This window comes from Ruegeria sp. HKCCD6426 (assembly GCF_057221115.1).
Genome location: NZ_JBWVBF010000002.1, coordinates 451,024 through 563,032, shown reverse-complemented (window position 1 = coordinate 563,032; position 112,009 = coordinate 451,024). Strand labels below are relative to the sequence as shown.

Sequence of the window (112,009 nt, the reverse complement as noted above, 5' to 3'; positions counted from 1 at the left end):
AGACCATGATGGTTCTGTGGGGGCGATATCGAAGTTTGCAGGCAATCCCAGTGCAATACCGGAACCACCACATAGCAATGGCGCACCTTTGGCAGCCTTGCCAATTTCCAGCAAATCGGCATCGCGGATCGCGTCCATAATAGTGTGACCAATGGCCGGCAACGCGGCGCGAATAGCAGCCGCCCCCCGCATCACCGTCAAAGCGTTCACGTGATGAATTGGTTTGGAAGACTGAGCTCCCAGAACGCGCCTCAAATCACCATCACGCATGGGGGTCAGGGGGTGATCCTGCATGCCACTTTCGTTCAGCAACTTGTCCTGAACAAACAAATGCCCCTGATAGACGCTGCGTCCGTTCTCGGGGAAAGCCGGACAGACGATCACACCTTCTGCATTTAAATGGTCCGACAGCACATCCAGAACAGGGCCGATATTTCCTGCAGACGTGCTGTCGAAAGTCGAGCAAACCTTGAATACGATCTGCTCCGCACCTTGGGCCAGCAACCAATCACATGCTTCGAGACTGTCTTGTTTCGCCTCGCTGGCCGGTGCTGTACGGGATTTCAGGGCCACGACACCGGCGTCCAGATCCTTGATTACGGGGTTTTCGGGAACGCCGATGAACTGACAAACGCGCATTCCGGCTTCGGCCAACGTCAATGCGATGTCTGAGGCTCCGGTAAAGTCATCAGCGATCACACCGATCTTCATATTTCGATCTCCGCGATAGGCCCCGGGTCCAGCCGGTGGATATGAGGTGCTGCGCCGACGGGAAAAACGTCGCGGACAAGCGGGTCATGGCCCGGCACGATCAACTTGGGATGTGACGCCAGCATTTCTAATGTTTCAAACCCATCCATCATTTCTTGCAGGTCAACAACGATGGGAAAGGCCTTGCGGGCCATGAAGTTCTCGTAATAATGCGAAGCGTCCGAGGCCAAAACCATCCAACCAACACCCGTTCGCACCCGAACACATTGCAGCCCGCGCGAGTGCCCGCCAATGCAGTGAACCGTCACACCGTCGGCGATCTGTGCATCTCCGTCGTGGAAGATGACTTTGCCTGAAAAAAGTCGCCTTACAGCCTCGCAAACATGGTCAGCCGTGAACGGCGCACGCAGGTGGTCGTCGCACATGCAAGGTCCCGTGGCGAATGCCATTTCTGCGGCTTGCATATGCAACTTGGCATTCGGAAACAGATGCAGCCCACCGGCATGGTCGTAGTGAAGATGCGTCACGATCACCTGGCTAACTTTTTCTGGTGAAATTCCGAGTGGACGTAAAGCTTCGTGAGGATCCATCGCTACGGGACGACCCCGGGCGGCGCCTTCGGTCGAGTCATAGCCTGTATCGACCAGCAACATTTCATCCCCGCGTTTCAGGACCCACATGTAATAATCCATCGCATGGGGTGCATCGTGATTATCGTCGATGATAAAGCTGTCGGCCCGCGTTCTGGCATTGCGGTCAGCATATTTGACGGCGTGGATTTCCCAATCGTTCATCGGATGACCTCGGAAAACTGGTGAACAGTCTTTGCGGCGATCATATCGGCCACAGCCGCATCGAAGGACCTGAAGTGCGCGCTTTGAAGGTGCGCATCAAACGCTGCGCCATCATCATAGACCTCATACAGAAACACTGTCTCAGGCTCTTCTCCGAGGCAGACATCGAATTGGTGGCATCCGGGTTCATCACGCAGTGAGGTTGCGGCGTTTTCGATCATCAGCGGCAAGAAGGTCTCTCGAACCCCGGACTTCAGCGTGAAGGTAACAGTTACGGCAAACATCAGGCAGACAGTCCTTTCAAGCGTGAGAATGCGCGCTTGGCGATGGGCAGTTGGCTGAGTATCAGGCCAATGTTCAGCACCAGCAGAATGGCCGCACCGGGACGCGAAAAGAAAACCGACAAATCCCCGTCCGACAGGAACAGCGAACGGCGGAAGGTCTCATCGAACAATCCACCTAGGATCACCCCGATCACCAACGGGGCGATTGGGTATTTCATCAGGTTCATGAAATAGGCCACGGCGCCGACACCCAGCATCAAGTACAGGTCATTGATACCTCCGCCGACGCTGAACGAGCCGATCGTGGTCAATACCATCACGACCGGCAAAAAGATCGTCTGAGGAATAGCCAGTATCTTGATGAAGACCCTGGCGGTGAACAGCCCCATCAGGAACATGGTCAAGGACGCCATCACCAGAATCGCAACGACGCGCAGGATGATCTCGGGATCTATCGTCGGACCCGGGATCACGTTGTTGATCTTGAACGCTCCCATCAATGCTGCGGCTGGGGGCGAACCCGGGATGCCCAACACCAAAAGCGGTATCAGTGCGCCGCCAATGCAGGCGTTGTTGGCCGTTTCAGAGCACAACAGACCTTCCAAAGAGCCCCGACCGAACTTCTCACCCTCGGAAGAAACGGTCTTGCCAACCCCATAGCTGACCCAGCCGGCGACATCTTCGCCAACGCCCGGAAGAGCACCAACCCCGGTTCCGATCACACCTGAACGGCCAATGGTGGGCAAGTAGCGCCGGATGGATCGGAGGTTCGGCAAGATGCGACCTTTCAGAGCCAGAACCTTCCCGGCTTCGACATGACGCAAACCGTCGATGATTTGAGGAATGGCAAAGGCCCCCATCAGTACAGGAACCACCTGAAACCCGCTCAGCAGATAAGACCAGCCAAAGGTGTAACGCGGTTCCGACAAAAGTGGGTCAAGCCCGACCATGGACATCGCAAGTCCAATCAAGCCCGCAATCCAGCCTTTGATAACCAAGTCTTCGCTCATCAAGGTGCCCGAAAGAAGTATCCCGAACAGCGCAAGCAGTGCCTTCTCAGGGCTGGCGATGTTTTTCGACACCAAGAGCAGCGCCCAGACGAAAATCAGAAGCGTGATGGTCCCGATTACTGTGCCTATGAAGCTGGCAGTTGTCGTGAGGCCCAGAGCTTCGCCTCCGCGACCCGCCTTTGCCAAAGGGTAGCCATCCATGGCAGTGGCCGCGCTGGCTGCTGTACCGGGGATGTTCAGCAAGATAGAGGGGTACGATCCCCCATAAATCGCGCCAACATAAGCCCCAAGCAGGGCAATCAGCGAATAGTCCAAGGGTATCTTGTTGCCGAAAAAACCGGTCAGGATCGTTACGGCCAACGTTGCCGTCAGCCCAGGCAAAGCACCGAACGTGATCCCCAGAAAAACAGATACGATCAGATACAGGTAGGTCAGCGGATCACCTGCCAAGCCCACGAGAGCGGACCCGAAACCTGCCAGTTGCGATAGGATAAAGTCCATCCGGTTAGTCTTTCCATAACGGACGAAGCGTCACGTAGTAGTGGTATTCGATTTGATTGAAGATGAGCCCACCGCGCGCGGGAACGTTCTGGCGGAAGACGAAAGCCATCGCGCAAACAAGGATGAACGGCGCCAGTATTGCAACAAGTGGCACGATCCGCAAAGCGCGTTCGGATGCGGCCTTGCTCAGCACTATCAGGGTCAGGGCGATCCAAATAACCAGCGTGACCCAGTCGTCGCCGTGGGCATTCCAGTCCGCCTGTTCCGGAGAACTTGCAAATGCGAATAGCCCGGCGGCAACAACCGCGATGCAGGCCACCAAAGCGCGTCGTGCATGACCGCCGTAGAAACCGAAGGTCAAAGCGGTGATCAGCAGCGCAGAGCATAGAATGAAGTCCACTCTGGGGACTAACCCCACCACATAAGCCAGGAGAGTGAGCCCAATCGTTGAACTGCGGACGAATTCAGCCTTGTCCCATCCGATACCCGCAGCGTTCAAGGCGTTGCGTGCGCCACCAGATCCGATCGAGACAGCCAGTAAGACCAGAGACAGCACCAGCAATCCGCCAAATATGAACAGCGGCACGATCGCGGCCGAGTTATACCAGTCTGTTCCGCTTACGCCTGCCCGGTTTTCACCCCAAAGAGGAATCTCAGAGGTCTTCCAGAGAAAAAACAGCGATACTGCCAACAGCACAACCGCTGACCAGAAATCACGCGCCCGCAGGATTTGTGTTTCGTCGGTCTTGTCCATTCCCCTGCCTCCAGAAGGAAAGGGCGCGGTCAAGCGCGCCCTTTCTTGATAATCACCTTAGGGTTTCTCGATACCGAGTGTGGCAGGATCGACCGTAGTCGCACCCAAATCCTGGAGCGTATAGGCAAAGGTGGCCTCAAGATTGGCAAACAGCTCCTGCGCATCTGCGCCATGTTGACCGCCAACATCATAGTTGTTCGCTGTAGCCCATTCTGCCACCGTGTCTGAGGCAATCGCTTTTTCAAATGCCTCACCAAGGGCCGTTTTGACGTCATCTCCGGCAGAGTTGTGCACGGCAAATCCGATTGCTTGCTTGAGCGGCAAGTACTGGTCCAGCCCGTCATACATACCGAACGCAGAAGGCACTGTATTGCCGGCAATCTGCGCGTCTGCAGGTGTCAACATAGCCAGCGGTTTCAACTGACCACCTTCAATCAGCGGGGCTTGTTCAGCCAACGAGGTCACAACCAGGGCAACTTCACCCGCAATGGCGGCTTCCTGTCCCGGCGCAGATCCCTTGTAGGGGACAAACTTGAATTCGACCCCAGCACCATTCTGAATGGCCAACAGGTTCAGGTGGTGAATTGATCCTGCACCTGACGCGGCCGCAGGAATTGTGCCCGGAGCGGCTTTTGCGGCGTCGACCAATTCCTCCAGCGAATTATACGGGCTATCTGCAGGAACTGAGATCAGATCGGGTGACCCACCAACAATGAATGGGTACCAATAGTCGAACTTCTTGTCCCAACCACCCTGAACTGCTGCGGTGACATTGGACTCTGACAATCCGACAAGCGTGTACCCGTCATCTGGCTGATTCATCACGTAAACCATCCCGTTGGAACCTGCGACACCGCCGGTTTGATTGATCACGTTGATCGAAACCGGCAAGTGCTTTTCCATCTCGGCCATGATCATCCGGTTGATCGTGTCTGTGCCGCCGCCGGCACCCCAAACAACCGCCGTCGTTATGTCGCGATAAGGGTAATCCTGCGCACCTGCAGCCCCTGCAATTCCGGTGGCCATCAGGGCTGCGGCCGCAAACCGCCCAAGTCTCAATCTCATTTCCAAGTCCTCCCAAAACACATGTGCGTTTGTTATTGCATTTATTTGCGTATACGTTAAAGAATGCATTGTCAACGGACTGTGATGAATGCTGCCATCACGCCACTAAGGCAGAACGGGAAGGAAACGGGCTCAGATGAACGGAAATTATGAAGTTGCAGTATTTCATGGCGATGGAATTGGTCCGGAAATCATGGCGCCCACGCTGGAAATCCTGAATCAGCTTGCAGACCGGAATCCGGCCTACAACCTGACTTTCACCGATGCGCCCGCCGGAGCTGCACATTACGCAAGCACTGGCGACTCATTTCCAGATTTATCTTTGAAGATCGCGCGCGGGGCAGATGCCATTCTGCTTTCAGCGATGGGATTGCCTGACGTGCGATACCCGGACGGAACCGAGATATCACCGCAGATTGACCTGCGCAAAAAGTTGGGTCTTTTTGCCGGGGTCCGCCCGGTAAAAGTACGCACCGGACAATCAACGCCCCTGGCTTTGCCTGAGGGAAAAGAGATCGACTTTGTCCTAATCCGCGAAAGCACCGAAGGCTTGTTTTTTACACAAGGCGCGGGCGAAGTATGTCAGGACGAAGCGCGCGAGACATTGCTGATTACCCGAGATGTATCCGAGAAGCTGTTCCGATTTGCCTTCCAGTTGGCCAAGACGCGCAAGACCTCAGGGCGCGGGCGCGGGCGAGTGACTTGCGTCGACAAGGCCAATGTGTTTCGCGCTTTTGCCTTCTTTCGTTCATTGTTCGACGCCGAAGCTTTGCGCCATCCTGATCTGACGGCGGATCATGCCTATGTCGACGCAACCGCTCTTTGGATGGTGCAGAAACCTTGGGATTTTGATGTCCTGGTGACTGAAAACATGTTTGGTGACATCCTGTCAGACCTGGGCGCGGGCCTTATGGGCGGTCTGGGGCTTGCACCGTCAGCAGATATAGGGCTTGACCACGCTGTGTTCCAACCCTGCCATGGCTCGGCTCCGGACATTGCAGGACAAGGTATCGCCAACCCTTTTGCGATGATCCTGTCTGCCGCAATGATGCTTGAATGGTTGGGTTTGACGGACGAAAATCCGGCGCTTTTTGACGATGGCGTGCGCCTTCGCGAAGCCGTTGAAATAGTAACGGCAAACGGCTTTAACCTGACCCGGGACCTTGGCGGTACTGCGGGGACGAATGAGGCCGCCGCCTCTGTAATGGAAGCGCTACAGGCATGAACACCAAAAAGGAAATCAGAGTTGCCTGTGTCGGGGCCGGTTATTTCAGCCAGTTCCATTACGAAAGCTGGTCACGAATGCCCGCGGCTGTTCCAGTCGCATCATGTAACCGCGATATCGACAAAGCACGCGCCACCGGACTGCCAGCTTACCAAGACCTCGCGAAAATGCTGGGCACTGAGAAACCGGACCTTTTGGACATAATTCTTCCCCCGGTAGCCCAGACCGAAACGATCCGAACAGCCCTGCGCAACGGCGTAAAATGGATGATTTGCCAAAAACCATTTTGCCGCTCGTTGGCAGAAGCAGAGGAAATAACCTCAGAGGCCGAAACAGCTGGCGCGACCATCATTGTGCACGAGAACTTTCGCTTCCAGCCTTGGTACCGCGCCATCAAGAAGGTGCTAGCGGATGGGCGAATAGGCAAACCGCTGCAGGCTACTTTCCGGCTTCGTCCCGGTGACGGCAACGGACCACGCGCATACCTGGATCGACAGCCATATTTTCAGGAAATGCCGCGATTTTTGGTACACGAAACTGCGGTTCATTGGGTGGACACGTTCCGGTTTCTGTTCGGCGCGCCAAGCGCAATCTACGCCGACCTGCGCCAAGTTAATCCAGTTATCACCGGAGAGGACGCGGGATATATTTTGTTCGACCACCCGAACGGTTTGAGGGCCTTGTTTGACGGCAACCGATGCCTGGACCACAACGCTGAAAACTTGCGTCAAACCATGGGCGAAGCGCTGATTGAAGGCACCGACGGTTCATTGTTCCTAAACGGCGACGGCTCGGTTGAATTCCGCACCTTTGGTAAACGGGACCGGCAGCAGATTCTTCCGTCACGAACATGGGGTGGGTTCGGTGGCGATTGCGTCCATGCCTTGCAAAGTCACGTCGTTTCGGGCCTTTTAGAAGGCACAACGCTGGAAAACACTGCCCGGGATTATCTGGACGTGCTCCGCATCGAAGAGAACATCTACCGCTCTGACGCGGAAGGTAAAAAGATAAGCTTGGAGTAGCCGTGAAGGGCCAGGACAGCAAAACTCTTTCCAACACGCAACGCGCCGTCCGTGACCTGCGCAGTATGATCCTGTCCGGTGAACTGGCTGCCGGAACCGACCATCTGGAATCGGAGCTGGCGGAAACCCTGGGTATGTCGCGCACACCGATACGAGAAGCGGCCTTGATGCTGGAAAGCCGCGGATTGCTGGAAATGCGCCCACGAAAAGGTGTTCGCATTCTTCCCGTATCACCTGAAGACATGCGCGAGATTTACGACATCCTGACAGAGCTCGAGAGCCTCGCCGCCCAACGTGCAGCGGAAGCAAAATACTCTGAACAGGATCTTGAATTACTCGCCCGGTCGATTGCTGAAATGGATCAAGCCATCGAGAAAGAAGACTTGGAAGCGTGGGCTGAGGCAGACGAGCTTTTCCACCAGGAACTGGTGCGCCTTGGCGGAAACAAACGCGTTGAAGCGATTGTCGCGATGATGAGTGATCAAGTCCGCCGCGCACGGGCGACCACCCTGTTCATTCGCCCATTGCCTTCCCAGTCGAACGAGGACCACCGCGCAGTCTTCAAAGCGATCCGTGACGGTCAACCTGATGAAGCGCGAGAGCGTCACCGAAACCACCGATTGCAGGCAAAAGCCATGCTTTGTGGCATTCTCGAAAAACATCGTCTTAACAGCCTATAACTCTCATGCCGACCGGACGGACCTTTCGACACGTGGACTACCCTTCGTGAAGGCCCAAAGCCCCTACTTTCCAACGATTTCAATGGAAAAGTCTCGCCTTGCGGCAACCGGCGGTGGTGGAAACGATGCGGAGGCTCTCACTTGGGCAATCCAATCCCATCCGGACGTCATCTTCCAGCCCTTCCGCTGGCACGGTGCGGTCAGATCACTGATCCGATGTCCAGTCGCTGCGGTCGGGAACGTCCTGTACCTATTCGTGGACCTTGGTCTGGTTGAGCTCAAACACCAAGTGTCACGACAGGTTCGCCGAGGCTTTCGAAATCAGGTGTGACGCCAAGGCCCGGTGTATCGGGAGCATAGAGCTTACCGCATTCAACTGTTGGCCCACCGAGGCCGGTTGGACGTGTGTTGTAATTCATCAGGTCTGTGGTGTTCTGCAGATACTCTGCCGGGGTCGAGGCCGCAAAATGCGCAACGACGGAAGACGTTATTTCGCCGCCCCAGGTGTCTTCACAAACCACAGGAAGGCGGTTTTCAACCAGATAGTCACGCACTCTTCGGGCTTTGCTTAGACCCCCCAGGTTGGAAATCTTCAGGCAACAGATCTCTGCCCCGCGATCCCTGACAATGCGCTGCGCTGCACTCATTCCGGTGATGCACTCATCAAGTTTCATTGGCTGTTCGGCCACGCGCCGGACCTGCTGGCATTCCTCATAGGTGCGGCAAGGCTGCTCCAGGATGTAATCCAGGTGGCGCGTTGCGCGGGCCACGCGGATGGCGTTGTCGACCCGCCAGCCTTGGTTGGCGTCCGCCATAGCATTTTCGCCAGGCTCCAGCATGGCAATGCCAGCGTGAATGCGGTCGATGTCCCTTGCCCAATCACTACCCACTTTGATTTGAAACTGGCGATATCCCTGTACCCGGTACCGCTGCATTTCAGCCAACGTTTCGTCCGTCGCCCTTTGTGGTGCTACGCGATACATCGGTGCACCGTCGGTCAACTTCCCACCCAACAACATCCAAACCGGCTGAGTGCAGGCCTTGCCGAGAATGTCCCAACAAGCCGCATCAAACGGAGCCTTGGCGTAACCGTGGCCCTGGACGGCGTTGTCTAGAATCGTTTCGATTACTCCAACCTGACGCGGGTCTTCCCCGAGAAGCCGTGGGCCGACCAACCGCGCCAAAGCTTCGACACCTTCGGAATGGGCGACCATGTAATTCTCGCCGCAGGGCGTGAACTCTCCGCAACCCTGCAATCCTGCGTCTGTGTCAATCACGACAACGCAGGCCTGGGCAACCTTAATGGCGTTCCCCGCGCCCCAGACATACGCGCCATCGACGTAGGGCAGACCGGTTTTATAAATCCGGATGCGGGTTATTTTCACGGAACCACCACAATGTTGCCAGTGTGCTTTTTCGTGATGAATGCGGCTTGTGCCGCACGCAGGTCCTTCAACGGATACGTTGCAGCCAGAGTGGGTTTGATGTCGCCATTTTCGATATATCGAACAAGGTTCTCCGTGACCTCTGGCACGATGATCGTAGAGCCCGTGAAGGTCAGGTCACGCAGGTAGAAGGTTCGTAAATCCATCTCGACCATTGGTCCTGCAATGGCGCCGGAGCAGGTATAGCGACCGCCGCGCTCAAGAACATTGATGAGCTTTCCCCAGTTCGGTCCACCAACAACATCTGCGACAACAGTGATTTTTTCTCCGCCAAGCGCAGCGCGCAGGTCTTCGGGGGCTCGCGGCAGGATCCGGTCCGGGCCAAGCCCTGCGACTTCGGCATGTTTCGCCTCCGACGCCATTGCGATCACGCGGGCACCTCGACGCTTGGCCAGTTGCACCAGCGCTCCACCAACACCACCTGATGCCCCCGAAACGAGAACTGTGTCCCGTTTTGTCACAGCAGCACGGGTCAGCATCCCCTCGGCTGTTGAATAAGAGCACGAGAAAGTTGCCAATTCTGCGTCGCTCAGATCTGAATTGAGCGCGATTGCATTCTGTGAAGGGATCGTTGTGTATTCGGCGAACCCGCCGTCTCGCTCTGATCCAAAATAGCCGGTCTTGTTCTTGTCTTCCGGGTCATCCGGATCACGCAACCAGTTATCGGTGATTATACGTTGACCGATCCGGGCGGGGTCAACGCCCACGCCAACCCCGACGATTTCGCCACACACATCGGCGCCCTGAATACGTGGGAACGTTATTGGAGCACCACCCCAGGTGGGATCGTCTTCGTTTACAGTCCCGAATGCACCGCCCGTTGTCGCCTCGGACACGGCCTTCGAATACCAGCCGGACCGGGTGTTGACGTCAGTGTTGTTCAGACCGCAGGCGCCCACCCGGATCAGAACTTCGCCCGCAGCAGGTTCCGGACAAGGCCAGTCCTCGTGCCAAACCATCTGATCCAGATCGCCATGGCCCATGGTGACCATGGCGCGCATTGTCTTTGGCGTGGTCATTTTGCAGTCTCGTCTGCCATTGACGAATGATCGGGGAAGCTCACAATCTCTCTGTCCATTCCATGCCCTTTCAACGTGCAATTTTCGCTCGACACGTTAAGTGGACAAAAGTACCATCGTCAATCATGAATGACACAAATGTATCAAAGCGGGTTGCCTATGGCTGATCTTGCGATGCCACGAACCTGGAGCGCTGAACAAAAACTGTTTCCATACCAGGTTGGGTTTACTTGTCCGCCTTTTGATTTTGATGCGGCCCCTTCAGACTTCTTACGAATATGCCCCGAAAGCGTCGGAGTGCACGGGTGGATGCTTCATGTACCGGACTACGCACACGGGCTGGAGCAGCGGAAGCAGAACTTTGGCATGCTGGAGGATTTCGTTCACTGCATGAGCCGGAATGGGGTCGATGTCTGTGGGCAGGTTGGTTCCAACTGGGTGCATGCCTGCGGCCTTGGCGTCGAAGGAATTCGGCAACACTGCAAGGAACTGTCTGACAAGTATGGCACGCGGTTTCACATGGCTGGATATGCCATGGTCGAAGCCCTGCGTGCGATGAATGTGGAAAAGGTCGCGTTGAACGCAGCCTATCATTGGCCGGAGTGGTGGAAAGGCACAGTAGGCTTCTTGCGCGAGGCTGGTTTCGACGTTCTCTGGGCAGGGAATTTTGTCGACCAAGGCTGGTTCCAGACCCAAGAGGAAGTCAATTCAAAACGTTGGATATTTGACGGTGACCTGGCGGAGAAGAGCTTTTCCTATGTTGCGGAGCAGGCACCAAACGCGGACGCCTACCTGATCAACGGCATGTGCAATTTCCGCAGCGGGCCTGACGGCCTGCCACAACGCCCGCTACACCTGACCCGCCAATTGGAGGCGACGATCGGTAAACCAATCGTCGGTCATGACATCGCGCTTTATTGGCGGATCATGAAGGATCTTGGCATCGCCCCTACGACACCACAAGGAACCCTGCTGGAGAGCCTTCATGCATAAGATTATCGCGCTGTGGGCAGTGCCCCGTTCGACATCCACTGCGTTTGAATGGATGATGCGCCAACGCGGCGATCTGGATTGCCTGCATGAGCCCTTCGGAGAAGCCTGGTACCAGGGTGAAGACCCATTGTGGCCGCGATTTCGTGAAGGTGACAAGACAACGCCGGGATTGACGCTTGAAAGCGTGTGGGACGGGATTCAGGCGCGTGCTGAAAAGGGGCCGGTCTTCATCAAAGACTTTCCGCACTATATCAATCACATGTGGACGCCTGAATTCCTCGGGTGTTTCAACCACGCGTTTCTGATCCGGGATCCTGCTAAAACGATCACGTCGATGTATGACAAATGGCCTGATTTTGACGAGCTGGAGGTCGGGTTCCCGGAACAACGAGCGTTATTCGACCTCTTGACAGCGCTTCATGGCACTCCGCCACCCGTCATCGATAGCGATGATCTTTTGGAACATCCCGAAAAGACTGTAGAAGCGTTCTGCAACGCCGTGGACATACCATTTCTTCCCGAAGCCTTGACCTGGGCACCAGGGGGCGATCCGTCTGCCCATAGCTGGTGGGATGGCGGCTCATTTCATTCGAACCTAGCCAGGTCAACAGGCCTGACACCGCAAAAGCGCCGCTACGTTGAGCTGGACAATGCGCCGGAACGTGTTCGCCATGTCCATCGCCGTATGAAACCCCACTATGATCATTTACGACAACACTGCTCGTCACCATTAGATGGGGTCACTTCAAGGGAATTAGGGTCCGTGGATTGATCAACGGACGGCACTGAAAGTGCTAAGCAGATGTCGCCACATTCATGTGGAGTTCAGCTGGGCATATAGTCGTGGGGCTGATCGATCAGTCCAAAAAACCTCTTTCCTGCAATACCTTCCTTGCGACCCGGAAGCACTCAAGCGATTGAGGCACACCGCAGTATATACCGACCACATGGATGATCGCGCGGATTTCGTCCTTTGAAACGCCGTTGTTCAGGGCGCCGTTGCAGTGAATCTCCCATTCATGCATCTTCCCCAACGCACCGATCATGGCCAGGTTCATCATCGACCGCGTCTTGGGATCGATCGTGTCGTCGCCCCAGCCGAAGCCCCAGCACCAGGCTGTCATCGCCTCCTGAAAGGGGCGGGTAAAATCATCGGCCGCTGCCAGATTTTTCTCGACGTATTCTGCGCCAAGCGTAGCTTTGCGCTGGCCGAGGCCGCGCTCGAAAAGATCGTCATCCATGTTTATCTCCAGTGTTCCTAGGCAGTCCGCCGTTGTTTCATATGATGCGAGCCGCTATCCCACAGCCTCGCGCATCCAGTGTTGCAAGCGAGCGATAGAATGCTCGCTCATCACGCCGCAGGCCGGATCAAGTACCAGGGGGCCGGGAACATAGCCTTTGGACTTCATACCGCGGTGAACGGATTCCACCAACCGGACGTCTTCCGCCACTGTCGTTTCACGATCCTGAACAGCCAAGGTTCGGATCACATCGCTGTCGTGACCACCCTGGGTGAACCAACCGCGCCAGACGGTACAGCTGTCAACCGTATTGGCACGCCAGTGATATGTGTTCAGTACGTTGCCCGGATAGCACTGGAAGGAAAACATCGGCCATAAAAACCATGATTGGTAATCGCAGGCGTGTTCGTTACTGTCCGGGTCAATCTCATAAGTCATCTTGTCCAGACTCTGGCATTGTGTCGTATGCCGCAGAACATAACCGTCCTCCGCAGGCTGGATGTCATACGTGTCCGGATCAACCACACCTTCGGCAAAAGTCGGATGATTTGACGGACAGTGATAACACTCCGAGTAATTCTCGACCGAGATTTTCCAGTTGCAATTCTCCGGGACCTTAACCCATTCCAGCGGTGCCAGATCGTTGATCTGCGGCACAAATTCAGCCAGCTCCTGCCGAACGCCGGGAAACCACTCGTCCATCGGTGCAGCGTCCTGATCCAGATTGACAAACAGAAAACCCAGGAAGTCTTCCGTCCGAACCTCGGTCAGGCAGATTTTGTTGCGATCAAAGCCCGGTACATTCTTGATGTTCGGACCGGCCCGCAAACCGCCGGTCAATTCATAGGCCCATTGGTGATAGGGACACACGACAACGCGAGTATTGCCGGTGCCGCTGACCATTTCGTGGGCGCGGTGCTGACAGACGTTATAAAACGTGCGTACGACGCTATCGCGGCCGCGGATGGAAAACAGGTTCTGCCCGGCGATCTCGAACGCGAAGTAATCCCCGACATTCGGGATATCAGCTGTGTGGCCTGCATATTGCCAGGTGCGGGACAAAAGGCCGTTCATCTCGGCCTCAAATATAGCTGGGTCCGTATAATATCTGGCCTCAAGCGTATGCGTGAGCGGCGCATTCATCGGCAATTCTCCTGACCTCTGTCCCGGTAGGCGCTACCACGTAATTTGCGCCGCCGGCCTTCTCCTGATTTTGTTGTACCATTTTTATTTGACTTTGGTACATTTGTTTCACTAGGTAATCCACAGAAATCTGCAACTCTGGCACAGGAAAATCGGCCATGGCCCAGAACGAGCTGCCCGCACGGGCAAAAGTTGTGATTGTCGGCGGTGGGGTCATGGGATGTGGCCTGGCCTACCACCTTGGCCATGAAGGCTGGGGGACCGAGACAGTTCTGCTGGAAAAGGCCGAGCTGACCAGCGGATCGACATGGCATGCGGCGGGCCAGATCACGCATTCCACCAGCTCGTACGGGCTGGGCAAGATGGTCGATTACAATATCAGTCTCTATTCAGGGAAACTGGAGGAAGAAACCGGGCAGGCCGTTACCTGGCATGGCTGCGGATCATTCCGGTTGGCCTATACCGAAGATGAGATGGATTGGCTGCGTCACACACTTTCCGTGGGGCGGTCGCTTGGGTTCAATATCGAACTCGTCGATCCTGCATTCATTGCTCGGAAACACCCGTTCTACAATCTCGATGGCGTGTTGGGTGCGCTCTATACGCCAGATGACGGGCATGTGGATCCGTCCAACGTGACCATGGCGTTGGCCGCTGGCGCGCGTCAGAAAGGTGTCAGAATTTTCCGCCATTGCCGGGCGACCGATATTACCCAGAACGCCGCTGGGGAATGGGTAGTCGAGACCGAAAAAGGCACTGTTGTGTGCGAACATGTGGTAAATGCCGGCGGCACTTATGCCCGTCAGATGGGCGAATGGTCCGGACTGCAACTGCCGATGACGTCGATGACTCACCACTATTTCGTCACCGAAGATGTGCCGGAATTCCGGGGTCTGGATACCGAGCTACCCGTCATCCGCGATGACAAGCTGGTGTCGGGCTATATCCGGATGGAGCAGAAAAAGGGCCTGATAGGGATCTACGAAAAAGAGAACGTCAACTCGGTCTGGCATGACGAATGCCCGTGGGAATATGAGAATTGGCTTTTTGACGCCGATTATGACCGGGTCATGCCGTGGCTGGAAAACGCGCTGGACCGGATGCCGATCTTTGCCGATCTGGGTATCACACGCGAGGTGCACGGGGCGATCTCTCATCCACCTGACGGCAATCCGATGGTCGGGCCGGCTCCGGGTGTGCGGAATTACTGGTGCTGCTGTGGTACGCAAATCGGTATCGGCTGGGGCCCGGGTCTGACCCGCGAGCTGGCCAAATGGATGGTGCACGGTGCCGCCGACATCTCGATGCGCGACTACGATCCCCGCAGGTTTGGCAGCTATGCAACAAAAGATTGGCAGGTCATCAAGGCGCATGAGGATTACAAATTGCGCCACGAGATCCCGTTTCCGCATTTCAACCGGACGAAAGGACGACCGATCAAACCGTCACCCCTATACGGTATCCTCAAGGATCAGGGCGCGGTTTACGAAGAGGTCTACGGGTTTGAACGCCCCCGCTGGTTCGCCCGCGACGGCGTAGAACAACGCGATCACTATAGCTTCCGCCGCAACGCGGTGCACGACATGGTTGGTGCCGAGGTTCACGCGGTGCGCAACAGCGTTGGCATCATGGACGTCACGGCCTTCACCAAGGTCGAAGTCAGCGGCCCCGACGCCTATGCCCTGCTGGACCGTCTGACGCCCAACAAGATGCCGCAAAAGACCGGCTCGATCACTTTGACCCATATGCTGAACCGGCGGGGTCGGATCGAAGTTGAAACAACCCTCGTCCGGATGGCCGATGACCGGTACTATCTGGTCTGTGCGGCGTTCTTCGAACAGCGCCTTCTGGATCATCTGAACCATAACCGCGGCACCGAAGAGGTGACCATAACTGCTCTTTCAACCGAGTGGGCTGCCTTGTCGTTAAACGGACCCAAATCACGGGGCGTGCTGACGCAATGCACCGACGCTGATCTGTCCAATGCCAGCTTCCGCTGGCTTTCCGCACAAGAGATCACTATCGCCGGACACAAGGTCTGGGCTTTCCGCATGTCCTATGCCGGTGAGCTTGGTTGGGAATTCCACATGCCGTTTGCAGCCTGCGTGGACGTGTACAAAGCGCTTTGGGCCGCGGGTGAGACGTATGGGATCGTCAATTACGGGTCTTTCGCCATGAACGTGATGCGAATGGAAAAGGCCTTTCCGGGTGCAGGAGAACTGACCAATGAAGTCACCTTGCCCGAAGCCAACCAGGGGCGCTTCCTGCACCTCGAAAAAGAATTTCTGGGCGCAGAGGCGACACGGCGCAGTGCGGACCAGGCCTCAGAAGGCGAGATGCCGTGGATTTGCGCCTATCTGGAAATTGAACCCGACGGCATCGAAGACGGCCACGGCGGAGAGGCCATTATCGCAGATGGCGAGGTGATCGGCGCCACGGCCTCGATCGCCTATGGGCACACGGTCGGCAAAATCCTGGCCTTCGCCTATGTCAAACCGAGCGCCGCTGTTCTCGACAAAGAGGTCCAAGTGATCATCGCCGGAAAACCGCGAAAAGGCCGGTTCCTCGGGCAAGCCGCTTATGATCCAGCATCGACCAGGCCCCGCACCGATCTGGAACAGGTGGCGGCCGAATGACATGAGGATCACACGCATCTCTGTCTGGCATGTGCCTCTGACAAGTCACGACACCTATTATATGGCCGAGGGCAAAACCTGCGATACCACAACCTCGGTCGTGGTGCAGTTGGATACGGATACGGGCCAGTCGGGCTGGGGAGAGGTCTGCCCCATTCCCCACTACCTTCCCGCTTATGCCAAGGGCGTCGTTCCGGCGCTGGAGGAATGTACCCCGGTTTTGATCGGAGCCGATCCGGCAGGCCCCGAAGCCGTGATGGAAAAGCTTAACAAGTACCTGCCCGGTCACAACTACGCGAAATCGGCAATCGATACGGCCCTGTGGGATCTGACGGCGCAGGCCGCCGGTATGCCTCTTTTTGTATTGTTGGGCGGGCGCGCTGTGGCGGACATGCCGCTCTATCACTCGATCACCTGCGTCGCTCCGGATGAGATGGCCCGCATCGCACGGGAGGCATTCAATCAGGGAATACGCCAGTTTCAGGTTAAACTGGGCGCTGACAATAACTGGCAGGCTGATGTCGCCCGCCTGACTCTGGTGCGCGAAGCGGTTGGCAACGGCCCTCTGGTTTACGGGGATTGGAATTGCGGGTCGGATAGTCTGACCGCCACCCGGGTCGGGCGTGCTGTTGCGCATCTGGACGTCATGCTGGAACAGCCCTGCGCCACGATCGAGGAATGCGCCCACATACGAGCAGCCACCGGTCTGCCGATGAAACTGGATGAATGCGCGCATGACGTACACTCGGTTCTGGCCGGGTATCAGGCGGGATGCATGGATGCTGTGGCTATTAAGCTGTCCAAGATGGGCGGTCTGTCGGCCTCACGTCACGTACGTGATCTGTGCCTTGGCCTTGGGACACAGATGTGCATCGAGGACACATGGGGCAGCGACATAACCACCGCCGCCTTGCTACATCTTGCAGCATCGACCCCGGCGCGGGGGATCATGAATACCTGCGACCTGAGCCACTATGTCGGCCCACGGCTGGACCCAACCGGACCTAGCCGCAGAAACGGGCGCATCGCACCGCCAGAGGGTGCCGGGCTGGGCGTTTCTCCTGACTCGCAAGCGCTTGGAACCCCAGCCGCACTCTTTGACTGACCATTCGAAACGGAGGTCGCCATGGACGATCTGAGCAACGCCTACCCCACACATGATCCCGAATGGGTGCGCGATATGCACGCGGACCACTACCTGCAAAGCTGGTCAAAACAGGGTGCCCGCCCCCGAGTGATCACTGGCGGGCAAGGCAGCTGGTTCTGGGACAGTGACGGCAAGCGCTATCTGGATTTCCAAAGCCAGCTGGTGAATGCCAATATGGGTCACCAACACCCAAAGATCGTTCAGGCAATAAAGGATCAGGCGGACCGGCTGTGCTATATCGGACCGGCCATGGGCTGTGACGTGCGCAGCGAGTTGGCGGCGATCATAACTGAGATCACACCGCCAAACATCACCTCGACATTTTTTACCACAGGTGGCTCGGCGGCCAACGAAACCGCGATCCGTATCGCGCGGCACAAGACAGGGCGCACCAAAATCATTGCGCGCTATCGTTCGTATCATGGGGCTACCGGGGGCACGCTATCCCTCACCGGAGACCCGCGCCATCACCTGACTCGCGCCGATATGCCCGGTGTGGTTCGGATGCTGGACCCGTACACCTATCGTTTGCCGACGGGTCATACCGACCCGGCCAAATGTCCCGTCGCACAGGGCGGACCGCATCTGGAGGAAATCCTGATGTACGAGAACCCCAACACCGTCGCCGCCGTCATTCTGGAAACGGTAGTTGGCACCAACGGGATCATCGTGCCGCCTGACGGCTATCTTCAATCCATCCGAGAAACCTGTACTAAATACGGCATCCTGTTGATCGCCGATGAGGTCATGGCAGGCTTTGGCCGCACCGGAAAGTGGTTTGCCGTCGACCATTGGGGAGTCGAACCTGACATCATCACGAGCGCCAAGGGCATCAACTCGGGCTATGTGCCGCTGGGCACCATGTCGGTGTCGGCCGAACTGCACGACTGGATGCGCGAAACCCCTCTGCCCGGAGGATTGACCTATGCCGGTCATCCCCTGGCCTGTGCTTCGGGCGTGGCGGCGATCAGGGCGATGCAGCAAGAAGACATACTGAACCATGCCACCAAAATGGGGCAGAAAATGCGCACGGAACTTACTCGCCTTGCCGAAAAACACCCGTCGATCGGTGATGTGCGCGGCCTGGGCATGTTCAACGGGATCGAACTGGTGAAAAACCGCGACACCAAAGAGCCACTGGTTCCGTTTGCCGCAAAAGGAGAAGCGGCAAAGCCAATGTCCGAGATGATGGCCTACGCCATGGATCAAGGGCTTTATCTGTCCTTCTTCTCGAACGTCATTCGTCTGACGCCACCATTGAACATTTCGGAAGAGGACATGATGACTGGCTTGGAGAATCTGGACAGGACCCTTGAAATCGCGGATCGCGAATGTGCCTGATCCCGCAATGCCGAGACGGGGCGATGACTTTCGGCCAAGCGTGGGTTAAACCCCGGACACTCGAACAGGATACCTGAGCTATTGGCAGATACGAACGAAACGAACCTCTCTACAACCGTACTTTCCCGATTGGCGGAAGAGTTCGGTGACCTGACGCCCGAGGCGCAAAAGGCCGCCAAATACGTGTTGGAAAACCCACGTGACGTAGGTGTTTCAACTGTGCGCGAAATAGCCAAGGCGGCCGAGGTTAAGCCGAATACGGTTGTCCGCATGGCGCGGCAGGTTGGGTTTGAAGGCTACGAGGATTTCCGCGAACCGTTTCGCGAGGCGATCCGGCAAGGCAAGGTTGACTTCCCTGACCGGGCCAGATTTCTGCAAGAGATCCGCAAATCCGGCCAGATGGGTGAGCTTTATGCCGACATGGTACAGGCCGCTCTGCACAATATCGAAGACACGTTTGCGGGTATTACGGCGGAAGCCCTGACTGCCGCGGCAGAGATCATCTGGAATTCGCGCAACGTGTTTACGATGGGCGTAGGAGTGAACAACGCAAATGCGCGCAATTTCACCTACCTCGCATCGACCGGGATGGTGCAGTTTCACGCCATCCCACGAGCAGGATCCGTTGCGACCGACGACCTTGCCTGGTCCGACAATCGTGATGTCCTGATCGCCATCACCTGCGCACCGTACCGAAGCGAAGTTATCGAAGCAGTGAACGTTGCCCGGGAACAGGGCGTCTCGATCATTGGCATTACCGACAGCCTCGCTAGCCCGATCTACCGGGCCGCCGACCACGGGTTTGTCGTCGCTGTCGACACGCCCCAGTTCTTTCCATCCTCGGTCAGCGCCGTGGCGCTTTTGGAAACGCTTTTGTCCTTCGTAATCGCACAGGCCGGAAGTGAAATCGTTGAACGGGTCGAAGCATTCCACTCGCGCCGCCATAGACTTGGAATTTATCGCGACGAACCGCGTTGACGGCCTGAACGCAACCCCGCCTGCTATTGCTTGACGCACATCGGTTCATTCACTACCTACTCAGGAATGGAAAACACACGCATCATTTCAAAGCGTTGGTGGTTGGTCTCCTAGCAAGGCGACCGATAACTTTCACACGTATTGGGGTCGCCGTTTGGGCGGCCTTTTTTGTTTTCCTTGCTTCCCCATGCGGTACCTCAAGTTTTCAGAGGACACGCACATGAACAAACCTGTCATCCTTACCGGAGACCGAACGACTGGCCCGCTGCATATCGGGCACTATGCCGGCTCGCTTCGAAATCGCCTGCGCTTTCAGGACGATCACGATCAGTTTCTGCTTCTGGCCGATACGCAGGCTCTGACCGACAATGCACACGACCCCGCCAAAGTACGTCGCAACGTGCTGGAGGTTGCTCTGGATTACCTTGCTGTCGGTATCAACCCGGAGCGCACGACGATATGCTTGCAATCGCAACTGCCTGCCTTGGCAGAGCTTTCCATGCTGTATCTGAATTTTGTGAGCGTTTCCCGACTGGAACGCAACCCGACGATCAAAGATGAGATCCGGGCTCGAGGGTTCGGGCGCGACATTCCCGCAGGATTCCTGTGTTACCCGGCGGCTCAGGCGGCGGATATCACAGCATTCAAAGCGACCGTCGTGCCAGTTGGTGAAGATCAGGCCCCCCTGATAGAGCAGACAAACGAAATTGTGCGCAGGATCAACGCAACCGCGGGATCACCCATCCTTCCCGAGGCTCGAGCCATCATTCCCGCCGCAGGTCGGCTGCCCGGGACAGTTGGCGGGTCGAAAATGTCGAAATCGGGCGGCAACGCAATTGCACTTTCCGCCGCGCCCGATGACATCAGGGCCGCTATCAAAGCAATGTTCACTGACCCCAGTCATTTGCGCGCTGAGGACCCTGGACAAATTAAAGGCAATACCGTCTTCACCTATCTGGATGCCTTCGACGACGACAAAATAGCGCTCGCCAACCTAAAGGCTCACTATCAAAGAGGCGGGCTGGGAGATGCAAAAATCAAGCGCCGGTTAGAAGACGTTCTGCAAGCCCTCATAGCGCCGATCCGAGAACGGCGAGCTCAGCTTTCTCAGGATTTGTCTTATGTTCGCGACGTGATCCGAGCGGGGACTGAAAGCGCAAATGAACGTACTGAATGCACCAAGCGCGAAGTCATGGGTGGGATTGGAATGTTCAATTTGTGACTGTAATTGCCAAGTCGATCAGTTGGCGCGGCGGCACAGCAAGTTGCCAGTGGCCACAAAAACCGGTCCGCGAGCTGCTGATCGACCTGCACCGAGCAAGCCGATGTCTTGACCGACTGTATCAGCTACGGCGGGAGCTGATCTGCTATTCTTTTTTCATGAAGCCCCGGGCGTGGTCCGCACAAGGTATTCTAGCCTTCAATGGCGGAGGCGCGCGTCGACTCGACATCAGTAGTTTGAATACCGGAAGTTCACGACCGCGTCGTTTTGAATTGCGCAATGGGCTTTGATGTAACTGCGTGCGTCAGTCACGTCGCTGGAACGCGCAACTTCCAGGTCAATCAAATCTATACCGTCCGCGTTCGTGGTGTAGGAAAGCGTGCGCTCAAAGTCGACGGCGTAATACCCCTGATTGGACATCGCTGTATGAGTGCGGTGCATACACAGGCCGACCGCGTTCTCTTCAGGGGATACATTGGGGTGTTTCTGATAATGCGACCCATGCTTGTGGTGATGTTCAGCAATAGACGCCCCCAGCACGCCCAGCGCCACACCCGCAATCACTTTACCTGCGTCACCAGCCTGAACGGAAGGCGCGGCCAAGGTGGTCAAAGCGACAAGCGCACAGACAGGTCCGGAGTAGAAAAATCTTGGTCGCATCGGTTCCGTTTCCTTTTGCAGTCAATGATTTGAAATCTGATCAATAACTTATCCCACGAAAAGACTAGCCGAAGAGAAACCAACATTTCCAGATTTTTGGCAACGGCCGCGAACCCTATAGAAACAACAACGCCCCGCGTCTGGAGGAACGCGGGGCGCATGTTGCGATAATCATGGGAGGAAGGAGATTATCGCATGATCGTCAAAAGCCTTAGTTCACGGCCTTGGCATCAACTACATCTTTCTCGATGGCCTTAGCCGAAGAGATCTCGATCTTGCGCGGTTTCAGCGCCTCGGGCACTTCCCGCTTCAGGTCGATGTGCAGCATACCATTTTCGTGGCTTGCGCCGGTGACACGTACGTGATCGGCCAGGGCAAAGCGGCGCTCGAACGCGCGGGTGGCAATACCGCGGTGCAGATAGCTGCGGTCTTTGTCTTCGGCGGCTTTCTTGCCTGCCACGACAAGGGAGTTCTGTTTCACCTCGACCGTCAGATCAGATTCGGCAAAACCGGCAACAGCCACCGAAATCCGGTAGGTGTCGGCATCGGTCTTTTCGATGTTGTAAGGGGGATAGCTGGGCTGAGCCACATCATTGGTCAGGACACGATCCATCATGTCTGCGATCTGGTCGAAACCGACGGTGGCGCGGTGCAGCGGTGCAAAGTCAAAACTACGCATGTGTATAATCCTCATCCTTTGAGCGATTTACGAATATGCCCTCCGAATGGACGGGCGGTGATGATTACCAGACCCCGATTTTGGCGATCCGGTACATTTCACATGGGGAGCAGTTCAGCTCAGTTCAAGGCCTGCTCGAGCTGATGAATTTCGCGCCCGAGCCGGACTTGCCGGATCCGACTTGCAGGCGGCGGATCGTGGCTTTGGGCTGCGGTGCATCCCGGCGCAGGATCGACTTGAGCTCGGAGACAATTCCCGACAATTCCATCCCGAACCCAACTTTGCCGCGATGATCGATCCCAACGGCGGACACCACGGACAGAATCTGCCAGCGCGACCCGTTCTTTGCCAAAATGGCGGACCCCGACGACCCGAATGTAATGTCGCAGTTAAACGTAATCAGTCCTTGTCGGCGGTCGAGAATCCGGCAAGATCGTTCGCGGGTAATCGCTTCGGCTCGCCCGCGACCGTACGAGGCGATGCTGATCTCTTTGTCGGGGACCCGTCCGTCGTGTAACGCAAAAGGATCGGCAACCGAGTAGGGAATAGGCTCATCCAGCCGCATTAGAGCCACATCAACCCGGACGCTAGCTGCGGTTAGTGGATCGTTGGCGCCGTAATCGGGGTGCGCAGCAATTTGAACCACCTTGCGTTCCGCAAGTGCCGTTCCATTGCTGAGGCCGGCCCGGAACGTCACTTCTCCGGGCTCGTAAGCTTGGCCGGTTTTCTTGTCTAAGGCACAATGGGCTGCTGTTAGTACCATGTCCTGCGCAATCAGAGTGCCGGTACAAAAGGAATCGGTTCCTATGTCCAGCCGTCCGATGGCCTCCCATCCGTACAGGTCGTTTCGATCCGTCAGCTTTCGCTTGTCACTCTGGGCGTGCGCTGGGGATAAAAAGGCTGAAAAACAAACAACAAAGCTCAATACTATTCTGATCACGGCCTGATAAACCTCGCACCGATGTTCTTGCTTGCGCCTGCGTTGCCCGACGACGGACCAAATCCCCGCCCGGCGGTCAGTTCTGCCTGCAACAACTGCAACGAATCTTCGATCGGAGTCCCTAGCGCGACACTCTTTCCGCTGATCTCAGCTTTTGCGGCGACGACCGAGACAATACGAGGGCTATCACCTGAAAACGAAAAGACAGGCGCCCCTGACGAACCCAGATCCACATCACAGGACATAACCAGAATGCCCAGGTGGCGGTTCATGATCGAGCAGACCTCTTGCAGCGACGGCGCCTCGGCCCGGTCCTGTGCGTAAGAAACGACGCCGACCTCTTCACCACGCGCAGGACGGAGTCCGGTTTCAAACGGAACGACGGCGGTGTTCCTGACTGGCTGCCACAATTCGATTAACGCGATATCATGGCGCACACGTTCGGCCGAAGTTTGCCGTTCATAGCTGTAGTTGGGGTGAACGACGGCTTGGCGCGCAGCACGATATGCCGATGCCCGTCCAAGACGCCACCCTGCCAAAAATTGGATCTTGGCGGGATCAACCCGCTTCCGGGTTGCCCTGTCAAACAGGCAATGTGCAGCGGTAAGCACCAGCGTTGGAGAAATCAGTGTTCCAGTGCAAAACCCGGTCCCTTCAACGTCCAGACGACCGACCGCCATCCATTGCCGGCCGGAATCCGTAGTTTCGAGGCTTTTCAAACCGCTGTCCTGCGCCGTTGCCGACACAGGCAACATTGCCAGGACGGCAGCCGTAATCCAATTGCGCACGCGACTCTCCGATCCTTGGGTTCAACCAAGGATCCTACGCATGCCCTTTGGCGAAAATAGGGCAACAACGCCCGGTCGGGTTTTCCCCGGACAGTGATGCGCGTATGCCGCGATCAGGTTCAGCGCAGGATCGGCACCTCTGCCTGGGTGTGCACGCCTGGCCTAAGGGCGCGCGGTTCGGGCCCGCCTGTAGCCCAATCCAAAAGTTCAACTGTGTGCACTATTGGCAGATCGGTTCCTGAACCGATCTGAATCATGCATCCGATATTTCCGGCGGCGATGATATCAGGTTTTTTGGCTTCAAGCGTTCGCACTTTTCGGTGTTTCAGTTTTGCCGAAATCTCAGGCTGCATCAGGTTGTAAGTTCCTGCACTGCCACAGCACAGGTGGCTGTCAGCAGGCTCTAACACGGTGAATCCCGCACGTTTTAGTAGGTCCTTAGGGTACGAATTAATCTTTTGCCCATGCTGCAGGGAACATGCCGCATGATATGCAACCTTTGTCTCTTTGTCAGCGCCCTCCGGCAGGTCCAGCTGAACTAAAAGCTCGCTGATATCCATCGCAATGGCAGAAACACGAGCAGCGTCGTCAGCCAAAGATTCATTTCGAAACATATGACCGTAGTCCTTGACGGTTGTTCCGCAGCCTGAGGTGTTGATGACAACTGCGTCCAGACCCTCGCCGTCCATCTCCTGGGCCCAGGCGCGGATATTGGCGGCAGCAGTCGCGTGGCTTTCACGGGTCTTGCCCATGTGATGCGTCAGCGCTCCGCAACAGCCTGCACCTGCGGCGACGACGACTTCGCATCCCAGCCGCGTCAGCAACCGGATCGTGGCATCGTTGATATTGGTGTTCAGCGCTTTTTGCGCACATCCCGTCATCAAAGCCACGCGTTTGATCTTTGGACCCTTGGCGGCAAAGCTCTGCGGGTCGTCATTGCGGCTGACCGGCGGGATGTGTTTCGGAGCCATGTCCAGCATAGCCCGCAGCCGCGCATCCGGCATCAGAAAGCGGAACGGGCGGCCCAGCTTCGCCCCGATCAAGGCCCAGCGGAATCGCATCGGATAAGGCAGAATCTTCGCCAAAACCCAGCGCAGAATGCGGTCGGTCAGGGGACGCTTGTACTTTGCCTCGATGTATTCCCGCGCATGATCAACCAGATGCATGTAATGCACGCCCGAGGGGCACGTGGTCATACACGCAAGACAGGACAGGCAACGATCGATGTGCTTGACCGTCTTTTCATCCGGCACCCTTTCGTTTTCCAACATGTCTTTGATCAGGTAGATGCGCCCACGTGGGCTGTCCAACTCATCCCCAAGCACTTGATAAGTTGGGCAAGTGGCGGTGCAGAACCCGCAATGCACACAACTCCGCAGGATGTCGTTTGAGCGCTGTATTGCCGGATCTTGCAGCTGATAATCGGTGAAAGTCGTCTGCATCGCGTTACCCCATCAGCCCCGGGTTAAACAGCCCACGAGGGTCAAATTTCGCCCGTATACCTTTGGTTAGAGCCGAAATTGCTGTGTTTTCCGTCTGGAACCGTCCCAGTTTCTCGATTGTCTGGGCACTTGCGCGCACCAATGTCGCGTGGCCCGCAAACACGCCAAGCCGGGCGCGCAAATCTGTGCCGTTTGGAACACGCAGCCAAACCAAACCGCCGCCCCAATCGAACAACACCTGATCAGCTTCGGCGCGCGCTGCAATCTCGGGCGCATCGCCGGGTTTAACTGACAGGCGCCAGATGTCCCCATCCTCGCCTTTAAACGTGTGAATATCGCGGATGGCTGTCCAAAGCGTAGTGGAATCCCCTTCCCTGGACACCGCACCATAGGCCGCCAGTTCGGCGGTCAGTTTGTCGACCCGATAGGTTACTGAATCTACGAACCCTTCGACCCTAAGAAGGGCTTTTTCAATCTCCGGATCATATGCCGCTCCGTTCACCTCGAACGGAGATTTCAACGCAGCCGAAAAGACCTTCACCGCAGTCCCTGCGTCACGCACCGCAACCGATATAGTTGCAGTTCGTTCGGGCTTGGGCAGCACTTTTAACGACACTTCGGTCAAAACTCCTAAAGTGCCCCATGAACCACCCATCAGTTTGACCAGATCGTAGCCAGTGACATTCTTCATCACCCGGCCACCGTTCTTGATCACCTGCCCGTGCCCATCGACATAGCGCACGCCCAAAAGAAAGTCGCGGCATGCCCCGGCCTGGATCCGGCGCGGGCCCGAGATATTGGCCGCCACGACTCCGCCAATGGTCGGCACACCTTGAGTACCCAGTAATCCACGATGATCCATCGGCTCAAAGGCCAGTTGCTGCCCTTCAGCCTCCAAAGCGGCTTCGATCTCGGCCACTGGTGTTCCGGCCCGTGCAACAAGGGTCAGCGCACCGGGTTCATAGAGGTTGATGCCGGTCAGCCCGGCGGTGCTCAGGCGCGGCTCGGACCCACTCACGCCGCGGGTTGCGCCCCCGGCGATCCGCACGGGGTTATTCAGTCCAGCCACCAGATCCGCCAGCTCGACTTCTGTTTCAGGTCTCATGAGATTCGTCTTTCCTAAATACTCCGGGCATCCCGGTCGAGGCCTTACTCAGCGGCTGTTCTGCGCGGTTCGGAGACGTCCAGTGGAAACACCTTGGCTGGGTTCAACAGCCAGTCTGGATCAAACACGTCCTTAACCGTCATCTGCGCCTCGAGATCTTGCGGTTCATATTGGTGGTGCATCAGATCCCGCTTTTCGACACCCACGCCATGCTCACCGGTCAGACAACCGCCAACATCCACGCAGAGTTTCAGGATTTCGGCCCCGAAGGCCTCGCATTTTTCAAGGTCACCGGCTTTGTTGGCATCGAACAGGATCAAGGGATGCATATTTCCGTCGCCAGCATGGAACACATTACCCACGGGCAGTCCGTATTCTTCGCTCAGCTCGCCAATACGGCGCAAAACGGCAGGCAGAGAGGATACCGGAATTGTCCCGTCCAGGCACATGTAGTCGTTCAGTTGCCCCATAGCTCCGAACGCAGATTTCCGACCCAGCCAGATGCGGGCACTTTCATCGGCTGACTGACTTTCGCGCAACTCGACAGGATTGTGGCGCCTGGCAATTTTAACAATCTTGTCCAACTGGCTGTCGATTTCAGCTTCCGATCCTTCGACCTCGACAATCAACAAAGCTTCGCAATCCGGGTAGCCCGCATGCGCAAAGTTTTCGCAAGCCTGAATACACAGGCGATCCATGAACTCGATTGCGACCGGTAGTATGCCCGATTTAATAATGTCAGAGACACATTGGCCCGCGACTTCATTATCATCGAACCCCATTAAGACAGGCCGCGCACCCTCGGGTTTACGCAAGATGCGCAAGGTTGCCTCGGTCACAACACCCAGCTGACCTTCCGAGCCACAAATGACACCCAGCAGGTCCAAACCCGATGCATCCAGATGCGCACCTCCGATCTCGACCACGCTGCCATCCATCATCACCAGTGTTACGCCCAGCAGGTTGTTCGTGGTCACACCGTATTTCAGACAATGCGCACCACCAGAGTTCATCGCGATATTGCCTGCAATTGCACAAGCCAGCTGGGATGACGGATCGGGGGCATAGAAGAAATCTTCGTCTTCCACAGCGCCCGAAACACTCAGGTTCGTTCGGCCAGTCTGAACTCTGATGAAACGGTTGTCATAGTCGACCTCCAGCACTTCATTCATCCGTGCCACACCCAGTATCACGCAATCCGCCGTAGGCAGGGCGCCTCCGGCCAGAGATGTTCCCGCGCCCCGAGGGACGACCGGAACCCCCTCATCCTTGCAAATACGCAGAACGTCCGACACCTCCTGCGTGTTGGCAGGCAGCACCGCCAGCATCGGCGGGCATTTATACGCGGTCAGCGCGTCACATTCGTAAACGCGTGTTTCTGACGGGTCGTGGATAATCGCGTCCGCGGGCAGAACCTGCGAAAGGCGCTCGATAATCCTGTGCTTGCGTGACAGCACGTCAGGATTTGGCTGGGGCATGTCCATGGCTGATCCTTCATTTGGTAAAATAATATTACCAATTTCTGCATATGGCAAGTTCTCAAATCTGCCCGTACTGTCGCAGCCATGACCTGGATTGACCGTGCCGTTCTATTTTCGCCTCTGGACTACGCCGCCGTTCTGCTATTGCTGGGCGCGTGGCTTTGGATAGGGTGGAAGATCGAACACCCGTCCTCGGGCCATCAGTCAGTTTCGATGATGATGGACGATTTCCGCCGCAGCTGGATGCACGAGATGGTCACGCGGCAACCCCGGATGTTTGACGCACAGGTCGTGGCCGCGATGCGGCAAGGCAGTACCTTCTTTGCCTCGACTACCATGATTGCGATCGGTGGCGGTCTGGCCCTGCTAGGTAACACCGAACGTCTCGCCGGTGTCGCCGGTGATCTGGCATTCGGTAGCGCCCCCGCCGTAGTCTGGGAGATCAAGATACTGATCGTCATCCTGTTTCTGGCAAACGCGTTTCTGAAATTCGTCTGGGCGCACCGGCTTTTCGGGTATTGCGCGGTTTTGATGGCAGCCGTCCCGAATGACCCCGAAGACCCGCAGGCCTACCCGCGCGCGGCTCAGTCTGCCGAAATCTGCGTGAACGCAGCGCGCAGCTTCAACCGCGCGCTGCGTGCCACCTATTTCGCACTGGCTTCGCTGGCCTGGATACTGGGGCCGGTCGCCCTGATCTTAGGCACGGCGATCACTGCCGGCGTCTTGTACCGACGCGAGTTTGCATCTCATTCCCGGTCTGTCCTTGTGAACCTGCCGCCCAACACGCAGACGTGATGTCGATGTCGCGTTTCACCTCGTACATTCGGGTCATGCGATATGTGATTCTCAGCGGTCTTCTTGCCAGCTCGGCCCTTGCCGATCCTTCAATGATCGAAAAAGTTTCAGCCAGCAGCAACGATAGCACCTGGCGATTCGATGTAACGATCCGGCACCCGGATACTGGCTGGGACCATTATGCCGACGGCTGGCGCGTTTTGGACATGAACGGAAGCGAGTTGGGTATGCGCGTCCTGCACCACCCGCATGAGACTGAGCAGCCGTTCACCCGTTCGCTTGGCGGAGTACAGATTCCAGAAGGTGTGACGCAGGTGCAGATACAAGCCCGCTGCAGCGTGGATGGATGGAGCCCCGACACTACTGTGGTGACCCTGAACTGATTGTCAGAACACGCCTAGGCTGAGGCCGGCACCCATCGCTGCACCTACTTCGCGACACTGGTCCAATCGATCCTGAGGAATGCTCTTCTCTGCCAGAATGGCCTCGGGTGATTGTGCATGGGTGCAGATGATCAGAGGCGGCTGCGCCTCTTTCAGACGCCAGCCTGTTGCAATGCGCGCCATCTGACGCGCTGCGTTCTGCCCATCAGATCCAGCACAGACCATCTGGGCATATGGACGTCCCTCAATACGCCCCAAAACCGGATAGTACGTGCGATCAAAGAAATCTTTCATCATCCCGGAAATCGCAGCCAGGTTCTCGGGCGCGCAGAAGATGTATCCGTCCGCGCGCAGCAAATCCTCGGGTTCCGTCTGTTCGGCTGATTTCAAATTGGTCTCTGCTTCGTCGCGCGCGGCCTCTGCTGCAGCTTCGGCCATTTGGCGGCTACCGCCCGTTCGCGAATGGTAGACGATCAAAAGCTGCGCCATGTCATACCCGGTGATAGGGGCCGCCTGACAGAATGGTCGCAGCCCGGTAAAGTTGCTCGGCCAACATCACACGAACCAGCATGTGCGGCCAGACCATCGCTCCGAATGAGAGGGAAAAATCGGCCTCGGCCCGCAAATTAGGGTCTATTCCGTCCGCCCCGCCGATGATCAGCGCCAAGTCCTGCCGCCCGGCGTCGCGCCAACCGCCCAGCTTCTTGGCAAAATCGGGCGAGGACATCACGCGCCCGCGCTCATCCAACGTGCAGATTACTGCGCCCTTGGGTAGCGCTTTGCGCAGCAGAGCAGCCTCGGCGCCCTGACCGGCGTTTTTCTTGTCTTCAACTTCGATCACGCGCGCAGGCCCAAGGCCCAGCGCGCGGCCGGTCCGGTCAAATCGGGTCAGGTAGTCATCAAGCAGGGACTTCTCCGGTCCGGCGCGCAATCGCCCGACCGCAACTATGCTGATACGCATATTTCTCTCGCCTCCGGCCCTTTAATACAGACCGGGATGGCGCCTCAGTTCGCCGAGGCGCTGCCGCCCTGAGGCAGCCACATCTTTTCCAGCTGATAGAATTCACGCACTTCGGGGCGGAAGATATGGACGATTACGTCGCCCGTATCGATCAGCACCCAGTCTCCGGCATCCTTGCCTTCGACCTTCGAGGTGAAACCGAATTCCTGCTTGATGCGATCCGTCAGCTTTTCCGCCATGGCTGAGACCTGACGTGTCGAACGCCCGGACGCAATGACCATGTGATCCGCAACCGAGGATTTGCCCTGCAGGTTGATCTGCACGACGTCTTCGGCCTTGTCATCGGAAAGTGAGGAAAGGATACGTTCAAGCAGCTTGTCGCTGATTGACTGAGAGTGAGCCATTACACCGGCTCCGTCATCGGCGGGCAAACCCGCCTGGGTATGTAGAGACAGGACATAGTCCTCCTTTGCTGCGCGCCGCCAAACCCCGGCGCAGGGGTACTAATAAGGTAACAAGGGGAATGCAACATTTCAATGAATGCGCGCCGCGACACCCGCACAACTGGTCACTCTTTGGCGATTTGTTGCGCCTCGGTGTCGCCTTCCGTGCGCCCCAGAACCCGAACTTCACGCTGGGGAAACGGTATTGAAATGCCTTCGGCTTTGAACGCATCCCAAAGCGCCAGATAGACATTGCCCCGGATATTGGTCAGCCCCTTGGTCGGATCGCTGATCCAGAACCGCAACACGTAATCCACGCTGCTGTCACCGAATCCGGTGATGTGGCAAACAGGCTCATGTGATCCGCCGCTGAGCACCCGGGTCACTGATTTGACGGCCCGGATCGCCGTTGCACGGACCATATGCGGGTCATCGTCATAGCTGGTGCCGAAATCCAGGTCCAGGCGGACGAAGCGATCTGAATGTGACCAGTTCACCACCTGATTGGTGATCAAATCCTCGTTCGGGATTAGGTATTCCCGACCATCCCGCGTGACCACCGAGACGTATCGCGCGCCCAGCGCATTGATCCAGCCGAACGTATCACCCAGCGAGATCACATCGCCGGGTTTGATCGATCGGTCCATCAGGATAATGATTCCCGAAATCAGGTTCGACACCACCTTTTGCAGGCCAAAGCCGATACCCACGCCAATCGCACCGGACAGCAGCGCAATACCGGTCAGGTCAAAGCCGAGGGTGCGGATCGCCGCCATAAAAACAGCGCCGTACAACAGCACCTGAATGCCCTTGGCCAACAGAACCTGCATTGACGGAGTAATATCGTCGTTGCCTTTCAGGCCCCGTTCAGCAGCACGGGTACCCACGCGAGCGAGCGTTAGCAAAACTCCGATCAGCAGAATTGCCTTGATAATGCCCAGCGCCGAGATGTGAAGATCGCCGATGGAAATCGCTACACCGTCGAGAAAATCGGCAACGTCATCCGTCAGACCCAACGCAATCAGCGTTGCATAGACCCACATAGACCACTTGAAGATTTGTCGCAGCGTTCGGTTTCGCACCAACCGCGATACCAGTGCAATGGCCAGCCACGCGGCAGCAAGGGTCGCAATCACACCAATGATATAACTGCGCGATGGCCAGGTTATATGCTGCATCAAAAGATACAGTCCCCAGGTCAGTACTACAAAATAGACCAGCGTCAGGCGGCGCATCAGCTGGATCAGAATGCGCAGACGCCATTTCGGCCAACCGGATCTTGCGCGGGCCCACGCATCCCACCGGCCCTGAGTCAACAGCTTCAGTACGAAAGCCAACGCCCAGAGCAACAAGATGATGATCAGCTGGTACTGCCGCCAGCCCGGTGTGACGATCAACTCGATCAGGTTTTCAAACTGCGAGGAAAAGGCCGCAACCATATTGTCGTACAGGCCCGAGAGCGTATCCGGTAGCAGGTCTTGGTTCATGCCTGTCAGCTTGGACATCGGCGCTGCCCGATGCAAGCCCAACCTGCCGCACCCGGATTGAACCTTGAATGACTCGAAAGCCCGATATATCTGAAGCGCATGAGAGTCTACCTGGCCCCAGCTCCGACTTTGCAAGACCGCATGCGCCTGCGTGAACGGTTCTTTGGGGCCGCCCGCACGGTACTGGCCCGCCTATAAGCGGCGCCCAGCCACTCGCCAGCTATCTCAATACATACGGGAGAGGACCGATGTCCCCCAAAACACTCTATGACAAGATCTGGGATGCCCATGTCGCGCACGAAGCCGATGATGGCACCTGCCTGCTTTATATTGACCGCCATCTGGTGCACGAAGTCACCAGCCCGCAGGCCTTTGAAGGGCTGCGCATGGCAGGCCGTCAGGTCCGCGCCCCGGAGAAGACCATCGCGGTGCCGGATCACAACGTTCCGACCACGCCGGATCGCGTAAACGGGATCGAGAACCCCGAATCGCGCATTCAGGTCGAAGCGCTGGACAAGAACGCCAAGGATTTCGGCATTCACTATTACCCGGTGAATGACGTCCGTCAGGGCATCGTGCACATCGTTGGCCCCGAACAGGGCTGGACCCTGCCCGGCATGACCGTTGTCTGCGGCGACAGCCACACCGCCACCCATGGCGCGTTTGGCGCTCTGGCGCACGGAATCGGCACCTCCGAAGTGGAGCATGTTCTGGCCACTCAGACCCTGATCCAGAAGAAATCCAAGAACATGAAGGTGGAGGTCACCGGCAAACTGCAGCCGGGCGTGACCGCCAAAGACATCACTCTGGCTGTGATCGGTGAAACCGGCACCGCTGGTGGCACCGGCTATGTCATCGAATATTGCGGCGAAGCAATCCGCGATCTGTCGATGGAAGGCCGTATGACCGTCTGCAACATGGCAATCGAAGGCGGCGCCCGTGCGGGTCTGATCGCACCGGACGAGACCACGTTCGAATATGTCAAAGGCCGCCCGCACGCGCCCAAAGGAGCCCAATGGGAAGCCGCGTTGAACTGGTGGAAAACGCTCTACACCGACGAAGACGCACAATTCGACAAGGTCATCACCCTGCGTGGCGAAGACATCGCACCGGTAGTCACCTGGGGCACCAGCCCCGAGGATGTGCTGCCCATCACCGCAACGGTTCCACACCCTGAAGATTTCGAAGGAGGCAAAGTCGAAGCGGCCCGCCGTTCAATCGAATACATGGGGCTAGAAGCTGGGCAAAAGCTGAGCGACGTCGAAATTGACACGGTCTTTATCGGTTCGTGCACCAACGGCCGGATCGAAGATCTGCGCGCCGCTGCCGAAATTCTGAAGGGCAAAAAGATCAAGGACGGGATGCGCGCGATGATTGTGCCCGGCTCGGGTCTTGTTCGTGCTCAGGCTGAAGAGGAAGGCCTTGCCGAGATCTTCAAAGAGGCCGGTTTCGAATGGCGCCTTGCAGGATGCTCGATGTGTCTGGCGATGAATCCTGACCAGTTGGAACCGGGTGAACGCTGCGCCGCAACCTCGAACCGCAACTTCGAAGGCCGTCAGGGGCGCGGTGGGCGTACCCATCTGCTGAGCCCGGCAATGGCTGCCGCAGCGGCAATTACAGGACGGCTGACAGACGTTCGTGAATTGATGTAAGGTACCCTCATATCTAGATATTTGAGGGATTGAAGACATGAGTGACTGGATCAAATGGCTCCTGCTGGGGCTTCTATCCATAGCGTTCGGCATATTTGTGCTGGGCGCACCAGCGGTGGCATCGATTGCCGTGACAGTAGTGACCGGAGTGTTGCTGCTGATCTCGGGCGCGCTGCAAGTTGTAGGCGGTTTCACAGTTGAGGGAACCGGCAACAAAATCCTGTCATTCATCATGGGTGTCGTGATGCTGTTTCTGGGTTGGTCCTTCCTGGATCATCCACTTCAGGGAACGCTGACGCTGGCCACGGTGGTGTTGATCCTGTTCCTGGCAGGCGGCATCGCGCGGATCATCCTGTCGTTCCAGATGCGCGGGACGCAGTTTTTCTGGGCCACGCTGATCTCTGGCATCATGTCTATCGTCCTGGCGATCCTGATCTGGCGCCTTGCCAGCGCTGATCCCGCGGTACTGCTGCAATTGCTGGGCATTTTGCTGGGCATCGAGATGCTGTTCAACGGGTTTGGATTGGTCTTCATGGCGTTCTTCGTAAAGAACGCACCCAACGAAGAAACAACGGAAGCGAAAGAAGCTTAAACGCGGGGTATGGGGTCGGCCCTCTCCCGCAGGAGTGTGAACATGGAAAAGTTTGACAAAGTCCACGGGGTGGCCGCCCCAATGCCATTGATCAATATCGACACCGATATGATCATCCCGAAAGTGCACCTGAAAACGATCAAACGGTCCGGTCTTGGCGTCGTGCTGTTTGACGAGATGCGCTATCACGATGACGGGCAGGAAAACGAAGAGTTTGTCCTGAACAAACCCGCCTATCGCCAGACAGAGATTCTGGTTGCGGGCGACAATTTCGGCTGTGGCTCGTCGCGCGAACACGCGCCATGGGCGATCAAGGATTTCGGCATCAAGGTCGTGATCTCGACCAGCTTCGCTGACATCTTCTTCAACAACTGCTTCAAGAACGGCATCCTGCCCATCGTGGTCGAAGAAGAGCATCATGCGATCCTCATGGAAGACGCGCATAAAGGCGAGAACGCCCGAATGACTGTCCATCTGGAAGATCAGCAGATCACCACATCCGATGGCATCGTGATCGAATTCAACGTCGACCCGCACCGCAAGCACTGCCTGCTCAACGGTCTGGACGACATCGGGCTGACAATGGAAAAAGATCATCACATCGACAAGTTTGAGGATCACGCAAGTCAGGCTCGTCCCTGGGTGTAATTCCGGGGATGATTCTGTGGATACTCAACCTATCGGGGTCGCCTTGGCGGCCCCGCTCTCATTTTTGGGGTTCAAAATCCGGCAACCACAACATGTAGGGGGTATTCTTACTTACACGTCGAATTTGCGTCGGAAATGATGCAAAGGCGCACCAGTTTCGCCATCATTTTGCCTGAAAGTACGTGTTTTCTGCCCCTTGGCTTGAGCTAAATGCCCGTTACCGCCAGTGTTGGCAAAAACGAGGCATCCGTCAAAACAAAGAACGGCGGGCACAAGTTGGACTGTAAGTCGACGTAGAATCGACTGCTCCGGTTTGGAAAGGGTTCGGATTGTGATTGCACGCACAACGGGGGCGGCGATACGTGGACTTTTGGTGGCGCTTATGGTGCTCACTCCCGCGTTGTACCTGCCTACATCGACGTCGAATGGGACCGAGATTGTCGTGTTTCTCGCGATTCTGGCATTCATTTTGACGTTCTCTGAATACAACTCTGCCTTTCCCAGCTTTATCGAATTCCGTGACGCACCTCCGGTGAACCGTTTACGCTTTGTCGGCCTGACATCGATGATCACGTTCATGACGCTGATCTGCAAAAACGTTTACGCGCCGACTGAATTGACCAGCGTGTTCTATTCCATGGGTCTGATGGTCGCTAACGTGGCTGATTTTCCATACTCGCCAGTACGCCTGGTCGTTCTGATGCTTCCCGCTGACGCGACGTCGCCTTTGGTCGAGTTAGTGCGCATTTCAGCAAGCATAGCCTATGTCGCTGCGCTGGTCACAATTGCCAGCTTTGCCTACGCAATCAAAATACGCGGCTGGCCCACCGGGAATGGCGCTTTCAACGTCTGGACCAATCTACCGCTTTTCGACCCGACAAAAGGCGGCGACGTTGTCACTCGTCTGCAGCGGGACGGTCGGTTGAACATCATGATCGGTGCGCTGTTGCCATTTGTGATTCCCGCCCTGATCAAACTCATTTCCGAATTCGGCAGCCCAATCGCGCTGAGCAATCCGCAGACTCTGATCTGGACCCTCAGCGCATGGGCCTTTTTGCCGGCCAGCATGATCATGCGCGGTATGGCGACCATGCGAGTCGCCAATCTGATCGTTGAAAAACGCCGCGCCTATTCAACTGCCGAGACCACGCAAACCGCATGATCCGCGTCATTCTGCTGATGCTGCTGCCAATTGCGGCGCAGGCAGAGCAACTCCGCATAGCCACATACAACACGGAACTCAGCCGCGATGGGCCGGGGCTGTTGTTGCGGGATATCCGGCGTGACGATCCACAAGTCTCGGCCGTCGTTGCGGTGTTGGCTGAAATCCAACCTGATATCGTGGCATTGCAGGGGATCGACTGGGATCTTGACAACCTGACTTTATCAGCGCTGTCTCAGTCATTACTCGAAGCCGGGTTGGACTATCCCTATAGCTTTGCAGAGCGGCCAAACTCGGGACTTCAAACGTCGTTGGATCTGGACGGCGACGGTAGAACCGGCGGTCCGGGCGATGCGCAAGGGTGGGGAAGGTTCACGGGTCAGGCAGGGCTGGCTGTCCTGTCCCGCTATCCAATCCTGCGGGAAAATATCCAGTCATTCTCGGGTCTTTTGTGGCGTGAGCTGCCGGGCGCAACCCTACCGGAAGTCGACGGCGCGCCCTTCCCTTCCGCACAGGCACACGAAGCGCAGCGTCTGTCTTCGACCGCGCATTGGATTGTGCCGATCGAGGCCCCAATCGGTCAGGTAGACCTGATGACGTTCCACTCTGCGCCGCCGGTATTTGATGGACCCGAGGACCGCAACGGGCTTCGCAATCGCGACGAAATCCGGTTGTGGTCTCTGGTGCTGGACGGCGCGTTGGGTGGGCTGCTGGCTGATCGGTTCGTGATTGCGGGCGATGCGAACCTCGACCCCGAACTGGGTGAAGGGCGTAAGAAAACGATCCGGGATCTGCTTGCTGACCCTCGTATTCAGGATCCGCAACCTCGCAGCCCCTCGGGGTCGCTTGCGACTGTGATGTGGAAAGGCGTCGGCGAGTTGCGGGTCGACTATGTGCTGCCTTCTGCGGGTTGGAAGATTCTGGATGCAGGCGTCTATTGGCCCGATGCGGGTTCGCCAAACCGGCAGCATGCCGAAACTGCAAGTCGCCATCGGGTGGTTTGGGTCGATCTGGCGATGGATTGAGGCGCCGACAGGCCCGGGCAGCCTTGCACGATGGGCCACCAATCCGACCAATTGCTTTACAGCGCTCCGGTATAGGTACCGCGCGGCGGATACTTGTTATTCAAAGCATATTTGATCCCACCCGAAATGTCAGAAATCGAGGGCCGACCGAAAGGTGTCGTTTGCTGCCATGCGAAATACAAGGACCGGTCGGGCGCGATGTAGAAATGACCCGGCTCAGCGAAGAACGGCGCCTCAGCAGTCCCCTCGCGGCCTGTTGAGATATGCAGGCCCCACCCGTCCCGCGCTTGGGACAGGGGCAGGCTGTGGCCCACACGCAATTTCGAAGTTCCGGCTTTGGCGACCGTTTCTGCGGCACGATCTGAAGTATCCGTGCTGAGCATGATAACCTCGACGCCCAGTGCCGCGAAATCGTCCAGTGCAGCCTCGACCTCGCCCATCTGACGAATACAGATCGGGCAATGCAAGCCGCGATACTGAATAACCAGCGTTCCGTTTTCACCCTTGTCGGCGTCCAGATCAAAACTGCCGTGGCCCACGGTTTCAATTTTCAGCACCGGCACTGGGTTTCCCGGTATCAACATGTGTTTTCCTCATGAATTGTCGGGTTCGTCTCATTGACCCGATGCGGCGCAGACGCTAGGGCCTTTGCGACGAAACGCAAGGAGACCCTTCATGTCCAACCCCTCGCTCCTCATCCTGCCCGGAGACGGAATTGGCCCGGAAGTTATGGCCGAAGTGCGCAAAATCATCGATTGGTTCGGCACCAATCGCGGTCTTCACTTTGACGTGAGCGAGGATCTGGTCGGAGGCGCGGCCTACGATGCACATGGCAAGCCGCTGTCGGACGAGACCATGGCCAAAGCACAAGACGTGGACGCGGTTCTGCTGGGTGCTGTCGGCGGCCCGAAATATGACGATCTTGATTTCAGCGTCAAACCCGAGCGCGGCCTGCTGCGCCTGCGCAAGGAGATGGACCTGTACTCCAACCTGCGCCCGGCCCAGTGTTTTGACGCACTGGCGGATTTCTCGTCGCTGAAAAAGGACATCGTGGCCGGTCTGGACATAATGATCGTGCGCGAGCTGACCTCGGGTGTGTATTTCGGCGAACCGCGTGGCATCTTCGAAGAAGGTAACGAACGCGTCGGCATCAACACCCAGCGTTACACGGAATCCGAAATCGAACGCGCAGCGCGCTCGGCCTTTGAACTAGCGATGCGCCGGAACAAGAAACTGTGCTCGATGGAAAAGGCCAACGTGATGGAATCGGGCATCCTGTGGCGCGAGGTCGTTGACCGTGTCGCCAGGGAGTATCCCGAGGTCGAGCTGTCCCACATGTATGCCGACAACGGCGCCATGCAGCTGGTCCGCGCACCGAAACAGTTCGACGTCATCCTGACCGACAACCTGTTCGGCGACATACTGTCCGACTGCGCGGCGATGCTGACCGGATCGCTGGGCATGCTTCCCTCCGCCTCTCTGGGTGCCCCGATGGCCAATGGCCGTCCCAAAGCGATGTACGAGCCGGTGCATGGCTCGGCGCCCGATATCACCGGTCAGGGCAAAGCCAACCCGATTGCCTGTATTCTCAGCTTTGCTATGGCGCTGCGTTACAGCTTTGATCAGGGCGAAGAAGCGGATCGTCTTGAAACAGCCATCGAGAAAGTGCTGGCCGATGGTGTCCGCACTGCCGACTTGCTGGCCGAAGAAGGTGTGGTGCCGGTTTCAACCTCTGAGATGGGCGATGCGATCGTCGCGGCGTTGGACGCAAGCACCTAACCCGATCTGCGCTGGACTCAAACAGAATGGCGGTGCCCGGTGCACCGCCTTTTTTCGTTTGCCTGTCAGTTTCCAAAAATGCTGTTCAACAGGTTATTGATTTCCTGCGCGAACCCGCCGCCTTGCTTGCGGCGCGGTTTTGACGGCTGCGCTGTCTGAACCGGAGGATCAGGTGCCAACATGGGCAGGGGTGTTGGCGTCATGCCGTCGGTGACGCGCGTCATGGTCTCTTTCCAGATCTCGGCCGGCAATCCACCACCGGTGACACCCGATAGCGGCGTGTTGTCGTCATATCCCATCCAGACACCCGCGACATAGTCCGCCGTGAACCCGATAAACCATGCGTCTCGTGCCGCTTGGGTCGTGCCGGTCTTACCCGCTACCTGCCACCCCGGCAGTTTGGCCCGTGCACCGGTGCCTTCGGAGACCACACGCTCCATCATCCACGTCAGTTGCCTGGCAGCCTTGTCGTTGATGACACGCTCGCCGATGCCTGTCGTCGTCACCATAACGGGGGTGTTGTCACCCAACAGTTTCAATTCAGTCAGACCGTAGGGTTCCACCGCCGAACCGCCGTTCAGGATGCCAGCATATGCGCCCGTCATCTCGATCAGTGTGCTTTCCGATGCGCCCAGCGCCAATGCCGGCCCCTGCGCCAGATCGCTGGCAATTCCAAAACCACTTGCGACCGTACGGACGTTATCCAGCCCGGAAATCTCGGCTACTTTGACGGCCGGGATATTCAGCGAGTTCTTTAGCGCATCGGCCAGCGTCACCCGACCGTAGAACTTGTTGGTATAGTTCTTGGGGCACCACTGGCCCGAACCGGGAATATTGACGCAATAGGGTTCGTCATTAACTGTATCCAGCGGAGAATACCCCAGCTCCAGCGCAGTGGCATATACGAAGGGTTTGAAGGCTGAACCCGTTTGTCGTTTCGCCAAAGTCGCCCGGTTGAAAACACCCGCCACTCGCGTTTCCCGACCGCCGACCATGGCGCGCACCGCCCCGTCCGCCGACATCACGACAATCGCGGCTTGCGCTTTGGACCCTTCACGGACTTTCTCCTGAAAGATGAACTTCAGCGCCTCTTCAGCAGATTGCTGGATTCGCTGATCCAGCGTTGTCTGGATAACCACATCCTCGGTGGTGTTGCGGGTAAAGAACTCGGGCCCGCTGGCCATGACCCAGTCCGCGAAATATCCACCGGCCCTCGCGGCGGCGGCTTTGGACAATTGTGCCGGGCGACTGCGGGCTTCGCTGGCTTGCGCCGAGGTCAGATAGGCCTGATCCTCCATCAGCCCGACGACCAGCCGCGCGCGATCCTGCGAACGTTGCAGGTTATTAGTCGGCGCATAGCGCGTGGGCGCAACAAGCAACCCTGCCAGCATCGCGGCCTCAGCCGGAGAAACCTCTGCTGCCGATTTTCCGAAGTAACGCTGGCTCGCAGCTTCGAATCCACGCGCACCGGCCCCCAGAAACGCTCGGTTCAGATAGATCGTCAGAATATCGTCCTTGGAGTATTTGACCTCCATCGCCATCGCAAAGATGGCCTCTTTCCCCTTGCGCCAAAGAGAACCCTGTCGGCAATCCGCCTCATATGCGGCCTCGGACTCCCAATCGCTGGGCTCGTATGGAACGCCCAGACACAACAGCTTGGCCGTTTGCTGTGTAATGGTCGAACCGCCATGGCCGGACAATGGCCCACGCCCTTCGCTCAGATTGATCCGAACGGCACTGGCGACGCCTCGCGGGCTGACGCCGAAATGGCGGTAGAACCGCTTATCCTCGGTCGCGATCACCGCGTTTTTAAGATGCGGCGAGACCGTGTCGGCCGTGATCACGCCGCCAAACTGATCACCGCGCCACGCAAAGACCTTGCCGTCGCGATCCAGCAACGTTACCGACCCGCGCGCCCGCCCGTCCAGCAGAGCGTCGAGATCGGGCAAGGTGCTATAGACGATGCCGATCGCCAGCGCCAACATCAGCGCGGCAACGGCGCCTACGCGCCAGGTTACGCCCCAGATCAGACGCCCGATCCATCGTAACAGGCGACGAAATGGCCCCCCTCCTCCGCCCGACCGTCGACGTGTGTTTTTCCGGGCCGTCTTGCGCGTCGCGGTTTTGCGGGCCGTCGATTTCTTGCCCGCAGGCTTCGCAGCCCGCTTTGCCGTCGCAGGTTTGCGCCGCTTCGACGGGTATCTTTTGTCCGCGACCAGTGGCGGTTTGCGGCGCTTGGACTCAGTCATGCTCAAACTCTGCCCGATTATGCTTTTGTGGCACCATACCTCGGTGCCGCGGCCATGTAGAGGTGTGAATTTCTGGTATTTCCCTTCCCGTAACCGCCTATTTTTTTATCATCGCATCAAATTTGTGCAAAAAATGTGCAATTTTTGCGAATTTCGGACACGTCTACCCCGGAAACCCATTCCTATAAGCCTTCGCACACGCTCTTTTTCTGCAGGTGCAAAATACCGGCCATGCCGGAGACGTAGAGGGGAAAGACGTGAAACTAATCATTGCGACAATCAAACCGTTCAAGCTTGAGGAAGTGCGTGAAGCACTGACCGAGGCTGGTGTGCGCGGAATGATGGTGACTGAAATCAAGGGTTTTGGTTCGCAGTCCGGTCACACCGAAATCTATCGTGGGGCGGAGTACGCCGTGAACTTCGTGCCCAAGATCAAACTGGAAATCGTAGTTCCCGCCACGATGACCGACCAGATCGTCGAAACCATCACCAAGACCGCCAAGACCGGCAAAATCGGCGACGGCAAGATTTTCGTCCTCGATGTCGAGCAGGCCCTGCGCGTGCGGACTGGGGAAACGAACGAAGAGGCGCTCTGAGCGCCCCCACTCACACACATTCGAGGACTGACTATGAATCTGATGAAATCTCTCATCCCTGCCGCCGCGATTGTCGCGTTGCCGCAGATGGGCTTTGCGCAAGAGGCCGCCACCGGAGAAACTGCGCAGCATACGCAATATATCCTGACATCGCTGTTGTTTCTGGTCGGCGGTTTTCTGGTGTTCTGGATGGCCGCGGGTTTTGCCATGCTCGAGGCTGGTCTGGTGCGCTCCAAGAACGTTGCCATGCAGCTGGTCAAGAACATGGGCCTGTTTTCCTTTGCCGCCATCATGTACTGGCTGGTGGGCTTCAACCTGATGTATCCGGGCGATGGCTGGACAATCACGGGGTTCCTTGGCGCTTTTTCACCCACCTCGCTGGAGCCTGTTGGCCTGAGCGGTGTTGAAACCGACCTGTCCTATGCTTCGGTCGGATCTGACTTCTTCTTCCAACTGATGTTCTGTGCCACCACTGCATCGATCGTTTCGGGCACCATGGCCGAGCGCGTGAAACTGTGGCCCTTCTTCGCCTTTGTGATCGTACTGACCGGCATTATCTACCCGATCGAAGCGTCCTGGCAGTGGGGCGGCGGCTGGCTGTCCGAGATGGGCTTTAGCGATTTTGCCGGCTCGACTCTGGTTCACGCCGCTGGTGGTTTCGCAGCGTTGGCCGGTGCCATCGTGCTGGGCCCGCGTATCGGTAAGTACAACAAAGACGGCAAGGTTGTGCCGATTCCGGGTTCGAACCTTGCGCTGGCAACACTGGGTACGTTCATCCTGTGGCTGGGTTGGTTCGGCTTCAACGGTGGTTCTCAGCTGGCAATGGGTACTATCGGTGACATGGCCGACATCAGCCGCATCTTTGCCAACACCAACATGGCCGCTGCTGCCGGCGCCGTTGCCGCGCTGATCCTGACGCAGCTGATGTACGGCAAGGTCGACCTGACCATGGTCCTGAACGGTGCGCTGGCCGGTCTGGTGTCGATCACCGCGGAACCGCTGGCTCCGTCGCTGTTCCAGGCTCTGATCATCGGTGCAATCGGTGGCGTGATCGTGGTTCTGACTGTTCCGATGCTGGATCGCATGAAAATCGACGACGTGGTCGGTGCGATCCCAGTTCACCTGATCGCAGGCTTCTGGGGCACCTTCATCGTGGCCTGGACCAACGGTGACGCGTCCTTCGTGACCCAGATCATCGGCTTTGCTGCGATCGGCATCTTCGTCTTCGTCGTCAGCTTCGTTCTCTTCTCGATCCTCAAGGCAACTGTTGGCCTGCGAGTTGGCGAAGAAGAGGAGATCAACGGCCTGGATATGGGCGAGCTGGGTATGGAAGCCTACCCTGAGTTCTCCAAGGGCTGAACTCTTCGAGCTCTCCCAAAAAGACACCTGCCCGGGCTTTCCGCCCGGGCATTTTTCATATGGCACCAAGTCTGTACTGGTTAGCAAACCGCTAAGATTCACTCAGGCCTTTTAATTACTCAGCAAAGACTTGAATGCCAGTTCGGCGGTCAAACCGATGATGACTTAACTGCTGAAAAGCGGTGGGAGTGGGTTTATTTTTCCGTCAGCATCGACCTCAAAGATAATGAACTCATCTGCATCGGTGTAAGAACGGTGCATCTGGGACGCTTGGATTTCGAGCGTTCCTTCACTTTCTTCTCTTTCTCCACCGACAATCCGTCCATTTTCTACAGCCGCAATATATCGCCCGGCCTGCGGAAATCCGATCAACTTTGGACAAGCAAGAAGTTCGTCATAAGAGGGTGGGTGTGGCATTCTTTTTCCTATTAATTCAATCGTCCAAACGCACATATAGCTGCAGATGTAAACACACAATACCCGCATGAGTTGAGTCTCAGAGTTGCTGTAAGCTCGATTCCAAATCAAAAGTCATCAACCCTTTTTCCGCCACCAAAATCGAACGAAACAAAAAAAGGCCACCCAAAGGCGGCCCCTTAAATCCTTTAGTGGCGCCGTCAGACGCCGACGTCGACAATCGCCTTGGCCAGGATCGGCACGGTATTCGCATTCAAGCCAGCAATGTTCAGACGGCTGTCGCCGACCATGTAGATGCCGTGATCATTACGCAGTTTTTCCACCAGTTCCGGTGCCGCGCCCAAACGTGAAAACATACCGCGGTGCTGGGCAATGAACCCGAAGCGATCCGAGCCGCTCAGACGCTGAAGTTCATCCGCCAGATCCTGACGCAGACCCAGCATGGACAATCGGACCTCTTCCAATTCGGCAGCCCAGTCTGCTCGCAGGGCGTCGTCCATCAGGATCGTCGTTACCACCCGTGCGCCGTGATCCGGCGGGAAGGAATAATTCTGGCGGTTCAGAAACGCGAGTGTCCCTTGATTCAGTGCGGTTTGACCCGCATCAGAGCTGACAGCCATCAGCAGACCGGTGCGTTCGCGATAGACACCAAAGTTCTTTGAACAAGAAGCCGCGATCAGGCATTCCTTAACCGACGAAGCGACGAGACGGACAGCTAGCGCGTCCTCTTCCAAGCCGTCACCAAAGCCCTGATAGGCAATGTCGATCATGGCCACCAGGCCACGCGCATTGATCAGGTTCACGACCTCTTGCCACTGTACCATATTCAGGTTTGCGCCTGTCGGGTTGTGGCAGCAACCGTGCAGCAGAACGACGTCGCCTGCATTGGCGGTCTTTAGGTCCTCGATCATCCCGTCGAAATCAACACCACGGGTTTCGCTGTCAAAATAGCGGTAAGCAACCGTCTCGATGCCCAGATAATTCAGGATCGACAGGTGGTTCGGCCAGGTTGGGTTTGACACAAAGACGCGGGCCGAGGGGTTGGCCATGCGGACCATCTCGAACGCCTGACGGCAGGCACCGGTACCACCGGGTGTCGCTACGGCGGCAATGTTGCCGCGCGGAACCGAAGCGCCCAGAATCAGTCCAATCATCGCATCCGCATAAGCCGGATCACCTGCAAGGCCGGTGTACGCCTTGGTTTCCTGCTCTTCTAAAATACGCTGCTCGGCCGCTTTCACTGCGCGCATGACCGGGGTGATGCCCTCGGCGTTCTTGTAGACACCCACACCCAGATCGATCTTCTGATCACGTGGATCCTCACGGTACATCTGCATCAGCGCCAGAATCTTGTCAGCGGGCTGAGGTTTGAGAAATTCGAACATCAGTTCTCTCCGGTTGCGACGGGCAGGGTTGGGAAGGCACCCCATTCAGCCCAGGAGCCGTCATAAAGCGAGTGGTCTTTCTTGCCCATGCGCTCGAGCGCAAGGCTTAGGATCGCGGCGGTCACGCCCGAGCCACAGGATGTGATTGCCGGTTTCGACAGGTCCACTCCCGCACTTTCAAACACGGCGCGGCATTCGTCAGGCGACTTCATCGTGTTATTCTTGTTCAACAAAGTGCCGAACGGCACGTTTCGCGACCCCGGAATATGACCAGAGCGCAGACCCGCGCGGGGCTCTACCTCTGCTCCGGCAAACCGGCCAGAAGAACGGGCGTCGATAATCTCATGATCCGCCAGCTTAGCTGCGGCCGAGACCTGCGTCACGTCCCGCACCAGATGGTTCTGAACCCGAACAGTCATGTGTCGATCACGGATGACGGGTGGCAAGTCCTCAATCTCTCGGCCTTCAGCCTGCCACTTGGGCAGCCCACCATCCAGTACAGCAACGTTTTCCTGCCCCATCAACCGGAACAACCACCACACGCGCGCAGCCGACATCAGTCCGGCTCCGTCATAGACGACAACCTGATGGCCATCCCCCACGCCCATCGCGCGCAGGCGCGACATGAATTTCTCGACCGGCGGCACCATGTGTGGCAGGTCCGAGCGGTGATCGGAGACCTCGTCGATGTCAAAGAACCGCGCCCCGGGAATATGACCGGCGTCGTATTCGGCCTTTGCGTCCCTCCCTTGCTGCGGCAGATGCCAAGACCCATCCAGAATCCGCAGATCCGGATCCTTTAGATGGGCCGCAAGCCATTCGGTGGAAACGAGGGTTTTTGGATCGTCCTGCATCAATGCCTCCCCTAATCGCGCTTGGAAATTTCCTATACCCGGTGGGATAGGGGTTCAAGGTTGGATAGCGCTAGCGCCCTTGCAACACGGGATTTATCTGGCACCGCGCAGGCGGAAGTACTGAATGATCCCGATCAGGCTGATCAGAATCCAGAACCCTTCGATCAGCATCGAAGCCAGATTGAAGTTTTGCAGCAGCGAAAAAACGATCAGAACCGAACCCAGCAGGTTGAACGCCGGAAAGGCCAGATCGTCAGAGTTCATCAACCGCATTTGCGTCGCAAAATAAGCGGCAACGACAATCAGCGCTCCGCAAGAGCCGATGGCGTCCACAAATGTCAGGCTGTCCCAAAATGCGGTCATGAGAGCTTTCGATTCTGTTCTGAAAATTCTGCCTGTTGCGAATAGTGATGCATGTTGAGGAAAGCCGCCCCCTGATCGCCAGCACGGTAGCCATGCGGCAGGTCGGCGGAAAAGCGAAGTCCCTGCCCTGCGTGCAGCGGCACCCATTCCCCATCCCGTAATATGTCCAGCGCGCCGTTGAGCACAAAGACTTCCTCGGTCACACCGGCGGCGTGGGCGGCGGATTCGTGACTTTGGTTCGGGGCAAGTTCAACGTGAAACGTCTCGGCCCCCAGGGCTGGATCGAACGGGAAAACGATCTTTACTTCGATGCTGCCAGGAAAGGTTACGGTGCGAAACACCGACGCGTCTGCAGGATCGCGCATAGCCGACGACCCAATCAAAGCGCTTAGCGGCAATTGAAACCCCTTTGCGATTTTCCAAAGAGTCGCAATCGTCGGGCTGGATTCGCCGCGTTCGATCTGGCCCAGCATGGCTTTGCTGACACCCGTCATTTCGGCGACCTTGGACAGGCTCAGCCCCGAGGCGGCCCGCACGTCCCTTAGTTTCAGTGTAATGTCTTCCGTTTCCATGCCTGCGCTCTGCAAATTCTATTGTACGTTATAACGCACATGTGCTACGTGCGCTATAACGTACGCATCCCGCATATCGCAACCGGGGCAAAAGGGAAACAGCATCATGCCAATGTACCGATCCAGAACTTCTACCCATGGCCGCAACATGGCCGGTGCCCGCGGCCTGTGGCGCGCAACAGGCATGGGCGACGATGATTTTGGCAAGCCGATCATCGCCATCGTCAACTCGTTCACCCAATTTGTACCGGGGCACGTCCATCTGAAGGATCTGGGCCAGATGGTTGCGCGCGAGGTAGAGGCCGCAGGCGGTGTCGCGAAAGAGTTCAACACGATCGCCGTCGATGACGGAATCGCCATGGGTCACGACGGAATGCTATATTCGCTGCCGTCGCGCGAAGTCATCGCGGACAGCGTCGAATACATGGTCAACGCCCATTGCGCGGACGCGATGGTCTGTATCTCGAACTGTGACAAGATCACTCCTGGTATGCTGATGGCCGCGATGCGCCTGAACATCCCGGCGATCTTTGTTTCGGGCGGGCCGATGGAGGCCGGCAAGATCGACATCGCCGATCTGGACGCCAAAAAGATCGACCTGGTCGACGCCATGGTCGCGGCAGCTGATGACAGGTTTACCGACGAACAAGTCCAGCATATCGAGGAAAACGCCTGCCCCACGTGCGGATCGTGTTCGGGCATGTTCACTGCCAACTCGATGAACTGTCTGGCCGAGGCTCTGGGCCTCGCACTGCCGGGCAACGGCTCGACACTGGCGACACATGCGGATCGCAAAGAACTGTTTCTTGAAGCCGGGCGCCGGATCGTCGAGATCACCAAGCGACACTATGATCTGGACGAAAAAGGATTCCTGCCACGTGAAATCGCCACATTTGAGGCATTCGAGAACGCGATGAGCCTGGATATCGCCATGGGCGGATCGACCAATACAGTTCTGCACCTTCTGGCTATTGCGCATGAGGGAGAGGTTCACTTCAACATGAGTGATATGGACCACCTCAGCCGCAAGGTACCGTGTTTGTGTAAAGTCGCACCGAACACCGAAAACGTACATATGGAAGACGTTCATCGGGCCGGTGGTATCTTCTCGATCCTGGGTGAGCTCAGTCGGGCGGGATTGCTTCACGAAGAGTGCAGCACGGTCCATTCCGCCACGATGGGCGAAGCGATTGCCAATTGGGATATCAAGATTGCAAACAATCCCAAAGCACAGGACTTGTTCAAAGCAGCGCCGGGCGGTGTGCGCACCACGCAGGCGTTCAGCCAATCGAACCGCTTCAAGGAACTGGACACCGACCGCGAAAACGGCGTGATCCGATCCAAGGAACACGCATTCAGTCAGGATGGTGGCCTAGCAGTTCTGTTTGGAAACATTGCGCGCGAAGGCTGCATCGTGAAAACGGCCGGGGTGGATGAGAACATCTTGAAATTCACCGGTTCGGCCTATGTTTGCGAAAGCCAGGACCAGGCGGTGAACGATATTCTGACCGGCAAGGTGAAAGAGGGCGACGTAGTAGTCATTCGTTATGAAGGCCCACGCGGTGGACCGGGAATGCAAGAGATGCTGTATCCGACCTCGTATCTGAAATCCAAAGGTCTGGGCAAAGCCTGCGCTCTACTGACCGATGGCCGCTTCTCGGGCGGCACATCAGGTCTGTCTATCGGCCATGTATCCCCCGAAGCCGCAGAAGGCGGTGAGATCGGACTGGTGAAAACTGGCGACACAATCGAGATCGACATCCCCAACCGCACCATTCATCTGGCCGTATCGGATGAGGAACTGTTCGAGCGGCGCGAAGAGCAGGACGAGAAGGGTTGGCACCCGGCTGAGCCGCGTAAGCGCAAGGTTTCAACGGCGCTCAAAGCCTATGCCAAACTCACTACCAGCGCGGCAAAAGGGGCCGTGCGCCAGGTCTGAGAATAAACAACCGGGAACACTCCCGCGTCCGATATGCACCATCGGCTTTGCCGACACCGCTTTCGGACTTGGGCCCGGCGCCGCGCAAAAGCGCGGCGCCGGGCCCATCAAGAGGAGATGTCTCGTCAGAGACTTTGACGATTGGCGGGAGCCCCCACCCGATTCTTAGTCACCCAGTTTGGCGTGAACTTCATCCAGGTCGATCTCTCCGACCGGCATCTTGTTTGCAGGATTTTCGAAATCGTATTTGAACAGCTCGAAGTCTTTCTTGTAGATCTCATAAACCAAATGCATCGAAAGGTCGTCAAAGTAATCCTCAACCGGATGCGCCCGCTTGGGACCGTGGCCTTCGGATTCGTTGAAACGTGGAATCTCGGACAAGGTCACAGGGTGTGCCGTATCGAGATCTTCCAATACGCCCCGCATCCCGTCATTGAACTTCTCGGTCCAGAAGATGCGATCGTACCGTCCCCCATTCACGATCAGCGTTGAAACATGGCCTGACATGGCCGACCAGTGAATATCAGGATCCATCGGACGCCGCCAACGGATCGTATCTCGGGCAAACAGCAGAAACCGGCGAAAGCTGGCGATCTGGTCAAACTCGCCCTTCCCGTCTTTCCCGCCAACTTCGATGCCGTAGTTGTAAATCAGCGTCGGCACCAGATTGCCGCGATAGCGTTTTCCGTTTCGCTGAATACCGCAGATCTTGTCAAAGAAGGAGCTGAGGATGCGAGTATAGGGATTGCGGACACAGGTGAACGTAAAGGACTCATGCGACCGCACATTCCTGGCAATCACATCCTGACTGCCATCAAAGGCCCATTTGTGCATACCGTCCTGCGCATCATGGATATCGCCATCAAAGAACTGACCGTGATCGGAGTAGTACATGATCTGCCCGATGGTCGAGCAGGCACATTTGGGCACCACGCGATAAACCATGCTTTGGCTTTCGGTCATCCATGTCCCGGGAAAACCCATTCGCTGCGCCTCCTTCGCCGGTTCGGTCTCAGGCCGATACTCCGGCATTCGATGTAAAAGAACCAAAAAAATTCTGTTTATTCAATCGTTCATCCTCAGTATCACGGTTGGAAACGAGCAGAAACGGGAATTGCGGACCTCTATGGCAAAGATTGCCTATATTTTGTTGTGCCACAAAAACCCTGACGCAATCATCGCGCAGGCAGAGCAACTGACCGCTGCCGGCGACTGCATGACCATCCATTTCGATGCACGCGCCGGTGCAGTAGATTATGCGCGCATTCGTGACGCGCTGAAAGACAATCCAAATGTTACCCTCGCCTCCAACCGGACCAAATGCGGCTGGGGGGAATGGTCTCTGGTTCAGGCAACACTTTACGCGATTCAGGCAGCGGTCGAGGCCTTTCCCCGCGCCACGCATTTCTACATGCTGTCCGGCGATTGCATGGCGATCAAGACAGCAGAATACACTCATCGATTTCTCGACGAGAACGACAAGGATTTCGTAGAAAGCTACGATTTCTTCGAAAGCAACTGGATCAAGACCGGTATGAAAGAAGACCGGCTGATCTATCGCCACTATTTTAACGAACGCACCCAGAGCCGCCGGTTCTACGCGGCCTATGAAATGCAAAAGCGTTTGGGCCTGACCCGAGAGATACCTGCGGACATACAAGTCATGATCGGTAGCCAGTGGTGGTGCCTGCGCCGCCAGACGATCGAGATGATTCTCGCCTTTCTACGCCAGAGACGGGATGTGGTTCGGTTTTTCTCGACCACTTGGATCCCAGATGAAACTTTTTTTCAAACGCTGGTCCGACACCTGATCCCAAGAGCGGAAATCGAAAACCGCACGCTGACGTTCTTGATGTTCTCTGACTACGGGATGCCGGTCACGTTCTATAACGACCACTACGATATGTTGCTGGGTCAGGACTACATCTTTGCGCGGAAGATCAGCGCCGAGGCGCATGAGCTAAAAGACCGGCTTGGTAAGCTATACGCCAGCGAAGGGATCACGTTTCAGGTATCGGACGAAGGGCGCAACCTCTACAGTTTTCTCAGCGGTCGGGGGCGTGTCGGGCGGCGCTATGCAAGACGGTTCTGGGAGGCCGCGAACACGCTCGGATCTGAGCGGGACTTATATTTGATCGTCTGCAAAAAATGGCACGTGGCCAAGCGGCTGGTCGGTCAGATCGTGTCTGAAACCGATATTCCCTGCGTCGAGTATCTGTTCAATGAACTGGAAACGCCCCTGCCTGATCTGGGGGGGATCGAAACGACCCTGACCAAGCGTTCTCGTCATCGCCGGGCCCTTGTGCAGATGTTGTTTGACCACTTCAATTCGGATCGGCTGGTGATCTGCCTGGATCCGTCGAATTTGGACATTGTTCAAGACTTTTGCGCGGATCAGGCCCGGACACATGTGCTTGAAATCGAGTGTGATTATTCCGACGACTATCTGATCGGTCACGCGCGGCGCGTTGGTCTGGCCGGAGAGGCCAGCCCCGTCCGGACGGTCGAGCGCCTGCTGCCGACCATCCGTAACGATATCACCTATGAATCCGAGCAGATCCGGGGCGCAGGGTTCGATGGGTACTTGCGTTTGCGTCAGTCGGCACCAAAGGCCGACAACGAAATCGCAGTCGCCAAGTTTCTCGGGGTCGCCACCGATAAGGCGCAGGCCATCATGCAGTTGGAATACCTGTTCTCGGATTAAGACCCGGCGACTTTGTCGGACACCGCCGGGTCATAGGGGTCAGATATCGAACTTGACGCCTTGTGCAAGCGGCAGTTCGGCCGAGTAGTTCACAGTATTGGTCTGACGACGCATATAGGCTTTCCACGCGTCCGAGCCGCTTTCACGCCCCCCGCCCGTTTCCTTTTCACCGCCGAAGGCTCCACCGATCTCGGCACCCGACGGGCCGATATTGACGTTGGCGATCCCACAATCCGAACCGGCAGCTGTCAGGAACTTTTCCGCCTCACGCATGTTCAGGGTGAACACGCAAGAGGACAGGCCTTGCGGTACATCATTCTGGATTTCCAGCGCCTGATCAAAATCGTCGTACCCCATCACATAAAGGATCGGAGCAAAGGTCTCGGTTTTCACCGTCTCGGTTTGTCCGGGCATTTCGACGATCGCCGGTTCCATATAGACGCCTGAAGGAACACCTTCGGTCACGCGATTGCCCCCGAATACTGTGCCGCCCTCGGCTTCAGCGGCCTTCAAGGCGGATGTCATCGCAACCCCGGATGCTTCATCCACCAACGGACCGATTAGTGTGCCTTCGGCCAACGGATCGCCGATCGGCAGCCCCGCATATGCCTTTTTCAAACGCGCAACCAGTTCACCTTTGATCGATTTATGCACGATCAGGCGACGCAGCGTGGTACAGCGTTGGCCTGCGGTACCCACGGCCGAGAACACAATCGCGCGCACCGCCATTTCCAGATCGGCCGAGGGACCAACGATCATCGCATTGTTGCCGCCCAGTTCCAGAATACATTTGCCAAACCGCTGCGCCACGATGGGTGCTACCGCCCGTCCCATGCGGGTCGACCCGGTGGCCGAGATCACCGGGACATCCTCGCTGGCAACCAGCGCCTCGCCCAGCGCCGCCCCGCCAATCAGGGTTTGCAGCAAGCCGTCCGGCGCATCACCAAACCGCACCAGCGCGCGCTCAAAGATTTTCTGACAGGCCATCGCTGTCAGCGGCGTCTTCTCGGACGGTTTCCAGATCACCGGATCACCACAGACCAACGCCAGAGCGGCGTTCCACGACCAGACGGCAACAGGAAAGTTGAAGGCCGAGATCACGCCAACCGGACCCGCGGGATGCCAGGTCTCCATCATCCGGTGGCCGGGGCGTTCGGAGGCGATGGTCAGGCCATACAGCTGACGCGACAGGCCGACCGCGAAGTCACAGATATCGATCATCTCCTGCACTTCGCCCAGTCCTTCGGACGTGATCTTGCCTGCCTCCCAACTGACCAGCGCACCCAGGTCATCCTTGGCGGCGCGCAGTTCTTCACCCAGCAGCCGGATCAGCTCACCACGCCGTGGGGCGGGAACAACCCGCCATTCTTTGAACGCCGCTTTGGCACGGGCAAAGATGGCGTTCATCTCAGCGACAGGGGTCTCATGTACTTCGGCCAGCAGACTGCCATCGATGGGTGAGGTCACCCGCAGTGTGCCGCCGGTCAGTTCCTCTTGAGTGAGATCTAATTTCGCAAGGGTTGCTTCAGCTGTCATCACTACGTCTTTCATATCTCAGGCCGCCTTGTTCTGTTGGGTCACATCACCAGCACGATAAAGCTGGCCAAATTCTGTATTGAGGAAGTCGGCAAGTTTCACCTGCTCCTGCCGGACAAACCCTTTGGATGGCAGCGCCCCGGTGCGCACCAGATCGACCACGCCCAGCACACCTGCTGCAGTCGTGACTTGAATGGCGCTCCAGACCTGTCCGTTGAATTCTCGCGCAAAGGATTTGTTGATCAGGGACTTCTCGCGCAATTCGCCTTCGATCTTACCTTTGGCCGTGCAGTAGACCAGCACAACGTCCTGATCGGTGCGCGGCAATGCGGCTTCGAAAATCTCTTTCAACAGATCGCGACGGCGTTCCAGCCCCAGATCACGAAGCAACAGTTTCAGGATGTCGCAATGGCCCGGATACCGGATCGAGCGGTAGGATACGGCGCGCGCTTTGCCCTCCAGCGTTTCGGGCAAAGTGCCCAGACCGCCCGAGGTATTGAAGCATTCGTATTCCACACCATCGTGGCCCAGAACTTCGTAATCCTCCAGCGGAGCGGTCTTGACCAGTTCACCGTTCACGATGGCATCACAGGGATTGCAATACTCGTTGATCAGGCCGTCGGTCGACCATGTCAGATTGTATTTCAACGCGTTGGTCGGGTAGAGCGGCAGTGCACCAACCCGCATATGCAGGCTGTCGATTTCGTCAAATTCCGCTGCCAGGGCAGCCCCCGCGATGCCGACAAAGCCCGGCGCCAGTCCACATTGCGGCATAAAGGCCGTATCGCTGTCTTCTGACAGCTTGCGCACGGCATTCGTTGCGGCCACGTCTTCGGTCAGATCGAAGTAATGCGCGCCTGCCTCTTTGGCTGCCTTGGCAATGGCCGGCGTCAGAAAAAACGGCGCGGCTGAAATCACTGCATCAAAACCGGCCAGACCTGCGGTCAGCCCCTCTTCGTTTTTGGCGTCGATTTGTTTAGTGCCCACGCCCATCTTGGCGATCTCGCCCAACGCCTTCAGGTCATGATCCGCTACAGTCACTCGGTAGTTCGGTGATCCCTTCAGCAGGGTCGCAATCATCTGCCCGATTTTACCGGCGCCAACGACACAAACATTCCAGTTCAAAACGTGCCTCCATTATCCGTTTTTCTTGAATATGGAGGAAAACCTGTTCGAAAAGCAGCGTGTATCTTGACGAAATCACGGACATTTGCGTCATAACGGCGGTATTTTCGACATTATGCCGAAGCTTTCCAATTAGTGGCTGCTACGTAGGATTAGCTCGGGATCCAACAGTACTTCTTCCTCGGGCTTGCCGGGATCTTCTGCGCGGCGGTCCAGCAAACCGATCACCGCTTCAACCAGTTCCGGGATCGGGTTGCGCAACGTGGTCAGCGAAAACGCGGGCCAAGCGGCCATAGCTATGTCATCGAATCCCAGCACCGAGACATCTTCGGGAACCCTATGCCCGCTTTCGCGCAGCGCCGTCATCGCCCCGATTGCCATGGCATCATTTGCACAAACCAACGCATCCATTGAGGCTGACAGTAAAAGCCGACCGGCAGCGTCATATCCGCTTTGGACAGTGAAATCGCCGGTTTCTTCGGCAATCAGCGACAGGCTTCGGGCCGACAGGGCCGCGCAAAGCCCTTTTCGCCGCCACTGTGACGAGCCAAAATAGGCAGGCCCGCCAATATACGCAAATCTGCCTCGACCTTTGTCCAGCAACACATCCGTTCCGCGCCGCATTCCCTCGGCGTTGCGACAGCTCACATTGTCGACCCCGGGCGCATTCAGCAGCCGGCCGCTGGAAATGACCGGAATGCTCAATTTACCACAGGATTCCACGATATCTTCGTTCAGGCTGCCCGACCGCAGGATGATCGCCTCGAGCGGATAGCGCAGCACATTCGAAACCGCCTCGCGAGATGTATCTTCGGTACCGCCGATCACGATGGGCCACCGGCCCGCACCGCACAGCCCTGTCGTCAGGTGTCTGAGAACCTCCTGATCGTATTCGTTTGGCATTTCACCGACGAAGATGGCAACCAAGTTCGATCCACCTGCCTGCAAACTGGCGGCCAATGCATTCGGGCGATAGCCCAGCTCTTCGGCTGCCTTCAGGATCGCCTTACGTTTTTCGGTATTCAGATAAGCGCCTGGTGTGAAGGCACGCGACACGGCCGAACGGGAAGATCCGGCCAGTTTCGCCACATCCTCGGCAGTAACCCGTTTCGTCCGAGTTCCGGTCTTGGGTTTCATCTCAAATGCTCACAGTCTTTTGTACGATGTCGTTAAAATACTTCACATTCGTCACAGCCGCGTTACAGTGCATCTGTATGTGAACACGTGTGCAGAGTTCATGCAAGAAAAACAGAGCTGAAAACCATTAATTTTTTCAAAGGTTTAGCTCAGTAGTTCGGCGTGGAATCACGTGCTTACCTTTTGGAGTCGCAGGTCTCTGCGGGCCAAATCAACCCAAAATGCCCTCAGGGCTTCTTTGATCGGAGATACAGAATGACTCGTCTGACTCTCGCCACTGCCGCAGCCGCGACGCTGCTGTCCGGCGCAGCATATGCGGAAACCGAAATCACCTTGTGGCACGCGATGGGTGGTGCACTTGGTGAAACCGTTAACCAGATTGCTGCGGATTTTAACGCCAGCCAGGACGAATACGTCGTCACCCCAGTGTTCAAAGGTACCTACGAAGAAGCCCTGACGGCCGGTATTGCTGCCTTCCGCGCTGGTGAACAGCCCAACATCCTGCAAGTGTTCGACGCCGGTGCCGCTACTGTGATTGGCGCCAAGGGTGCAACCATCCCGGTTCAGGACCTGCTGACAGACAATGGCGTGACCTTCGACATCGAAGACTATATCTCAGGCGTGCGCTATTTCTTCGCGGACAGTGACGGCAAAATGATCGGAATGCCGTTCAATTCGTCCTCGCCCATCATGTATTACAATGTGGATGCGCTGGAAAAAGCCGGTGTGACCCCGCCGAAAACCTGGGAAGAGTTCCAGACCGTCACCGCGCCCGCACTGAAAGAGGCCGGATATACTGGCCTGTCGCAGTCGCACCTGCCGTGGATCTTCACCGAAAACTTCATGTCGCGCCACGACTTGCCGTTTGCCACCAACAACAACGGTTATGACAGCGTCGACACGCAGATTCTGGTGAACAACGATGCCATCAAGGCGCATTTCAACGCTGTTCAGGACTGGCAGAAGAACGGCTATTTCGAATGGTTCGGCACCGGTTGGGGTGACAACCAAACACCGTTCGAAGAAGGCAAAGTTGCGATCTGGTTGGGCTCATCCGGTTCCTTCGGCGGCCTGTCCAAGAAAGACCTGCCGTTCGAATTCTCGGCCACCTACCTGCCTTATTGGGAAGCGGTAACGACTGAGCCCAAGCAAACCTTCATCGGTGGCGCCGCTCTGTTCGCGATGGCGGGTAAGCCTGCCGAGGAAAACGAAGCCACAGCTGCATTCTTCGAATTCTTGACCTCGCCTGAAACCCAGTATTTCTGGCACAAGGAAACCGGTTATGTTCCGATCACCGAAGCTGCGTATGAACTGGCCAAATCCGATGGACACTATGAAAAAATGCCCGCCGCCGAGATCGGCATCAACCAGTTGTCGCTGCCTGCCGGTGAAAACACCAAAGGCTATCGCATGGGCTTTTATGTTCAGATCCGCGACGTGATGAACCGTGAGTATGGCCGCATCCTGACCGGCGAAACCTCGGTTGAAGATGCATTCCAGAACATCGAGACGGAAGCCAACCAGCTGCTCGAGCGTTTCTCGAAAACCCAAGGGTAATCTGATATCCTGAACGGGCGCGGCGGCCGCAGGCATCTGTGGTCGCCGCCCTTATTAAATGAAAGGAAGGCCCGCATGAAGCGCGCAGGCTTTGACACGAAATGGCTGCCTATTCTGTTGCTGCTGCCTCAGCTGATAATCATTGCGGTCTTCTTCTATTGGCCCGCAGCACATGCGATCCAATCGTCTATGTTCTTGCAGGACCCGTTCGGATTTGGGTCGACCTTCGTTGGCTTTGACAACTACACCGACCTAGCGGCAAATTCCGAATACCGCCGCATTGCATGGTTCACGGTGATCTTCACCTTGCTGGTCACGTTCTTTTCACTTGCGTTGGCATTGCTGCTGGCAGTCAAGGCGGACAAGGTCATTCGCGGCGCGCGCAGCTATCGAACACTGCTGATGTGGGTCTACGCGGTCGCTCCTCCGGTTGCTGGATTCATCGGCCTGATCATGTTCGACCAAAGCTGGGGACCCCTGACCGAATTTGTCAAAAAATTCGGCTGGGACTTCAAGCTGGGCGTCAACTACTTCGACACGGCATCTGCCATGATCATCGTCTCGGTTTGGAAACAGGTGCCCGTCAATTTCATCTTCTTCCTTTCTGGCTTGCAATCCATACCGCGCTCCGTGCGCGAAGCGGCCTTGATCGACAATGGCTCGGCCATGGGTCGCTTCTGGGATGTAACCTTCCCACTGTTAGCGCCGACCGCGTTCTTCCTGCTGATCATTAACATCACCTATTCTCTGTTCGACACGTTCGGCGTCATCGATACGCTTGTGAAGGGGGAGCCAGGGAACAACCCGATGACACTGGTCTACAAGGTCTATGTGGACGGGTTCCGCGGCAACGACCTAGGTGGTTCGTCGGCGCAATCGGTTATCCTGATGGTGCTGGTCCTAGCCCTGACCGTCTTCCAGTTCCGGCTGGTTGAACGTCGTATCCACTATACCTGAGGTTTCGCCATGACACATGTTCATACCGCCCAAAGCGTCGAGACCTCGACCCCCACCGCATCCAAGCGCGGGGTCCGGCTGAGCGATATCGGCGACCATCTGGTGCTGATCCTTGGCTCTCTGTTCATGCTGCTGCCGTTGATCGTGCTGCTGCAGATGACCACCATGCCGGATGTCGAAGTCATCAAGACCGGCCCGACCCTGCAAATCGGCGATCAGTTGGGTCCCAACTTCGATAAGGCCATGTTCGAGGCATCGGGCTTTTCCGGCAAGAACACCGGAACCAGCATGCTGATCAACTCGTTCATTCTTGGCATCGGTTTTGCAGTCGGTAAAATCGTGATCGGAATGATGGCAGCTTATGCCATCGTCTATTTCCGCCTGCGGTTCGCCACGCTGGCGTTCTGGATCATCTTCACCACGCTGCTTTTGCCGCTCGAGGTGCGTATCCTGCCATCATACGAAGTGATCCAGAAACTCGGTATGCTGAACACCTATCAGGGTCTGATCATTCCGCTGATCGCTTCGGCCACGGCGACGTTCTTTTTCCGGCAATACTACCGTTCAGTCCCCGAGGAGCTGGTCGAGGCAGCTCGAATCGACGGCGCGGGACCTGTCAAATTCTTCATCGACATACTGGTGCCGCTCAGCCGGACGATGATCGCCGCGATGTTCATCATCATGTTCGTCTTCGGCTGGAACCAGTATCTGTGGCCGACCATGATCACCACCGAAGAAGACATGTTCACTCTTGTCCGCGGGATCAAGCAGATCACGCAGGACCTTGAGGGTACCAACATCCCCGAATACGGCCGCGCGAACATGCTGGCATTCATCGCCATCATCCCACCGGTCTTCGTCGTCATTTTCTTCCAAAGCTGGTTCGTCAAGGGCCTGACGGAATCCGACAAGTAAGGAATACTACCTATGGCTCAGGTTTCCCTGAACTCTATCCGCAAACTCTATCCCAACGGGTTCGAGGCCGTCACGCCGTCGAGCTTCCACATCGACGATGGCGAGTTCGTGGTGTTGGTTGGTCCATCCGGCTGCGGCAAATCCACCTTGCTGCGCATGATCGCGGGGCTCGAAGACATCACCGAAGGTACTCTGCGCATTGACGAGCGTGAGGTAAACAATGTCGATCCTGCCGACCGGGATATCGCGATGGTGTTCCAGAATTATGCGCTTTACCCGCATATGACAGTTCGCAAGAACATCGCTTACGGCCTGAGGAACCGCAAAACTCCGGCAGGTGAAATTGACCGCAAGGTGGCCGAGGCGTCAGCGCTGCTGAACCTTGATGAGTATCTCGACCGCAAGCCTTCACAACTGTCGGGTGGTCAGCGGCAACGGGTGGCGATGGGCCGGGCCATCGTGCGTGACCCTGCATTGTTCCTGTTTGACGAGCCGCTGTCGAATCTGGACGCCAAGCTGCGCAACCAGATGCGGATCGAGATCAAGGCGCTGCAACGACGTCTGGGCGTGACCTCGATCTACGTCACCCACGATCAGGTCGAAGCCATGACCATGGCCGACCGCATCATCGTCATGAACAGCGGCAAGATCGAACAGATCGGGACCCCGGCCGAGGTCTACCACGCCCCGGCGTCGACCTTTGTAGCCGCCTTCATGGGTGCGCCGCCGATGAACCTGCTGAACGCGCAAGCCAGCGGTGGCGCAGTGCGTTTTGCCGACACCCACATCACTGAAGGTGCGCCGACCGATGGCCCGGTGACCCTTGGCATCCGACCCGAAGACCTGTTGCTGGACCCGGCCGGACCGCTGTCCATCACGATCGACATTATCGAGGAACTGGGCGCTCACCGCCTGTTGCATGCCTCGATCGGGCAGGAAAAACTGACCGTACACGTAGGCAAGGATACCGAAGTCTCACCCGGCCCGGCCAACTTGTCGGTCAAACCCGGCGCAGCGTCGCTGTTTGCAACTGAGACCGGAAAACGCCTGTGACCCACGCTGTTTCGACTTTGCCGCTGGTCTCGGAAGCAGAGCACCAGCGCATTCTGGCTGCGCCGCGTACCGCGCAGGCCCACCGCGCATTGCTGGCTGATTTACCCGCGATGAACCTGTTGCAGACGGGCGGTGAAACTCAGGAAACCGCTCTGCCGCAGGAGATTTCGGTTGTGGCCTGGAATCTCGAACGCTGTCTGTTCCCTGAGGAAAGCGCCAACCATATCGCCCCTTTCGCGCCGCAGGTTGTGCTGTTGTCAGAAATGGATCATGGGATGGCCAGAACATCTCAGCGCCACACGACCGAAGATATGGCCCACGCCTTGGGCATGACCTACGCCTACGGGGTCGAGTTTCATGAACTGGGCCTTGGCGGTCCGACCGAGCGACCCTATTGCACCGACGATTTCAACGCCCGCGGTTGGCACGGCAACGCCATCCTCAGCGCGGTCCCGTTTGAACGGCTGGCGATGTTGCGGCTGGACGAAGATGGGCACTGGTTCATGACCGAAGGCGCGGGCGATCCCGAGCAACCTCGGGTTGGAGGCAGAATGGCTCTGGCTGCGATCCTGCCAGGTCAGAGCGGCCCGGTCTGTGTCGTCTCGACCCACCTGGAGAGCAACTCGGGCGCGGCTCATCGCGCAGCACAGTTTGATGCGCTGCTGGATATGATGGACCAATTTGCGCCGGACATGCCGGTGATTATCGGCGGAGACCTGAACACCGGAAACCACATTCCCCCAGACTTTGACTGGCGGGACGAAACCTTGTTTCAAATCGCTGAAAACAGGGGTTATGACTGGGCCTGTTCCCCCGAGGGCATGACCACGCGGCCCAGCCTGATCACCCCGCATCCAACCCGACAGATGCGTCTGGACTGGTTCTGCACACGCGGATTTATCTGTTCGGATAAAAGACGCGTGTCCTCTCTGACTGAAGAGGGCAAACCATTGTCCGATCACGACGCCGTTTGGTGCCGGGTTGCCCAGGCCTGAGACAGGCCCGGTGCTACAATGACCAAGTTGCGACCGGGGCCCCGAAGGCTTCGGTCTTTACAGTTAATCCCAGACCGGGCGCCTGCGGGACCAGCACACCACCGTCGACGACCGGCGCATCAAACGCGGCGGTTTCCAGGGTGACCATGTCGCGACAATCAAGCACGCAGCGTAGAAAACGTTCCGGGACGGTTGCGCCCAAATGAACGATGCCCGCAAAGGCGATGGTCGAACCAACCGTGTCCTGAACGCTGATCGTCAGCCCTGCGGACCGGCAGATATCGCGATGCCTGCGCCCGCGCGTCAGGCCGCCTGCTTTCGAGATTTTCAACCCGATCCCATCCGCGATGTCCTGCGCAACGATCTGAGTGACGTCCTGATCCTGCTGCGCCAACTCGTCAACAATAATCGGCACGTTACACCGCTGCCTCAGAGAGATCGTTTCGCGCCATGACGCACACGGGGCTTCAAGAACGAAATCCAGACCCTCCGGCAGCAACCTGAGCATCCGCAGGGCGGTCTCAGGGATCATACCGCCATTGGCGTCCACAATGAAGTATTCGCCCGGTCGCCGGTCCGCCAGCGAGGCCGAAATCCGTTCTGCATCCAGCGCCGGGCCACCTTCGGAATCCAACGCTCCGATCTTCACGGAATGGCCCAGATATCCACGGGCCCGGTGATCCGCAACGCGGGCACGCATGTCTTCGGGATCACCGGCATAGATCGAGGATATGACCGGCATGCGGTGGTCGGTTGATCCGCCCAACAACTCGCAAACCGGCAGGTCGACAGACTTTCCGAAAATGTCCCAACACGCGATGTCCAGCGCAGTCTTGGCGTGATTGTGCCCGACCAAAGCTTCGTCCATTGCGTCATTGATGCGGTCCAGCTGTCTGGGATCACGGCCCAGAAGGCAGGGCGCGATTTCTTCGACCCCGGCGCGAGCGCCGCGGGCATGTGCGGCGATATAGGTCGACCCGAAAGGCGTACTTTCTCCCCAGCCTTCCAATCCGGTATCCGTTTCCATGCGAACGATCGTGGCGTCAAAGCCGTGATACTCACGCCCTCCGGACAGCAGATAAACCCCGCCTGAATAAGGCAGCTCCACCTGATAAAGCTCGATGCGGCTGATCTTCATGGTGTGGTCTCGGGCGGCAGCAAAACCAGTTTGCCTGTGTGTTTCTTTGCCAGGAAATCTTCCTGCGCCTGGGCGATCTCGGCCAAGGGGTAAGTGGCAGACAAAGCGGGGCGGATTTCACCACCTTCGATATACGAGATAAGGTTCGGAAAAACCTCATCCGCCTGATAGGTCGATCCGAATAGAGACAAATCCTTCAGATACAGCGACCTGACATCAAGCTGTGTGATCGGTCCGGCGATCGCACCGGCGGTGGCATAGCGACCGCCTCGGCGCAAAACATCCAGAAACGAAGGCCATTGCGGGCCAGCTACCAAATCGATCACCACATCGACAGACCCGGCACCCAGTGTACCCACCAGATCCGCATCCCGGTCAACCACCTGATCCGCGCCCAGCGCGCGCACTTCATCCGCCTTGGCTGCCGAGGACATCGCAATGACAAAGGCACCGCGTCGCTTGCACAACTGAACGGCTGCCGATCCGACACCGCCGGACGCGCCCGAGATCAAGACCCGCTCGGCCCCGACAGATGCGCGATGCAGCATGTTTTCGGCGGTAGAATAGGCGCAGGGGATCGATGCGAGCTCGGCATCAGACCAGTTGCAGCGCACGGCATGTGTGAATTCAGACTTGGCGATGGCGAACTGGGCAAACCCGCCGTCAAGTTCCGACCCATAGGTGATGCACGTAAACGGATCTGCCTCCCGGATCGGTTGGATTGATTGCACCAAAACACGCTGTCCAATCCGTTCCGGGTCTACGCCCTCTCCCACCGCAGTGATGTAGCCGCAGACATCTGCACCCTGAATGCGCGGGAAGGTCAGTGGAATGCCGGACCAGCTGGCATCGTCGGTATCCACCTTGTCGAACCCTTCAGCACCACCCGATTCCGTGTCGGAGGTCACGACTTTGGAATACCAGCCGATCCGTGTGTTGATATCGGTGTTATTGATCCCCGCTGCAGTCACACGGATTTGCACTTCGCCTTTGCCCGGTTCGGGAATCGCTACATCAGTGCGAAAGTCCAGTTTTTCCAGCCCGCCATGACCGGTCAGAAGAACCGCTGCCATCTTGCCTTGAGTTGCCATGTATTGCCCTCTAGCTACGGCGTTTTGGCCGTAAATTACTTGAACAGGAACTTGTGTTCCAACCTCCGGTACAGGCATCGCCCTATCACCGCATTTCAGTTGAAACTGGCTGATAGTTGCTAATTGCGTCGCGTTGTCAATCACCGGATGGCTGTTGAGAACACCTAAATTGGGATAATTAGCAATGGCGCTTTAACCTCCTTCAAGAGCCTAAACTGGTTCGCCAAAAAGGCGGGCCATTCATTCGTGACTGGTAGTCTCAATCGGACAGAGCAGCGGAAATCTTGCGGTCGCTGACGTTGGAAACGTCATAATATTTGAACCCGGTGTCGATCAGCGGCGGTACTTCTTCACCCATGACCGCATCGATGGTTCCTGTGGAGGTTTCATAACCGATGCCCACGGGGCACTGGGGAATAGCACGCGCCATCCAGCCGCCACTGCCCAACGCGATGATCTGGCGTGACAAATGATTGGGCGGCATCACCAATACCCTGACGGGTTGATGCCGTTTCCGGGAACCCTCTTTGCACCCACACAAGACCGCGATACACCGGACGGCGAGTTCACCCACAAGGCGGGAGATATCGTGACAATTGCAAATGACCAGCTGGGCGCACTGGCCAACACGGTGCGACTGTCCACCGAATGCCCCGAGTGGCAGTTCGGGGCTTCCCACCTGATGCGAAACATTGCCCATCGCGGCCTGGCTTAAGAAAGATATGCAAATGTTGACCGGAAAACACCCGATCGCAGGCAATTGGGTTAGCTCGGAAGCCACCTTTTCCTCGGACCCTGCCCATGGCTCTAGCCATGACTTTGCCATCGACACGCCGGCGGATGTAGACGCGGCCGTTACGGCGGCAGAAGACGCCTTTGCCACGTTCGGCTGTTCTTCGCGCGCTGAACGTGCCGCCCCGCTGCACGCAATCGCAGATGAGATCGACGCCCGCGCAGTCGAGGGTCAGTTGACCTGCACCCTTCACATGGGCGACGCTGATCGTGACGCCGCCCGTGCGTTGCAGCCTGTCCTGGAACGCAAGGCCGGTCGCCTGCCGGCCAACGACTTTCCCACCGAGGTCGAGGTCTACGACAGCATGGTTCTTCGCGGTCACCAACCGGCATCGACCAACTTCGGCGCTACATCGGTCGAAACGCTGCCAATTCGCAGCTTCCTGCGCCCGGTCTGCTATCAGGACATTCCTGCAGATCTTTTGCCTGAGAAAGTATGAGGACAGTTATGGCGTTATCCAACCCCTCCAACCGGCTGTCCGGCAAAACTGCCCTGATCACCGCTGCGGGTCAGGGCATTGGCCGCGCCACAGCCGAACTTTTCGCCGCCGAAGGCGCCCAAGTAATTGCCAGCGACATCAACGATGCTTCTCTGGTCGAGCTGGACGCAATCGATGGCGTTAGCGCCTTAAAACTTGACGTTACAGACGCCGATGCCGTGCGAGCGGCGGTGGATAATCTGCCGGTACTAGACGCTCTGTTCAACTGTGCCGGTTATGTGGCTTCGGGTTCGATCCTTGAATGCGAAGAGACCGATTGGGATTTCAGTTTCGATCTGAACGTTAAGGCGATGTACCGGCTGATCCGGCTGACCCTGCCGGGAATGCTGGATAATGGCGGCGGATCGATCATCAACATGTCCTCGGTCGCATCGTCGATGAAGGGTGTGCCGAACCGGTTCGCTTACTGCGCCTCAAAAGCGGCCGTGATCGGCCTGACCAAATCGATCGCATCCGACTATGTGACACAAGGCATCCGCTGCAATGCGATCTGCCCGGGAACTGTCGACAGCCCCAGCCTGCATGATCGACTGCGCGCCACCGGGGATTATGATCAGTCCATGACTGATTTCATTGCCCGTCAGCCGATGGGTCGGATCGGTACTGCGGACGAGATTGCGGAACTGGCTCTCTATCTGGCCAGCGACACCAGCCGATACACAACAGGACAGCCCTTTGCCATCGACGGCGGCTGGACGATCTGAGTGGAAAAGGACCCTTGAATGAAACTTCTACGCTATGGTGCTGCGGGTGCGGAGAAACCCGGCCTTCTGGACAGTGATGGTGCGATCCGCGACCTGTCCGGTGTGGTGAAAGACGTCTCGGGTGATACACTGAGCGATGAAAGTCTGGCCAGACTGCGTCAGATCGATCCACACAGCCTTCCATTGGTCGAGGGTGATCCCCGGATTGGCGCCTGCGTTGGACAGGTCGGTAAATTCATCTGCATCGGCCTGAACTACGCTGACCACGCGGCAGAAAGCGGTATGGAACTGCCGCAAGAGCCGGTGATTTTTTTCAAGGCAACCTCGGCTATCATCGGACCCAACGACACTGTCGAAATCCCGCGGGGCTCGGTCAAAACGGACTGGGAGGTTGAACTGGGCGTCGTTATCGGCAAAGCGACCAAATATGTCTCGGAAGCGCAGGCGATGGACCATGTGGCCGGGTATTGCGTGATTAATGACCTGTCCGAACGTGACTTTCAGCTGCACCGCTCGGGCCAGTGGGTAAAGGGTAAATCGGCAGATACGTTCGGTCCGATTGGCCCGTGGCTGGTCACACGAGATGAGGTCGCGGACCCGCAAAACCTGCCGATGTATCTTGAGGTAAACGGGCAGCGATATCAGGACGGCTCGACCAAAACGATGTATTTCGGGGTGGCAACAGTGATCTCGCACTTGTCGCAATTCATGTCACTGCAACCGGGCGATGTGATCTCAACCGGGACGCCTCCGGGCGTAGGCATGGGGCAGAACCCGCAGGTTTACCTCAGACCGGGCGACAGGATGGAACTGGGCATTAAAGGATTGGGCGTGCAGCGTCAGGAAGTCGTTGCTGGCTGAATGATGGTTTTTGTATTGCCACCGCCCGCAGAATACCCGACGGGCGGTGGCAAGCTAGAGTAATCAGTCGCTGATCGCGCCTTCCTCGTCGCGGCGCTGATGCATCTTGGCTTTGACCCTTGCGCCCACGATCAGGGGTAGAACGAAGCCGATGAAGGCAATCGCCCACAGGGCAATCGCCAGTGGACTGTCGATCAGGGTCCACCAGTTGCCATTGTCGATGGTGACAGCACGGCGGAGGTTGTTCTCCATCGAGTTACCCAGCAACGTACCAAGAATGATCGGCACCAGCGGTACGTCCAGCTTGCGCAGAACCCAGCCCATGACGCCGAACCCGATCATCACCAGAAGATCAAAGCTGGAGCCCGAAATGCCGTAGATGCCCACAAAGCTGACCATGGCCACAACCGGCATCAGGATGCGTGAAGGGACCATCAAGACACGAGTGAACAAGCCAACCATTGGGATGTTCATCGCCAGAAGCATGAAATTGGCTATAAACAGAGCCGCAATCAAGCCCCAGACCACGTCCGGGTTCTGCGTGAACAGCAGCGGTCCAGGTGTGATATTCAGAGCCAGCAAAACCGCCAACAACACGGCAGTGGTGCCCGACCCTGGCACGCCCAGCGCCAGCATAGGCACCAACGCGCCACCTGCGGCGGCGTTGTTCCCGGCCTCGGGTGCGGCCACGCCGCGCGGATCACCGGTGCCAAAGGTATTTTCTTTGTCCACCAGCCGTTTTTCCATCGAATACGAGATAAACGACCCCAGCGAGGCCCCCGCCCCAGGCAAAACACCGGCCAGGAAGCCAAGGAAAGAGGTGCGCAGCATTGTCGGTGTGCACTGCTTGATCATCGACATCGGCGGATACAAACGACCAATGTTCAACTTACGACCTTCAGCATCCGATCCGCCGTGGCGGTGCTCAAGGAAGATGAACACTTCGGACAACGCAAACAGACCCACGATGGCGACAAGGAAATCCAGACCGTCATACAAATGGACTTCACCAAAGGTGAAACGCGGAACGCCTGTCTGTGTATCGACACCGATGGTTGCCAATCCCAGGCCCAGTGCGGCAGCAAAAGCCGACTTGGCCTGATTGGTCGAGGACACACCGCCCAAGGTCATAAAAGCCAGCGCAAAAAGCGCGAAGTATTCGGCGGGGCCGAACAACAGCGCGATCTTCACCAGCTGCGGCGCGAGGAAAATCAAGCCCCAGGTAGCCAGAAACGCACCTACAAATGATGCGATACCTGAAAGCGACAACGCTTCGCCCGCGAAACCCTTCTTGGCCATGGGATGACCATCGAGACAGGTCATCATGGCGGGCTCATCCCCGGGGATGTTCAGCAGGATCGACGAGATCCGCCCCCCGTACATTGCCCCGTAATAGACACTGGTTAACAGGATCAGCGAGGGCGTTGCCCCCAACCCCAGCGTAAACGCCAGCGGGATCAGTATGGCCACGCCATTTGACGGGCCCAGACCGGGCAACGCGCCCATGATCGTGCCCAGAAAACAGCCCAGCAGGGCCAGCATCAGGTTCTGCCACGTCAGCGCGATGGCGAAACCGTCTCCGAGGGATGCCAGAGTTTCCATGATCCCCTCCTTAGAAACCCAAAGGCCCGCGAGCCAGCGACAGGCCCAGAACCAGATGGAAGATTACGTAGATGCCCAAGGACGTTCCAACGCCAACGAAAATGCTTTCCAGCGGGCCGGAACCCAGCCGCCAAGCGAGGTATGCCGCAGCAAACGCGGTCGCGATGACAAAGCCAACAACCGGCAAGAACTCGGCATAGAGGATCATCACGACCACGGCCGCTCCAACTTCGACGAGGCGGCCAAGGGCAGGCCATTGCGGCTCGGCATCCGGGCGCAAAGCGATGACTGCGCTGGACAGACCCAGAATTGCGGCGATGATCAGAGGGAAAGCTTTGGGTCCAACGGCATCGGAAAGAAAGCTCTCTTCGATCGCAAGCGCGGAAATAGCGAATCCGATGGCGAGAAGTATTCCGACGACCCCGAAGATGCGGTCACTCATCGGTGTCTCCTATTATTCGGGTAAAGATGGTGATCCGGGAGCCATTGGTCAGAACGGCACCCGGACACATACGATTGTTGTGGTTATTTGATGATCCCGATCTCTTTCGAGATGGTCTGGATCTGACCAACGGATTCGGCCACGAAGTTCTGGAAGTCTTCGCCCTGCAGGTCCAGCGGAGCCAAGCCGTTGGCAGCCATTACCGTTTTCCACTCGTCCGAAGCGTATAGGTCACCGATCTTGCCGACCCAGTCACCGTATGCCGCGTCGGTCATACCACCGGGTGCGTAGAATCCGCGCCAGTTGGCACCAATTGCATCGATACCCTGTTCTTTGGCTGTCGGGAAATCTGCGAATTCACCCGGCAGACGGTCGGGTGCCAGCACCGCGATCACCTTGATGTCACCAGAATCAACGAAGCCTTTGGCTTCCGAGATATCGCCGGTGAAAGCCTGAACCGAACCGGCCAGTAGCTGGGTAACGGCCTCGCCACCGCCATCAAAGGCGATGTATTTCACTGAACGCACATCATCGATGCCATAGGCATTTGCCGCAATCAGCACTTTCAGGTGGTCCCAACCGCCCACGGCCGAGCCGCCAGCGACCGAAACAGATGTCGGGTCAGCTTTGATCTGGTCCAAAAGTTCGGGCAGCGTGTTAACACTGCTGTCCGCGGCGACGGCAATTACGCCATAGTCCGCACCGATGGCTGCCAGCCAACGGACCTGATCCATGGTATTGCCAGGATACGCGCCCTGCGCCAGACGCGTCGCAGTGGCGGCACTGGCTGCAACGATCAGGCTGTCATCCTCGCCACGCTTATTGACCACCTCAGCGAAAGCGACACCACCGCCGCCGCCGGCCAGGTTCACGACCTGCATGGTCTGATCGATCAGACCGAGGTCCTGCAGCGACTTGCCCACCTGCCGGCAGGTAAAGTCCCAACCGCCACCCGGGTTCGCCGGCGCGATACATTCAGGGTTTTCCTGTGCATTTGCGGCAAAGCCGGACAGGGCAAAAACGGCAGCAGCAATCGCACCACTGGTTCCAAACAGTTTCATTTGTTCCTCCTCCTCAGGTCTTTTTGGGCTACTTTTGCGCAGCCGAAACCGGTCCCTGCACAGATCGGGCACGCAGACCCTTCCTTGCAGGTTGATTTTCTTTAACGAATAATGCTGTCACGAACCTGTCACACCGGTGACCGTTGGTTTGCGGGGGACCCATGCGCGTTTTGATGATCGAAGATGCCGAGGATCTGGCCGAGGGTGTGGTGGCGCACTTGGCCCGGTCTGGTGTTGTCTGCGACCTGGCCACAACGGTTGAGTCGGCCCGAGATTTCTGCGCGGTCCAGAGCTATGACGCCATTCTATTGGATATCAATCTGCCTGACGGGTCAGGTTTGAGTTTCCTCGGGAAAATTCGAAACTCGGGTGACCGAACACCTGTTCTGATGCTGACGGCCCTGACCTCGGTCGACGATCGGGTTGCCGCATTGGACAAAGGCGCCGACGACTATTTGGGCAAACCTTTCGATCAGCGCGAACTTGAGGCCCGGCTGCGTGCACTGGTCCGTCGTGACGCGGATCGCAAAAGCGAGCAAATTACACTTGGCCCCCTGATCTACGCCCCAAAGGACCGTAGCGCTAGTTTGGGGGGAAAGCGTCTGAACCTGACGGCGCGCGAGGCCGCTGTTCTGGATGCGCTGATTCGACATGAGGGGCAATACCTATCAAAATCAAGGCTTTACGACTCTCTCTATGGGTTCGAAGACGCTGATGTCGGTGAGAACGCGATCGAATTATATATCGCACGACTGCGCAAGAAGTTTACCGGTAGTCAGGTTTCAATCACCACGCAACGCGGTGTGGGGTATCGGATCGGTCTGAATGGCTAGGTTGCATCTGCCACATAGCCTGACAGCACGCGTGCTCAGCGCAGTGATCCTCATCCTTGTGCTGGGCGGGTTGCTGGTTGCTTTGTCAATCTGGGCCAACGGGCGACTGGCGGCGCGACAAGCCTATGACCGCCTGTTGCTGGGCGCGGCCAGCGATATCGCCGAATCTATTCGAATTCAAGATGGCCTGCCTGTCGTCGACTTGCCCGTGTCTGCCTTTGAATTGCTCGCTCAGGCGCCCGAAGACCGCATTTATTACGCGGTGCTTGCGCCCGGAGGGCGTTTCATCACAGGGCTGGATCGAGACACAATCATTGAAGCTCCGGACCAGGCAGGCACGGCGCCTCTGTATTTCGCGGCGGACCTTAACGGTGAACCCGCACGGTTCGTACGGGTGACACGCCTGTTTGCCGAGCGTGATTTTTCCGGAGAGGTTGAAATTGTAGTCGGCCAAACCTTGCATGCGCGGCAGTCGATGACAGCCGGCCTGATGCGCGACGCGCTGTTGCCTATGGGGATCGCCGGGGTATTGCTGCTGGTCATGTCGTGGTTCGTCACCCGTTCCGCACTACGCCCGCTCGAGGCGCTTTCGGACGACCTGACCCGCCGCGACCCCTACGACCTGACTCCCATGGCCAGCGACGGGCTGCCGCATGAATTGCAGGTCATGTTGGGCGCGATGAACCGGTTTATGGGTCGATTGGACCGACAGGTGGACACGATGCGCAATCTGATCGCGGACACCGCGCACCAGTTGCGCACACCCGTTGCTGCCATTCGGGTGCAGGCCGAAATCGCGCAGGACGACCCCGACGCTCCGGCTCGCAAGCGCGCGTTGGAACGTCTGTTGGGGCGCACGCGATCACTTGGCGCTTTGCTGGACCAGCTCTTGTCACGCGCCATGGTCATCCACCGCATCGACAGCGCTCCGCGTCGTCCGGTGGATTTGCGCGAAGTAGCGCTGGACATACTCGAACAGCGCGACCACGAGCTGATCGCACCGAGTGTCGAGGTGAGGCTCGAGATTGGCGAAGACCCCGTGATGGTGAATGCAGATGCCTTTTCCATTGGCGAGGCGGCCAAGAACCTGCTGGGCAACGCATTGCGGCACGGCATACCACCAGTCAGCATTGGCGCCGATCATTTGGACGGGCGTGCGGTTTTGTGGGTGCACGATTGTGGAGCGGGACCGGATACGTCGATATCCGAACAGTTGGGCGGCCGGTTCAACCGTACCTCCGCCTCTGGCGAGGACAGTTCAGGGCTTGGCCTGTCCATCGTCAAATCCACGGCCGAGGCTTTTGACGGTAAGGTTGAAATGACGCGCGGGGAAAGCGGCTTCCGTGCCGCCCTGAGCTTTCCAGCAGCAGGCGCGAGGGTATGATGATCCGGCTTTTGGTCCTTTGCAGCTTGTTTTTGCTTCCGCTGGTGCCGCATCAAACCCGCGCGCAGGAAGCCGTCGCACAATTCGGCACGGGCTCTGAAGAGATGCTAATCCGTTCGACCACGGACATCGTCATTATCCGCCCGGTAATGGAGCAATTCGCAGCCCTGAACCCCGACCTGACCATCAGCTATGAGCAATGGGGATCGAACGCCCTGTTCCAGCACAGCAAAACCGTCTGTAAAACTGGTGAGGGCGCAGCGGATGCGGTGTTTTCCTCGGCTGTTCAGCAAATGGTGTGGCTGGTGAATTCAGCCTGCGCGACCCGGTATTCTTCGGACGCGACCAATGCTCTGCCACATGCCCGACGTTGGCGAGATGAGTTGTGGGGGATCACAACTGAACCTGCAGTCATCGTTTACAACAAGGATCGCCTGCCGGACGACAGCGTGCCCCGCAACCGCTTTGCGCTGCTGGATTCAATGCGCACACAGCCCGAGCTGCTACGCGGGCGTGTGGCGACGTATGACATCGCAGCCTCGGGGTTGGGGTATCTCTTCGCCTACGGCGACAGCCTCGAAGCCACGACATTCGGGTCGCTGATCGAAGGTTTTGCCCGCATTGATGCCGTTGCCACCTGCTGTTCCGCTGAAATCATCCGAGATGTGGCCGAGGGGCGGTTTCTGATTGCGTACAACGTTTTAGGGTCTTACGTCGCCAACGCAAACGCGCCCGGTCTGGGTGTAATCCTGCCTGAAGACTACACGCTTGTCCTATCGCGCGCCTATATGATCCCGCGGCAAGCCCGCAACGCGCATGCCGCAACACAACTGTTGGATTTTCTGCTGTCGGCACAAGCTCAGGACCTGTTGGCAACTGCGGGGCTGGTCGCGCGGCTGGACGCAACCGAGACGGGTCTGGCGCCCAGCGCCCGCCGTTTTATCCCGCTGTCTCCGGCCTTGCTGGTGGCCAGAGATCAAAACAGGCGGGCCGAGCTGTTCAAACTGTGGAACGACGCGTTCAACGTCGAGACCGCGCGTTAAGCTTGCTTCTCCACTTCTTCGACCGGAGCGGCATCGGCTTCGATCACGTCTTCGACCTCTTTAACGTCTTCCGGTTCAGCCTTGTCCTCCAGCGCACCGACGATCAGCGGCAACATATGAACACCGGTTGCACTTGCGATTTCCGGTGTTCGCGGTGTTTGCCAGCTGAGCGTGTCGAAGCTGTGGCAGTTCTGGCAAACCGGGCCCCATTCAGCCTGAATGTCATGGCAATTATCACAGACCCATTGCGGCCCACGCGGCGCGTTGAGAGCTCGTGCCAGCCACCCCTGCACCACAGCATCAGAAGCGCCCTCGCCCCGTTCTATTGCCGCCATCAGTGTGTAGGCCCGCGCATCGCCCTGTTTTTCCACAATGTCACCTAGGGCGCGGCGCGCCTCGGGAAAGTCCTCGGCTACAATATTCAGTTCGGCCAGAATCAGGCGGGTTTCCATGTTTTCTGGGTGAACGCGCGTCAGTGCAGTAAACCGTTTGATCCGGTCCTCAGCGGATTCATCGGGCGCAATTTCGGCAAAGGCATGGGCCAGATCGGGATGCGGCTGAACCTCCCACGCTTTTTTCAGAATCTTGGTCGCGGCGCGCAGCTTGCCCTTGGCAATATAAGCACGTGCAGCCATGGCCGCAGCAGGAACCAGGTCAGGAGAAAGCCGGTTGGCCTCGATCGCATGTTCCTGTTGCTCGACCGTAGCGCTTTCGTCCAGAATTTCCTTGGCCTCGGACAGGGCCAGAACGGCGTCGCGACGTTTGAACACGTCGCGCGGCAGGTACCCGGACTTTAGTTTGGACGTCAGGGTCGAACGCGCGCCGGCCCAATCCTGCGCCTTGGTTTGCAGATTCAGCAGCACATCCTGAGTTTCTTCATGGCGCGGTTTGATCGACAATGCCTTTTCGGCCAGCTTGCGCGCAGTCTCATCATCGCCTTCTGCCAGCTTCTGTTTCATGATGCCGCGCACCCCGACAAAACGGGTTGCGTTGTTCGTGACCAACTTCTTGTAAGTCTCGGATGCCTTTTTCGTGTCGCCCGTCATCTCAGCCGCCTGCGCCACAAGAAGGTTGGTGAGCTCCGGCTTGTTCAGCAGCTTTTCGGCTTTGTTGGCCTTGGTCATGGCCGCGCGCCCCTCGCCCGAGGCCAAAGCCATCAGCCCATCGGCCAGCGCCTGATAGCCGCGCTTCTCCCGGCTGCGGTCAAAATAGCGCGACAGGGCAGTTTCGTCGCCATTGAGGAATTTCAGCGTCGCAACCAGCAGGCTGAGCAACTTGAAAAACAGCCAAACGGCAACAACCAGCACGCCTAAAGCGATCACTGATTGCAGTGGCCCCAACGTATATTCCGTGCCCGCTACGGTGATCTGAACGCCGCCGCTGGACTCCATGAGAAACCCTGCACCCATGGCCAGCAGGCCGATAATCGCAACAAAAACAAGGATCTTTAACAATGACCACAGCATGGCAGGTCCTTCAGTTCGAGTTCACGCTTGAAACAAGCGCATTCGCGGCTTCAACAGCGGCGGCCCGTGCCTGGGCCGTCTGCACCCAATCGGCCATCGCAGACTGCGCGGCCTCAGGCAATGATTTGAGTTCATTCAGCGCAGCTGTAACATTCCCTTCCGCTAGATCCGCCTGAGCCCGTGACAGAATTGCGTCCGGATTGTCACCGTCCTGAGGTGTTACTGACCGCGCACCAGTTTGGCGCTGAAGGAACGCAACCAGCCCGGTCCCCTTGTCCGCGTCTCGTGCGTCAGCAAGTGCAGAGCGGGCAGCTGGTGAGAACGACGCGCTGAGGGCAGAGATCGTCGCAACCCCTTTGTCTGCCGGAGCAGACAAAGCGTCGGGCACGGTCACTCCACCGGCTTGCAACTCTGACAGCAGATCAGAATAGGGTTGGCCAGCATCCAGCTTTCCGACCAACTGGGACAGGATGGCCCCGTTGGCGGCGGCCTGAGCATCGGCAGCCGCCTTGGATTCCAACGCCTGTGCATCTGCGACCATCTTTTCCACTTCGGCACGTTGCGTGGCCAGCGAATCCTGAAGCTTCTTCAGTTCGGCTTCATACGCCGCCACTGCCTCTGGCGATGCGCCTTCGGAAATGGGTCGTTTTTCCAGCGCGCTCAAACGGTCGGCCAAAGGATCGACTTTACCTGAAAGAGTATCCAAGCTGGACTTCACGCCCCCGATTTCACTTTCCAAAGGCGTCAATTTGTTCGACAGGGTCGTGACTTGATCCGACAAACTGGACAGGTCCGGGTTCTCTGAGAGGGTCTTGGACAGCTTAGCGATCTCATCGGATTGATCGGCCAGTTTCGCCTCCAGCGCGGAAATCGCGTCCGTGGCCGTGGAGTCATTGGTAAAAAGCCCGGCATTTCCCGCCGCAAATCCGATTGCTGCTGCAACTGCACCGCCAATCAGAGCTGGTATGAATCCGCCACGTTTTTCCACTTTGCGTTCGATGACTTTTTCTTCGACATTCGCGGCTTCGGCTTCGGCTTCGGCTTCGGCTTCGGCTTCGGCTTCGGCTTCGGCTTCGGCTTCGGAAATCACCTCTTCGACGGGCTCTGCCGCGTCAAGGGACGTATCGACGTCTTCCGTCTCGCGTTGGACAGATTCATCCTGAACCACCGCGTCGGGATTAGGGTTCTCTACCGGCTCCTGATCGGACTTCTTCTTGCCAGCCACCGTCACATTCCCCTTATCGATTCCAAAAACACCTGAACTACGAACCAGTCCAAGTTAATCCGCGCTTGGCGCGCTCTCAACCCGCATCGCAAGTTTCACAAGCTTTTTAACGGCTTTCCGCATTTTTACGGGCGTCGGCTGCTTGGCGACTTTCAGGTGGCTGTAACCCAGATTTTCAAGGGGTTCAGCGGTCGCATCGCTGATTGCCGCCAGCCACAATGGCGCTGTTCCCGACCAAACATCGGCAAATTGTCGCGCCGTGCGAGGTGAGAACAATGGCGCAAGAACCGCGGCGTCGCCCGTGGTTGCTTCCACGGCTTCGTCGGAAAAAGGCAGCAGGTTCTGCCGGTAAACCGGTTGCTCAAGCACTGTCAAACCCGACTCGGTCAGCCGCTCGGCTACATTCCCACGACTATATTCACCCCTCAAATGCATCAAAGGGCTTTGAGGTCTGAGTTGCAGCAAGGTAGCAATCAGTTCTTCCGCCGTCCCGCCACCCATCTGCGCCTTCCACCCGGCATTTACTGCGGTTCCGGTCGTTACAGGCCCGACACAAAAGGCCGGCAGACTTCGATCCACGCCCATCGAGGCCGCCGCATTCACAGCGTTTGCCGATGTGAAGATCAGCCCTTTCACGCCGCTCATGTCAGCCTGAACCTGCATCGGTTTGATCTCAATCAGCGGAGAATGAATGACCTTCACCCGCGACCTGGTGCGGGTCGGCAGCTGCGCAACGAACCTCTCCGAGGCGGCGCGAGGGCGGGTCATCAACAAATACAACGGGCGGCGCCTTCGGCCTTGGGATTGTTTGCATCCGCGCAGGGTGATACCCCGCTTGGCAGTCATGATGCAACGGATCAGGCCAATGGTGCAAACACTTACCGTCCTTGGACTGGAGAGCAGCTGTGACGATACAGCCGCCGCAGTCGTGCGCCAATCCGAAGGCGCGCGGGTTGAAATTATGTCTTCTGTCGTTCATGGCCAGACCGAGTTGCACAGCGCCTATGGCGGTGTAGTGCCCGAGATCGCAGCGCGGGCACACGCTGAAAAGCTGGATATTTGTGTGATCCAGGCGCTCGAGGACGCCGGTTTGAAGCTGCGCGACATGGACGCCATCGCCGTGACCGCCGGTCCGGGCCTGATCGGAGGCGTAATGTCGGGCGTCATGTGTGCCAAAGGGCTGAGTGCGGCTACGGGCCTGCCCCTGATTGGCGTCAACCATCTGGCCGGGCACGCATTGACGCCGCGCCTGACCGATGGAATTGCCTTTCCCTATCTCATGCTGCTGGTCTCAGGCGGTCACTGCCAGTACCTGATCGCTCACGGGCCCGAGCGATTTACTCGCCTCGGAGGTACGATTGACGATGCCCCGGGTGAAGCATTCGACAAAACCGCCCGCCTGCTCGGCTTGCCACAACCCGGTGGCCCCTCGGTCGAGGCAGAGGCGCGAATGGGTAATCCCAAACGATTCCGATTTCCGCGGCCCCTTCTGGACAGGCCCGATTGCAATCTGTCCTTTTCCGGTCTCAAAACGGCTTTAATGCGTACACGAGACCAGATCGTAAATGAACAAGGCGGTTTAACACGTCAGGACCGAGCTGATCTATGTGCTGGTTTCCAACAAGCCATTGTTGACACCTTGGCCGAGAAAACCCGCCGTGCCATCTCAATTTATCTTGACGAAAACCCTACTGATCCGGTGATCGCTGTCGCCGGTGGCGTCGCGGCAAATACTGCGATTCGTCAAGTGTTAGAGACTGTTTGTTCCGATATGGGCGCGCGGTTCACCGCACCGCCACTTGCCCTGTGCACCGATAATGCTGCGATGATCGCGTATGCCGGGATCGAGCGATTTCTGACCGGGGCACGGGACGGGTTGGACCTGACTGCAAGACCCCGATGGCCATTGGATCAGACCAGCCCTTCGATGTTGGGCAGCGGTAAGAAAGGCGCAAAAGCATGAGTGTTTCTGTACTGGGATCGGGGGCTTTTGGTACAGCGCTGGCAATTTCACTGGCCGGAAACGGGCCGGTGACATTGTGGTCGCGATCCAAGAAACAAGCGCAGGTGATGCAGACTGCCCGGGAGAACGCAGCGCGCCTGCCCGGCGTCTCACTTCCCGAAAACCTGACCGTAACGGCCGGATTGCCCGAGGCTGCACAGAGTACTGTTTTGCTACTGGCGGTTCCAATGCAGCAATTGCGCGCTGCATTGGTACAAAATGAAACTGCTCTGGCCGGAAAAACCCTTGTCGCCTGCTGCAAAGGGATCGAATTGTCTTCGGGTCTTGGCCCAGTTTCCGTCATCAGGCGGATTATCCCGGATGCAAGCCCTGCCCTTTTGACCGGTCCCAGCTTTGCCGATGACATAGCACGGGGTCTGCCCACGGCTTTGACATTGGCCTGCGAGGACACTGTATTGTGCCAGCAATTGCAAGCTGATCTGACGACCGCAAACCTGCGGCTCTATCGAACATCAGACACAATCGGTGCCGAGCTGGGCGGGGCACTCAAAAACGTGATGGCAATTGCTTGCGGCGCGGCTATCGGTGCAGGGTTGGGCGACAGCGCACGCGCCGCATTGATGACTCGTGGGTTTGCCGAAATGCATCGCTTTGCGGCCATGCGCGGCGCACAGGCTGAAACCTTGATGGGCCTGTCAGGGCTGGGCGATCTGGTCCTGACCTGCTCGTCTGAATTGTCCAGAAACTACCGTTTTGGCCTTTCTTTGGGTCTAAACCAATCATTTGACAGTGCGACAACCGTCGAAGGTGTGGCCACCGCCCGCGCTATGGCCGAAATTGCCAAGACCGAAAGGCTGGACATGCCGATCAGCACGACGGTGGCAGATCTTAGCCACGGCGCTTACAGTGTGCCCGAAGCAATCCAAAACCTGCTCAATCGCCCGCTTAAGGAGGAATAATATGCTGATCGCACTGATCGCACGCGACAAGGACGGTGCCCTGCAAACCCGGCTGGACAATCGGTCCGCCCATTTGGCTTACATCGAGGAAACCGGCGTTGTCTCTCAGGCTGGCCCTTTGTTGAACGGCGACGCCATGATTGGCTCACTGATCATTCTCGAAGTCGAGGACGAGGCCGCTGCGCAGACCTGGGCCGACAACGATCCGTACGCCAAAGCCGGTCTGTTCCAGTCGGTCGAGCTGATCCCCTGGAAAAAGGTGATTGGCTAATGGCGTATTGGCTGTTCAAATCCGAACCCTCGACGTGGAGCTGGGATCAACAGGTTGCCAAAGGCGACGTGGGCGAAGAATGGGACGGTGTTCGCAACTACCAGGCGCGCAATTTCATGCGCCAGATGCAGGTCGGTGACCGCGGGTTCTTTTATCATTCCCAAAAGGACAAAGCGATTGTGGGCATTGTCGAAGTCTGCGCCGAGGCGCATCCCGACAGCACCACTGATGATGAGCGTTGGGAATGTGTTGATATCAAAGCGGTTCGCCCTTTCTTGCTATCAGTAACGCTGGATCAAATTAAGGCTGATGAACGATTGGCGGACATGGTGCTTGTCAAGAACTCACGCTTGTCCGTTCAACCCGTAAGTGAAGACGAATGGGTAGCGATATGTGCACTGGGTAATACCCCGGCGGATTGACAGGATAGGTTCTGACGGGCGCAAACCTTCTCAAAAGCGCTATAAAATGCTATATTTTACAGGCTGCACCTGGTGGGGGTTTGCCGACCGCGTTTTGCGCGTTCACGATTCCTGTGGTGTTGCTCGAATACTGATTGGTCATTTCGAAAGCTTGAACCCATGTCTGACGTTGAAGGCAGCAATGGGACAACCGAAGATTTTGTTGCTGAGCAAAACTCAAAAAGCTGGGAAGCGCGCCTTGAAGTTGCGCGCAAGCAGCGTGCAATCGCGCTCGAACGGGTGAAACAGTCGGCTGCAAAAGCCTCTTCAGAGATTATGCCGCAAAAACAAGACGACAGCTCGCCGCCCACACAGGGCGTCTCGAAGCTCGAGCGGGTTGTTTACAAGTTTACCCACTCAACTACCCAAGCTCGGAAATACCAGTTCCAATTGCCGTCTGGCATCCTTCTTATCGTTCTGGCAGCAATGATATGCGGAGCCGTCTTGCAATGGGCAGCCACCAGTCTCTTAGGCAACTGGCGGCATACTGAAGAATTGCCCGAGGTAAGTCAGGCTCTTTCTCCGGAAATCCCACCATCGCAGATCAGGGCCGCGGCCAATATTGCTTCACCACCGTTGGAGGCTGACATATTGGCAGAATTCTCCAAAGTTATGTCATTAACCCAATCGGCAGAGGATGCTGCCAATAGCATGTTCCAGCCCGAACTTCCGAGCTTCAGGGGCGTTATGGATTTTTCCGCTTCTGCGTCAACATTGGCCGAACCGCTTCCTACGTTCGACTATGCGCCGGATTTGCCAGAAGACACTTCTGCAGGATTACCACTATCCTCGATCCAGGCTGTCGACGGGCCTGCGTCCTCGTCAATAGCTGGGCCTGCACCTGCATTACCTACTGGCCCTGCGTATTCGGATGAGCCGGTGCCAACGAACGTGGACGTAGCCGTTCTTCAGGCACTGGGCATACCGGATTCATTTCCGTCGCAAATCCAGACCGGCATTGCGGAGGTGTCACTTTTTGTTCCAGCCAAAGTGTCTGATAACACCAGCACCAACGCGCTTGAGGCATTGACCGAGAGCCGGGCTGAGGTTGTCGCGACATCACGGGTACACTACTCGGTTAAAGAAACCCAAGTTCGTTTTTATCACCCGATTGACGCAAAAAAGGCTGCGCTGGCGGCAAGGGCACTTGGCGGTGTTTCACGAGATTTTACAAACGCTGGTACTAAAACGCGACCGGGGCGAATTGAAGTATATTTGGCTGGACAGGGTGGTAGCCCGAAACGCAACTCAAGTGGCTCGTCTCAAAAGATCGAGCAGTTTGTCGCCAGGCTTCTTAACGAATTCAGGTGAGATTATCGGGAAGGTTCCGACGATGCAGAACCTTCCCAACCCCCGCGTGTTCCCTACTCACCACACGCGTATGGAAATTCTTGGTCCTGACCGTCCTGGTCACAGCTTGACGTTAGCCGATATCAGTTCAAATAAGAAAGCGCCAAGTATTTAAAATATATAGAAAAGTCAAAGCGCCCATCAGATAGTCCGACGGGCGCAAGACATTAACGAGATGATCAGCCGTAAACCGATTCCTTGCCGAAATGTTTGGTCAACATGTAGTAGACCACGGCGCGATACTTGTTGCGCTCGGACATGCCATATGTTTCCAGAACCTTGTTGATGCCTTCCGCTAGCTCGGGACCATCCGACAGACCCAGCTTTTTGATGAGGAAATTGTTCTTAACCGTCTCCAGCTCGCCCTCCTGGCTTGCCGCAACGGTGGACGCATCGGCGTCGTAGATGGCCGGGCCGCAACCTATAGTGACCTTGGTCAACAAGTCCATATCGGCATCCATGCCACATTTCGCCTTCAGGTCTTCGGCATATTTAGCGATCAGTTCGTCGCGTTTTCCCATTGTTGTCTCCTGATTTGGGTTCATTTCTGGCCACTCCAGCGCCGCAGACACGGTAACGGGCGCAAGAATTTGCACAAAGGGAAAAATTCCGCGCATTCCCCCCTTCACTGATCCCGAATTCTGATCGGGCTTGATTTCCAGGCCTTCTTTATTTAACATTTTTGTTAAATTTTCAGACCAGGAGGTTGCAATGAGCGTATCCCTACCGAATGAAAGCCCTGATTACCGCACCGCCCGAAATGAGTTGCTAAATGCCGAAGTCGAGCTGAGAGCCCGGATTGAAGACGTGGCCAGATTGCGGCGTGGTTTGCCGAAAGGCGGGGCGATCCCGCAAGATTATGCATTTCGAACCGTTCAAGGCGCAGCTGCGCCCCTGTCATCTTTATTTGGTTCCCATGACACCTTGGCTATTTATTCATTGATGTATGGCCCTAATGCCGAAGGCCCCTGCCCGATGTGTTCGGCCCTTCTCGACGGGCTGAACGGGCAGGTCGTACATCTTTCGCAAAAAATCGCCTTTGCGGTCGTCGCTCAGAATACCCCTGAAATACTGGCTGAACTGAAAATCAAAATGGGCTGGAACGATCTTCCACTCTATTCAGCACTGGGTACGGATTATCAGCGCGACTATCTGGCCGAATCAGAGGATGGCAGCCAACTGCCGATCCTGAACGTCTTTCAGCGGGATCAGGAGGGAATCCGTCACTTCTGGAGTTCCGAGATGTTCTTTCAACCGAGTGACTGGCACCCAAGGCACGTGGATTCGGCCTGGCCACTCTGGAACGTTCTGGATTTCACGCCACAAGGACGTGGGGATTTCTTCCCCACCTTGCGTTGAAGACTTGGTAATGAAAACGGCGGCCGCACGGACCGCCGTCTCTATTCAGCGAGAAGCGAAAATCAGTAACGATAATGCTCGGGCTTGTACGGTCCTTCCGGCTTCACGCCGATATAGGCCGCCTGTTCGCCATCCATCTGGGTCAGCTTCACGCCAATTCGGTCCAAATGAAGGCGCGCGACTTTCTCATCCAGATGTTTGGGCAGGATGTAGACCTTGTTTTCGTACTCATCGCCCTTGGTGAACAGTTCGATCTGCGCCAGAACCTGGTTGGTGAACGAGGCCGACATTACGAACGAAGGGTGACCAGTGGCATTGCCAAGGTTCAGCAGACGTCCTTCGGACAGCAGGATGATGCGGTTACCCGAGGGCAGCTCGATCATGTCCACCTGGTCCTTGATGTTGGTCCACTTGTGGTTCTTCAGGTTGGCCACCTGAATTTCGTTGTCGAAATGACCGATATTGCCGACGATGGCCATGTCCTTCATCTCACGCATATGCTCGATGCGGATCACGTCCTTGTTGCCGGTGGTGGTGATGAAGATGTCGGCACTTGCGACTTCGTCTTCCAGCAAAGTGACCTCGAAGCCGTCCATAGCAGCCTGTAGGGCACAGATCGGGTCAACCTCGGTCACTTTCACCCGGGCTCCGGCGCCGCGCAGGGACGCAGCCGAACCTTTACCGACATCACCATAACCGCAGACCACAGCAACCTTTCCTGCCATCATGGTATCGGTCGCGCGGCGGATACCGTCGACCAGCGATTCCTTGCAGCCGTATTTGTTGTCGAACTTCGATTTGGTAACCGAGTCGTTCACGTTGATCGCCGGGAACGGCAACTGGCCGTCCTTCACCAACTGGTACAGGCGGTTCACACCGGTGGTGGTTTCTTCGGACACGCCTTGAATCTGGTCGCGCATCTTGGTGAACCAACCCGGCGAGGCTGCCATGCGTTTGGCGATCTGGGCTTTGATGACTTCTTCTTCTTCCGAGGACGGCAAAGGGATGATGTCCTCTCCGGCTTCGGCACGAGCACCCAGCAGGATATACAGTGTTGCGTCACCGCCATCATCAAGGATCATGTTGGGGCCGTCTGCAAACAGGAACGACTTATCCAGATAATCCCAGTGCTCTTCCAGCGTCTGACCCTTGATAGCAAAAACCGGTACGCCGGCCTTGGCAATCGCAGCAGCCGCATGGTCTTGGGTCGAGAAAATGTTGCAAGAGGCCCAGCGCACATCAGCGCCCAACGCCACCAGCGTTTCGATCAGAACAGCGGTTTGGATGGTCATGTGCAGCGAACCGACAATTCGCGCGCCATTAAGCGGTTTGCTTTCACCGTACTCGGAACGCAGGGCCATCAGGCCTGGCATTTCCGTTTCGGCAATGTCCAGTTCCTTGCGGCCAAACTCGGCCAGTGAAATGTCTTTGACGATATAGTCCCCGGCCATCAGAAGCTCCATCCCGGTAAAAATTGGTCCGGGCAGCCACTAGCATCCCTTCAGGCAAGTGGCAACGGAGATGGCCGGAAACGGGTTTAACGCCTATGAAATCAACTTGGCGTACCCTCAGCTTTGATCTTGGGTATTGCTTCAAAGAAATCCGTGCCGGCGGCAACAATACAGCTAATGCCGTTGGCGTGGGTCACTAAAACGGTATAAGTACCCGTTTCTTTCGAGGACCAGACCTCCATGACCATTTGCGCGCCACGTGTCTTTTGCAGACCGCCAAAAGTCAGTTCTTCGGCATAACTGTTCTGCAATTTGGCAATGACATCGTCGCGCATTGCACAACTTTGGGCAAAAGCGGGCGGCGCAGTGGCAGCCATTCCAAAGGTCAGGGCAATTGCGAATAAGCGTTTGAACATAGCTTGCTCCTTTCGATACGAGTTTCGTTTCGAGAGGGGCTCACCGGGAGGAGTATGCACCCCCCTCAGTCCTTATGTCGTGATCATCCTGCACCCGTTCAAAGCACGAATGCTCAAGAAAATGTTGGCAGCAAGTGATCCAGACAGGTACATCATAGCATAAAAAAGCGGCGCAGGCGCGTCTGGCGTCAGGGGGCATGGCAATATGGCAACACAACCCAGAGCATGGCAGAGGATGCTGTCTGGTCGCAGGCTCGATCTGCTGGACCCTACACCGGTAGATATCGAGATCGAGGATATCGCCCACGGACTGGCCTTTGTGGCGCGCTGGAACGGGCAAACACGCGGCGATTTCGCCTATTCCGTGGCCGAGCATTCCCTGCTGGTGGAAGAGCTTTTTGGCCGGATTGCCCCCAAAGCACCGATAAAATGGCGGCTCGCGGCATTGTTACATGACGCACCCGAATATGTGATCGGAGATATGATCTCACCGGTGAAATCCGCCGTCGGCCCGGACTATGGCGCGCTGGATGACCGTTTGGCGGCGGCAATCCACATCCGGTTCGGCCTGCCTGCTGCGGTGCCGAAAACGGTGAAACGTCAGATCAAGAAGGCCGACAAGATCAGCGCGTGGATGGAGGCCACCCAGATCGCGGGCTTTTCCGAAGCTGAAGCCACCAAGTTCTTTGGCCGCCCGGATATGGCCGTGATGGAGGGGTTGGAGATCAGGCTCAGACCACCGGTTGAGGTAAGAAATGCGTATTCGGATCGGCATGGAGCGCTGATAGGGTTACTTTAGCAACCCATTTTGAAGCAACGTCAGCTCTGAGCCCACAATCTTCGTTAACAGCCAAGGGCAATTATCCCTCATAGCTAGTGTTCAAGCGGTAGAGATTATTGGAGGCCAAACCCAGCCCCGTGACTTGGTGGCGGATTTTAAGTAAAGTGATTGGGGGTAGTCGTTATGAGAACCGTCCTTACAATCCTGATTTCATTTTTGGCTTCGCAGTCTTTTGCACAAGAAGATTCGATAAATGGTCGAATTGTGTGCAATGTTATCACAAGTCAGTTTGTCCCAACCAAGGATGGTCCCACTAGTTCAAGTACAAGATTTGGTGCGGGGTTAGCGTCAGGTACAACGCTCATTATTGATTACACGCACGATCTAGATAGCGGCCTATCTGTGTACATGGGGGCGCCAAATAGAACAAACATATTGATCGAAGAGCCCTTTCCAACAAGTAGTTTCAAAGGGATTTCCCAGATAACCAAGATTGCCGAATATCGGTCAACATACAGTGAGGTTTCGCTGGGCGAGTATTCATTGAACTATAAAGGCAACGACCAGCTTACGCTTAGAAAATGCAACGGTGATGGATGGCATGGTCACTATGTCCAAACATATGTTAGCGGTCACTTCACTCAAGTCGTCTCGCTGAGCTGCCGTCCGTTGGTGGACGCGATCGATGAAGTTCTTACTCGCCTGAAGTCTATGAACTAGCTCTCACCATGGGATAGTATCGAACCAAAGCTCAAGGAGCAGTGCGCTACCGCGGACTGCGCTTCGCCAAAATCCGCTGCAATGTCCGGCGGTGCATGTTCAACCGTCGCGCTGTCTCGGATACATTCCGGTCACACAGCTCATAAACCCGTTGGATATGCTCCCAGCGCACGCGATCCGCGCTCATGGGGTTTTCCGGCGGCGGAGGCAGTTCGTCGCCCTTGGCCAGCAGCGCGTTGGTGATGTCAGTGGCGTCTGCGGGTTTTGACAGATAATCCGTCGCGCCGATCTTGACGGCGGCCACGGCTGTGGCAATCGCGCCGTATCCGGTCAGAACCACAACCCGGCTGTCAGGGCGCTTTTCCCGCAGCACCTCGACCACGTCCAATCCGTTGCCATCCTCAAGTCGCAGGTCGACCACTGCATAGGCGGGCGGGCGGGCGGTGGAAATGGCGCGGCCTGCGGCGACAGAGCCTGCGGTTTCAACTTCGAACCCGCGTTTTTCCATGGCTTTGGCCAGACGTCTCAGAAATGGCTCGTCATCGTCCACCAGAAGCAAGGATTTATCGGGGCCGATGTCGAGTGGAGAGCTGTCCGCCATTTTCTATTCTTTCCGCTATTTCACGCCGTTGGCTTAGACAAGAGTAATAGCAGCGCCATGACAAAGGTCAAACAACACGTTTCAGCTACATCTTATCCAGGAAGCAGCCGACCTGATCCGCCATCTGCTCGGCCGAAGTGTTGCGGTCGAAAAATTCCACGAACCCATCTTCAGGTGTCACCAGATAGGAAAAGGTCGAGTGATCGACCAGATAGTACTCGTCGCTTTTATCCTGCGCTTTGAAATAGGTCTTGTAGGCCTTGCTTGCCGCCTTGACCTGCTCGGGCGATCCAGTCAGCCCGATCATCTTTTCATGTAGGTTAAAGGCAAAATCACCCACAACCTCGGGCGTGTCGCGGTCCGGGTCAATTGAAATGAATACGGGCGTGATCGATTGGCCACGCTCGGCCAGCAGATCGACGGCCTCGGCGTTGCGCGACGTGTCCAGCGGGCAGACATCGGGGCAGAACGTATAACCGAAATAGATCATTGCGGGTTCGGTGATCACGTCCTTGTCGGTGACCGTTTCGCCCTTGGCATTAATCAGTTCGAAGGGCCCGCCAATGGCAGCGGTTCCGCCAGCGATCTGGCTGGTCCGGCATTGAGCAAACTTGTCATCCGAGCCCGCACCACGCGTCAGCAACCACATGGCGCCCAGACCCACGGCCAGAATAACGGTTGCGAGAATGGCGTAGAGGCGGGTCATGATTGTCACCTGATGCAGGGGGTTGTTGATCGTTTCGGCCCGGACACCTATCAAGTTACTCAGCCGGTGCAACAGGACATAATAGACCAATGGCAAATTCCAATACCAGTCTTTGGCGTGGCCAGGAACGCAGCAGCTGGATTCGCCTGCGCACGTTGATCCTGTTGCGCTGGGTGGCCATCATCGGTCAGATCACCGCGATCACCGTGGCGCAGAAAACCTATCACGTCCAGCTTGAGCTGGGCCTGTGTTATATGGCGATTGGCGTTTCGGTAATGGGGAACCTGACTGCGATCCTGCTGTTTCCCGAGAACAAACGCCTGTCCGAATATGAGAACTTTCTGATGGTTCTCTTCGACCTGCTGCAGCTGTCGTTTCTCCTGTATCTGACAGGCGGGTTGAACAACCCCTTTGCGTTGCTTCTTGTAGGTCCGGTGACAATCTCGGCCAGCGTGATGAGCACGCGCTCAACCCTGATTGTGGGCAGTGTCGCGATCGTGCTGACGACGTTGCTGGCGCAATTCCACCTGCCACTGCGGACCAATCTGGGGCTGGTCCTGGACACCCCCGACATCCTTCTGTTTGGCAACTGGGCCGCAATAGTCATCGCTATCGTGTTTCTGGGCGCCTATTCCCACCGGGTGAGTTCCGAAGTGCAGTCAATGTCCGAGGCGCTGTCGGCCACTCATATGGCACTGGCCCGCGAACAAAAGCTAACCGATCTGGGCGGAGTAGTCGCCGCAGCCGCGCATGAGTTGGGCACACCATTGGCGACGATCAAACTGGCCAGCTCGGAACTAATCGAAGAACTGGAAGCTCGTCCAGATCTGAAGGAAGATGCAGCTTTGATCCGGGAACAAGCTGACCGGTGCCGCGATATTCTGCGCGATATGGGTCGGGCAGGAAAGGACGACCTGCATTTGCGCCAAGCGCCTCTGTCCAGCGTCATTCACGAGGCCGCCGAGCCACATATCAATCGCGGAAAACAGGTGCATTTCGACGAAGGCCCAACCGGGGATGGCGATGTTCAGCAGCCGTCGATCCTGCGTAAACCCGAAATCATCCACGGACTGCGCAACCTGATTCAGAATGCCGTGGATTTCGCACAAGGGAATGTCTGGGTCGAGGCCGAGTGGACTTCGAACTGGATCACCGTATGCATCATGGATGACGGGCGCGGGTTTCCGCCTCAAATGTTCGGGCGCATTGGCGACCCGTTTGTGCGTCGGCGGCGATCCGAATCCGACCAACGCACTCGTCCAGAATACGAAGGCATGGGTTTGGGCCTGTTCATCGCCAAAACATTGCTGGAGCGCAGCGGCGCCGAGCTGAAATTCGCAAATGGTGTCGACCCCTATCAAAACCTGACCAAGCTGACCGACCGGCGCGGCGCCATCGTTCAGGTGGTTTGGCCGCGCAATCTGATTGACGCTCAAACTGGCGACTCACCGGTTCCTTCAGGCGCAAATCAACCGTTCCAAATCTGAATTAAGACGCTATTAACCTTTATTACCCATAACGGTTCGCGCATTTGTCAGAGGCGGAAACCATGGTGGACTGGATCATTCTGGCCGGGATCAGTCTGGTCTCGATCACCTTTGCGGTACAGTGGCTGCTACCGCGCCGCCCGAACAGGCCTGCGGATTTCGGGTTGTCCTCTCCTGCCTCACTGTTTGACACGGTTTTTCTGTTTGATGGCGACCAGCTGATCAGCCACTCCGACATCGCCCTGGCTGGATTTGAGCGTATTGCCGACTGGGGCGACCTGCGACGGATATTACAACGGGATTTTCCCGCCTTTCCCGAAACCCCCGAAATCGTGCGAGACGAAGGCAATCTGGTCGTCTCCGCCATAGACTGCACCGTTGAACGAGAGGTGCTGTGCGAGTGGATTGATGGAATCCTTCGTGTCCAGCTGCGCGATCTGACGGGCGCTCCGGGCCCCAAACGGCGCGATCCCAATGACCCGATCCGTCTGGCCATGGATAAGGCCCCTTATCCCGTCTGGCTTCTGGGACACAACGAAAAAATTCGCTGGTGTAACGCGGCCTATGTCGCTCTGGTTCGCAAAGCCCGTGGGCCGGACGCTGATCTGACGGCCCCGCTGTTTCCAGCCCTTGTGGACGAGGCGCCCCTTGGGCGCAAAACCCGTATGTCTATCACGGTCGGCAAAAACGAAGCCAAGATGTGGTTTGATCTGACCCATGTAGATCAGGACCAGGGGCATTTGTTCTACGCGGTTGACATCAACGCTATTGTTGAGGCCGAAACGGCCCAACGCAAATTCGTACAGACGATGACCAAAACCTTTGCTCAGCTATCTATCGGACTAGCCATTTTCGATCGGAACCGACAGCTGGCGCTGTTCAATCCGGCGCTGATCGACCTGACCACCCTACCCCCGGATTTCCTCAGCTGCCGCCCTAGCCTTTCCAGCTTTTTCGATCGAATGCGGGATCAGCATATGATGCCGGAGCCCAAGAATTACCGCAGCTGGCGTCGGCAGATGAACGACCTGCTCGAAGCTGCGCAAGACGGAAACTACCAGGAGACATGGTCGCTGCCGTCTGGGTCGGTGTATTCCGTCAGTGGCCGCCCCCACCCCGACGGAGCGGTGGCGTTTCTGTTTGAAGATATCACAGCCGAAATCACTCTGACGCGCCGGTTCCGGTCAGAAATGGACCTGATGCAATCCATTTTGGACAAATTGGCCGATGCTATCATCGTGTTCGCTGATGACGGTTCGCTGGCCTTTACCAACTATGCTTATCAATCGCTGTGGGGCGACAGCGATGAGGTCGGCTTTGACCCCATCACTGTTCTGGATGTGACACGCGGCTGGCAGGAGCAATGCTATGCCACGCCTGTTCTGGGGGAAATTCGCGATTTCGTTGAAATGCGTGACAATCGGGCAGAATGGTCCTCGGAAATCCAGATGCGCAACGGTACGCAGTTGAGTTGCACCATCAGCCCGATGCAGAACGGTGCAACCATCGTTCGATTTTCCACTTTGGACAGCATCGAAAATATGGACAGATTGCAAAAAATCAGCGCCTGAACCGGGTTGCAGAGGATCGGGCTCGGGTTCATTGTGGCGCCATGAATGCGCCGCTGTCGATCACACTGAAATCACCGGAAGAAACATCGGTTCTGGCTGCCCGTCTGGGGTCAACGCTGCAACGCGGCGATGTACTGTTGCTAGATGGACCCATCGGCAGCGGGAAAACCCATTTTGCGCGCGCCCTGATCCAGTCTGTATTGGCAAACCCGGAAGATATCCCATCGCCAACCTTCACCTTGGTTCAGGTTTATGACACCGGGGTTGGCGAAGTCTGGCATTCAGATCTGTACCGCCTGACGGCAATCGAAGAGGTTGAAGAATTGGGACTAACCGAAGCGTTTGAAACCGGCATCTGCCTTGTTGAATGGCCGGACAAACTTGGCTCTGTCCGACCGAATTCGGCTCTAACACTGAAGTTTCGAGCCGACACAGATGACGAGGATACCCGTCATCTAATCTTGTCCTGGTCCGATCCAAAGTGGGCTTCAAGGCTGGAGAACTCTGTATGACCAACCGGGCTATTCTGGCTGAAGCGCTGATCGCTCAGACCCCTTGGGCAAATGCGACGCACGCGCCGCTGGCAGGTGATGCGTCAAACCGTCGATACGAGCGACTTACCGATCCGACCACAGGCCGAACTGCAGTGTTAATGGATGCGCCGCCGGAAAAAGGCGAAGATGTTGAACCTTTCGTGCGGATAGCTCAATACCTGCGCTCGATTGGATTGAGCGCACCAGAAATATACGCCGAGGACAGCCAGTACGGCTTCCTTTTGCTCGAAGATCTGGGTGATGCATTGTTTGCGCGTGTCCTGGAAAAGGATCCCGCGTCCGAGCGGATGCTTTACGACGCAGCCACAGATGTTCTGGTCCATCTGCACGCGGCACCGGTCTTATCCCTGGACAGCTACGATCCAGCCCTGATGACCGAATTCGCAGCGCTGTCCTTCACGAAATACTCTCAAGGCATACTCGGCACACACGACTCCGATGCCCGGTCCCGGTTCGAACTGCGTTTTGCCGACATCCTTCATCGCGAAACGGGCGGAACGCGTGTTGTGGTGCAACGGGACTATCATGCAGAAAACCTGATCTGGCTGCCTGAGCGCGAGGGCGTCGCTCGGGTGGGTTTGCTGGATTTTCAAAGCGCTATGCTGTGTCATCCGGCCTACGATCTGATGTCGCTGTTACAGGATGTTCGCCGGTCGGTTCCCGCCGGGATCGAAATGCGCATGATTGATCGGTATATCACGGCAACCGGTGTTGACAGCCATGATTTCCGCACGGCGTACAGCGTTCTGGGCGCTCAACGCAATCTGCGTATTCTGGGGGGCTTCGCCCGTCTGGCCACAGATTATGGCAAACCGCACTATGTCGATCTGATTCCGGCCGCTTGGGCGCATCTGATGCGCGATCTGGAACATCCGGCGCTGGTACCCGTGGCCGATTTGCTGCGAGAGGCTCTGCCGAAACCAACCCCTGAAAACCTAGCCAGACTGAGGTCGCAATGACCCGAACGCCGCAGGCCGTCATGTTGTTTGCCGCAGGATTCGGAACGCGCATGGGTGCGCTGACCAATGATAAGCCCAAGCCCTTGATCCACGTTGCTGGCCGACCTTTGATCGACCATGCCCTGGATCTGGTCGAAGACGCCGGGCCCAAACGCGTGGTTGCGAACCTTCATTACCGAGCTGACCAGTTGGCCGCGCACTTGAAGCCCCGTGGAATATTGCTGTCACACGAGACCCCCAGGATTCTTGAAACCGGTGGGGGTTTACGCGCCGCGCTGCCACTGCTTGGGTCCAACCCAGTATTTACCTTGAATTCCGATGCCATCTGGTCTGGCGTCAATCCATTGAAATTGCTCCAAGAATCATGGAACCCCGAAGAGATGGATGCATTGCTCATGTGCATTCCGGTGGGTCAGACCATCGGCCATTCCGGACCGGGCGATTTCACCGCGGACGAAACTGGCCGGATTAGCAGGGGCCCGGGTCTGGTCTACGGCGGCGCACAAATCCTCAAAACCGACGGGCTGCACGATTTCCCGCAAGAGGCTTTTTCCCTCAACCTGCTATGGGACAGGATTCACGAGCAAGAACGTCTTTTTGCACTCAGCTACCCCGGACGCTGGTGCGATGTCGGACGGCCCGAAGGTATCGCGCTGGCTGAAGGTTTGATTGCCGATGTTTGAACCCGTCACCAAGCCAAGAGTTTTCGCTGTACCACCGGGCGCGGATTTTCCCAAGGTTCTGGTGAACGGCTTGCGCATGCGCAGCGCTACGTTGCCGCCGGAAAGCTTGGCGCGAGTTCAACTGGTGGTGAATACCCGCCGGATGGCGCGCCGCGTGCGCGATCTGTTCGACGAGGGTTCACCATGCCTGTTACCGCGAATGTCACTTGTAACAGATCTTGGCGCCGGTGCGGACCTGGAACATATTCCTCCTGCCGTTCCACCTCTGCGCCGAAGACTTCAGCTAACCCAGCTGATCGCCAAATTGCTGGAACAACAGCCAGATTTGGCCGCACGATCCTCGCTGTTCGACCTTTCCGACAGTCTGGCCGCCCTGATCGATGAAATGCAGGGTGAAGGTGTGTCGCCCGACGCCATTCGTCAGCTGGATGTTAGTGACATGTCTGGCCATTGGGCGCGGGCGCAGGCGTTCATCGGCATCGCGGATCACTTCATAGATGCGGAACAGGGCGCCTTGGACGCACAGGCCCGGCAGCGGCGCGTAGTTGAAACACTGATTTCGCAGTGGCAGGAGAGCCCGCCTCAGCATCCTGTAATCCTCGCAGGGTCTACCGGATCGCGCGGAACCACGATGATGTTGATGAAGGCCGTGGCGCAATTGCCGCAAGGTGCCCTCATTCTGCCGGGTTACGATTTTGACCAGCCTGATCAAGTCTGGCGCAATATGGATGATGCGCTGGCCTCTGAAGATCACCCACAATTCCGGTTCCACAAACTAATGTGCGAACTGAACCTGTCCCCGGATCAGATCCAACCTTGGACCGAAGATCAGGTACCTTCGCCCACGCGCAACAAATTGATTTCGTTAGCATTACGCCCCGCGCCCATCACTGATGCATGGATGAGCGAAGGCCCGCGCCTGACTAATCTAGAGGCCGCAACTGAAGATCTGACGCTAATCGAGGCGCAATCGCCGCGGTCTGAAGCGCTGGCGATTGCTCTGCGTCTGCGTCAGGCGGCCGAGACCGGTCAGACCGCCGCTCTGATTACACCGGATCGGATGTTGACCCGCCAGGTCAGCGCCGCATTGGACCGCTGGAATATTCTGCCGGATGACAGCGCTGGCCTGCCGCTGCAATTGTCCCCACCTGGTCGGTTCCTGCGTCACGTGGCAGGTTTGTTTGCCCATCGATTGGACGGTGAGGCCTTGCTGACACTACTGAAACACCCGCTTTGCCATGACGGCGGTGACCGTGGGGCACATTTGCTGCACACGCGCGATCTTGAGCTTGATTTGCGCCGCAATGGACCTCCGTTCCCCGATGCGGCCAGCCTGTCGGGCTTTGCTAATCGCAAGGACGGTGTCGAGGCTTGGGTACGTTGGGTCACCATCCATTTTTGCGACCGGCAGTTTCCGGGCGAGCTGCCGCTGACAAATTGGGTCAACCGTTTGCGTGAACTCGCCGAGGCGATTTCAGCGGGAACTTCCGGCGAAACGGGCACGCTTTGGGACAAAAACGCGGGCCAAAAGGCGTTGGCGATTCTGACTGCATTGGAAACCGAAGCAGAGCATGGCGGTTCGATGACCGCGCACGATTTCTCTGCCTTGCTGGGTGCTTTGCTGGCGGGGGAAGAGGTCCGTGATCGCGACGCTCCGCATCCGCATATCATGATTTGGGGGACCCTTGAGGCGCGAGTTCAAGGGGCCGATCTGTTGATCCTTGGAGGTTTGAACGAAGGAAGCTGGCCCGAAGCTGCTGCGCCAGACCCTTGGCTGAACCGCCAGATGCGCGACAAGGCAGGATTGCTGCTGCCGGAAAGGCGTATCGGGCTATCAGCGCATGATTTTCAGCAAGCTGTCGGTGCGCCCGAAGTCTGGCTGACACGCGCCATGCGTTCGGATGACGCCGAAACTGTTCCGTCACGCTGGCTGAACCGCCTGACAAACCTGCTGCAAGGCCTGCAGGGGCAGGGTGGTCCGGAGGTGCTGTCCAAAATGCGCGAGCGTGGCCAGCAATGGCTGCACTGGTCGCAAGCTCTGGAACACGCGCCCCGGATAGAGGCCGCACATCGTCCTTCTCCCAAACCTCCGGTCGCGGCTCGCCCGAGGCGGCTTTCGGTTACCGAGATCAAGCGTCTGATCCGCGATCCTTATGCGATCTACGCCAAACACATACTTCGACTGAAACCGCTGGATCCCTTGGTGCGCGCCCCGGACGCCTTGCTGCGTGGAATCGTCATCCACGAGATTCTGGAACATTTCATTAAAGACAGCGTTTTGGATTCCGCGCTTCTGACTCGCGAAAACTTTCTAAAGCGCTCCAACGCCTTGCTGGAGACCCAAGTAGCCTGGCCCACAGCGCGCAAGTTATGGCTGGCGCGCCTTACGCGGATCGCCGATGCGTTCCTGAGTGCGGAATTGGGCCGGCGGGCCAACGGCGGCCCCGTAGCATTCGAAGCAGCAATGGCACTGAAACTATCGCCGTTGGACTTCATCATAGCAGGCCGGGCGGATCGGATCGACCGCAACAGCCGTGGTGCGCTGCAAATCATTGATTACAAAACCGGTACGCCGCCATCAGAGAGCCAGCAGGCCAAGTTTGACAAGCAGCTGCTGATCGAGGCCGCGATGGCCGAACAGGGTGGTATTGAAGGGTTCGACCCATCACCCGTTGCACAGGCCATTTTCATCGGCATGGGCGGTACCTATAAAGAGGTTCCCGCGCCCTTGACCAAGGAACCGCCAGACAAAGTACTGGCTGAGCTAAAACAACTAATTTCAGCTTATTTAGAGCCTGATCAGGGCTTTTCCTCCCGCCGCATGCTACACAAGGACTCTGATGCTGGTGACTATGACCATTTGGCTCGATTTGGCGAATGGGACCGCACCGCGGAGACCCGCCCCGAGGACTTGATATGACCTTGCGTAACGATGCGTCCGAGCGTCAGGTACAGGCCGCGCGGCCAGACGCCTCGACCTGGTTGGCGGCGAATGCCGGCTCGGGCAAGACGCGGGTTCTGACCGACCGAGTGGCGCGTCTGTTATTAGGTGGCGTGCAGCCGCAACATATCCTGTGCCTGACCTACACCAAGGCTGCGGCCAGCGAAATGCAGAACCGCCTGTTCAAGCGCCTTGGTGAATGGGCGATGCTGAGCGACGCCCCCTTGCTGGAACAGCTAACGGACCTGGGGATCCAGGGCGTCGTTGACCCTGACAAACTGCCTCAAGCCCGCACGCTGTTTGCCCGGGCTATCGAGACGCCCGGTGGACTGAAAATCCAGACCATCCACTCGTTTTGTGCATCACTACTTCGCCGGTTTCCGCTGGAGGCCGGCGTCAGCCCCCAATTCACCGAAATGGAAGACCGCGCAGCCGCCTTGTTGCGAGATGAAATCGTAGAGAATTTTGCCGATGGACCACAGGCCGATCTTGTCGAGGACGTCGCTCGGTTTGTAACTGATACCGGGTTCGACAACCTGACCGCCGCCATCACGCAAAAGCGAAACCTGTTTTCGCAACCACTGGACTGGTTCGACCTTTTAAAGCGGTTCGGATTACCCAAGGGGTTTGACGAAGATGCGTTGCTAAAAAGCGTCTTTCTGGGGGGTGAGGTTGAGCTGATCCAGGCCCTTTTGCCTGCGCTAACCGAAAGCGGCGGCAACAACGCCAAGGCAGCGGCAAAACTGGCAACACTCTCAGGGCCACAGCTGATGGCGCTTCCGGTTCTCGAAAGCGTTTTGCTAACCGGCAAATCTGCAAAAGAACCCTTTGCCGCCAAAATCAACGGCTTCCCCACAAAGCCATTGCGTGAAGGTGCACTGGCCGACTGGATGCCGCAACTCGAAGCCTTGATGCTGAGGGTTGAGGCCGCGCGGGAACAGCGTTTGGCGCTCGTCGCGGCGCAGAAAGCCCATGTTCTGCGCCGGTTCGCCGCCGCGTTTTTGCCAGAGTATGAACGACGCAAACAGTTACGCGGCTGGTTGGATTTCGACGATCTGATATTGCGCGCCCGGCAAGTATTGAACGACCCGGCTGTGGCGGAGTGGGTACTATATCGTCTGGACGGCGGCATTGATCACATTCTGGTGGACGAGGCACAGGACACCAGCCCCGACCAATGGGATGTGGTGGAAAAACTGGCGCAGGAATTCACCAGCGGGGAAGGGGCCCGATCAGGTGTTGAGCGCACGATTTTCGTGGTGGGGGACAAAAAGCAGTCCATCTATTCCTTTCAGGGCGCAGATCCGAAGGCCTTTGACCAGATGCGAGAGCAGTTTGGTCGTAAACTGCAGGAATCAGGCTCTAAGTTGTGGGATTCAACGTTGGAATATTCCTTCCGATCCTCCAGCGCGATCCTGTCTCTGGTCGATATTCTGTTCGAAAGCCGAATAGATGCCGGGTTTCACAAAGAGTCTCAGCATCGCGCCTTCAAGGCGGATCTGCCCGGTCGGGTCGATCTGTGGCCGGTGATAGAAAAGGTCGAGGACAATCAAGAGGGCGATTGGACCGATCCCGTCGACCGCCCTGGTGCACGGCACCATACGGTCATTCTGGCCGAAAAGGTCGCCAACTCAATAAAGTCCATGATCGATGATGGTGAAACTATCCCTGAGGATGGCTCCGAACCCGGCCGTTTTGTGCGTCGCAAAGTGCGGCCCGGCGATTTTCTGATCCTGGTTCAGCGACGCTCGGATCTGTTTGCTGAGATCATCCGCGCCTGCAAGTCCGCTGGATTGCCCATCGCCGGGGCCGACCGGTTGAAAGTCGGGGCCGAATTGGCGGTAAAGGACCTGGCCGCTTTGTTGAGTTTTCTGGCAACGCCGGAAGATAGCCTGTCTCTTGCCACCGTCCTTAAATCTCCGCTGTTTGGTTGGTCCGAGCAGCAATTGTTTGACTTGGCACATCGGCGAACAGACCCGTTCCTGTGGACGGCTTTGCGAAACCGGGCAGAGGAATTCCCTGAAACGCTGGCCGTTTTGCATGATCTGCGGGGTCAGATCGATTTCTTGCGCCCTTATGACCTGATCGAACGCATCCTGACCCGCCACGACGGTCGCCGCAAACTGCTGGGCCGTCTGGGCGCCGAGGCCGAAGATGGGATCAACGCCCTGCTATCGCAGGCGCTGGCTTATGAGCGCACGGATATACCCAGCCTGACTGGTTTTCTGATCTGGATGCAGACCGACGATCTGGAAATCAAACGACAGATGAGCGGCGTCGGAGATATGATTCGAGTCATGACCGTTCACGGGTCAAAAGGCTTGGAGGCGCCGATCGTGATCCTGCCGGACACCGGCAAGCGCCCCCCGCCAAGGGACGCGGAAATCATGGTTTCGGAGGGAACGCCGGTATGGAAAGTACCCGCGGATAACTCACCAGACCTGATCACACGCGCGAGAAACGAAGCGCGAGAAAGAGAAGAGAATGAACGGCTACGGCTGTTGTATGTGGCTCTAACTCGGGCGGAAAAGTGGTTGATTGTGGCCGCTGCGGGTGATGTCGGCAAGGACGGATCCAGCTGGTATCAGATGGTCGAAGCCGCCATGGCGAAGGCGGGGGCCGTTCAGGTCGAAGGAACCGACATCCGCAGACTGGCGCATGGGGATTGGGAAGAACTGCAGCAGGTTACGCATGCTGTCACTTTGGCCCAATCTGAAGCTTTGCCAGAAATGTTTCAAAAATTGCCACCGGAACCGGTTGCGTTACAGGATACACTCAGCCCCTCTGACCTCGGCGGGGCGAAAGCCTTGCCCGGTGACGACGGGCTGGACGAGGAGGCCGCCAAACTGCGCGGAACACGTCTGCACCTGCTTCTCGAGCATTTGCCAGCGGCGCAACAGCATGATTGGCCCGAGCGTTGCGCCCGACTTTTACCGGAAATGCAGAACTTGGATCGGCGGGAATTGCTGAACGAGGCCGCAGCGGTCCTGACAGCAGATCACCTGAAATCCGTCTTCGCGCCTGACGCCCTGGCCGAGGTCCCATTGTCGGCGGATCTGGAAGGGGCCCGGCTGCATGGGGTCGTTGACCGTCTGATCGTCACCGATTCAGAAATACAGGTTGTTGATTTCAAAACGAATGCCACGGTTCCCGCCACTGCCGAAGAGTGTCCCGAAGGGCTGCTGAGGCAAATGGGGGCTTACGCGAAGGCCCTCTCGCAAATCTATCCGGAGCGCGAAATCCGCACGGCAATCCTGTGGACGCGCACCGCGAGCCTGATGTGGTTACCCCACGAACATGTGACACAAGCGCTGCGACGGGCGCGGGCGTCTTGACCTCCCAAATCGCCGCACCTACGTTCTGAACCCAAGTATTCCCCATTCAGGAGACAGAAAATGTCGACCGTAGCCGTAACCGATGAAACCTTTGACGCCGAGGTCAAGAACTCGGACGTCCCCGTTGTTGTGGATTTCTGGGCCGAATGGTGCGGTCCCTGTAAGCAGATCGGCCCCGCGCTGGAGGAACTGGCGTCCGAATACGGCGACAAAGTGAAGATCGCCAAGGTCGACGTAGACAGCAACCCGAACGCAGCCGCCGCGATGGGCGTACGTGGCATTCCGGCGCTGTTCATCTTCAAGGACGGCCAGGTTGTCTCGAACCGTGCAGGCGCAGCGCCCAAGGCCGCGCTGCAAAGCTGGATCGAAGAATCAATCTGATCCGTTGTGATCGGCAAAGATCCAAGGCGCCTTTCGTAAGGCGCCTTTTTTATTGAGTATCGGAGTAGCAGATGGCGAAGACACGGGTTCTTGTAGAGTTCGGGATGGGCACGTCGTTGCGGCGCATGGACTACACCGAGGCGTCACTGCGCGCGATCAGGGATGCCCTGTGGCACAACTCGATCAACATGGCCGAACTGTTCGGCTTTCCCAAAGAGGCGATGATCATCGACGTAGAGATCGGAGTCCAACAGCCAGATCGGGTTGATACCAGCAGGCTTTTGGACGTTTTTCCTTATGGTCAGCCCAACGTTACTGTCACACGGGGAGGTCTGGATATCGAAAAGCCCGGTGACGCGGGACACACGGTCATTGCCAATGCGGCCTTGGCAGTCTCGTTCGATATGGAGCCTGCGCAATGAGAAAGAAACGCATCATTCTGGAAATGGGTATGGGGAATGACCTTTACGGTCAGGACTACACCAAGGCCGCCCGACGTGCGGTGCAGGACGCGCTGCATCATTCCTCGATCACCTTGTTTTCAAAGCTGGGAATCGACCACAGCGAAATGCGGGTGCGGGTGACAATTGGCGTTCAAAACCCTGATCAGGTAGATTGCGATGTCATAGCTGCTGACCTGCCAAGAGGTCTTGCCGAAGTGCGCGCGGTCCTGGGCGGCCAGGATGTTGTCGATGATGAGGCGGGTACCCGGCATGTCGTTGCCACTGCCGCTATCGAGGCGTTCGTTCCGGATCAGACCGGCAAATACGTACAGTGCTGACATAGAAAAAGCCGCTCGGATTTCCGGGCGGCTGTTCTGACTTGGTGATCCGGATGATGGATCAGAGTTTCGCGATATCCGCCCGGACAAGGCCGATGTCGTCCAGCTGAGCGTCGCTCAGTTGCGAAAGCGCCTTGCGGGTCTTACGCGAAGTGTTCCATTCGACAACAGTGTCGAAAGCATTTGTGAACGCGTCCACTACGTGCAGGATGGTAGCTGCTCCGAGCGGCGCATGGATGTTTGCAGTAGTTGCCATGTACCCAGTCCTTTTCGATGAAACAGCCGACCCGTTGTCGGTTGTAAGCCCCATGTAGGACGAACCGCCGAGTCTCACAATTGCTCGTTCAACAGTCCCGGATTGCATTTTGTGCATATCTTTCGGGCAGTTTTGGAACGGGTTGCGCCCTTTGCCTGCCCAGCCCATATAGGACGCCAGAGATTACGGAGGCATTCATGGCAGACAGCGATTTTCCCGGATGGCATGGCACAACGATCATCGGCGTCAAAAAGGGTGACAAGATCGTCATTGCCGGAGACGGGCAAGTCAGCCTGGGTCAAACAGTGATCAAGGGCACTGCGCGCAAAGTACGCCGCCTGTCGCCAGGCGGGTTTGAGATTGTTGCCGGGTTTGCCGGATCAACCGCCGATGCCTTCACGCTGCTTGAACGCCTTGAGGCCAAGCTGGAGGCCACGCCCGGCCAATTGGCGCGCGCCTCGGTCGAGCTGGCCAAGGACTGGCGCACCGATAAATACCTGCAAAAGCTTGAGGCGATGCTGATCGTCACCGACGGCAAGGATCTGTTCGTGATCACCGGGGCAGGGGACGTGCTGGAGCCAGAGCATAACGTCGCCGCCATTGGTTCGGGTGGTAACTTTGCCCTCGCCGCGGCACGCGCGATGATGGACGGCGACAAATCAGCCGAACAGGTGGCGCGTGAAGCTATGGCGATTGCCGCCGATATCTGCGTGTACACCAACGGCAATCTGACGGTTGAGACGATCTCAGGCTAACAGCGCCCTGATCTCTTTACCCTTCCAGCGCATGTGCATCCCGATCAGGCCCATGAGGGCCGTCGCGATGACGATGTAGTAAGGCATGCGGATATCAATGCTCATCAGCCCACCGCCGATCAGTGACATGACTCCGCCGGCCAGACAGAAGACTGCCGTTGTCACGCCCATGACCCAGCCTTGATCAGTCTCGCTGACCGCCGAGGAAAACAGGCCGAGCAAGGTCGGGTAAGACACACCGAAAAAGAAGTAGAAGAAGAAGACCGGGACATAGCTCAATACCCCGCTGGGACTGAAGGCAAAGCCAAAGCCGCAGATCACCATGACGACCAGCGAGGTGTAGATGATCACGTGCTTGCTAACTCTTTCCTGCGCGGGCTTAACCAGGAAGGTGCTGGAGAATGCCAGCGCAAAACCAATCACAACCATAGCCATGCTGCCGCCAATCACTCCGTAGCCCCACGCGCTGGTCAGGAAATTATCAACGAACACATAGAACGTGACGTTGGCGATCATGAACAGTGCGTAGACTGGCAGGATTCTCAAAACCATCGGGTGCCCACGAACGGCAATCAGGCTGTCGGTAATATCCCGAGGGCGAAAAACAAACGCTGTACGTTCTGTACGGGTATCTTTGAAGAAGAACACCACAAGGAATATTGCAATCATCACCAGAACGAAGGCGCCATAGAATGGGGTTTTCAGCGTTGCCGCGCTGCCCAGCAGGGCTGCGTCCGACAGCACCGCTCCGATGATCGGACCGCCCACCAGACCAAAGCTGACGCCGGTCACGATGTACCCCATGTTGCGGTCTCGGTCCGCTGCATCGGTGCTGCCGTCAATCATTGCCGCCTGCGCAATAGGCTGATTGCCTGCGGTAAACCCGGTAATCGATCGCCCGACGATCAGCAGCAAAAGGCTATCGAGATACAGAGACGCAATTGTAATTGCGTAACCGGCAAGAGCACCGCCCAGACAGATCAGCAAGGCGTTCTTGCGTCCGATGGAATCCGAGACCTTCGACACATAAACAACGCCCAGAAACCACGACAGGAAGAAACATCCAATCACCAGCCCATAATAGAAATGCCGGCGGCCCTCCGGGGTGCTTTCCGGCAGGAACCCGGATTTCGTCTCCATGATCAGAGAATTGATGATGGGAAACACGAGACCCTGCCCAATCAGGTCGACAAACACCACAAACAGCAGGGTGATCTTGGCAATCTTCGTCATAAAATGCGCCCCGGTTCGAAATTTACCGAGGAGTGTAACAGATGGATGTCCCGACACCTAACGGTGTATCAGAGGCCGGACGCAATCCGGCCCCTGCAGAAATACTAGTTCAGCGATGCCACGCCCAGCGGAACGCCGGCAACTTCGCACCAGATGTAGACTTCGTTGTATTTTGAGACGTCCATGGTCGGCGGCACGGCATAGGATTGTTGGCCCGTCAGGTTCAGCAACGCGCCCAGTTTGGTTTCAGGATCATAAGTGCCGTCCTTGCCCAGCGCCACGCGCGGATCAGGGCCACCATCCAATGAGAAATCATCGCCCAGTTCGACAATATAACGGTCGCCGTCCTTCGTCAGTTTCACTGAACCTGTGGTGACGTGGTTGGAACGGCCCTCGAATTGACCCTTTTTCTTTCCGCCGGCCAGGGCACCGCTGGCGCTGGCCAGTGTCAGCGCCGCGCCCGCGGCAGCAGCATTCACAAAAAGCGAACGACGAGTCATCATGATGTGTTTCTCCAGTTTCCAATACAGGCTGGTTTGCCCGTCGAAGCCGTTTATGGCGCATACCCGGATCACATGGCGATTCACATCATCACGAATTTCCGTGTGCTTTTCGTGTGTTGGCGTGAGATCTGCGTGATCAGCTTGTGTTTTCGCGCCTTATGATTAGGTTCCGGTTCGAAACAACCGGATAGAACACACATGACCGACCTGACCCCGCGCGAGATTGTCTCGGAACTGGACCGCTTCATCATCGGGCAAAAGGACGCCAAACGCGCCGTGGCCGTTGCTCTGCGAAATCGCTGGCGGCGCAAGCAGTTGTCGGATGAAATCCGGGATGAGGTCTACCCAAAGAACATCCTGATGATCGGCCCCACCGGTGTTGGTAAAACCGAGATCAGCCGCCGCTTGGCCAAACTGGCACGCGCGCCGTTCATCAAGGTCGAGGCAACCAAGTTCACCGAAGTGGGCTATGTCGGTCGCGATGTGGAACAGATCGTGCGCGATCTGGCAGATGCGGCAATTATCCAGACCCGTGAATACATGCGCGAAGACGTCAAGGCCCGCGCCCATCAAGCCGCTGAGGATCGTGTGATCGAAGCCATTGCCGGCGAAGATGCCCGTGACGCCACGCGTGAAATGTTCCGCAAGAAACTCAAGGCTGGTGAGCTGGACGACACAGTGATCGAGTTGGAGCTGTCCGATTCCTCGAGCCCGATGCCAATGTTCGACATCCCGGGTCAGCCGGGCAGCCAGATGGGGATGATGAATCTGGGTGACATTTTCGGTAAGGCTTTCGGGGGACGTACCGTTAAAAAGCGGATGACCGTCGCCGATAGCTATGAAGCCCTGATCGGAGAAGAGGCGGACAAGCTGCTGGATGACGAGACTGTCAACCGTATCGCGTTGGAGTCGGTGGAGCAGAACGGCATCGTGTTCCTTGACGAGATCGACAAGGTTTGTGCCCGAACAGACGCACGCGGCGGCGATGTCAGCCGCGAAGGCGTACAGCGCGATCTGCTGCCTCTGATCGAAGGGACGACCGTGTCGACAAAGCACGGCCCCGTCAAAACAGACCATATTCTGTTTATCGCATCAGGCGCATTCCATATTGCCAAACCTTCGGATTTGCTTCCCGAGCTACAGGGTCGCTTACCGATCCGGGTGGAATTGCGGGCACTGACCGAAGAAGACTTTGTACGCATCCTGACCGAAACCGACAACGCGCTGACCCTCCAATACACCGCGTTGATGGGTACCGAGGAAGTCACGGTAGGGTTTACGGAAGACGGCATTGCCGCGCTGGCTCGTATCGCGGCAGACGTGAACCAAAGCGTAGAAAACATCGGCGCTCGGCGTTTGTATACGGTGATGGAGCGGGTGTTCGAAGAACTGTCCTTTACCGCCCCCGATCAGGCCGGGGCAGAGATCATCGTGAACGCGCAGTTTGTGGACGACAATCTGGGTGAGTTGACCAAATCTGCGGATCTCAGCCGTTACGTTCTGTAACATAACCCGGCCGGAACTTGCCGGCCGCCATAAAGGTATGACTGGACGCCGGGCTTGAATTAGGTAGCGTGGGCGCAAAACCTCATTGGGGCGACTGTGCTACGCTATCTGATCATCTGTGTGACCCTGTTTTCGCTGTCCGCCTGCGTGGATCGGTCTGTAACCGAAATTGCGCCCGACGCCCTGAGGGTCGGCACGCCTGTGACTGTCTTTGCGACGACAACCCGCGCTCGCGAGGCTGATGGATCCTATGGGTCCCAACGAGCCGAGGCATTACGGTACCTCGAGCTTACCGTTTCCATCCCGCCTTCGCATACGCCGGGAAGCCTGAACTTCTCGTACGCGAACCCCAACCCGAACAAGCAATTTGTTCTGGCAGACGTCACCGAGTATTCCGGGCCGCAAGATTTAAAATCGCGCCTGCGTGGTGTTGACGACGTCATCATCTTTGTCCACGGCTACAACGCCACGCAGACCGAAACCGCTTTTCGGGCGGCGCAGTTGAGCCACGACATCGGTATTCCCGGAACAACTTTCATTTATTCCTGGCCCAGTAAGGGCAGTGGCACCGGATACGCCTATGACCTGGACAGTATGCTGTTCGCTCGAGACGGGCTTGAATCCACAATCCGAAACATCAAGGCAATGGGTGTAAGTCGAGTGATCCTGATGGCGCATTCCATGGGCGGTGCCCTGTCGATGGAGATGATGCGCCAAGCCGAGTTGCGCGAGCCCGGCTGGTCCAAACGAAACCTGGAAGGGGTGATCCTGATTTCACCGGATCTGGATGTGGATCTGTTCCGGTCGCAAATGGACAGCATAAAGTCTGCTCCGGATCCGTTCATCGTGATGGTGTCGAAGAAAGACAAGATTCTAAACCTATCAGCGCGATTGCGTGGAACTGCGGACAGCCAGCGACTGGGCAATATCAGTTCGGTCGAGGAACTGGCCGAGTATCCGATCAGCGTCATTGACACCACAGCGTTCAACAGTGACGCAGGATCGTCGCATTTCGTGGCTGCGACCTCTCCGGCGTTGCTTGCCATATTGAGTTCGGTTCGCCGCGTCAGCTCCACCTTTGGACCGGATCGACCTGGAATTGATGTCATTGCACCACCAAGCACACGCAATCCGGACGGCGCAACCGAGATTGTTCTGACGGAATCCGGGCAGGCTAAGGTCAGCGCTCCGTGACGCAGTTCAACCTGCGTCGGTATCTGATTCAGAACACCACCTGGTTGAGCGCGGGCGTGCTGTTGACCTTCCTGTCCAGTTTTGGTCAGACCTTTTTCATTTCGATCTTTGCGGGCGAGATCCGTGCCGAATTCGGATTGAGCCATGGCGCTTGGGGTGGGATCTACTCGCTCGGCACGACGGTCTCAGCCGTGGTGATGATCTGGGCGGGCGGATTGACGGATATCTTCCGCGTTCGTGTTCTGGGGCCATGGGTTCTGGCTGGTCTGGCGTTAGCCGCACTGGCGATGGCGCTGAACGTTTGGGTTATCCTGCTGCCAGTTGTGATCTTCTTGCTGCGGCTGTTCGGGCAGGGGATGAGCACTCATATTGCGATGGTTGCCATGGCCCGTTGGTTTACCGCAACGCGAGGACGGGCGCTGTCGATCGCCACGCTGGGTTTTGCCGCTGGAGAGGTTGTGCTGCCTATCAGCTTTGTCGCTGCGATGGCACTGGTGGACTGGCGGTGGCTTTGGGTGGTCGCAGCATGTGTAACCGCACTGGGTGTTCCGGTTCTATTGCGTTTGCTGCGCCAGGAGCGCACGCCGCAAAGCCTTGCAGAGTCCTACTCTGCGGTGGGAATGGAAGGGCGCCACTGGACGCGGAAAGAGGCCCTGTTCAACCCGTTGTTCTGGTTCATGGCACCAGCTCTTTTGGGTCCGTCTGCATTTGTAACCGCGTTTTTCTTTCACCAGGTCCATCTGGCTGAAATCAAAGGTTGGGCACATATTCAGCTGGTGGCCCTGTTTCCCGCCTATACCGGGGTTTCGATGTTGGCGATGTTTGCCTCTGGCTTGGCTTTGGATAAATGGGGCACGGCGCGCATGATGCCCACGTTTCAGCTGCCAATGGCGGCAGGATTTGTCATCCTGTCGCTTGCCACATCCGTTGGCGGCGCGTTGTTGGGTCTGGCCGTACTTGCTCTGACCGTCGGGGCCAATAGCACCTTGCCCAGCGCCTTTTGGGCCGAGTTCTACGGCACCCGCCATATCGGTGCGATCAAAGCCATGGCCACAGCTCTGATGGTTCTGGGCTCTGCAATCGGGCCGGGCTTAACCGGGGTTCTGATTGACGCGGGCGTCCCCCTGGAAACTCAGTTCCTCTGGATCGGGGGGTTCTTTGCATTGTCCTGCCTGTCGGTCTGGATCGGCGTCAGCCGAGCCGTGCGCAGTCTTTAGCGGTTGCGGCGCAGATAAACATAGTAAGCCCCGTCGCCACCATGGCTGATATGCGCTGGGGTCACCTGCAAAACTGCCTGGGCCAGCGGCGGAAGGGATAACCATTGCGGCACCTGATTGCGCAAAACTCCGCGAGGCGTGGGAATCGGACCGGGCTCATCCCGATCTTTGCCTTTTCCTGTCACCACCAAGATCAGGCGTTTGCCTGATGCCTGAGCCGTCAGGACAAAGCGAACCAATGCCGGATGTGCCGTGTCCACGCGCATTCCATGCAGGTCGATCTTGCCCTCTGGCTTCAGCTTGCCGCGCTTCATACGGCCGAAAGCTTTGGTGTCCATCTGCACAGGGCTGGACCGCAGGCTTTCAGTGACCGATAGCTTCAGAGCATTCCGGGTCGGTTTCGCCTGCGCTTTCTGCCCAAGCTCAAACGTGTCGATCCGGGGTTTAGGCACTTTGGACGGCTTGGGTCTTGGCAAAGTAGACGGATGAACGGTCTGAGGCAGTTCTGGATGCAGGCGCTCAGCCTGCTTGGCAACCTTACGCCACAACTCGATCTCATCCGCGGTTAGTTTGCGTCGCGACATCAGAACTCATCCGGCAACAGGGCATAGGCGCGTTGGATCGGCAGCAAAACGACCATCCGACCGGGATCCTTCAGACGGCCGGCAGCCTGACCGGCATCATCCCCGGTTCCGAAAAAGATATCGGCCCGTTGCGCACCCTTGATGGCCGACCCTGTATCCTGTGCGATCATCAAGCGGCGCATTGGCACTTTGCCGTCTTTTTCAACCCAGACTGGCGCACCCAGTGGAGTAAAGGTCGGATCCGCCGCGATGCTGCGCATCGTCGTCACAGACCGGTTCATCGCCCCCAGAGGCCCGAATTCGGGCGCAACACGGGTAACCTCACGGAAAAAGACATACGAAGGGTTATGGAACAACAACTCGGCCCCGGCCTCGGGATTTTTCCGCACCCAGGCACGGATCATCTGAGCGCTAACCTCATGCGCACCCAATGTACCGCGTCGCACCAGCTCGGCCCCGATGGAACGATAGGGGTGCCCATTTGCCCCACCGTAGCCGACCCGCAATGCACCGCCATCGGGCAGGCGAATTCGGCCCGAGCCCTGAATCTGCAGAAAGAACAGCTCGACCGGATCGTCCACCCAGGCGATTTCCAGCCCGCGCCCTTGCATCACATCGCCCGTCAGCAACTCGCGCCGACTGAGCCACCGATCGGCATCGCGCGCTTCAGGTGGTTTCTTGTAAAGCGGATAGCGGTACTTTTCAGACCGGGCTCTCGATCCATCCAGTTCCGGTTCGAAATACCCGGTAAATAGCGCGTCTTTGCCGTCTTCGATCAAAACCGGTCGGAAGAACAGTTCAAAGAACGGCCGCGCAGCGTCGCTGTCATAAGACCGGGCAACGGCGCACAGCGCCTGCCAATCCGGATCATCCAGATCAGCACAAGTGTTCAGAAATACCGAAAGCGCCGCGCCATGATCATCATCGGCCCAGCCGTCTAGATCGTCAAATGACAGGATGGACCGCGTCGCCTCGGCTCCGGCGGCGCTGGTGGCGGTCATGACACCCACCAAAAGTAGCGACCGGAGTGCTGCAATCATGCGTCCGTGGCGACAAGCAGCCAGTTTGGATCGTCCTTGCCCATGACGCGGGCAAAGGTCCAGCTGTCCTTTTGGCGTTTGACGGTGTTGGGGCTGCCTTCGATGATGTCTCCACCGCGATCCCGCACGACCGAGGTCAGCTCACCGACAAACTTCATGGTGATCTCGGCCTGATTGGTATCCTTGTCGAAACTCACATCAGCCAGAGTGGTTTCGCGCACTCCAACAAACTCGGCTTCGATCGTCAGGCCCTGATCTTCACGGGACGCGACGACAGAAACAAAAGAATCAAACACCTCTTCGGACAGGAAGGGCTGAATTTCGTTAAGATTGCCTTTTTCGAATCCCATCACGATCATCTCATACGCCCCGCGCGCGCCCTGCACGAATTCGCCAACCGAGAATCCGGGTTCAACGCGCTTCATCGCAGCGAGTGTCTGTGCCTGTTCGCTGTCTTCAGGAACGTGGTCGGTGATGTCATGATCCGGACCGCCTTCGATCACTTCGAAATCGCGGCGCGACTTGCTTGTGTCAGACTGCTGCAAGGGCGGCTTTTCAAAGCCTTCCCGTGTGCCGAGAACGCTTTTCAGGCGCAGGATCAGGAAAATGGCAATTCCGGCTAACACCAATAGCTGGATCAGGGGTGAGTTCATTTCGTCCTCTTTTCAGAACCGAGACTTTGTACACGCGGCCTCATGCCACTATGTAGGTGACAGTTGGTGGCAAGTCCACATCCCGGCCTATGGTAAAGGATAACGCAAATGTATCTGTTCTTGGCATTTTTATTGGTCCCGATCATCGAAATTGCCCTGTTCATTCAGGTCGGTGGATTGATCGGCCTGTGGCCAACGCTTGCAATTGTGGTTCTGACGGCCGTTCTGGGCACTGTTTTAGTGCGGACACAAGGTCGCATGGCCCTGGCAAACCTTCAGCGATCCTTTGCCGAACTGGATGATCCGACCGAACCGCTGGCCCATGGTGCCATGATCCTTTTGTCGGGTGTGTTGCTTTTGACACCGGGCTTTTTCACTGATGCTATTGGATTTGCCTTGTTAATCCCCGGCATTCGCGTTGCGGTTTTCCGCTACCTCAAATCAAAGGCGACGATCACCCATTTCCAGATGGGCACAGGGGCGCAATTCCGATCAGGCAGCGATCCGTTCGATCAGGGTGACATCATCGACGGTGATTTCTCGGAAGTTCACCCGCGTAGCGACCCGGCAAAGCCCTCGAAATGGGTCGAAGGGCCGCACCAGCATTGAGGTGTCCCGCCCAACTTGCTAAGCAGTGGCGAATTTCATTTTTGGAGTAGTTCCATGGCCGAAGAAGGCGCCACAGAAAACACCGCGGCCCAAGCCGCACCGCAAGTTCAGATGCGCGTTCTGTCTCAGTTCGTTCGCGACATGTCTTTTGAAAACGTCATGGCCCAAAAAGGTGTGTCAGGCGAGGTACAGCCAGAGATCGCTGTTCAGGTAAATCTGGACGCGAAAAAGCGTACACCGGATCACCAGTTCGAGGTCGCGATCAAGCTGAACCTGAAATCCAAGGCAAAAGGCCTGGAAGACGTTCTGTTCCTGTTCGAAATCGATTATTGTGGTCTGTTCCACATCGAAGGTGTGCCCGAAGATCAGCTGCACCCCTTCCTGATGATCGAATGCCCGCGGATGCTGTTCCCGTTCCTGCGTCGCATCGTCAGCGACGTGACCCGCGATGGTGGCTATCCGCCGGTCAACCTGGACAACATCGACTTCGTCGCACTGTATCGTAACGAGCTGATGCGCCGTCAGGCCGAACAGGCGCAAAAGACCGAAGCCTGATCTTTTGACCCGCGCCGGGCAGGCCTCAGGCGCGGGTCCACAGGGCGTTCTCGCCTAGTTTTTCCACAAACTCCTGATGTGCGGCCCGTTCTGTTTCGGTGACCCGAGACGGCAATGGCGTTGGCCGTGGTGTCGGTCGCCAGTCGTCACCCCCGCCTGACATGCCTGTCGCCACAGAAGACAGGCCGAAGTCCGGCTGCCTGCCACCGATCAGCTCCAGATAGACCTCGGCCAGAATCTCCGAGTCGAGCAGTGCTCCGTGCAGAACCCGGTTCGAGTTGTCGATACCAAACCGGCGGCACAAGGCATCCAACGAGGCAGGTGAGCCGGGGAACCGCTTGCGCGCAATGGCCAACGTGTCCAACGCTTGTTCCATCGGGATTAACGGGACACCCATCCAGCCCAATTCCGCATTCAGAAATTTCATGTCGAACGAGGCGTTGTGAATCACCAGTTTCGCGTCGCCGACAAAGTCGCGGAAACCTTGACCAACCTTTGCAAAGACCGGCTTGTCCTTCAGCGTGACCTGTCCTTTTTCAGGTGGGCGCGGGGGTTCCAGCAGGTCCGGGCCAATGCCATGCACACCGAATGCTTCTTCCGGCATCGAACGTTCGGGATTGATGTAGACGTGATAGGTCTCGCCGGTGGCGACATGATTCCACAATTCGACTGCACCGATTTCAACGATCCGGTCACCACTTTCAGGGTCAAATCCTGTGGTCTCGGTATCGAGCACAATCTCACGCATCTGCCATCCCCGCCCTGATCTGCCTGACCACATTCTGCACTTGCGCGCGCGCGTGGTCCAGCGTGTCCGTAACAATTACAAAATCCGATCGAGCGCATTTTTCGTCATTCGGCATTTGCTTGGCCCGGATCTGTTCGAACTGGGCTTCGGTCATGGTTCCACGTTCCATAACCCGTTGTTTTTGTATTTCTGCCGGTATTGATACGCAGGCAACTGCATCCATCGCCGCTTCACCACCGGTTTCAAACAGCAGCGGAATGTCGAACACCAGAATATCGGCCGTTGCAGTTTCACGAAACGAAGCGCGATCTGCCGCCACCAGCGGATGCACAAGCGCCTCGATCGATTTGAGGGCTGCCGCGTCCGCCGCGATGATTTGCTTCAGCGCATCCCGGTTGACGGCACCATCGACGATGGCTGACGGAAAGGCCGCCAACATTGGTTCAACTGCCGCGCCCCCCTTGGAATACAGCCTATGTACAGCGGCATCCGCATCCCAAAGCGCACAGCCTTCATCCACGAACATTTGTGAAGTGGTGCTTTTGCCCATCCCGATCGAACCCGTCAGACCAAGCGCAAAACTCATGCCAACGCCGCCGCGCGGGTTTCCGCATCCACCTCGGGACGCAGACCAAACCAGCGTTCGAACCCGGGAACAGCTTGGTGTAACAACATACCCAGACCGTCCACTGCCGTGCATCCTGCCTCTTCGGCTTGAGACAGCAGATGGGTTTTCAGCGGCGCATAGACCAGATCGGTCACAACGGCACCGGGTTGCAAACCATCCAGTGGTACGCGCAGTTCCGGCTGGCCCTGCATTCCAAGGGACGTGGTGTTGACCACAAGCTCGGCATCTTCAATGACATTCCCGGCCTGAACCCAATCAACGACCGAAATGCGCTGACCAAATTCCTCATTCAGGTGATCGGCGCGGGTGCGGGTGCGGTTGGTCAGCAAAATTTCGGGCACCCCTGCCAGCGCAAGCGCATGCAGAACAGCCCGCGCCGCGCCGCCGGCGCCGAAGACCACCGCCGGGCCGTCCTTTGGGTTCCAATCAGGTGCTCCACTGCGCAGATTCTCCATGAATCCATAGCCGTCGGTGTTGTCAGCATGGATCGACCCATCTTCGCGAAACACCAAAGTGTTGGCGGCACCGATCACCGAAGCCCTGTCCGAAACGTGATCTGCCAGCCGCAACGCCGCCACTTTATGCGGCACGGTCACGTTGGCGCCGACGAAACCCGCCTTGGGCAAAGTGCGCAGAACCAGCTCAAGATCAGCAGAGGCCACATCCATCGGAATATAATGACCCGCCAAATCGTACTTTTTTAGCCAATGCCCATGCAGTTTAGGCGACCTGGAATGCGCAACAGGATGCCCGATCACTCCGGCCAGTGGGATGCGGTGGTCCGTCATTGATCAATCACTCCGTTAACAGCCAGAAAATTGAGAAGCTCCAACAGGGGCATACCCAAGACGTTAAAATAGTCGCCGTCAATGGTGGCAAACAACCGGACGCCTTCCTCCTCGAGCTTGTAGGCGCCGACCGCATGACGAATGCTGTCCCAATTTCGTGTAACATAGTCCCGCAGGTAAGCATCCGAACTCATACGCATCCGCAACCTTACCTGTCCAACATGTCGCCAGAGGGGCTCGCCATTTTGAAAGATGACCGCGGCTGAAAACAGCATGTGCCGCTTGCCCCGCATGGCCTTTAGTTGTGCTACCGCTTCTTCGGGTGTCTCAGGTTTGGACAATAGCTGCCCGTCGAAATCCAGAACCTGATCGCAGCCCAAAACCATGGCACCAGGAGATTTGTCGCTGACTTTGTGCGCTTTCATTTCAGCCAGTGTATCGGCCACATCGCGAGGTGACGCACCCTCGGCCAGCAGGGCCCGCTTGGCTGTGTCCTCGTCCACTCGGGCAGTCTGGACCGAAAATGGTACGCCTGCATTTCGCAATAGCTGCGCGCGGATCTCAGACCCTGAAGCCAGGATAATGGGGACAGACATGTGGAAAACCCCGTGTGCAATTCGATGAACGTTCTGGAGTGGTTTGTATGGTTTTCTGGTTGACACGCAACCCGGGGAATTTCGGGAAAATCTTCGCCGAGTCGCCCGGATACTATCCAATCTGGGCAAGGATAAGTCTGAAAATCAGGATAACCTGATTATCCGGAAATACTCTTGGATTTATCCCCATGGTTCTACGATAAATATCAGCACAACATATTGTTTTTAAATAGGTAATTTTAATATCAACAGAATCGGAAGACGGGTGAAGGTACTTATTCGCCCTGGGGAAAAGTCCTGAGTAAAAAAGTAATCCACGGATTTTC

The 112,009-nt window shown here is 57.1% G+C and carries 113 protein-coding genes (1 of these 113 cut by a window edge); 57 read left to right on the top strand and 56 right to left on the bottom strand.

What is annotated here, in order from left to right; translation table 11 throughout:
• The 6 genes in view from otnK to AC2TDA_RS07460 are tightly spaced (at most 57 nt apart) and all read right to left on the bottom strand, a layout consistent with a single transcriptional unit that may run on beyond the window.
• Positions 1-711, bottom strand: partial view of a 3-oxo-tetronate kinase gene (gene otnK, locus AC2TDA_RS07485; protein WP_480877590.1) — the 5' portion only. 519 nt of this gene lie to the left of the window's left edge; the window shows 711 of its 1,230 coding nt (coding positions 1-711); its start codon is at positions 709-711; its stop codon lies beyond the left edge, outside the window.
• Positions 708-1,505, bottom strand: a complete 798-nt coding sequence (locus tag AC2TDA_RS07480; RefSeq protein WP_480877592.1) for an N-acyl homoserine lactonase family protein — start codon at positions 1,503-1,505, stop codon at positions 708-710. The genes otnK and AC2TDA_RS07480 overlap by 4 nt, the downstream gene beginning before the upstream one ends.
• Positions 1,502-1,789, bottom strand: a complete 288-nt coding sequence (locus AC2TDA_RS07475) for a putative quinol monooxygenase (RefSeq protein WP_480877594.1) — start codon at positions 1,787-1,789, stop codon at positions 1,502-1,504. The genes AC2TDA_RS07480 and AC2TDA_RS07475 overlap by 4 nt, the downstream gene beginning before the upstream one ends.
• Complete coding sequence (locus AC2TDA_RS07470; protein ID WP_480845146.1) at positions 1,789-3,300, bottom strand: tripartite tricarboxylate transporter permease; 1,512 nt, start codon at positions 3,298-3,300, stop codon at positions 1,789-1,791. The genes AC2TDA_RS07475 and AC2TDA_RS07470 overlap by 1 nt, the downstream gene beginning before the upstream one ends.
• A gap of 4 nt (positions 3,301-3,304) precedes the next feature.
• The gene (locus tag AC2TDA_RS07465; protein ID WP_480877596.1) at positions 3,305-4,054 is read right to left on the bottom strand and encodes a hypothetical protein; all 750 of its coding nucleotides are present in this window, start codon (positions 4,052-4,054) and stop codon (positions 3,305-3,307) included.
• A gap of 57 nt (positions 4,055-4,111) precedes the next feature.
• On the bottom strand, positions 4,112-5,119 hold the full coding sequence (locus tag AC2TDA_RS07460; RefSeq protein WP_480845143.1) for a Bug family tripartite tricarboxylate transporter substrate binding protein: 1,008 nt from the start codon (positions 5,117-5,119) through the stop codon (positions 4,112-4,114).
• A 136-nt stretch (positions 5,120-5,255) separates the two neighbouring features.
• On the opposite strand from AC2TDA_RS07460, the gene AC2TDA_RS07455 reads away from it, so the two are divergent.
• From AC2TDA_RS07455 to AC2TDA_RS07445, 3 genes are read left to right on the top strand one after another with little or no spacing between them, the layout of a single operon-like run.
• Complete coding sequence (locus AC2TDA_RS07455; protein WP_480877598.1) at positions 5,256-6,344, top strand: isocitrate/isopropylmalate dehydrogenase family protein; 1,089 nt, start codon at positions 5,256-5,258, stop codon at positions 6,342-6,344.
• Positions 6,341-7,366, top strand: coding sequence for a Gfo/Idh/MocA family protein (locus AC2TDA_RS07450; protein WP_480877599.1), 1,026 nt, complete (start codon positions 6,341-6,343; stop codon positions 7,364-7,366). Before AC2TDA_RS07455 ends, AC2TDA_RS07450 begins: the two co-directional genes overlap by 4 nt.
• Positions 7,367-7,368: 2 nt before the next feature.
• Positions 7,369-8,046, top strand: coding sequence for a GntR family transcriptional regulator (locus AC2TDA_RS07445; RefSeq protein ID WP_480845140.1), 678 nt, complete (start codon positions 7,369-7,371; stop codon positions 8,044-8,046).
• 278 nt (positions 8,047-8,324) lie between these two features.
• Here the strand turns inward: AC2TDA_RS07445 and AC2TDA_RS07440 are convergent, their stop codons facing one another.
• Positions 8,325-9,431 carry a mandelate racemase/muconate lactonizing enzyme family protein gene (locus AC2TDA_RS07440; protein ID WP_480877601.1) on the bottom strand — a complete coding sequence of 369 codons (1,107 nt, stop codon included), beginning with the start codon at positions 9,429-9,431 and terminating at the stop codon, positions 8,325-8,327.
• On the bottom strand, positions 9,428-10,510 hold the full coding sequence (locus AC2TDA_RS07435; RefSeq protein ID WP_480845138.1) for an alcohol dehydrogenase family protein: 1,083 nt from the start codon (positions 10,508-10,510) through the stop codon (positions 9,428-9,430). Before AC2TDA_RS07435 ends, AC2TDA_RS07440 begins: the two co-directional genes overlap by 4 nt.
• A 309-nt stretch (positions 10,511-10,819) precedes the next feature.
• On the opposite strand from AC2TDA_RS07435, the gene AC2TDA_RS07430 reads away from it, so the two are divergent.
• A complete protein-coding gene (locus tag AC2TDA_RS07430; RefSeq protein WP_480877603.1) occupies positions 10,820-11,503 on the top strand; it encodes a hypothetical protein in 684 nt (227 codons plus the stop codon).
• Positions 11,496-12,275: a sulfotransferase-like domain-containing protein gene (locus AC2TDA_RS07425; RefSeq protein WP_480877605.1), complete on the top strand. Its 780-nt coding sequence runs from the start codon at positions 11,496-11,498 to the stop codon at positions 12,273-12,275. Before AC2TDA_RS07430 ends, AC2TDA_RS07425 begins: the two co-directional genes overlap by 8 nt.
• A gap of 85 nt (positions 12,276-12,360) precedes the next feature.
• Here the strand turns inward: AC2TDA_RS07425 and AC2TDA_RS07420 are convergent, their stop codons facing one another.
• Both AC2TDA_RS07420 and AC2TDA_RS07415 read right to left on the bottom strand, forming a co-directional pair.
• Positions 12,361-12,744 (bottom strand): carboxymuconolactone decarboxylase family protein, encoded by a 384-nt coding sequence (locus AC2TDA_RS07420; protein WP_480877606.1) that lies wholly within the window; start codon positions 12,742-12,744, stop codon positions 12,361-12,363.
• A gap of 54 nt (positions 12,745-12,798) precedes the next feature.
• A complete protein-coding gene (locus AC2TDA_RS07415; protein WP_480877608.1) occupies positions 12,799-13,887 on the bottom strand; it encodes an aromatic ring-hydroxylating oxygenase subunit alpha in 1,089 nt (362 codons plus the stop codon).
• Positions 13,888-14,045: 158 nt separating this feature from the next.
• Here AC2TDA_RS07415 and AC2TDA_RS07410 point away from each other — a divergent pair, with 158 nt between their 5' ends.
• From AC2TDA_RS07410 to trpS, 5 genes are all read left to right on the top strand, one after another.
• Positions 14,046-16,523: an FAD-dependent oxidoreductase gene (locus AC2TDA_RS07410; protein ID WP_480877610.1), complete on the top strand. Its 2,478-nt coding sequence runs from the start codon at positions 14,046-14,048 to the stop codon at positions 16,521-16,523.
• Position 16,524: 1 nt separating this feature from the next.
• Positions 16,525-17,628, top strand: coding sequence for a mandelate racemase/muconate lactonizing enzyme family protein (locus AC2TDA_RS07405; RefSeq protein WP_480877611.1), 1,104 nt, complete (start codon positions 16,525-16,527; stop codon positions 17,626-17,628).
• A 21-nt stretch (positions 17,629-17,649) separates the two neighbouring features.
• Complete coding sequence (locus AC2TDA_RS07400; RefSeq protein WP_480877612.1) at positions 17,650-19,011, top strand: aminotransferase class III-fold pyridoxal phosphate-dependent enzyme; 1,362 nt, start codon at positions 17,650-17,652, stop codon at positions 19,009-19,011.
• A gap of 81 nt (positions 19,012-19,092) precedes the next feature.
• Positions 19,093-19,989: a MurR/RpiR family transcriptional regulator gene (locus tag AC2TDA_RS07395; RefSeq protein WP_480877613.1), complete on the top strand. Its 897-nt coding sequence runs from the start codon at positions 19,093-19,095 to the stop codon at positions 19,987-19,989.
• A gap of 220 nt (positions 19,990-20,209) precedes the next feature.
• Complete coding sequence (gene trpS, locus AC2TDA_RS07390; RefSeq protein WP_480877614.1) at positions 20,210-21,211, top strand: tryptophan--tRNA ligase; 1,002 nt, start codon at positions 20,210-20,212, stop codon at positions 21,209-21,211.
• Between the two features lie 228 nt (positions 21,212-21,439).
• On the opposite strand, the gene AC2TDA_RS07385 is transcribed toward trpS, so the two are convergent.
• The 7 genes from AC2TDA_RS07385 to AC2TDA_RS07355 form a co-directional block, all read right to left on the bottom strand.
• Positions 21,440-21,871, bottom strand: a complete 432-nt coding sequence (locus AC2TDA_RS07385) for a hypothetical protein (protein WP_480877616.1) — start codon at positions 21,869-21,871, stop codon at positions 21,440-21,442.
• A 211-nt stretch (positions 21,872-22,082) separates the two neighbouring features.
• Positions 22,083-22,550, bottom strand: coding sequence for an Hsp20 family protein (locus AC2TDA_RS07380; protein WP_480845120.1), 468 nt, complete (start codon positions 22,548-22,550; stop codon positions 22,083-22,085).
• A gap of 124 nt (positions 22,551-22,674) precedes the next feature.
• Positions 22,675-23,490: a trypsin-like serine peptidase gene (locus AC2TDA_RS07375; protein WP_480877618.1), complete on the bottom strand. Its 816-nt coding sequence runs from the start codon at positions 23,488-23,490 to the stop codon at positions 22,675-22,677.
• A complete protein-coding gene (locus AC2TDA_RS07370) occupies positions 23,487-24,278 on the bottom strand; it encodes a trypsin-like serine peptidase (RefSeq protein ID WP_480877619.1) in 792 nt (263 codons plus the stop codon). Before AC2TDA_RS07370 ends, AC2TDA_RS07375 begins: the two co-directional genes overlap by 4 nt.
• A gap of 119 nt (positions 24,279-24,397) precedes the next feature.
• Positions 24,398-25,720 carry a glycolate oxidase subunit GlcF gene (gene glcF / locus AC2TDA_RS07365; RefSeq protein ID WP_480877621.1) on the bottom strand — a complete coding sequence of 441 codons (1,323 nt, stop codon included), beginning with the start codon at positions 25,718-25,720 and terminating at the stop codon, positions 24,398-24,400.
• Between the two features lie 4 nt (positions 25,721-25,724).
• Positions 25,725-26,825, bottom strand: a complete 1,101-nt coding sequence (locus AC2TDA_RS07360) for an FAD-binding protein (RefSeq protein ID WP_480877623.1) — start codon at positions 26,823-26,825, stop codon at positions 25,725-25,727.
• Positions 26,826-26,869: 44 nt separating this feature from the next.
• On the bottom strand, positions 26,870-28,309 hold the full coding sequence (locus AC2TDA_RS07355) for an FAD-linked oxidase C-terminal domain-containing protein (protein WP_480877625.1): 1,440 nt from the start codon (positions 28,307-28,309) through the stop codon (positions 26,870-26,872).
• Between the two features lie 81 nt (positions 28,310-28,390).
• Here AC2TDA_RS07355 and AC2TDA_RS07350 point away from each other — a divergent pair, with 81 nt between their 5' ends.
• Both AC2TDA_RS07350 and AC2TDA_RS07345 read left to right on the top strand, forming a co-directional pair.
• Complete coding sequence (locus AC2TDA_RS07350; protein ID WP_480877627.1) at positions 28,391-29,101, top strand: DUF599 domain-containing protein; 711 nt, start codon at positions 28,391-28,393, stop codon at positions 29,099-29,101.
• Positions 29,102-29,106: 5 nt separating this feature from the next.
• Positions 29,107-29,484, top strand: coding sequence for a hypothetical protein (locus tag AC2TDA_RS07345; protein ID WP_480877628.1), 378 nt, complete (start codon positions 29,107-29,109; stop codon positions 29,482-29,484).
• Between the two features lie 3 nt (positions 29,485-29,487).
• Here the strand turns inward: AC2TDA_RS07345 and AC2TDA_RS07340 are convergent, their stop codons facing one another.
• The 4 genes from AC2TDA_RS07340 to AC2TDA_RS07325 all read right to left on the bottom strand — a co-directional run bounded on the left by AC2TDA_RS07340 (position 29,488) and on the right by AC2TDA_RS07325 (position 32,393).
• Positions 29,488-29,973, bottom strand: a complete 486-nt coding sequence (locus AC2TDA_RS07340; protein ID WP_480877629.1) for a flavodoxin family protein — start codon at positions 29,971-29,973, stop codon at positions 29,488-29,490.
• A gap of 1 nt (position 29,974) precedes the next feature.
• A complete protein-coding gene (rlmH, locus tag AC2TDA_RS07335) occupies positions 29,975-30,445 on the bottom strand; it encodes a 23S rRNA (pseudouridine(1915)-N(3))-methyltransferase RlmH (RefSeq protein ID WP_480845109.1) in 471 nt (156 codons plus the stop codon).
• A gap of 44 nt (positions 30,446-30,489) precedes the next feature.
• On the bottom strand, positions 30,490-30,849 hold the full coding sequence (rsfS, locus tag AC2TDA_RS07330; protein ID WP_058276550.1) for a ribosome silencing factor: 360 nt from the start codon (positions 30,847-30,849) through the stop codon (positions 30,490-30,492).
• Between the two features lie 164 nt (positions 30,850-31,013).
• Complete coding sequence (locus tag AC2TDA_RS07325; protein ID WP_480877631.1) at positions 31,014-32,393, bottom strand: mechanosensitive ion channel family protein; 1,380 nt, start codon at positions 32,391-32,393, stop codon at positions 31,014-31,016.
• Positions 32,394-32,623: 230 nt separating this feature from the next.
• Here AC2TDA_RS07325 and leuC point away from each other — a divergent pair, with 230 nt between their 5' ends.
• From leuC to AC2TDA_RS07300, 5 genes are all read left to right on the top strand, one after another.
• A complete protein-coding gene (gene leuC / locus AC2TDA_RS07320; RefSeq protein WP_480845108.1) occupies positions 32,624-34,027 on the top strand; it encodes a 3-isopropylmalate dehydratase large subunit in 1,404 nt (467 codons plus the stop codon).
• A 37-nt stretch (positions 34,028-34,064) separates the two neighbouring features.
• Complete coding sequence (locus AC2TDA_RS07315; RefSeq protein WP_480845107.1) at positions 34,065-34,619, top strand: HdeD family acid-resistance protein; 555 nt, start codon at positions 34,065-34,067, stop codon at positions 34,617-34,619.
• 42 nt (positions 34,620-34,661) lie between these two features.
• Positions 34,662-35,267: a 3-isopropylmalate dehydratase small subunit gene (gene leuD / locus AC2TDA_RS07310; protein WP_480845106.1), complete on the top strand. Its 606-nt coding sequence runs from the start codon at positions 34,662-34,664 to the stop codon at positions 35,265-35,267.
• A 382-nt stretch (positions 35,268-35,649) separates the two neighbouring features.
• Positions 35,650-36,429, top strand: coding sequence for a hypothetical protein (locus AC2TDA_RS07305; RefSeq protein ID WP_480877633.1), 780 nt, complete (start codon positions 35,650-35,652; stop codon positions 36,427-36,429).
• Entirely contained in the window at positions 36,426-37,454 is a 1,029-nt protein-coding gene (locus AC2TDA_RS07300; protein WP_480877635.1) for an endonuclease/exonuclease/phosphatase family protein, read from the top strand. Before AC2TDA_RS07305 ends, AC2TDA_RS07300 begins: the two co-directional genes overlap by 4 nt.
• Positions 37,455-37,510: 56 nt before the next feature.
• Here AC2TDA_RS07300 and AC2TDA_RS07295 read toward each other — a convergent pair whose 3' ends face one another.
• Positions 37,511-38,038, bottom strand: a complete 528-nt coding sequence (locus AC2TDA_RS07295; RefSeq protein ID WP_480877637.1) for a redoxin domain-containing protein — start codon at positions 38,036-38,038, stop codon at positions 37,511-37,513.
• A 91-nt stretch (positions 38,039-38,129) separates the two neighbouring features.
• On the opposite strand from AC2TDA_RS07295, the gene leuB reads away from it, so the two are divergent.
• Entirely contained in the window at positions 38,130-39,233 is a 1,104-nt protein-coding gene (gene leuB, locus AC2TDA_RS07290; protein ID WP_480845101.1) for a 3-isopropylmalate dehydrogenase, read from the top strand.
• Positions 39,234-39,298: 65 nt separating this feature from the next.
• Here the strand turns inward: leuB and AC2TDA_RS07285 are convergent, their stop codons facing one another.
• Complete coding sequence (locus tag AC2TDA_RS07285) at positions 39,299-41,482, bottom strand: transglycosylase domain-containing protein (RefSeq protein ID WP_480877639.1); 2,184 nt, start codon at positions 41,480-41,482, stop codon at positions 39,299-39,301.
• A gap of 257 nt (positions 41,483-41,739) precedes the next feature.
• Here AC2TDA_RS07285 and AC2TDA_RS07280 point away from each other — a divergent pair, with 257 nt between their 5' ends.
• Complete coding sequence (locus AC2TDA_RS07280; protein ID WP_480845099.1) at positions 41,740-42,078, top strand: P-II family nitrogen regulator; 339 nt, start codon at positions 41,740-41,742, stop codon at positions 42,076-42,078.
• A 33-nt stretch (positions 42,079-42,111) separates the two neighbouring features.
• Positions 42,112-43,437: an ammonium transporter gene (locus AC2TDA_RS07275; RefSeq protein WP_480845097.1), complete on the top strand. Its 1,326-nt coding sequence runs from the start codon at positions 42,112-42,114 to the stop codon at positions 43,435-43,437.
• A gap of 165 nt (positions 43,438-43,602) precedes the next feature.
• On the opposite strand, the gene AC2TDA_RS07270 is transcribed toward AC2TDA_RS07275, so the two are convergent.
• From AC2TDA_RS07270 to AC2TDA_RS07250, 5 genes are all read right to left on the bottom strand, one after another.
• Positions 43,603-43,854, bottom strand: coding sequence for a hypothetical protein (locus AC2TDA_RS07270; protein ID WP_480877641.1), 252 nt, complete (start codon positions 43,852-43,854; stop codon positions 43,603-43,605).
• Positions 43,855-44,054: 200 nt separating this feature from the next.
• Positions 44,055-45,239 carry an amino acid aminotransferase gene (locus AC2TDA_RS07265; protein WP_480877643.1) on the bottom strand — a complete coding sequence of 395 codons (1,185 nt, stop codon included), beginning with the start codon at positions 45,237-45,239 and terminating at the stop codon, positions 44,055-44,057.
• Positions 45,239-46,093, bottom strand: a complete 855-nt coding sequence (gene sseA, locus AC2TDA_RS07260; RefSeq protein ID WP_480845093.1) for a 3-mercaptopyruvate sulfurtransferase — start codon at positions 46,091-46,093, stop codon at positions 45,239-45,241. The genes AC2TDA_RS07265 and sseA overlap by 1 nt, the downstream gene beginning before the upstream one ends.
• A 93-nt stretch (positions 46,094-46,186) precedes the next feature.
• On the bottom strand, positions 46,187-46,456 hold the full coding sequence (locus AC2TDA_RS07255; RefSeq protein ID WP_480845091.1) for a CBU_0592 family membrane protein: 270 nt from the start codon (positions 46,454-46,456) through the stop codon (positions 46,187-46,189).
• Positions 46,453-47,028: a helix-turn-helix domain-containing protein gene (locus AC2TDA_RS07250; RefSeq protein ID WP_480845089.1), complete on the bottom strand. Its 576-nt coding sequence runs from the start codon at positions 47,026-47,028 to the stop codon at positions 46,453-46,455. Before AC2TDA_RS07250 ends, AC2TDA_RS07255 begins: the two co-directional genes overlap by 4 nt.
• A 106-nt stretch (positions 47,029-47,134) precedes the next feature.
• Here AC2TDA_RS07250 and ilvD point away from each other — a divergent pair, with 106 nt between their 5' ends.
• The gene (gene ilvD, locus AC2TDA_RS07245; protein WP_480845088.1) at positions 47,135-48,967 is read left to right on the top strand and encodes a dihydroxy-acid dehydratase; all 1,833 of its coding nucleotides are present in this window, start codon (positions 47,135-47,137) and stop codon (positions 48,965-48,967) included.
• Between the two features lie 165 nt (positions 48,968-49,132).
• Here the strand turns inward: ilvD and AC2TDA_RS07240 are convergent, their stop codons facing one another.
• Positions 49,133-49,951 (bottom strand): sulfotransferase family protein, encoded by an 819-nt coding sequence (locus tag AC2TDA_RS07240; RefSeq protein WP_480877645.1) that lies wholly within the window; start codon positions 49,949-49,951, stop codon positions 49,133-49,135.
• A 142-nt stretch (positions 49,952-50,093) separates the two neighbouring features.
• On the opposite strand from AC2TDA_RS07240, the gene AC2TDA_RS07235 reads away from it, so the two are divergent.
• On the top strand, positions 50,094-51,671 hold the full coding sequence (locus AC2TDA_RS07235; RefSeq protein WP_480877646.1) for a DUF5928 domain-containing protein: 1,578 nt from the start codon (positions 50,094-50,096) through the stop codon (positions 51,669-51,671).
• A 39-nt stretch (positions 51,672-51,710) separates the two neighbouring features.
• Here the strand turns inward: AC2TDA_RS07235 and amaB are convergent, their stop codons facing one another.
• From amaB to AC2TDA_RS07220, 3 genes are all read right to left on the bottom strand, one after another.
• A complete protein-coding gene (gene amaB, locus AC2TDA_RS07230) occupies positions 51,711-53,207 on the bottom strand; it encodes an L-piperidine-6-carboxylate dehydrogenase (RefSeq protein ID WP_480878102.1) in 1,497 nt (498 codons plus the stop codon).
• Positions 53,208-53,225: 18 nt separating this feature from the next.
• Positions 53,226-54,332, bottom strand: a complete 1,107-nt coding sequence (locus AC2TDA_RS07225) for a saccharopine dehydrogenase family protein (RefSeq protein ID WP_480845084.1) — start codon at positions 54,330-54,332, stop codon at positions 53,226-53,228.
• Positions 54,333-54,464: 132 nt separating this feature from the next.
• The gene (locus tag AC2TDA_RS07220) at positions 54,465-55,469 is read right to left on the bottom strand and encodes a LacI family DNA-binding transcriptional regulator (protein WP_480877648.1); all 1,005 of its coding nucleotides are present in this window, start codon (positions 55,467-55,469) and stop codon (positions 54,465-54,467) included.
• 255 nt (positions 55,470-55,724) lie between these two features.
• Between AC2TDA_RS07220 and AC2TDA_RS07215 the strand changes: the two genes are divergently transcribed.
• The 5 genes from AC2TDA_RS07215 to AC2TDA_RS07195 all read left to right on the top strand — a co-directional run bounded on the left by AC2TDA_RS07215 (position 55,725) and on the right by AC2TDA_RS07195 (position 60,946).
• Entirely contained in the window at positions 55,725-57,026 is a 1,302-nt protein-coding gene (locus AC2TDA_RS07215) for an extracellular solute-binding protein (RefSeq protein ID WP_480877650.1), read from the top strand.
• A 75-nt stretch (positions 57,027-57,101) separates the two neighbouring features.
• Positions 57,102-57,983: an ABC transporter permease subunit gene (locus tag AC2TDA_RS07210; protein ID WP_480845081.1), complete on the top strand. Its 882-nt coding sequence runs from the start codon at positions 57,102-57,104 to the stop codon at positions 57,981-57,983.
• A gap of 9 nt (positions 57,984-57,992) precedes the next feature.
• Entirely contained in the window at positions 57,993-58,898 is a 906-nt protein-coding gene (locus tag AC2TDA_RS07205; protein WP_480845080.1) for an ABC transporter permease subunit, read from the top strand.
• Positions 58,899-58,910: 12 nt separating this feature from the next.
• The gene (locus tag AC2TDA_RS07200) at positions 58,911-59,951 is read left to right on the top strand and encodes an ABC transporter ATP-binding protein (protein WP_480845079.1); all 1,041 of its coding nucleotides are present in this window, start codon (positions 58,911-58,913) and stop codon (positions 59,949-59,951) included.
• Positions 59,948-60,946: an endonuclease/exonuclease/phosphatase family protein gene (locus AC2TDA_RS07195; RefSeq protein WP_480877652.1), complete on the top strand. Its 999-nt coding sequence runs from the start codon at positions 59,948-59,950 to the stop codon at positions 60,944-60,946. The genes AC2TDA_RS07200 and AC2TDA_RS07195 overlap by 4 nt, the downstream gene beginning before the upstream one ends.
• Before the next feature lie 13 nt (positions 60,947-60,959).
• Here the strand turns inward: AC2TDA_RS07195 and AC2TDA_RS07190 are convergent, their stop codons facing one another.
• The 3 genes from AC2TDA_RS07190 to AC2TDA_RS07180 all read right to left on the bottom strand — a co-directional run bounded on the left by AC2TDA_RS07190 (position 60,960) and on the right by AC2TDA_RS07180 (position 63,659).
• Positions 60,960-62,084: a mandelate racemase/muconate lactonizing enzyme family protein gene (locus AC2TDA_RS07190; RefSeq protein WP_480877654.1), complete on the bottom strand. Its 1,125-nt coding sequence runs from the start codon at positions 62,082-62,084 to the stop codon at positions 60,960-60,962.
• A complete protein-coding gene (locus AC2TDA_RS07185) occupies positions 62,081-63,175 on the bottom strand; it encodes an alcohol dehydrogenase family protein (RefSeq protein ID WP_480877656.1) in 1,095 nt (364 codons plus the stop codon). Before AC2TDA_RS07185 ends, AC2TDA_RS07190 begins: the two co-directional genes overlap by 4 nt.
• A gap of 259 nt (positions 63,176-63,434) precedes the next feature.
• A complete protein-coding gene (locus AC2TDA_RS07180) occupies positions 63,435-63,659 on the bottom strand; it encodes a hypothetical protein (protein WP_480877658.1) in 225 nt (74 codons plus the stop codon).
• Between the two features lie 21 nt (positions 63,660-63,680).
• Here AC2TDA_RS07180 and AC2TDA_RS07175 point away from each other — a divergent pair, with 21 nt between their 5' ends.
• The 4 genes from AC2TDA_RS07175 to AC2TDA_RS07160 are packed head-to-tail and all read left to right on the top strand — an operon-like array spanning position 63,681 to position 66,032.
• Positions 63,681-63,890, top strand: coding sequence for a hypothetical protein (locus tag AC2TDA_RS07175; RefSeq protein ID WP_480877660.1), 210 nt, complete (start codon positions 63,681-63,683; stop codon positions 63,888-63,890).
• A gap of 7 nt (positions 63,891-63,897) precedes the next feature.
• Positions 63,898-64,407 carry an aldehyde dehydrogenase family protein gene (locus AC2TDA_RS07170; protein WP_480896854.1) on the top strand — a complete coding sequence of 170 codons (510 nt, stop codon included), beginning with the start codon at positions 63,898-63,900 and terminating at the stop codon, positions 64,405-64,407.
• Positions 64,408-64,415: 8 nt separating this feature from the next.
• Positions 64,416-65,171 (top strand): SDR family oxidoreductase, encoded by a 756-nt coding sequence (locus AC2TDA_RS07165; protein ID WP_480877664.1) that lies wholly within the window; start codon positions 64,416-64,418, stop codon positions 65,169-65,171.
• Positions 65,172-65,189: 18 nt separating this feature from the next.
• A complete protein-coding gene (locus tag AC2TDA_RS07160) occupies positions 65,190-66,032 on the top strand; it encodes a fumarylacetoacetate hydrolase family protein (protein WP_480877666.1) in 843 nt (280 codons plus the stop codon).
• 63 nt (positions 66,033-66,095) lie between these two features.
• Here the strand turns inward: AC2TDA_RS07160 and AC2TDA_RS07155 are convergent, their stop codons facing one another.
• The 3 genes from AC2TDA_RS07155 to AC2TDA_RS07145 form a co-directional block, all read right to left on the bottom strand.
• Positions 66,096-67,634, bottom strand: a complete 1,539-nt coding sequence (locus AC2TDA_RS07155) for a tripartite tricarboxylate transporter permease (RefSeq protein ID WP_480877668.1) — start codon at positions 67,632-67,634, stop codon at positions 66,096-66,098.
• A gap of 10 nt (positions 67,635-67,644) precedes the next feature.
• The gene (locus AC2TDA_RS07150; protein WP_480845068.1) at positions 67,645-68,076 is read right to left on the bottom strand and encodes a tripartite tricarboxylate transporter TctB family protein; all 432 of its coding nucleotides are present in this window, start codon (positions 68,074-68,076) and stop codon (positions 67,645-67,647) included.
• A gap of 83 nt (positions 68,077-68,159) precedes the next feature.
• Positions 68,160-69,137: a Bug family tripartite tricarboxylate transporter substrate binding protein gene (locus AC2TDA_RS07145; RefSeq protein WP_480845067.1), complete on the bottom strand. Its 978-nt coding sequence runs from the start codon at positions 69,135-69,137 to the stop codon at positions 68,160-68,162.
• 161 nt (positions 69,138-69,298) lie between these two features.
• Here AC2TDA_RS07145 and AC2TDA_RS07140 point away from each other — a divergent pair, with 161 nt between their 5' ends.
• Genes AC2TDA_RS07140 through AC2TDA_RS07130 form a run of 3 tightly spaced genes read left to right on the top strand, consistent with a single transcriptional unit; the run spans position 69,299 to position 72,397 of the window.
• The gene (locus tag AC2TDA_RS07140) at positions 69,299-69,970 is read left to right on the top strand and encodes a response regulator transcription factor (protein ID WP_480877669.1); all 672 of its coding nucleotides are present in this window, start codon (positions 69,299-69,301) and stop codon (positions 69,968-69,970) included.
• Positions 69,963-71,354 carry a sensor histidine kinase N-terminal domain-containing protein gene (locus AC2TDA_RS07135; RefSeq protein WP_480877671.1) on the top strand — a complete coding sequence of 464 codons (1,392 nt, stop codon included), beginning with the start codon at positions 69,963-69,965 and terminating at the stop codon, positions 71,352-71,354. Before AC2TDA_RS07140 ends, AC2TDA_RS07135 begins: the two co-directional genes overlap by 8 nt.
• Positions 71,351-72,397 (top strand): ABC transporter substrate-binding protein, encoded by a 1,047-nt coding sequence (locus AC2TDA_RS07130; protein ID WP_480877672.1) that lies wholly within the window; start codon positions 71,351-71,353, stop codon positions 72,395-72,397. The genes AC2TDA_RS07135 and AC2TDA_RS07130 overlap by 4 nt, the downstream gene beginning before the upstream one ends.
• Here the strand turns inward: AC2TDA_RS07130 and AC2TDA_RS07125 are convergent.
• From AC2TDA_RS07125 to AC2TDA_RS07115, 3 genes are read right to left on the bottom strand one after another with little or no spacing between them, the layout of a single operon-like run.
• A complete protein-coding gene (locus tag AC2TDA_RS07125; protein ID WP_480877674.1) occupies positions 72,394-73,863 on the bottom strand; it encodes a heme biosynthesis HemY N-terminal domain-containing protein in 1,470 nt (489 codons plus the stop codon). The two genes, AC2TDA_RS07130 and AC2TDA_RS07125, sit on opposite strands and share 4 nt — an antisense overlap.
• 10 nt (positions 73,864-73,873) lie before the next feature.
• Complete coding sequence (locus AC2TDA_RS07120) at positions 73,874-75,088, bottom strand: COG4223 family protein (RefSeq protein ID WP_480877676.1); 1,215 nt, start codon at positions 75,086-75,088, stop codon at positions 73,874-73,876.
• A 54-nt stretch (positions 75,089-75,142) separates the two neighbouring features.
• Positions 75,143-75,856, bottom strand: a complete 714-nt coding sequence (locus AC2TDA_RS07115) for a uroporphyrinogen-III synthase (RefSeq protein ID WP_480877678.1) — start codon at positions 75,854-75,856, stop codon at positions 75,143-75,145.
• A gap of 97 nt (positions 75,857-75,953) precedes the next feature.
• On the opposite strand from AC2TDA_RS07115, the gene tsaD reads away from it, so the two are divergent.
• The 5 genes from tsaD to AC2TDA_RS07090 all read left to right on the top strand — a co-directional run bounded on the left by tsaD (position 75,954) and on the right by AC2TDA_RS07090 (position 80,053).
• Complete coding sequence (gene tsaD / locus AC2TDA_RS07110) at positions 75,954-77,051, top strand: tRNA (adenosine(37)-N6)-threonylcarbamoyltransferase complex transferase subunit TsaD (RefSeq protein WP_480877679.1); 1,098 nt, start codon at positions 75,954-75,956, stop codon at positions 77,049-77,051.
• Positions 77,048-78,010, top strand: coding sequence for an NAD(P)H-dependent glycerol-3-phosphate dehydrogenase (locus AC2TDA_RS07105; RefSeq protein ID WP_480877681.1), 963 nt, complete (start codon positions 77,048-77,050; stop codon positions 78,008-78,010). Before tsaD ends, AC2TDA_RS07105 begins: the two co-directional genes overlap by 4 nt.
• A gap of 1 nt (position 78,011) precedes the next feature.
• Positions 78,012-78,281 (top strand): YciI family protein, encoded by a 270-nt coding sequence (locus AC2TDA_RS07100; protein WP_480845057.1) that lies wholly within the window; start codon positions 78,012-78,014, stop codon positions 78,279-78,281.
• Positions 78,281-78,703: an EVE domain-containing protein gene (locus AC2TDA_RS07095; RefSeq protein ID WP_480845056.1), complete on the top strand. Its 423-nt coding sequence runs from the start codon at positions 78,281-78,283 to the stop codon at positions 78,701-78,703. The genes AC2TDA_RS07100 and AC2TDA_RS07095 overlap by 1 nt, the downstream gene beginning before the upstream one ends.
• Positions 78,704-78,862: 159 nt before the next feature.
• Positions 78,863-80,053 carry a hypothetical protein gene (locus AC2TDA_RS07090; protein WP_480877683.1) on the top strand — a complete coding sequence of 397 codons (1,191 nt, stop codon included), beginning with the start codon at positions 78,863-78,865 and terminating at the stop codon, positions 80,051-80,053.
• Positions 80,054-80,271: 218 nt separating this feature from the next.
• Here AC2TDA_RS07090 and AC2TDA_RS07085 read toward each other — a convergent pair whose 3' ends face one another.
• Complete coding sequence (locus tag AC2TDA_RS07085; RefSeq protein ID WP_480845053.1) at positions 80,272-80,613, bottom strand: DUF2853 family protein; 342 nt, start codon at positions 80,611-80,613, stop codon at positions 80,272-80,274.
• 190 nt (positions 80,614-80,803) lie between these two features.
• On the opposite strand from AC2TDA_RS07085, the gene AC2TDA_RS07080 reads away from it, so the two are divergent.
• Positions 80,804-81,451 carry a DUF899 family protein gene (locus tag AC2TDA_RS07080; RefSeq protein WP_480877685.1) on the top strand — a complete coding sequence of 216 codons (648 nt, stop codon included), beginning with the start codon at positions 80,804-80,806 and terminating at the stop codon, positions 81,449-81,451.
• Between the two features lie 62 nt (positions 81,452-81,513).
• On the opposite strand, the gene ahcY is transcribed toward AC2TDA_RS07080, so the two are convergent.
• Together ahcY and AC2TDA_RS07070 are read right to left on the bottom strand one after the other, a co-directional pair.
• Positions 81,514-82,902 (bottom strand): adenosylhomocysteinase, encoded by a 1,389-nt coding sequence (gene ahcY / locus AC2TDA_RS07075; RefSeq protein WP_480877686.1) that lies wholly within the window; start codon positions 82,900-82,902, stop codon positions 81,514-81,516.
• Between the two features lie 101 nt (positions 82,903-83,003).
• Positions 83,004-83,318, bottom strand: coding sequence for a hypothetical protein (locus AC2TDA_RS07070; protein WP_480845049.1), 315 nt, complete (start codon positions 83,316-83,318; stop codon positions 83,004-83,006).
• A gap of 205 nt (positions 83,319-83,523) precedes the next feature.
• Here AC2TDA_RS07070 and AC2TDA_RS07065 point away from each other — a divergent pair, with 205 nt between their 5' ends.
• Positions 83,524-84,117 (top strand): HD domain-containing protein, encoded by a 594-nt coding sequence (locus tag AC2TDA_RS07065; RefSeq protein WP_480845048.1) that lies wholly within the window; start codon positions 83,524-83,526, stop codon positions 84,115-84,117.
• A 748-nt stretch (positions 84,118-84,865) separates the two neighbouring features.
• On the opposite strand, the gene AC2TDA_RS07060 is transcribed toward AC2TDA_RS07065, so the two are convergent.
• Positions 84,866-85,420: an ActR/PrrA/RegA family redox response regulator transcription factor gene (locus AC2TDA_RS07060; protein WP_480845046.1), complete on the bottom strand. Its 555-nt coding sequence runs from the start codon at positions 85,418-85,420 to the stop codon at positions 84,866-84,868.
• Positions 85,421-85,505: 85 nt separating this feature from the next.
• Positions 85,506-86,126 (bottom strand): SCO family protein, encoded by a 621-nt coding sequence (locus tag AC2TDA_RS07055; protein WP_480877687.1) that lies wholly within the window; start codon positions 86,124-86,126, stop codon positions 85,506-85,508.
• 89 nt (positions 86,127-86,215) lie between these two features.
• On the opposite strand from AC2TDA_RS07055, the gene regB reads away from it, so the two are divergent.
• From regB to AC2TDA_RS07005, 10 genes are all read left to right on the top strand, one after another.
• Positions 86,216-87,613, top strand: a complete 1,398-nt coding sequence (regB, locus tag AC2TDA_RS07050) for a sensor histidine kinase RegB (RefSeq protein WP_480877689.1) — start codon at positions 86,216-86,218, stop codon at positions 87,611-87,613.
• A 62-nt stretch (positions 87,614-87,675) separates the two neighbouring features.
• Positions 87,676-89,184 (top strand): PAS-domain containing protein, encoded by a 1,509-nt coding sequence (locus AC2TDA_RS07045; RefSeq protein WP_480877691.1) that lies wholly within the window; start codon positions 87,676-87,678, stop codon positions 89,182-89,184.
• Between the two features lie 41 nt (positions 89,185-89,225).
• Positions 89,226-89,696, top strand: a complete 471-nt coding sequence (tsaE, locus tag AC2TDA_RS07040; protein ID WP_480877693.1) for a tRNA (adenosine(37)-N6)-threonylcarbamoyltransferase complex ATPase subunit type 1 TsaE — start codon at positions 89,226-89,228, stop codon at positions 89,694-89,696.
• Positions 89,693-90,697: an aminoglycoside phosphotransferase family protein gene (locus AC2TDA_RS07035; protein ID WP_480877695.1), complete on the top strand. Its 1,005-nt coding sequence runs from the start codon at positions 89,693-89,695 to the stop codon at positions 90,695-90,697. Before tsaE ends, AC2TDA_RS07035 begins: the two co-directional genes overlap by 4 nt.
• Positions 90,694-91,380, top strand: coding sequence for a nucleotidyltransferase family protein (locus AC2TDA_RS07030; RefSeq protein WP_480877696.1), 687 nt, complete (start codon positions 90,694-90,696; stop codon positions 91,378-91,380). Before AC2TDA_RS07035 ends, AC2TDA_RS07030 begins: the two co-directional genes overlap by 4 nt.
• Positions 91,373-94,300: a double-strand break repair protein AddB gene (gene addB / locus AC2TDA_RS07025; RefSeq protein WP_480877698.1), complete on the top strand. Its 2,928-nt coding sequence runs from the start codon at positions 91,373-91,375 to the stop codon at positions 94,298-94,300. Before AC2TDA_RS07030 ends, addB begins: the two co-directional genes overlap by 8 nt.
• Positions 94,297-97,656 carry a double-strand break repair helicase AddA gene (gene addA, locus AC2TDA_RS07020; RefSeq protein WP_480877700.1) on the top strand — a complete coding sequence of 1,120 codons (3,360 nt, stop codon included), beginning with the start codon at positions 94,297-94,299 and terminating at the stop codon, positions 97,654-97,656. Before addB ends, addA begins: the two co-directional genes overlap by 4 nt.
• Positions 97,657-97,716: 60 nt before the next feature.
• On the top strand, positions 97,717-98,037 hold the full coding sequence (trxA, locus tag AC2TDA_RS07015; RefSeq protein WP_480838588.1) for a thioredoxin: 321 nt from the start codon (positions 97,717-97,719) through the stop codon (positions 98,035-98,037).
• Positions 98,038-98,108: 71 nt separating this feature from the next.
• Positions 98,109-98,459 carry a Lin0512 family protein gene (locus AC2TDA_RS07010; RefSeq protein ID WP_480877702.1) on the top strand — a complete coding sequence of 117 codons (351 nt, stop codon included), beginning with the start codon at positions 98,109-98,111 and terminating at the stop codon, positions 98,457-98,459.
• Entirely contained in the window at positions 98,456-98,818 is a 363-nt protein-coding gene (locus AC2TDA_RS07005; protein WP_480845033.1) for a Lin0512 family protein, read from the top strand. The genes AC2TDA_RS07010 and AC2TDA_RS07005 overlap by 4 nt, the downstream gene beginning before the upstream one ends.
• Positions 98,819-98,879: 61 nt before the next feature.
• Here AC2TDA_RS07005 and AC2TDA_RS07000 read toward each other — a convergent pair whose 3' ends face one another.
• Positions 98,880-99,074 (bottom strand): DUF1127 domain-containing protein, encoded by a 195-nt coding sequence (locus tag AC2TDA_RS07000; protein WP_480845032.1) that lies wholly within the window; start codon positions 99,072-99,074, stop codon positions 98,880-98,882.
• Positions 99,075-99,271: 197 nt separating this feature from the next.
• Between AC2TDA_RS07000 and hslV the strand changes: the two genes are divergently transcribed.
• The gene (hslV, locus tag AC2TDA_RS06995; RefSeq protein WP_480845031.1) at positions 99,272-99,829 is read left to right on the top strand and encodes an ATP-dependent protease subunit HslV; all 558 of its coding nucleotides are present in this window, start codon (positions 99,272-99,274) and stop codon (positions 99,827-99,829) included.
• On the opposite strand, the gene AC2TDA_RS06990 is transcribed toward hslV, so the two are convergent.
• A complete protein-coding gene (locus AC2TDA_RS06990) occupies positions 99,821-101,062 on the bottom strand; it encodes an MFS transporter (RefSeq protein WP_480877703.1) in 1,242 nt (413 codons plus the stop codon). The genes hslV and AC2TDA_RS06990 overlap by 9 nt on opposite strands.
• Positions 101,063-101,166: 104 nt before the next feature.
• A complete protein-coding gene (locus tag AC2TDA_RS06985) occupies positions 101,167-101,565 on the bottom strand; it encodes a DM13 domain-containing protein (RefSeq protein ID WP_480845029.1) in 399 nt (132 codons plus the stop codon).
• A 198-nt stretch (positions 101,566-101,763) separates the two neighbouring features.
• On the opposite strand from AC2TDA_RS06985, the gene hslU reads away from it, so the two are divergent.
• The 3 genes from hslU to AC2TDA_RS06970 all read left to right on the top strand — a co-directional run bounded on the left by hslU (position 101,764) and on the right by AC2TDA_RS06970 (position 105,482).
• A complete protein-coding gene (hslU, locus tag AC2TDA_RS06980) occupies positions 101,764-103,071 on the top strand; it encodes an ATP-dependent protease ATPase subunit HslU (RefSeq protein ID WP_480877705.1) in 1,308 nt (435 codons plus the stop codon).
• 96 nt (positions 103,072-103,167) lie between these two features.
• Positions 103,168-104,265 carry an alpha/beta hydrolase gene (locus tag AC2TDA_RS06975; protein ID WP_480845027.1) on the top strand — a complete coding sequence of 366 codons (1,098 nt, stop codon included), beginning with the start codon at positions 103,168-103,170 and terminating at the stop codon, positions 104,263-104,265.
• Positions 104,262-105,482, top strand: coding sequence for an MFS transporter (locus tag AC2TDA_RS06970; RefSeq protein WP_480877707.1), 1,221 nt, complete (start codon positions 104,262-104,264; stop codon positions 105,480-105,482). The genes AC2TDA_RS06975 and AC2TDA_RS06970 overlap by 4 nt, the downstream gene beginning before the upstream one ends.
• Here the strand turns inward: AC2TDA_RS06970 and AC2TDA_RS06965 are convergent.
• From AC2TDA_RS06965 to AC2TDA_RS06955, 3 genes are read right to left on the bottom strand one after another with little or no spacing between them, the layout of a single operon-like run.
• Positions 105,479-106,066, bottom strand: a complete 588-nt coding sequence (locus tag AC2TDA_RS06965) for a Smr/MutS family protein (protein ID WP_480877709.1) — start codon at positions 106,064-106,066, stop codon at positions 105,479-105,481. The two genes, AC2TDA_RS06970 and AC2TDA_RS06965, sit on opposite strands and share 4 nt — an antisense overlap.
• Entirely contained in the window at positions 106,066-107,106 is a 1,041-nt protein-coding gene (gene mltA, locus AC2TDA_RS06960; RefSeq protein WP_480877710.1) for a murein transglycosylase A, read from the bottom strand. Before mltA ends, AC2TDA_RS06965 begins: the two co-directional genes overlap by 1 nt.
• On the bottom strand, positions 107,103-107,759 hold the full coding sequence (locus AC2TDA_RS06955; RefSeq protein WP_480845022.1) for a Tim44/TimA family putative adaptor protein: 657 nt from the start codon (positions 107,757-107,759) through the stop codon (positions 107,103-107,105). Before AC2TDA_RS06955 ends, mltA begins: the two co-directional genes overlap by 4 nt.
• A 108-nt stretch (positions 107,760-107,867) precedes the next feature.
• Between AC2TDA_RS06955 and AC2TDA_RS06950 the strand changes: the two genes are divergently transcribed.
• Both AC2TDA_RS06950 and secB read left to right on the top strand, forming a co-directional pair.
• On the top strand, positions 107,868-108,368 hold the full coding sequence (locus AC2TDA_RS06950) for an FxsA family protein (RefSeq protein WP_480877712.1): 501 nt from the start codon (positions 107,868-107,870) through the stop codon (positions 108,366-108,368).
• Positions 108,369-108,422: 54 nt separating this feature from the next.
• Positions 108,423-108,923, top strand: a complete 501-nt coding sequence (gene secB, locus AC2TDA_RS06945) for a protein-export chaperone SecB (RefSeq protein ID WP_480845019.1) — start codon at positions 108,423-108,425, stop codon at positions 108,921-108,923.
• A gap of 25 nt (positions 108,924-108,948) precedes the next feature.
• On the opposite strand, the gene dnaQ is transcribed toward secB, so the two are convergent.
• From dnaQ to AC2TDA_RS06925, 4 genes are read right to left on the bottom strand one after another with little or no spacing between them, the layout of a single operon-like run.
• Positions 108,949-109,671, bottom strand: a complete 723-nt coding sequence (dnaQ, locus tag AC2TDA_RS06940) for a DNA polymerase III subunit epsilon (RefSeq protein WP_480877714.1) — start codon at positions 109,669-109,671, stop codon at positions 108,949-108,951.
• Complete coding sequence (gene coaE / locus AC2TDA_RS06935) at positions 109,664-110,257, bottom strand: dephospho-CoA kinase (protein WP_480877716.1); 594 nt, start codon at positions 110,255-110,257, stop codon at positions 109,664-109,666. The genes dnaQ and coaE overlap by 8 nt, the downstream gene beginning before the upstream one ends.
• On the bottom strand, positions 110,254-111,087 hold the full coding sequence (locus AC2TDA_RS06930) for a shikimate dehydrogenase (RefSeq protein ID WP_480877718.1): 834 nt from the start codon (positions 111,085-111,087) through the stop codon (positions 110,254-110,256). The genes coaE and AC2TDA_RS06930 overlap by 4 nt, the downstream gene beginning before the upstream one ends.
• Positions 111,084-111,683 carry a Maf family protein gene (locus AC2TDA_RS06925; protein WP_480877719.1) on the bottom strand — a complete coding sequence of 200 codons (600 nt, stop codon included), beginning with the start codon at positions 111,681-111,683 and terminating at the stop codon, positions 111,084-111,086. Before AC2TDA_RS06925 ends, AC2TDA_RS06930 begins: the two co-directional genes overlap by 4 nt.
• Positions 111,684-112,009 lie beyond the last annotated feature (326 nt).

What these genes read in the sequence shown, in the direction of transcription:
- leuB (WP_480845101.1), top strand. Translation starts at nt 38,130, where the DNA reads ATGTCCAACCCCTCGCTCCTCATCCTGCCCGGAGACGGAATTGGCCCG.
- AC2TDA_RS07480 (WP_480877592.1), bottom strand. Translation starts at nt 1,505, where the DNA reads ATGAACGATTGGGAAATCCACGCCGTCAAATATGCTGACCGCAATGCC.
- AC2TDA_RS07475 (WP_480877594.1), bottom strand. Translation starts at nt 1,789, where the DNA reads ATGTTTGCCGTAACTGTTACCTTCACGCTGAAGTCCGGGGTTCGAGAG.
- AC2TDA_RS07385 (WP_480877616.1), bottom strand. Translation starts at nt 21,871, where the DNA reads ATGCGACCAAGATTTTTCTACTCCGGACCTGTCTGTGCGCTTGTCGCT.
- AC2TDA_RS07045 (WP_480877691.1), top strand. Translation starts at nt 87,676, where the DNA reads ATGGTGGACTGGATCATTCTGGCCGGGATCAGTCTGGTCTCGATCACC.
- ilvD (WP_480845088.1), top strand. Translation starts at nt 47,135, where the DNA reads ATGCCAATGTACCGATCCAGAACTTCTACCCATGGCCGCAACATGGCC.
- trxA (WP_480838588.1), top strand. Translation starts at nt 97,717, where the DNA reads ATGTCGACCGTAGCCGTAACCGATGAAACCTTTGACGCCGAGGTCAAG.
- AC2TDA_RS07030 (WP_480877696.1), top strand. Translation starts at nt 90,694, where the DNA reads ATGACCCGAACGCCGCAGGCCGTCATGTTGTTTGCCGCAGGATTCGGA.
- AC2TDA_RS07115 (WP_480877678.1), bottom strand. Translation starts at nt 75,856, where the DNA reads ATGACCCGCCCTCGCGCCGCCTCGGAGAGGTTCGTTGCGCAGCTGCCG.
- addB (WP_480877698.1), top strand. Translation starts at nt 91,373, where the DNA reads ATGTTTGAACCCGTCACCAAGCCAAGAGTTTTCGCTGTACCACCGGGC.
- AC2TDA_RS06955 (WP_480845022.1), bottom strand. Translation starts at nt 107,759, where the DNA reads ATGAACTCACCCCTGATCCAGCTATTGGTGTTAGCCGGAATTGCCATT.
- AC2TDA_RS07420 (WP_480877606.1), bottom strand. Translation starts at nt 12,744, where the DNA reads ATGGATGACGATCTTTTCGAGCGCGGCCTCGGCCAGCGCAAAGCTACG.
- AC2TDA_RS07460 (WP_480845143.1), bottom strand. Translation starts at nt 5,119, where the DNA reads ATGAGATTGAGACTTGGGCGGTTTGCGGCCGCAGCCCTGATGGCCACC.
- addA (WP_480877700.1), top strand. Translation starts at nt 94,297, where the DNA reads ATGACCTTGCGTAACGATGCGTCCGAGCGTCAGGTACAGGCCGCGCGG.
- AC2TDA_RS07150 (WP_480845068.1), bottom strand. Translation starts at nt 68,076, where the DNA reads ATGAGTGACCGCATCTTCGGGGTCGTCGGAATACTTCTCGCCATCGGA.
- AC2TDA_RS07415 (WP_480877608.1), bottom strand. Translation starts at nt 13,887, where the DNA reads ATGAATGCGCCGCTCACGCATACGCTTGAGGCCAGATATTATACGGAC.
- AC2TDA_RS07135 (WP_480877671.1), top strand. Translation starts at nt 69,963, where the DNA reads ATGGCTAGGTTGCATCTGCCACATAGCCTGACAGCACGCGTGCTCAGC.
- AC2TDA_RS07190 (WP_480877654.1), bottom strand. Translation starts at nt 62,084, where the DNA reads ATGAAGATCAGCCGCATCGAGCTTTATCAGGTGGAGCTGCCTTATTCA.
- AC2TDA_RS07410 (WP_480877610.1), top strand. Translation starts at nt 14,046, where the DNA reads ATGGCCCAGAACGAGCTGCCCGCACGGGCAAAAGTTGTGATTGTCGGC.
- AC2TDA_RS07070 (WP_480845049.1), bottom strand. Translation starts at nt 83,318, where the DNA reads ATGTTCAAACGCTTATTCGCAATTGCCCTGACCTTTGGAATGGCTGCC.
- glcF (WP_480877621.1), bottom strand. Translation starts at nt 25,720, where the DNA reads ATGCAGACGACTTTCACCGATTATCAGCTGCAAGATCCGGCAATACAG.
- AC2TDA_RS07360 (WP_480877623.1), bottom strand. Translation starts at nt 26,825, where the DNA reads ATGAGACCTGAAACAGAAGTCGAGCTGGCGGATCTGGTGGCTGGACTG.
- AC2TDA_RS06985 (WP_480845029.1), bottom strand. Translation starts at nt 101,565, where the DNA reads ATGATGACTCGTCGTTCGCTTTTTGTGAATGCTGCTGCCGCGGGCGCG.
- hslU (WP_480877705.1), top strand. Translation starts at nt 101,764, where the DNA reads ATGACCGACCTGACCCCGCGCGAGATTGTCTCGGAACTGGACCGCTTC.
- ahcY (WP_480877686.1), bottom strand. Translation starts at nt 82,902, where the DNA reads ATGGCCGGGGACTATATCGTCAAAGACATTTCACTGGCCGAGTTTGGC.
- AC2TDA_RS07340 (WP_480877629.1), bottom strand. Translation starts at nt 29,973, where the DNA reads ATGGCGCAGCTTTTGATCGTCTACCATTCGCGAACGGGCGGTAGCCGC.
- AC2TDA_RS07220 (WP_480877648.1), bottom strand. Translation starts at nt 55,469, where the DNA reads ATGAAACCCAAGACCGGAACTCGGACGAAACGGGTTACTGCCGAGGAT.
- secB (WP_480845019.1), top strand. Translation starts at nt 108,423, where the DNA reads ATGGCCGAAGAAGGCGCCACAGAAAACACCGCGGCCCAAGCCGCACCG.
- rsfS (WP_058276550.1), bottom strand. Translation starts at nt 30,849, where the DNA reads ATGGCTCACTCTCAGTCAATCAGCGACAAGCTGCTTGAACGTATCCTT.
- AC2TDA_RS07250 (WP_480845089.1), bottom strand. Translation starts at nt 47,028, where the DNA reads ATGGAAACGGAAGACATTACACTGAAACTAAGGGACGTGCGGGCCGCC.
- leuC (WP_480845108.1), top strand. Translation starts at nt 32,624, where the DNA reads ATGTCCCCCAAAACACTCTATGACAAGATCTGGGATGCCCATGTCGCG.
- AC2TDA_RS07425 (WP_480877605.1), top strand. Translation starts at nt 11,496, where the DNA reads ATGCATAAGATTATCGCGCTGTGGGCAGTGCCCCGTTCGACATCCACT.
- AC2TDA_RS07085 (WP_480845053.1), bottom strand. Translation starts at nt 80,613, where the DNA reads ATGGGAAAACGCGACGAACTGATCGCTAAATATGCCGAAGACCTGAAG.
- AC2TDA_RS07055 (WP_480877687.1), bottom strand. Translation starts at nt 86,126, where the DNA reads ATGACCCGCCTCTACGCCATTCTCGCAACCGTTATTCTGGCCGTGGGT.
- AC2TDA_RS07200 (WP_480845079.1), top strand. Translation starts at nt 58,911, where the DNA reads ATGGCTCAGGTTTCCCTGAACTCTATCCGCAAACTCTATCCCAACGGG.
- AC2TDA_RS07435 (WP_480845138.1), bottom strand. Translation starts at nt 10,510, where the DNA reads ATGACCACGCCAAAGACAATGCGCGCCATGGTCACCATGGGCCATGGC.
- AC2TDA_RS07470 (WP_480845146.1), bottom strand. Translation starts at nt 3,300, where the DNA reads ATGGACTTTATCCTATCGCAACTGGCAGGTTTCGGGTCCGCTCTCGTG.
- AC2TDA_RS07065 (WP_480845048.1), top strand. Translation starts at nt 83,524, where the DNA reads ATGGCAACACAACCCAGAGCATGGCAGAGGATGCTGTCTGGTCGCAGG.
- AC2TDA_RS07270 (WP_480877641.1), bottom strand. Translation starts at nt 43,854, where the DNA reads ATGCCACACCCACCCTCTTATGACGAACTTCTTGCTTGTCCAAAGTTG.
- AC2TDA_RS07080 (WP_480877685.1), top strand. Translation starts at nt 80,804, where the DNA reads ATGAGCGTATCCCTACCGAATGAAAGCCCTGATTACCGCACCGCCCGA.
- AC2TDA_RS07060 (WP_480845046.1), bottom strand. Translation starts at nt 85,420, where the DNA reads ATGGCGGACAGCTCTCCACTCGACATCGGCCCCGATAAATCCTTGCTT.
- AC2TDA_RS07105 (WP_480877681.1), top strand. Translation starts at nt 77,048, where the DNA reads ATGAGTGTTTCTGTACTGGGATCGGGGGCTTTTGGTACAGCGCTGGCA.
- AC2TDA_RS06950 (WP_480877712.1), top strand. Translation starts at nt 107,868, where the DNA reads ATGTATCTGTTCTTGGCATTTTTATTGGTCCCGATCATCGAAATTGCC.
- AC2TDA_RS07130 (WP_480877672.1), top strand. Translation starts at nt 71,351, where the DNA reads ATGATGATCCGGCTTTTGGTCCTTTGCAGCTTGTTTTTGCTTCCGCTG.
- AC2TDA_RS07165 (WP_480877664.1), top strand. Translation starts at nt 64,416, where the DNA reads ATGGCGTTATCCAACCCCTCCAACCGGCTGTCCGGCAAAACTGCCCTG.
- AC2TDA_RS07240 (WP_480877645.1), bottom strand. Translation starts at nt 49,951, where the DNA reads ATGGGTTTTCCCGGGACATGGATGACCGAAAGCCAAAGCATGGTTTAT.
- AC2TDA_RS07035 (WP_480877695.1), top strand. Translation starts at nt 89,693, where the DNA reads ATGACCAACCGGGCTATTCTGGCTGAAGCGCTGATCGCTCAGACCCCT.
- sseA (WP_480845093.1), bottom strand. Translation starts at nt 46,093, where the DNA reads ATGCAGGACGATCCAAAAACCCTCGTTTCCACCGAATGGCTTGCGGCC.
- AC2TDA_RS07100 (WP_480845057.1), top strand. Translation starts at nt 78,012, where the DNA reads ATGCTGATCGCACTGATCGCACGCGACAAGGACGGTGCCCTGCAAACC.
- AC2TDA_RS07255 (WP_480845091.1), bottom strand. Translation starts at nt 46,456, where the DNA reads ATGACCGCATTTTGGGACAGCCTGACATTTGTGGACGCCATCGGCTCT.
- amaB (WP_480878102.1), bottom strand. Translation starts at nt 53,207, where the DNA reads ATGACAGCTGAAGCAACCCTTGCGAAATTAGATCTCACTCAAGAGGAA.
- AC2TDA_RS06925 (WP_480877719.1), bottom strand. Translation starts at nt 111,683, where the DNA reads ATGTCTGTCCCCATTATCCTGGCTTCAGGGTCTGAGATCCGCGCGCAG.
- AC2TDA_RS07160 (WP_480877666.1), top strand. Translation starts at nt 65,190, where the DNA reads ATGAAACTTCTACGCTATGGTGCTGCGGGTGCGGAGAAACCCGGCCTT.
- AC2TDA_RS07210 (WP_480845081.1), top strand. Translation starts at nt 57,102, where the DNA reads ATGAAGCGCGCAGGCTTTGACACGAAATGGCTGCCTATTCTGTTGCTG.
- AC2TDA_RS07090 (WP_480877683.1), top strand. Translation starts at nt 78,863, where the DNA reads ATGTCTGACGTTGAAGGCAGCAATGGGACAACCGAAGATTTTGTTGCT.
- AC2TDA_RS07140 (WP_480877669.1), top strand. Translation starts at nt 69,299, where the DNA reads ATGCGCGTTTTGATGATCGAAGATGCCGAGGATCTGGCCGAGGGTGTG.
- AC2TDA_RS07345 (WP_480877628.1), top strand. Translation starts at nt 29,107, where the DNA reads ATGTCGCGTTTCACCTCGTACATTCGGGTCATGCGATATGTGATTCTC.
- AC2TDA_RS07355 (WP_480877625.1), bottom strand. Translation starts at nt 28,309, where the DNA reads ATGGACATGCCCCAGCCAAATCCTGACGTGCTGTCACGCAAGCACAGG.
- AC2TDA_RS07315 (WP_480845107.1), top strand. Translation starts at nt 34,065, where the DNA reads ATGAGTGACTGGATCAAATGGCTCCTGCTGGGGCTTCTATCCATAGCG.
- AC2TDA_RS07265 (WP_480877643.1), bottom strand. Translation starts at nt 45,239, where the DNA reads ATGTTCGAATTTCTCAAACCTCAGCCCGCTGACAAGATTCTGGCGCTG.
- AC2TDA_RS07380 (WP_480845120.1), bottom strand. Translation starts at nt 22,550, where the DNA reads ATGCGTAGTTTTGACTTTGCACCGCTGCACCGCGCCACCGTCGGTTTC.
- AC2TDA_RS07185 (WP_480877656.1), bottom strand. Translation starts at nt 63,175, where the DNA reads ATGGCAACTCAAGGCAAGATGGCAGCGGTTCTTCTGACCGGTCATGGC.
- AC2TDA_RS07235 (WP_480877646.1), top strand. Translation starts at nt 50,094, where the DNA reads ATGGCAAAGATTGCCTATATTTTGTTGTGCCACAAAAACCCTGACGCA.
- AC2TDA_RS06965 (WP_480877709.1), bottom strand. Translation starts at nt 106,066, where the DNA reads ATGTCGCGACGCAAACTAACCGCGGATGAGATCGAGTTGTGGCGTAAG.
- AC2TDA_RS07300 (WP_480877635.1), top strand. Translation starts at nt 36,426, where the DNA reads ATGATCCGCGTCATTCTGCTGATGCTGCTGCCAATTGCGGCGCAGGCA.
- AC2TDA_RS07325 (WP_480877631.1), bottom strand. Translation starts at nt 32,393, where the DNA reads ATGTCCAAGCTGACAGGCATGAACCAAGACCTGCTACCGGATACGCTC.
- AC2TDA_RS07000 (WP_480845032.1), bottom strand. Translation starts at nt 99,074, where the DNA reads ATGGCAACTACTGCAAACATCCATGCGCCGCTCGGAGCAGCTACCATC.
- AC2TDA_RS07465 (WP_480877596.1), bottom strand. Translation starts at nt 4,054, where the DNA reads ATGGACAAGACCGACGAAACACAAATCCTGCGGGCGCGTGATTTCTGG.
- AC2TDA_RS07005 (WP_480845033.1), top strand. Translation starts at nt 98,456, where the DNA reads ATGAGAAAGAAACGCATCATTCTGGAAATGGGTATGGGGAATGACCTT.
- AC2TDA_RS07145 (WP_480845067.1), bottom strand. Translation starts at nt 69,137, where the DNA reads ATGAAACTGTTTGGAACCAGTGGTGCGATTGCTGCTGCCGTTTTTGCC.
- AC2TDA_RS07215 (WP_480877650.1), top strand. Translation starts at nt 55,725, where the DNA reads ATGACTCGTCTGACTCTCGCCACTGCCGCAGCCGCGACGCTGCTGTCC.
- AC2TDA_RS07305 (WP_480877633.1), top strand. Translation starts at nt 35,650, where the DNA reads ATGGTGCTCACTCCCGCGTTGTACCTGCCTACATCGACGTCGAATGGG.
- AC2TDA_RS06990 (WP_480877703.1), bottom strand. Translation starts at nt 101,062, where the DNA reads ATGACGAAGATTGCCAAGATCACCCTGCTGTTTGTGGTGTTTGTCGAC.
- hslV (WP_480845031.1), top strand. Translation starts at nt 99,272, where the DNA reads ATGGCAGACAGCGATTTTCCCGGATGGCATGGCACAACGATCATCGGC.
- dnaQ (WP_480877714.1), bottom strand. Translation starts at nt 109,671, where the DNA reads ATGCGTGAGATTGTGCTCGATACCGAGACCACAGGATTTGACCCTGAA.
- AC2TDA_RS07295 (WP_480877637.1), bottom strand. Translation starts at nt 38,038, where the DNA reads ATGTTGATACCGGGAAACCCAGTGCCGGTGCTGAAAATTGAAACCGTG.
- AC2TDA_RS07430 (WP_480877603.1), top strand. Translation starts at nt 10,820, where the DNA reads ATGCTTCATGTACCGGACTACGCACACGGGCTGGAGCAGCGGAAGCAG.
- AC2TDA_RS07170 (WP_480896854.1), top strand. Translation starts at nt 63,898, where the DNA reads ATGCAAATGTTGACCGGAAAACACCCGATCGCAGGCAATTGGGTTAGC.
- AC2TDA_RS07455 (WP_480877598.1), top strand. Translation starts at nt 5,256, where the DNA reads ATGAACGGAAATTATGAAGTTGCAGTATTTCATGGCGATGGAATTGGT.
- leuD (WP_480845106.1), top strand. Translation starts at nt 34,662, where the DNA reads ATGGAAAAGTTTGACAAAGTCCACGGGGTGGCCGCCCCAATGCCATTG.
- AC2TDA_RS06930 (WP_480877718.1), bottom strand. Translation starts at nt 111,087, where the DNA reads ATGACGGACCACCGCATCCCACTGGCCGGAGTGATCGGGCATCCTGTT.
- AC2TDA_RS07275 (WP_480845097.1), top strand. Translation starts at nt 42,112, where the DNA reads ATGAATCTGATGAAATCTCTCATCCCTGCCGCCGCGATTGTCGCGTTG.
- AC2TDA_RS07010 (WP_480877702.1), top strand. Translation starts at nt 98,109, where the DNA reads ATGGCGAAGACACGGGTTCTTGTAGAGTTCGGGATGGGCACGTCGTTG.
- AC2TDA_RS07125 (WP_480877674.1), bottom strand. Translation starts at nt 73,863, where the DNA reads ATGCTGTGGTCATTGTTAAAGATCCTTGTTTTTGTTGCGATTATCGGC.
- AC2TDA_RS07180 (WP_480877658.1), bottom strand. Translation starts at nt 63,659, where the DNA reads ATGCCGCCCAATCATTTGTCACGCCAGATCATCGCGTTGGGCAGTGGC.
- AC2TDA_RS07405 (WP_480877611.1), top strand. Translation starts at nt 16,525, where the DNA reads ATGAGGATCACACGCATCTCTGTCTGGCATGTGCCTCTGACAAGTCAC.
- mltA (WP_480877710.1), bottom strand. Translation starts at nt 107,106, where the DNA reads ATGATTGCAGCACTCCGGTCGCTACTTTTGGTGGGTGTCATGACCGCC.
- AC2TDA_RS07285 (WP_480877639.1), bottom strand. Translation starts at nt 41,482, where the DNA reads ATGACTGAGTCCAAGCGCCGCAAACCGCCACTGGTCGCGGACAAAAGA.
- AC2TDA_RS07155 (WP_480877668.1), bottom strand. Translation starts at nt 67,634, where the DNA reads ATGGAAACTCTGGCATCCCTCGGAGACGGTTTCGCCATCGCGCTGACG.
- AC2TDA_RS07400 (WP_480877612.1), top strand. Translation starts at nt 17,650, where the DNA reads ATGGACGATCTGAGCAACGCCTACCCCACACATGATCCCGAATGGGTG.
- AC2TDA_RS07205 (WP_480845080.1), top strand. Translation starts at nt 57,993, where the DNA reads ATGACACATGTTCATACCGCCCAAAGCGTCGAGACCTCGACCCCCACC.
- tsaD (WP_480877679.1), top strand. Translation starts at nt 75,954, where the DNA reads ATGGTGCAAACACTTACCGTCCTTGGACTGGAGAGCAGCTGTGACGAT.
- coaE (WP_480877716.1), bottom strand. Translation starts at nt 110,257, where the DNA reads ATGAGTTTTGCGCTTGGTCTGACGGGTTCGATCGGGATGGGCAAAAGC.
- AC2TDA_RS07095 (WP_480845056.1), top strand. Translation starts at nt 78,281, where the DNA reads ATGGCGTATTGGCTGTTCAAATCCGAACCCTCGACGTGGAGCTGGGAT.
- AC2TDA_RS07350 (WP_480877627.1), top strand. Translation starts at nt 28,391, where the DNA reads ATGACCTGGATTGACCGTGCCGTTCTATTTTCGCCTCTGGACTACGCC.
- trpS (WP_480877614.1), top strand. Translation starts at nt 20,210, where the DNA reads ATGAACAAACCTGTCATCCTTACCGGAGACCGAACGACTGGCCCGCTG.
- rlmH (WP_480845109.1), bottom strand. Translation starts at nt 30,445, where the DNA reads ATGCGTATCAGCATAGTTGCGGTCGGGCGATTGCGCGCCGGACCGGAG.
- AC2TDA_RS07175 (WP_480877660.1), top strand. Translation starts at nt 63,681, where the DNA reads ATGCCGTTTCCGGGAACCCTCTTTGCACCCACACAAGACCGCGATACA.
- tsaE (WP_480877693.1), top strand. Translation starts at nt 89,226, where the DNA reads ATGAATGCGCCGCTGTCGATCACACTGAAATCACCGGAAGAAACATCG.
- AC2TDA_RS07450 (WP_480877599.1), top strand. Translation starts at nt 6,341, where the DNA reads ATGAACACCAAAAAGGAAATCAGAGTTGCCTGTGTCGGGGCCGGTTAT.
- regB (WP_480877689.1), top strand. Translation starts at nt 86,216, where the DNA reads ATGGCAAATTCCAATACCAGTCTTTGGCGTGGCCAGGAACGCAGCAGC.